This is a genomic window from Aeromicrobium panaciterrae, assembly GCF_039537165.1.
Lineage (GTDB): Bacteria > Actinomycetota > Actinomycetes > Propionibacteriales > Nocardioidaceae > Aeromicrobium > Aeromicrobium panaciterrae.
The window spans coordinates 2,027,324-2,142,666 of record NZ_BAAAZZ010000002.1; the positions used below are offsets into that span (position 1 = coordinate 2,027,324).

The 115,343-nt window shown below is 64.0% G+C and carries 100 protein-coding genes, 1 tRNA gene and 1 pseudogene (2 of these 102 running past the window's edge); 76 read left to right on the forward strand and 26 right to left on the reverse strand.

The annotated features are described in order from the left end of the window. The 16 genes from ABD683_RS10780 to ABD683_RS10855 form a co-directional block, all read left to right on the forward strand. On the forward strand, positions 1 to 4,845 hold the 3' portion of the coding sequence (locus ABD683_RS10780) for an RHS repeat-associated core domain-containing protein (protein ID WP_344769842.1). It extends 1,353 nt beyond the left edge of the window; only the last 4,845 of its 6,198 coding nucleotides appear in the window; the start codon falls outside the window, past its left edge; it ends in the stop codon at positions 4,843 to 4,845. Between the two features lie 1,311 nt (positions 4,846 to 6,156). Continuing rightward, positions 6,157 to 6,516, forward strand: coding sequence for an NADH-quinone oxidoreductase subunit A (locus ABD683_RS10785; protein ID WP_344771590.1), 360 nt, complete (start codon positions 6,157 to 6,159; stop codon positions 6,514 to 6,516). A gap of 27 nt (positions 6,517 to 6,543) precedes the next feature. Next, positions 6,544 to 7,098, forward strand: coding sequence for a NuoB/complex I 20 kDa subunit family protein (locus tag ABD683_RS10790; RefSeq protein WP_344769844.1), 555 nt, complete (start codon positions 6,544 to 6,546; stop codon positions 7,096 to 7,098). Further along, on the forward strand, positions 7,098 to 7,805 hold the full coding sequence (locus ABD683_RS10795; RefSeq protein WP_344769846.1) for an NADH-quinone oxidoreductase subunit C: 708 nt from the start codon (positions 7,098 to 7,100) through the stop codon (positions 7,803 to 7,805). Before ABD683_RS10790 ends, ABD683_RS10795 begins: the two co-directional genes overlap by 1 nt. After that, entirely contained in the window at positions 7,802 to 9,130 is a 1,329-nt protein-coding gene (locus tag ABD683_RS10800) for an NADH-quinone oxidoreductase subunit D (protein ID WP_344769848.1), read from the forward strand. The genes ABD683_RS10795 and ABD683_RS10800 overlap by 4 nt, the downstream gene beginning before the upstream one ends. After that, on the forward strand, positions 9,127 to 9,879 hold the full coding sequence (gene nuoE, locus ABD683_RS10805; RefSeq protein ID WP_344769850.1) for an NADH-quinone oxidoreductase subunit NuoE: 753 nt from the start codon (positions 9,127 to 9,129) through the stop codon (positions 9,877 to 9,879). Before ABD683_RS10800 ends, nuoE begins: the two co-directional genes overlap by 4 nt. Next, a complete protein-coding gene (gene nuoF, locus ABD683_RS10810; protein ID WP_344769852.1) occupies positions 9,876 to 11,186 on the forward strand; it encodes an NADH-quinone oxidoreductase subunit NuoF in 1,311 nt (436 codons plus the stop codon). Before nuoE ends, nuoF begins: the two co-directional genes overlap by 4 nt. A gap of 184 nt (positions 11,187 to 11,370) precedes the next feature. After that, a complete protein-coding gene (locus ABD683_RS10815) occupies positions 11,371 to 13,758 on the forward strand; it encodes an NADH-quinone oxidoreductase subunit G (protein WP_344769854.1) in 2,388 nt (795 codons plus the stop codon). A gap of 175 nt (positions 13,759 to 13,933) precedes the next feature. Next, positions 13,934 to 15,175, forward strand: coding sequence for an NADH-quinone oxidoreductase subunit NuoH (gene nuoH, locus ABD683_RS10820; RefSeq protein WP_344769856.1), 1,242 nt, complete (start codon positions 13,934 to 13,936; stop codon positions 15,173 to 15,175). Beyond that, the gene (gene nuoI / locus ABD683_RS10825; protein ID WP_344769858.1) at positions 15,168 to 15,758 is read left to right on the forward strand and encodes an NADH-quinone oxidoreductase subunit NuoI; all 591 of its coding nucleotides are present in this window, start codon (positions 15,168 to 15,170) and stop codon (positions 15,756 to 15,758) included. The genes nuoH and nuoI overlap by 8 nt, the downstream gene beginning before the upstream one ends. A 26-nt stretch (positions 15,759 to 15,784) precedes the next feature. Then, positions 15,785 to 16,507, forward strand: coding sequence for an NADH-quinone oxidoreductase subunit J (locus tag ABD683_RS10830; RefSeq protein WP_344771591.1), 723 nt, complete (start codon positions 15,785 to 15,787; stop codon positions 16,505 to 16,507). After that, positions 16,504 to 16,797: an NADH-quinone oxidoreductase subunit NuoK gene (nuoK, locus tag ABD683_RS10835; RefSeq protein ID WP_309971982.1), complete on the forward strand. Its 294-nt coding sequence runs from the start codon at positions 16,504 to 16,506 to the stop codon at positions 16,795 to 16,797. Before ABD683_RS10830 ends, nuoK (ABD683_RS10835) begins: the two co-directional genes overlap by 4 nt. Before the next feature lie 13 nt (positions 16,798 to 16,810). Continuing rightward, the gene (gene nuoL / locus ABD683_RS10840) at positions 16,811 to 18,685 is read left to right on the forward strand and encodes an NADH-quinone oxidoreductase subunit L (protein ID WP_344769870.1); all 1,875 of its coding nucleotides are present in this window, start codon (positions 16,811 to 16,813) and stop codon (positions 18,683 to 18,685) included. Further along, positions 18,682 to 20,226, forward strand: a complete 1,545-nt coding sequence (locus tag ABD683_RS10845) for an NADH-quinone oxidoreductase subunit M (protein WP_344769872.1) — start codon at positions 18,682 to 18,684, stop codon at positions 20,224 to 20,226. The genes nuoL and ABD683_RS10845 overlap by 4 nt, the downstream gene beginning before the upstream one ends. Beyond that, on the forward strand, positions 20,226 to 21,833 hold the full coding sequence (gene nuoN / locus ABD683_RS10850; RefSeq protein WP_344769874.1) for an NADH-quinone oxidoreductase subunit NuoN: 1,608 nt from the start codon (positions 20,226 to 20,228) through the stop codon (positions 21,831 to 21,833). Before ABD683_RS10845 ends, nuoN begins: the two co-directional genes overlap by 1 nt. 21 nt (positions 21,834 to 21,854) lie before the next feature. Beyond that, positions 21,855 to 22,844: a polyprenyl synthetase family protein gene (locus ABD683_RS10855; RefSeq protein ID WP_344769876.1), complete on the forward strand. Its 990-nt coding sequence runs from the start codon at positions 21,855 to 21,857 to the stop codon at positions 22,842 to 22,844. A gap of 99 nt (positions 22,845 to 22,943) precedes the next feature. Here ABD683_RS10855 and rarD read toward each other — a convergent pair whose 3' ends face one another. Both rarD and ABD683_RS10865 read right to left on the reverse strand, forming a co-directional pair. Continuing rightward, positions 22,944 to 23,846: an EamA family transporter RarD gene (gene rarD / locus ABD683_RS10860; RefSeq protein ID WP_344769878.1), complete on the reverse strand. Its 903-nt coding sequence runs from the start codon at positions 23,844 to 23,846 to the stop codon at positions 22,944 to 22,946. Between the two features lie 93 nt (positions 23,847 to 23,939). Then, positions 23,940 to 24,575, reverse strand: a complete 636-nt coding sequence (locus ABD683_RS10865) for a TetR/AcrR family transcriptional regulator (protein WP_344769880.1) — start codon at positions 24,573 to 24,575, stop codon at positions 23,940 to 23,942. A 57-nt stretch (positions 24,576 to 24,632) separates the two neighbouring features. Between ABD683_RS10865 and ABD683_RS10870 the strand changes: the two genes are divergently transcribed. Both ABD683_RS10870 and ABD683_RS10875 read left to right on the forward strand, forming a co-directional pair. Then, a complete protein-coding gene (locus ABD683_RS10870) occupies positions 24,633 to 25,448 on the forward strand; it encodes a class I SAM-dependent methyltransferase (RefSeq protein ID WP_344769882.1) in 816 nt (271 codons plus the stop codon). Between the two features lie 17 nt (positions 25,449 to 25,465). Next, on the forward strand, positions 25,466 to 26,179 hold the full coding sequence (locus tag ABD683_RS10875; protein WP_344769884.1) for a YwaF family protein: 714 nt from the start codon (positions 25,466 to 25,468) through the stop codon (positions 26,177 to 26,179). On the opposite strand, the gene ABD683_RS10880 is transcribed toward ABD683_RS10875, so the two are convergent. Continuing rightward, on the reverse strand, positions 26,163 to 26,711 hold the full coding sequence (locus tag ABD683_RS10880; protein WP_344769886.1) for a hypothetical protein: 549 nt from the start codon (positions 26,709 to 26,711) through the stop codon (positions 26,163 to 26,165). The genes ABD683_RS10875 and ABD683_RS10880 overlap by 17 nt on opposite strands. 94 nt (positions 26,712 to 26,805) lie before the next feature. Between ABD683_RS10880 and ABD683_RS10885 the strand changes: the two genes are divergently transcribed. The 10 genes and pseudogenes from ABD683_RS10885 (at position 26,806) to ABD683_RS10930 (ending at position 35,122) form a co-directional block, all read left to right on the forward strand. After that, a complete protein-coding gene (locus ABD683_RS10885) occupies positions 26,806 to 27,174 on the forward strand; it encodes an NADH-quinone oxidoreductase subunit A (RefSeq protein ID WP_344769888.1) in 369 nt (122 codons plus the stop codon). Further along, positions 27,162 to 27,710 carry an NADH-quinone oxidoreductase subunit B gene (locus ABD683_RS10890; RefSeq protein ID WP_425548497.1) on the forward strand — a complete coding sequence of 183 codons (549 nt, stop codon included), beginning with the start codon at positions 27,162 to 27,164 and terminating at the stop codon, positions 27,708 to 27,710. The genes ABD683_RS10885 and ABD683_RS10890 overlap by 13 nt, the downstream gene beginning before the upstream one ends. Next, positions 27,707 to 28,249, forward strand: coding sequence for an NADH-quinone oxidoreductase subunit C (locus ABD683_RS10895; RefSeq protein WP_344769890.1), 543 nt, complete (start codon positions 27,707 to 27,709; stop codon positions 28,247 to 28,249). The genes ABD683_RS10890 and ABD683_RS10895 overlap by 4 nt, the downstream gene beginning before the upstream one ends. After that, positions 28,242 to 29,210, forward strand: a complete 969-nt coding sequence (locus tag ABD683_RS10900) for a complex I subunit 1/NuoH family protein (RefSeq protein ID WP_344769892.1) — start codon at positions 28,242 to 28,244, stop codon at positions 29,208 to 29,210. Before ABD683_RS10895 ends, ABD683_RS10900 begins: the two co-directional genes overlap by 8 nt. Before the next feature lie 118 nt (positions 29,211 to 29,328). Continuing rightward, positions 29,329 to 29,556: pseudogene (locus ABD683_RS10905) on the forward strand (4Fe-4S binding protein); the annotation flags it as partial. Between the two features lie 170 nt (positions 29,557 to 29,726). Continuing rightward, positions 29,727 to 30,227, forward strand: coding sequence for an NADH-quinone oxidoreductase subunit J family protein (locus tag ABD683_RS10910; protein WP_344769894.1), 501 nt, complete (start codon positions 29,727 to 29,729; stop codon positions 30,225 to 30,227). Beyond that, a complete protein-coding gene (nuoK, locus tag ABD683_RS10915; RefSeq protein WP_344769895.1) occupies positions 30,227 to 30,526 on the forward strand; it encodes an NADH-quinone oxidoreductase subunit NuoK in 300 nt (99 codons plus the stop codon). Before ABD683_RS10910 ends, nuoK (ABD683_RS10915) begins: the two co-directional genes overlap by 1 nt. Next, positions 30,523 to 32,283 (forward strand): NADH-quinone oxidoreductase subunit 5 family protein, encoded by a 1,761-nt coding sequence (locus tag ABD683_RS10920; protein WP_344769897.1) that lies wholly within the window; start codon positions 30,523 to 30,525, stop codon positions 32,281 to 32,283. Before nuoK (ABD683_RS10915) ends, ABD683_RS10920 begins: the two co-directional genes overlap by 4 nt. Beyond that, complete coding sequence (locus ABD683_RS10925; protein ID WP_344769899.1) at positions 32,280 to 33,725, forward strand: complex I subunit 4 family protein; 1,446 nt, start codon at positions 32,280 to 32,282, stop codon at positions 33,723 to 33,725. The genes ABD683_RS10920 and ABD683_RS10925 overlap by 4 nt, the downstream gene beginning before the upstream one ends. Further along, positions 33,722 to 35,122 (forward strand): NADH-quinone oxidoreductase subunit N, encoded by a 1,401-nt coding sequence (locus ABD683_RS10930; RefSeq protein WP_344769901.1) that lies wholly within the window; start codon positions 33,722 to 33,724, stop codon positions 35,120 to 35,122. The genes ABD683_RS10925 and ABD683_RS10930 overlap by 4 nt, the downstream gene beginning before the upstream one ends. 79 nt (positions 35,123 to 35,201) lie before the next feature. On the opposite strand, the gene ABD683_RS10935 is transcribed toward ABD683_RS10930, so the two are convergent. Genes ABD683_RS10935 through ABD683_RS10950 form a run of 4 tightly spaced genes read right to left on the reverse strand, consistent with a single transcriptional unit; the run spans position 35,202 to position 38,711 of the window. Then, positions 35,202 to 36,344: an acyl-CoA dehydrogenase family protein gene (locus ABD683_RS10935; RefSeq protein WP_344769902.1), complete on the reverse strand. Its 1,143-nt coding sequence runs from the start codon at positions 36,342 to 36,344 to the stop codon at positions 35,202 to 35,204. A 2-nt stretch (positions 36,345 to 36,346) separates the two neighbouring features. Next, positions 36,347 to 37,312 (reverse strand): NAD(P)H-dependent flavin oxidoreductase, encoded by a 966-nt coding sequence (locus ABD683_RS10940; protein ID WP_344769903.1) that lies wholly within the window; start codon positions 37,310 to 37,312, stop codon positions 36,347 to 36,349. Continuing rightward, the gene (locus ABD683_RS10945; protein ID WP_344769905.1) at positions 37,309 to 38,070 is read right to left on the reverse strand and encodes a 3-hydroxyacyl-CoA dehydrogenase; all 762 of its coding nucleotides are present in this window, start codon (positions 38,068 to 38,070) and stop codon (positions 37,309 to 37,311) included. Before ABD683_RS10945 ends, ABD683_RS10940 begins: the two co-directional genes overlap by 4 nt. Before the next feature lie 11 nt (positions 38,071 to 38,081). Next, positions 38,082 to 38,711, reverse strand: coding sequence for a TetR/AcrR family transcriptional regulator (locus tag ABD683_RS10950; protein ID WP_344769907.1), 630 nt, complete (start codon positions 38,709 to 38,711; stop codon positions 38,082 to 38,084). A 151-nt stretch (positions 38,712 to 38,862) separates the two neighbouring features. On the opposite strand from ABD683_RS10950, the gene ABD683_RS10955 reads away from it, so the two are divergent. The 10 genes from ABD683_RS10955 (at position 38,863) to ABD683_RS11000 (ending at position 51,205) form a co-directional block, all read left to right on the forward strand. Next, positions 38,863 to 39,876 (forward strand): ABC transporter permease, encoded by a 1,014-nt coding sequence (locus ABD683_RS10955; RefSeq protein ID WP_344769909.1) that lies wholly within the window; start codon positions 38,863 to 38,865, stop codon positions 39,874 to 39,876. A gap of 36 nt (positions 39,877 to 39,912) precedes the next feature. Next, on the forward strand, positions 39,913 to 40,983 hold the full coding sequence (locus ABD683_RS10960; protein ID WP_344769911.1) for a sugar ABC transporter substrate-binding protein: 1,071 nt from the start codon (positions 39,913 to 39,915) through the stop codon (positions 40,981 to 40,983). A gap of 28 nt (positions 40,984 to 41,011) precedes the next feature. Further along, positions 41,012 to 43,135, forward strand: a complete 2,124-nt coding sequence (locus ABD683_RS10965) for an ABC transporter permease (RefSeq protein WP_344769912.1) — start codon at positions 41,012 to 41,014, stop codon at positions 43,133 to 43,135. Then, on the forward strand, positions 43,132 to 44,259 hold the full coding sequence (locus ABD683_RS10970; RefSeq protein WP_344769914.1) for an NHL repeat-containing protein: 1,128 nt from the start codon (positions 43,132 to 43,134) through the stop codon (positions 44,257 to 44,259). The genes ABD683_RS10965 and ABD683_RS10970 overlap by 4 nt, the downstream gene beginning before the upstream one ends. Further along, positions 44,256 to 45,773, forward strand: a complete 1,518-nt coding sequence (locus ABD683_RS10975; protein ID WP_344769916.1) for a sugar ABC transporter ATP-binding protein — start codon at positions 44,256 to 44,258, stop codon at positions 45,771 to 45,773. The genes ABD683_RS10970 and ABD683_RS10975 overlap by 4 nt, the downstream gene beginning before the upstream one ends. Before the next feature lie 27 nt (positions 45,774 to 45,800). Then, positions 45,801 to 47,369: a class I adenylate-forming enzyme family protein gene (locus ABD683_RS10980; RefSeq protein WP_344769917.1), complete on the forward strand. Its 1,569-nt coding sequence runs from the start codon at positions 45,801 to 45,803 to the stop codon at positions 47,367 to 47,369. A 1-nt stretch (position 47,370) separates the two neighbouring features. After that, a complete protein-coding gene (locus ABD683_RS10985; protein WP_344769919.1) occupies positions 47,371 to 48,636 on the forward strand; it encodes an acyl-CoA dehydrogenase family protein in 1,266 nt (421 codons plus the stop codon). A 63-nt stretch (positions 48,637 to 48,699) separates the two neighbouring features. After that, positions 48,700 to 49,290: a TetR/AcrR family transcriptional regulator gene (locus ABD683_RS10990; RefSeq protein WP_344769921.1), complete on the forward strand. Its 591-nt coding sequence runs from the start codon at positions 48,700 to 48,702 to the stop codon at positions 49,288 to 49,290. Further along, positions 49,287 to 50,030, forward strand: a complete 744-nt coding sequence (locus ABD683_RS10995; RefSeq protein WP_344769923.1) for an SDR family NAD(P)-dependent oxidoreductase — start codon at positions 49,287 to 49,289, stop codon at positions 50,028 to 50,030. Before ABD683_RS10990 ends, ABD683_RS10995 begins: the two co-directional genes overlap by 4 nt. Beyond that, positions 50,018 to 51,205, forward strand: a complete 1,188-nt coding sequence (locus ABD683_RS11000; protein WP_344769925.1) for a CaiB/BaiF CoA transferase family protein — start codon at positions 50,018 to 50,020, stop codon at positions 51,203 to 51,205. Before ABD683_RS10995 ends, ABD683_RS11000 begins: the two co-directional genes overlap by 13 nt. 13 nt (positions 51,206 to 51,218) lie before the next feature. Here the strand turns inward: ABD683_RS11000 and ABD683_RS11005 are convergent, their stop codons facing one another. The 3 genes from ABD683_RS11005 to ABD683_RS11015 all read right to left on the reverse strand — a co-directional run bounded on the left by ABD683_RS11005 (position 51,219) and on the right by ABD683_RS11015 (position 55,867). Next, positions 51,219 to 52,217, reverse strand: coding sequence for a zinc-dependent alcohol dehydrogenase (locus ABD683_RS11005; RefSeq protein ID WP_344769927.1), 999 nt, complete (start codon positions 52,215 to 52,217; stop codon positions 51,219 to 51,221). A 598-nt stretch (positions 52,218 to 52,815) separates the two neighbouring features. Continuing rightward, entirely contained in the window at positions 52,816 to 53,751 is a 936-nt protein-coding gene (locus tag ABD683_RS11010) for a phosphotransferase family protein (protein WP_344771593.1), read from the reverse strand. A 157-nt stretch (positions 53,752 to 53,908) separates the two neighbouring features. Then, positions 53,909 to 55,867: an alpha-ketoacid dehydrogenase subunit alpha/beta gene (locus tag ABD683_RS11015; RefSeq protein WP_344769928.1), complete on the reverse strand. Its 1,959-nt coding sequence runs from the start codon at positions 55,865 to 55,867 to the stop codon at positions 53,909 to 53,911. 85 nt (positions 55,868 to 55,952) lie between these two features. Here ABD683_RS11015 and ABD683_RS11020 point away from each other — a divergent pair, with 85 nt between their 5' ends. Beyond that, on the forward strand, positions 55,953 to 57,164 hold the full coding sequence (locus tag ABD683_RS11020; protein ID WP_344769930.1) for a lipid-transfer protein: 1,212 nt from the start codon (positions 55,953 to 55,955) through the stop codon (positions 57,162 to 57,164). Next, positions 57,161 to 57,988 (forward strand): SDR family NAD(P)-dependent oxidoreductase, encoded by an 828-nt coding sequence (locus ABD683_RS11025; RefSeq protein ID WP_344769931.1) that lies wholly within the window; start codon positions 57,161 to 57,163, stop codon positions 57,986 to 57,988. Before ABD683_RS11020 ends, ABD683_RS11025 begins: the two co-directional genes overlap by 4 nt. Positions 57,989 to 58,001: 13 nt before the next feature. On the opposite strand, the gene ABD683_RS11030 is transcribed toward ABD683_RS11025, so the two are convergent. Next, complete coding sequence (locus ABD683_RS11030; RefSeq protein ID WP_344769932.1) at positions 58,002 to 58,493, reverse strand: YajQ family cyclic di-GMP-binding protein; 492 nt, start codon at positions 58,491 to 58,493, stop codon at positions 58,002 to 58,004. 92 nt (positions 58,494 to 58,585) lie between these two features. Between ABD683_RS11030 and ABD683_RS11035 the strand changes: the two genes are divergently transcribed. Then, a tRNA-Tyr gene (locus tag ABD683_RS11035) sits at positions 58,586 to 58,667 on the forward strand. 76 nt (positions 58,668 to 58,743) lie between these two features. Here the strand turns inward: ABD683_RS11035 and ABD683_RS11040 are convergent. Both ABD683_RS11040 and ABD683_RS11045 read right to left on the reverse strand, forming a co-directional pair. Further along, on the reverse strand, positions 58,744 to 60,288 hold the full coding sequence (locus tag ABD683_RS11040) for a tyrosine-type recombinase/integrase (RefSeq protein WP_344769933.1): 1,545 nt from the start codon (positions 60,286 to 60,288) through the stop codon (positions 58,744 to 58,746). After that, the gene (locus ABD683_RS11045) at positions 60,285 to 60,479 is read right to left on the reverse strand and encodes a helix-turn-helix transcriptional regulator (protein ID WP_344769935.1); all 195 of its coding nucleotides are present in this window, start codon (positions 60,477 to 60,479) and stop codon (positions 60,285 to 60,287) included. The genes ABD683_RS11040 and ABD683_RS11045 overlap by 4 nt, the downstream gene beginning before the upstream one ends. 451 nt (positions 60,480 to 60,930) lie before the next feature. Between ABD683_RS11045 and ABD683_RS11050 the strand changes: the two genes are divergently transcribed. The 24 genes from ABD683_RS11050 to ABD683_RS11165 all read left to right on the forward strand — a co-directional run bounded on the left by ABD683_RS11050 (position 60,931) and on the right by ABD683_RS11165 (position 83,984). After that, entirely contained in the window at positions 60,931 to 61,359 is a 429-nt protein-coding gene (locus tag ABD683_RS11050) for a helix-turn-helix transcriptional regulator (protein ID WP_344771594.1), read from the forward strand. Positions 61,360 to 61,529: 170 nt separating this feature from the next. Beyond that, positions 61,530 to 62,168, forward strand: a complete 639-nt coding sequence (locus ABD683_RS11055; protein ID WP_344769937.1) for a hypothetical protein — start codon at positions 61,530 to 61,532, stop codon at positions 62,166 to 62,168. A 269-nt stretch (positions 62,169 to 62,437) separates the two neighbouring features. After that, complete coding sequence (locus ABD683_RS11060) at positions 62,438 to 63,079, forward strand: hypothetical protein (RefSeq protein ID WP_344769938.1); 642 nt, start codon at positions 62,438 to 62,440, stop codon at positions 63,077 to 63,079. Beyond that, positions 63,079 to 63,780: an SAF domain-containing protein gene (locus tag ABD683_RS11065; protein WP_344769940.1), complete on the forward strand. Its 702-nt coding sequence runs from the start codon at positions 63,079 to 63,081 to the stop codon at positions 63,778 to 63,780. The genes ABD683_RS11060 and ABD683_RS11065 overlap by 1 nt, the downstream gene beginning before the upstream one ends. Then, the gene (locus ABD683_RS11070) at positions 63,781 to 64,557 is read left to right on the forward strand and encodes a hypothetical protein (protein WP_344769942.1); all 777 of its coding nucleotides are present in this window, start codon (positions 63,781 to 63,783) and stop codon (positions 64,555 to 64,557) included. Beyond that, on the forward strand, positions 64,554 to 65,870 hold the full coding sequence (locus ABD683_RS11075; protein WP_344769943.1) for a TadA family conjugal transfer-associated ATPase: 1,317 nt from the start codon (positions 64,554 to 64,556) through the stop codon (positions 65,868 to 65,870). Before ABD683_RS11070 ends, ABD683_RS11075 begins: the two co-directional genes overlap by 4 nt. After that, the gene (locus ABD683_RS11080; protein ID WP_344769945.1) at positions 65,867 to 66,745 is read left to right on the forward strand and encodes a type II secretion system F family protein; all 879 of its coding nucleotides are present in this window, start codon (positions 65,867 to 65,869) and stop codon (positions 66,743 to 66,745) included. Before ABD683_RS11075 ends, ABD683_RS11080 begins: the two co-directional genes overlap by 4 nt. A gap of 26 nt (positions 66,746 to 66,771) precedes the next feature. Further along, positions 66,772 to 67,638, forward strand: a complete 867-nt coding sequence (locus tag ABD683_RS11085) for a type II secretion system F family protein (protein WP_344769947.1) — start codon at positions 66,772 to 66,774, stop codon at positions 67,636 to 67,638. Between the two features lie 33 nt (positions 67,639 to 67,671). After that, the gene (locus ABD683_RS11090; protein WP_344769949.1) at positions 67,672 to 67,869 is read left to right on the forward strand and encodes a hypothetical protein; all 198 of its coding nucleotides are present in this window, start codon (positions 67,672 to 67,674) and stop codon (positions 67,867 to 67,869) included. Between the two features lie 56 nt (positions 67,870 to 67,925). Continuing rightward, positions 67,926 to 68,279, forward strand: coding sequence for a TadE family protein (locus tag ABD683_RS11095; protein ID WP_344769950.1), 354 nt, complete (start codon positions 67,926 to 67,928; stop codon positions 68,277 to 68,279). Then, positions 68,276 to 68,689, forward strand: a complete 414-nt coding sequence (locus ABD683_RS11100) for a TadE/TadG family type IV pilus assembly protein (RefSeq protein ID WP_344769952.1) — start codon at positions 68,276 to 68,278, stop codon at positions 68,687 to 68,689. The genes ABD683_RS11095 and ABD683_RS11100 overlap by 4 nt, the downstream gene beginning before the upstream one ends. A gap of 18 nt (positions 68,690 to 68,707) precedes the next feature. Beyond that, entirely contained in the window at positions 68,708 to 69,121 is a 414-nt protein-coding gene (locus tag ABD683_RS11105) for a TadE/TadG family type IV pilus assembly protein (RefSeq protein WP_344769954.1), read from the forward strand. A gap of 99 nt (positions 69,122 to 69,220) precedes the next feature. Next, complete coding sequence (locus ABD683_RS11110) at positions 69,221 to 72,418, forward strand: LysM peptidoglycan-binding domain-containing protein (RefSeq protein ID WP_344769956.1); 3,198 nt, start codon at positions 69,221 to 69,223, stop codon at positions 72,416 to 72,418. Between the two features lie 211 nt (positions 72,419 to 72,629). Next, the gene (locus tag ABD683_RS11115; RefSeq protein ID WP_344769958.1) at positions 72,630 to 73,511 is read left to right on the forward strand and encodes a hypothetical protein; all 882 of its coding nucleotides are present in this window, start codon (positions 72,630 to 72,632) and stop codon (positions 73,509 to 73,511) included. 487 nt (positions 73,512 to 73,998) lie between these two features. Beyond that, positions 73,999 to 74,403 carry a hypothetical protein gene (locus tag ABD683_RS11120; protein WP_344769960.1) on the forward strand — a complete coding sequence of 135 codons (405 nt, stop codon included), beginning with the start codon at positions 73,999 to 74,001 and terminating at the stop codon, positions 74,401 to 74,403. After that, positions 74,390 to 74,698, forward strand: a complete 309-nt coding sequence (locus ABD683_RS11125) for a hypothetical protein (RefSeq protein ID WP_344769962.1) — start codon at positions 74,390 to 74,392, stop codon at positions 74,696 to 74,698. Before ABD683_RS11120 ends, ABD683_RS11125 begins: the two co-directional genes overlap by 14 nt. Next, entirely contained in the window at positions 74,698 to 75,516 is an 819-nt protein-coding gene (locus ABD683_RS11130) for a hypothetical protein (protein ID WP_344769963.1), read from the forward strand. The genes ABD683_RS11125 and ABD683_RS11130 overlap by 1 nt, the downstream gene beginning before the upstream one ends. Beyond that, on the forward strand, positions 75,516 to 77,000 hold the full coding sequence (locus tag ABD683_RS11135) for a TrbL/VirB6 family protein (RefSeq protein WP_344769964.1): 1,485 nt from the start codon (positions 75,516 to 75,518) through the stop codon (positions 76,998 to 77,000). The genes ABD683_RS11130 and ABD683_RS11135 overlap by 1 nt, the downstream gene beginning before the upstream one ends. Before the next feature lie 15 nt (positions 77,001 to 77,015). Then, positions 77,016 to 78,518 (forward strand): SCO6880 family protein, encoded by a 1,503-nt coding sequence (locus ABD683_RS11140; protein ID WP_344769965.1) that lies wholly within the window; start codon positions 77,016 to 77,018, stop codon positions 78,516 to 78,518. Continuing rightward, entirely contained in the window at positions 78,518 to 80,032 is a 1,515-nt protein-coding gene (locus ABD683_RS11145) for an ATP-binding protein (RefSeq protein WP_344769966.1), read from the forward strand. Before ABD683_RS11140 ends, ABD683_RS11145 begins: the two co-directional genes overlap by 1 nt. A 1-nt stretch (position 80,033) precedes the next feature. Next, positions 80,034 to 81,428 carry a peptidoglycan DD-metalloendopeptidase family protein gene (locus tag ABD683_RS11150; protein WP_344769968.1) on the forward strand — a complete coding sequence of 465 codons (1,395 nt, stop codon included), beginning with the start codon at positions 80,034 to 80,036 and terminating at the stop codon, positions 81,426 to 81,428. A 14-nt stretch (positions 81,429 to 81,442) separates the two neighbouring features. Next, on the forward strand, positions 81,443 to 81,904 hold the full coding sequence (locus ABD683_RS11155; RefSeq protein ID WP_344769969.1) for a hypothetical protein: 462 nt from the start codon (positions 81,443 to 81,445) through the stop codon (positions 81,902 to 81,904). Then, entirely contained in the window at positions 81,901 to 83,349 is a 1,449-nt protein-coding gene (locus ABD683_RS11160) for a type IV secretory system conjugative DNA transfer family protein (protein ID WP_344769971.1), read from the forward strand. The genes ABD683_RS11155 and ABD683_RS11160 overlap by 4 nt, the downstream gene beginning before the upstream one ends. Next, complete coding sequence (locus tag ABD683_RS11165) at positions 83,346 to 83,984, forward strand: hypothetical protein (RefSeq protein WP_344769972.1); 639 nt, start codon at positions 83,346 to 83,348, stop codon at positions 83,982 to 83,984. The genes ABD683_RS11160 and ABD683_RS11165 overlap by 4 nt, the downstream gene beginning before the upstream one ends. 128 nt (positions 83,985 to 84,112) lie before the next feature. On the opposite strand, the gene mobF is transcribed toward ABD683_RS11165, so the two are convergent. Then, complete coding sequence (gene mobF / locus ABD683_RS11170) at positions 84,113 to 89,758, reverse strand: MobF family relaxase (RefSeq protein ID WP_344771595.1); 5,646 nt, start codon at positions 89,756 to 89,758, stop codon at positions 84,113 to 84,115. A 154-nt stretch (positions 89,759 to 89,912) separates the two neighbouring features. Between mobF and ABD683_RS11175 the strand changes: the two genes are divergently transcribed. The 4 genes from ABD683_RS11175 to ABD683_RS11190 all read left to right on the forward strand — a co-directional run bounded on the left by ABD683_RS11175 (position 89,913) and on the right by ABD683_RS11190 (position 94,498). Beyond that, positions 89,913 to 90,416, forward strand: a complete 504-nt coding sequence (locus ABD683_RS11175) for a hypothetical protein (protein WP_344769974.1) — start codon at positions 89,913 to 89,915, stop codon at positions 90,414 to 90,416. A 480-nt stretch (positions 90,417 to 90,896) separates the two neighbouring features. Then, a complete protein-coding gene (locus ABD683_RS11180; RefSeq protein WP_344769975.1) occupies positions 90,897 to 92,672 on the forward strand; it encodes a flavin-containing monooxygenase in 1,776 nt (591 codons plus the stop codon). A 99-nt stretch (positions 92,673 to 92,771) separates the two neighbouring features. Continuing rightward, positions 92,772 to 93,485 (forward strand): SDR family oxidoreductase, encoded by a 714-nt coding sequence (locus ABD683_RS11185; protein WP_344769976.1) that lies wholly within the window; start codon positions 92,772 to 92,774, stop codon positions 93,483 to 93,485. A gap of 119 nt (positions 93,486 to 93,604) precedes the next feature. Beyond that, positions 93,605 to 94,498 carry an alpha/beta fold hydrolase gene (locus tag ABD683_RS11190; RefSeq protein WP_344769977.1) on the forward strand — a complete coding sequence of 298 codons (894 nt, stop codon included), beginning with the start codon at positions 93,605 to 93,607 and terminating at the stop codon, positions 94,496 to 94,498. Between the two features lie 24 nt (positions 94,499 to 94,522). Here ABD683_RS11190 and ABD683_RS11195 read toward each other — a convergent pair whose 3' ends face one another. From ABD683_RS11195 to ABD683_RS11205, 3 genes are read right to left on the reverse strand one after another with little or no spacing between them, the layout of a single operon-like run. Next, positions 94,523 to 95,764, reverse strand: a complete 1,242-nt coding sequence (locus ABD683_RS11195; protein ID WP_344769978.1) for an NADH:flavin oxidoreductase/NADH oxidase family protein — start codon at positions 95,762 to 95,764, stop codon at positions 94,523 to 94,525. Positions 95,765 to 95,790: 26 nt separating this feature from the next. After that, complete coding sequence (locus ABD683_RS11200; RefSeq protein ID WP_344769979.1) at positions 95,791 to 96,465, reverse strand: winged helix-turn-helix transcriptional regulator; 675 nt, start codon at positions 96,463 to 96,465, stop codon at positions 95,791 to 95,793. Next, positions 96,462 to 97,346 (reverse strand): SDR family NAD(P)-dependent oxidoreductase, encoded by an 885-nt coding sequence (locus ABD683_RS11205; protein ID WP_344769980.1) that lies wholly within the window; start codon positions 97,344 to 97,346, stop codon positions 96,462 to 96,464. Before ABD683_RS11205 ends, ABD683_RS11200 begins: the two co-directional genes overlap by 4 nt. A 105-nt stretch (positions 97,347 to 97,451) precedes the next feature. Here ABD683_RS11205 and ABD683_RS11210 point away from each other — a divergent pair, with 105 nt between their 5' ends. After that, positions 97,452 to 98,282, forward strand: coding sequence for an alpha/beta fold hydrolase (locus tag ABD683_RS11210; RefSeq protein WP_344769981.1), 831 nt, complete (start codon positions 97,452 to 97,454; stop codon positions 98,280 to 98,282). Positions 98,283 to 98,590: 308 nt separating this feature from the next. Then, the gene (locus ABD683_RS11215; RefSeq protein WP_344769983.1) at positions 98,591 to 100,198 is read left to right on the forward strand and encodes a long-chain-fatty-acid--CoA ligase; all 1,608 of its coding nucleotides are present in this window, start codon (positions 98,591 to 98,593) and stop codon (positions 100,196 to 100,198) included. A gap of 16 nt (positions 100,199 to 100,214) precedes the next feature. On the opposite strand, the gene ABD683_RS11220 is transcribed toward ABD683_RS11215, so the two are convergent. The 5 genes from ABD683_RS11220 to ABD683_RS11240 form a co-directional block, all read right to left on the reverse strand. Then, on the reverse strand, positions 100,215 to 101,468 hold the full coding sequence (locus ABD683_RS11220) for a PucR family transcriptional regulator (protein WP_344769985.1): 1,254 nt from the start codon (positions 101,466 to 101,468) through the stop codon (positions 100,215 to 100,217). A gap of 15 nt (positions 101,469 to 101,483) precedes the next feature. Further along, the gene (locus ABD683_RS11225) at positions 101,484 to 102,464 is read right to left on the reverse strand and encodes an alpha/beta fold hydrolase (RefSeq protein WP_344769987.1); all 981 of its coding nucleotides are present in this window, start codon (positions 102,462 to 102,464) and stop codon (positions 101,484 to 101,486) included. Then, the gene (locus ABD683_RS11230) at positions 102,461 to 103,969 is read right to left on the reverse strand and encodes a flavin-containing monooxygenase (RefSeq protein ID WP_344771596.1); all 1,509 of its coding nucleotides are present in this window, start codon (positions 103,967 to 103,969) and stop codon (positions 102,461 to 102,463) included. Before ABD683_RS11230 ends, ABD683_RS11225 begins: the two co-directional genes overlap by 4 nt. 52 nt (positions 103,970 to 104,021) lie before the next feature. After that, positions 104,022 to 104,969: a 3-hydroxyacyl-CoA dehydrogenase gene (locus ABD683_RS11235; RefSeq protein ID WP_344769989.1), complete on the reverse strand. Its 948-nt coding sequence runs from the start codon at positions 104,967 to 104,969 to the stop codon at positions 104,022 to 104,024. Between the two features lie 300 nt (positions 104,970 to 105,269). Then, the gene (locus ABD683_RS11240; RefSeq protein WP_344769991.1) at positions 105,270 to 106,415 is read right to left on the reverse strand and encodes an alpha/beta fold hydrolase; all 1,146 of its coding nucleotides are present in this window, start codon (positions 106,413 to 106,415) and stop codon (positions 105,270 to 105,272) included. A gap of 260 nt (positions 106,416 to 106,675) precedes the next feature. On the opposite strand from ABD683_RS11240, the gene ABD683_RS11245 reads away from it, so the two are divergent. Together ABD683_RS11245 and ABD683_RS11250 are read left to right on the forward strand one after the other, a co-directional pair. After that, entirely contained in the window at positions 106,676 to 107,995 is a 1,320-nt protein-coding gene (locus ABD683_RS11245) for a PucR family transcriptional regulator (protein WP_344769993.1), read from the forward strand. Positions 107,996 to 108,336: 341 nt separating this feature from the next. After that, positions 108,337 to 109,419, forward strand: coding sequence for a zinc-binding dehydrogenase (locus ABD683_RS11250; protein WP_344769995.1), 1,083 nt, complete (start codon positions 108,337 to 108,339; stop codon positions 109,417 to 109,419). 7 nt (positions 109,420 to 109,426) lie between these two features. Here ABD683_RS11250 and ABD683_RS11255 read toward each other — a convergent pair whose 3' ends face one another. Both ABD683_RS11255 and ABD683_RS11260 read right to left on the reverse strand, forming a co-directional pair. Further along, a complete protein-coding gene (locus tag ABD683_RS11255; protein ID WP_344769997.1) occupies positions 109,427 to 110,428 on the reverse strand; it encodes an NADP-dependent oxidoreductase in 1,002 nt (333 codons plus the stop codon). Positions 110,429 to 110,490: 62 nt separating this feature from the next. After that, positions 110,491 to 111,066 carry a TetR/AcrR family transcriptional regulator gene (locus tag ABD683_RS11260; protein WP_344769999.1) on the reverse strand — a complete coding sequence of 192 codons (576 nt, stop codon included), beginning with the start codon at positions 111,064 to 111,066 and terminating at the stop codon, positions 110,491 to 110,493. 149 nt (positions 111,067 to 111,215) lie between these two features. Between ABD683_RS11260 and ABD683_RS11265 the strand changes: the two genes are divergently transcribed. After that, complete coding sequence (locus tag ABD683_RS11265; RefSeq protein ID WP_344770001.1) at positions 111,216 to 112,055, forward strand: alpha/beta fold hydrolase; 840 nt, start codon at positions 111,216 to 111,218, stop codon at positions 112,053 to 112,055. A gap of 29 nt (positions 112,056 to 112,084) precedes the next feature. Here ABD683_RS11265 and ABD683_RS11270 read toward each other — a convergent pair whose 3' ends face one another. Next, positions 112,085 to 112,627, reverse strand: a complete 543-nt coding sequence (locus tag ABD683_RS11270; RefSeq protein WP_344770003.1) for a winged helix-turn-helix transcriptional regulator — start codon at positions 112,625 to 112,627, stop codon at positions 112,085 to 112,087. Between the two features lie 94 nt (positions 112,628 to 112,721). Between ABD683_RS11270 and ABD683_RS11275 the strand changes: the two genes are divergently transcribed. Both ABD683_RS11275 and ABD683_RS11280 read left to right on the forward strand, forming a co-directional pair. Continuing rightward, complete coding sequence (locus tag ABD683_RS11275; RefSeq protein WP_344770005.1) at positions 112,722 to 113,777, forward strand: aldo/keto reductase; 1,056 nt, start codon at positions 112,722 to 112,724, stop codon at positions 113,775 to 113,777. Between the two features lie 23 nt (positions 113,778 to 113,800). Continuing rightward, entirely contained in the window at positions 113,801 to 114,778 is a 978-nt protein-coding gene (locus ABD683_RS11280) for an MDR family oxidoreductase (RefSeq protein ID WP_344770007.1), read from the forward strand. Between the two features lie 5 nt (positions 114,779 to 114,783). Here ABD683_RS11280 and ABD683_RS11285 read toward each other — a convergent pair whose 3' ends face one another. After that, positions 114,784 to 115,343, reverse strand: the 3' portion of a protein-coding gene (locus ABD683_RS11285; protein WP_344770009.1) for a TetR/AcrR family transcriptional regulator. The gene runs 28 nt beyond the window's last position; the window shows 560 of its 588 coding nt (coding positions 29–588); its start codon lies beyond the right edge, outside the window; its stop codon occupies positions 114,784 to 114,786.

Here is a 115,343-nt window from a genome sequence, read left to right on the forward strand (position 1 = left end):
AGTTCGGCGACGGATCCTGAGGCGTCGACGGTGAAGTACACCACGGAGGTTCGTACGTCGACGAGCAGCGGCACGGTGACGGCTGAGTGCACCACTGACTTGGTGGCAGCAGGCACCCCAGCGACGTGCGCTTCGACGACGGCCCTGACGAATGGCAGCACTTATTTCGCGCGGACGAAGGCCACTGATTCCCTGGGTGAGGTGGGCGGTTGGTCGCAGTGGCAGGAGTTCGTGGTCGACACCAGCACGCCGTCAGTCCCGAACATCGCCTGTACCGACTACACCAGCGGCCAGTGGTACACCACGCTGCCGGCGACGACGACGACGTGCACGTTCACCGCCGCTGAGGGCGTTGACATCGACTGGAAGGTCAACGGCACCCAGAAGACCGCGCTGAACCTCACCGGCGGCACGGCCACCGGTCCTGCTGTTGATGTCGAGGCCAACGGCTACACCCAGATCGACGCCCGCGCTCTCACCCGTGCCGGTGCGGTGTCGGCGTGGAAACCGTTCGCTTTTGGCACCGGTGGTGCGGTGTTGAACGCCCCCGTTGATGGTGACCGTTCCACGTCCACGTTCCCTGTGGAGGCGGTTGGACCCGGCAGCGCGACTAGCGCAAAGGTGCAGTGGCGGTTCGCGCCCGACACAGACGGTGACCTCACCACTGGGTGGGCGGACGCGACGAACGTCAAGAAGGTCTCTGACAACAGTGTGTGGGACGGAAGTGTTAGCGGCACCGACACGTCCAAGACGCCGGCATTGAAGTGGGACCCGCGGGCCGAGACTGGTATCAACGCGCCTGCGCTCGTAGAAGTGCGTGTGGTGTTCAACTACGCCGGCCCGACCACGAAGATCTCACCGCTCAAGCGGGTGCAGGTGGTCTCGCATGCCTTCGGCGGTTCGTTCCCGACCCAGGAGTTCGGTCCCGGTCAGGCAGCGTTGTTCACCGGTGAGTTCCAGCTCTCTGAGTCCGATGTCAACGTGCCCGGCTACGGCGAAGCGCTGTCGATTGGCCGTTCACACCTGTCCCTGGCCTCCGATGCGAGCGGGCAAGCAGGTGTATTTGGGCCGGGATGGATCGCGGATCTGTCAGGTCCTGACTCGGGAGTCGCCGGGTTCACGGTCATAGATCGCACCGCAACCGACGGCACGATCCAGCTGTTCAACCCCGAAGGCGAGTCGTACGTCTACCAACACGCATCGAAGACCAAGGGCGCGCAGAAGGCAGGCACCTATCTTGGCGTCGGCGAGACTGCCCTTGAGGAAGACACCCTGACCTTGGACGCGTGCAGCGTTACGAAACCGTGTCCAGTGGTGAGCGGTGTCACCTATACCCACCGACTGACCCTGAACGAGTGGGATGGCACCAAGACGAGCTTCCTGCGCAATAGCACCGGTGCTTGGAGAATCGAAAAGGTTGTCGGACCGGAGGCGAACGCCACGACCACATTCGACTACGACAGCGACGGGGACGTCGCCTGGATCTTCGCGCCTACGCCCACCGGAGTCGCGGTGACCTGCAACAAGACAACCTGGACGACAGGGTGTCGCGCCCTCAACCTCATCTACACAGGTTCCGGCTCCGCGAAGAGACTGACCGAAGTCAAGCTCCACATCTGGAACCCCAAGACGGCAGCCGGTGACACGGGCTCAGCCGGTATGGACACCATAAGTGTCGCCAAATACTCCTACAACGGCAGCGGCGAGTTGACTGCCGCATGGGACCCACGCATGGACAACCCCGATGGTTCGTCCCTGAAGACTGAGTATGAGTACGCACAAGTCAACGGCAAGACCAAGGTCACCAAGATCACCGACCCAGGCGTCAAGCCGTGGCGGTTCGAATTCGACAGCGACGGGAAGATCAAGCGGATCAAGCGCGAACAGGACGCAGCGGTTGGTAGCGGTGACGCCACGTGGACGATCCAGTATGGGCTCGCTCTGGCTGGCACCGGCGATGGTTTGCCGGACATGTCATCGGATGCCACCAAGGCTTGGGGTCAAGGACCTGACGACGCACCGGTGGGCGGCACAGCTGTGTTCGGGCCCGACCAGGCACCAGACGACACCCCAACGGCCGGTGAGTTCGAGTACGCGGATCTGTCGTACTTCACCCGCACAGGCCGCACCACCAACACCGCCTCCTACGGTGCCGGTGCGTGGCAGATCGACACCGACAAGTACGACACGACAGGCAACACGATCTGGTCGTTGTCGGCGGAAGGTCGCCGCCAGGCACTGGCCGAAGGTGGCAACAACATCGAGCTCAGCGCCGGTGCGGCCGACAAGTACGCCACCTGGACGGTCTACAACGCGACAGGCACCAGGGTTGAGCGGACGTTTGACCCCACGAGGTCGATTGTCCTGAACGATGGCTCTACCGTGGTGGGTCGCACCATGACCGAGACCGACTACGACGATGAGGCGGCCGCCGGACTGATGCCGGGCCGCCCCACCACCGACGTCCCACCCGAAGGTTTCGGGCTGGCCGTGGAGGAACGCACGTCGGTGACCGACAAAGCGTCACCGGGTGCAGCGGGCTCAGCGTTCGACATTCGCGCGACCCGTTACCAATACAACCCAGTGGTCGCAGGTGACGGGGACGGGTGGCTGTTGAAGACGCCCACCCGTGTGCTGACCCAGGACGGTGGCGGTTGGTCGACCACGATCAGCCGCTTCGACACCGAAGGCAAATCGATCCAGACCCGTACACCCCAAGGTGTGGCAACCGGCGAGCAGACCCGGTGGATGAACACCGTCTACTACACGGCTGACACGTCTGCCTCTCGCGCCGAGTGCGACAGCAAACCGCAGTGGGCTGGCGAGGTGTGCTGGCACGGCCCAGCCACGCAGCCCGGCAGTGGCGGCGACATTCCCTCGACCACCACCATCGGCTACTCGACGATGCTGGCCCCGACCAAGGTCGAGGAAAAGGCCGGCGCCGCCACCCGAACCGACATCACCAGTGTCGACGCAGCGGGACGAACGGTGACATCATCGACGGCAACAACCGGACTTGCGACTGCAGATCGGGCAGTGGCAGCGACCACGACGACGTACTCGCCGACGACGGGTGCGGTCACCTCAGTGACCAACGGTACGCAGACGCAGACAACGACGTATGACTCGTGGGGGCGTGCGTTGACGCAGACCGACGGGACGGGCAACACGGCCACGACGACCTACGATTCAGCGGGCCGTGTCGCCACCGCGAATGACGGCAAGGGCACCACCACCTACACCTACAACGGGACCGATGCGGCGGGCAAGACCGAACGCCGTGGTCTGGTGACCGCTATGGATGTGGGTCTGGGCGGGGACAACGATTCGGCGTTCACGGGCGCCTACGACGCGGCCGGGAACCTCGTTGAACAGAACTCTCCCGGGGGATGGAAAACCCTCAGCACGTTTGACATCGAGGGTAGCGAGAAGTCGCAGATCTACTACCGCGACGGCATCGGGATCACCGCTGAGGTGCAGACGCACGACGCTGACGGTCGCGCCCGGACCCTGGCGTCGGTGTGGTCGACCCAGACGTATGAGTACGACGACCGGGATCGGTTGGTGAAGGCCAAGGACAACCTGTTTGGTCAGTGCACTACAAGGTCGTATGGGTTCAGTGGCGACTCCAACCGCGAGAGCCTGGCGACGTATGCGCCAGGTGCTGGTGGTGTGTGCCAGACGACCACCGCGGCATCAACAGTCACGAGCAGTTTCGACGGCGCTGACCGTCTGACCACGGGCGGGTATGTGTATGACGCTCTGGGTCGCACCACCACGCTGCCCGCTTCCAACACCACCACGGTGGGGGGCGGGAATGTGACGATCGGCTATCACGCCGACGATATGGTCGCGACCATGTCACAGACCGTCTCGGGTGTGATCAAGGCTCAGGACTACACGCTGGACGCCTCGGGCCGGCTGTCGGTCACCAAGAACCTCACCGGCGGAGTGTCGCTGAGCGAGTCGACAGACCACTACGACGGATCGTCTGATGCCCCAGCTTGGACTGAAACCAAGACCCGCCCCGACGCCTCAACCGCGTGGGCGACAGCGTGGGCGCGCAACGTCTCAGGACTGGGCGGAGACCTGGCGGCGATCGAGTCGTCCGACGGGTCGGTGAAGCTGCAATTCGCCAACCTTCACGGCGACGTCGCAATGGTCACCGACCTCAACTTTGCCGGCATCGAGTCGGCGACCGAGTACACCGAATACGGACTCAAACGCGCCGGAACCGGAACCTCCGGACGCTACGCGTGGCTCGGCGCTAAACAACGCGACAGCACCGCCATCGGCGGACTCACGCTGATGGGGGCCAGACTGTATAACCCAACCACCGGTCGCTTCCTGAGTAGGGACCCGGTCGAGGGCGGCAACGACAACACCTACACCTACCCCACCGACCCCATCAACAAATTCGACCTCAACGGTGAAAATTGGTTCACCAAAAAAGTGAAGTCTGGCTGGAGAAAGGTCAAGAAGGGCGGGCGGTGGGCCTGGCGCCACCGGGTAGGAATCACCGGTTCAATCGCATTTGGGGCATGCGTATTCGCGACCGCTGGGGCCTGTGCCGTTGCGGGCGCTGTCGCGGCTGGCGTGAGCATTCATTCCAACTATCGCAAGTACAGGAAAGGCAAGATGAGCAAGAAGGCCTTTTGGGGAAACTCAGCGTTGGATGTCGTAGGTTCGCGATTCAAGGCGATCCGTCAGGGCGGTAAGACTTTCAAGGGCTACAACTTCCGCAGCGTGAAGCGCGCGTTCCTCCGCCATCCTCGCCGTTCGACATTCCGGCTTGCGCGTCAGGGGTATGGTCTGTTTCGCTCGATTACCGGGCGCAACTGGTAGGGATGTCAATGATGACAATTGTCATTGTGATCGCGATGACTTGGTTGGTCGGCCGAGCAATCGTGTACAGCGTGGGGCGCGGAAATCACTTTGCCTGGATCTCGGTCGTGGGATTTGTCCTCATAGGGGTTGGGGGGCGTTGGGGTCCGGACATACTGATGCTCATCGGGGCGGGAGTGGCGTTGGTCGGCGAACTCGTGGTTCAAGGTGGCTTCGATGAGACCTGGCTAAAATGGGCCAAGTCTCGCGATGATCGTCAATAGATAGGCCTGGTCGGCAACATTCCGTAGGTCCACCGCAATGGTGCCGATCGTCGGCTCTCGGTTGGCTACCTATCGTCGGAGAGCGCCGCGCTCCGACGGGGGTGCGGCCGCTGTGCTCCGACCTCGGTAGCAATGCGCCAACGTCGTGGTGCCTCGACATCGCTGCGAGGAGTGGCGCGGAACTGGGACACTGGACACAGGACGAGTCGCTACTCGCCCGATAACGCTCTGGGGTCACGGCACAACGAACCCAGCGGAACCGGCGACAATTGCGGCGAGTTCTTCGATTGATGATGATGGCTGGTTCGCCGACAAATTTCCGATACTCGTCGGCGGCCACTGGTGCTGGGTAATTGCGTCATCGGTTCAGGCTCTCAGAGGGATGACAGCGGCGACCGCTTCACGGAGTGGCGTTCTACGTCGCGACTCGCAGCTAGTCGTGCTTTGCTACCCGGCTTGGCGATTGGTGCGGTGGTTTGCGCCCTTACTGTGGCCGAGTCCGGAGTTGAGGGACTCGCAGTCGGGAGCCTGACGAGTATCGCGTTCATGACTATCCCGGTCGCACGGGCGGCGCACTGGTACCTGTCAATTCAGTCGCCGCGAGTTGCTCATCCTGGACGAGCGTCTTCAGGTCGCGAGCTCACGAGGCTCGGTCTCGATCCCGTGGAGGAGGTAGGAAGCGTCTCGTTGTACACAGGCGATCGCTGGCCAGAGTGGAACCGCTGGGCGACGTTTGCGGCGATCACAGTTACGAAACGAGATCGTTGGGAACCGGAGTTTGAGTGCCCTCACCTTTTCGCCATGAGCGACAACGACACGGAAAGTTGGAACAAATTCTCGCGGATGCGTGTGAGGAGCGCTCCATTCCGTATCGACGTTGGCCTGAGTCCTGACGTCTAGAGTCGGTAACGGCAGTGTCTTGAGACGAAGTTAGTGTGACCTAAGTTACAGCGGGCCCATGGCGGGCGTATCGTGTGACTCGATCAAGTTGTGAACAGATTCACAAGCGCACTTTCGTGTCGTGGATCACACAAGCCCGGGAGGTGTTGTGACGGCCTACACGCCGATCCTCGTTCTGGGCGGGCTGGCGGCAGCGTTCGCGATCTTCAGCATCGCCATCGCGCCCCTCACCGGACCCAAGCGCTACAACCGCGCCAAGCTCGACCGCTACGAATCCGGCATCCAGCCGAGCCCGCTGCCCGAAGGCGGCGGCAAGATCTCGGTCCGCTACTTCATCATCGCGATGCTGTTCATCGTCTTCGACATCGAGATCATCTTCCTCTACCCGTTCGCAGTCGCTTTCGACTCGCTCGGCTGGTTCGGCCTGATCGAGATGTTCATCTTCATGGCCACGGTGTTCGTGGCTTACGCGTACGTCTGGCGCCGCGGAGGTCTCGAATGGGACTGACCGTGGCGAACGAAAAGGTGGCACGACGTGGGAATTGAAGAAAAGCTGCCCAGCGGTGTGCTCCTCTCCACGGTTGAGGGGCTCGCCGGCTACATGCGCAAGGCCTCGTTCTGGCCAGCGACGTTCGGCCTCGCCTGTTGTGCCATCGAGATGATGACGTTCGGCGCTCCGCGCTTCGACTCCTCGCGCTTCGGCATGGAGGTCTTCCGCCCCTCGCCGCGGCAGGCCGACCTGATGATCGTCGCCGGCCGCGTCAGCAACAAGATGGCCCCGGTCCTCCGCCAGATCTACGACCAGATGGCCGCCCCCAAGTACGTCCTCGCGATGGGCGTGTGCGCCAGCTCCGGTGGCATGTTCAACAACTACGCGATCGTCCAGGGCGTCGACCACGTCGTACCCGTCGACATGTACCTCCCCGGCTGCCCGCCGCGCCCCGAGATGCTGATCGACGCCGTGCTCAAGCTGCACGACCAGATCCAGCACCAGAAGCTCGGCTCCAACCGCCTCGCCGAGATCAAGGCCGAGGAGAAGGTCGCGCTGCTCGCCACGCCGACCTCGGCCATGAAGGGCCTGATGCGCTGATGGTCGAGAAGCAGGACGCGTCGCACGAGGTCAACGCGGAGGTCGTCAAGAGCGACGCCGTTCAGCTCGAGGTCGTCAACGTCCGCGAAGGTGCGTTCGGCGCACACGGCACCGGCGACACCAGCGGCTTCGGCGGGCTGACCCAGCCGGTCATCATGCCCGGCGCTGCGCAGAAGCCCTACGGCGGTTGGTACGACGAGGTCGCCGACAAGCTCGCGACGCTGACACCGCCAGACGCGATCGAGAAGATCGTCGTCCACAACGGCGAGATCACGTTCTTCATCCGGCGTCATGCGCTGCTCGAGACCGTGACGCACCTGCGCAACGACCCGGCGCTGCGCTTTGAGTTCTGCTCGTCGCTGTCGGGCGTGCACTTCCCGCACGAGACCGACCGCGAGCTGCACGTCGCAATCCACCTGCTGTCGATGACGCACAACCGCCGCATCCGCGTCGAGGTCGTCGCACCCGACTCCGACCCGCACATCCCGAGCATCGTCAGCATCTATCCCACAGCTGACTGGCACGAGCGCGAGACGTACGACTTCTTCGGCATCATCTTCGACGGGCACCCGGCGCTGACCCGCATCATGATGCCGGACGACTGGCCCGGCCATCCGCAGCGCAAGGATTACCCGCTCGGCGGCATCCCCGTCGAGTTCAAGGGCGGCACCATCCCGGCGCCCGACCAGCGCAGGAGCTACTCATGACTGCCACCACAGATCCGTACGCGGGCACCACCGAGACCAGCGACGGCCCGGTCTTCACCGTCACCGGGCAGGACTGGGACACGATCGACCCGTCGGCCGTCGAGGGTGACCACCTCGTCATCAACATGGGACCGCAGCACCCGTCAACGCACGGAGTGCTCCGCCTGGTGCTCGAGATCGATGGCGAGACCGTACGTGACGCTCGTGCCGGCATCGGCTACCTGCACACCGGCATCGAGAAGAACATGGAGTTCCGCACCTGGACGCAGGGCGTGACGTTCTGCACCCGCATGGACTACGTCGCTCCGTTCTCCAACGAGGCGGCGTACGTCATGGCGGTTGAGAAGCTCCTGGGCATCGAGGCGCCCGAGAAGGCCCAGACGATCCGCGTCCTGTTGCTCGAGCTCAACCGCATCTCATCCCACCTGGTGTGCCTCGCCACCGGCGGCATGGAGATCGGCGCGCTCACGGTCATGACGATCGGCTTCCGTGACCGCGAAGAGATCCTCAACCTGTTCGAGATGATCACCGGGCTCCGCATGAACCACGCGTACTTCCGCCCCGGCGGGGTCGCGCTCGACCTGCCCGACGGCGCGATCGAGAAGATCCGTGCCACGGTGCGGCTGCTCAAGAAGCGGCTTCCGGAGTACGCCGCGCTCTGCAACGCCAACCCGATCTTCAAGGGCCGCCTCAAGGGCGTTGGTCACCTCGACCTCGCCGGCTGCCTCGCCCTCGGCCTGACCGGCCCGGTCCTGCGTTCGACGGGCTACGACTGGGATCTGCGCAAAAAGCAGCCCTACTGGGGCTACGAGACGTACGACTTCGAGGTCGTCACCCGCGACGAGCCCGACGCATACGGGCGTTTCCGCGTACGCCTCGACGAGATGTGGGAGTCGCTCAAGATCGTGGAGCAGGCCGTCGAGCGCATCGCGTCGATGGAGGGCGAGCCGGTCATGGTCGCCGACAAGAAGATCGCCTGGCCGTCGCAGCTGAGTGTGGGCGCTGATGGGCAGGGCAACTCCGCCGAGCACATCAAGCACATCATGGGCGAGTCGATGGAAGCGCTCATCCACCACTTCAAGATCGTCACCGAGGGATTCCGGGTGCCGGTCGGCCAGGCGTACGCCAGCATCGAGTCGCCGCGCGGCGAGATCAGCTGCCACCTGGTCTCCGACGGCGGTACCCGTCCTTATCGGGCACACTTCCGGGACCCGTCCTTCGTCAACCTGCAGGGCACCTCGGTGATGAGCGAGGGCGGCATGATCTCCGACGTCATCGTCGCGATCGCCAGCATCGACCCCGTCATGGGAGGAGTTGACCGTTGAGCCTCAACAAGGCGACCATCGCCGAGCTCCACGAACTGACCTCTCGCTATCCCGACGCGAGATCCGCGCTGCTGCCGATGTTGCACCTGATCCAGTCCGTCGAGGGCCACGTGACCAACGAGGGCATCGAGCTGTGCGCCGAGATCCTCGGCATCACCGCTGCCGAGGTGTCTGGTGTCGCGACGTTCTACACGATGTACAAGCGCCGCCCCATGGGTGAGCATCACGTCGGTGTCTGCACCAACACCCTGTGCGCGGTGATGGGTGGCGACGCGATCTTCGAGCGGCTCAAGGGCCACCTCGACGTCGGCAACGACGAGACCACCGAGGACGGCAAGGTCACCCTCGAGCACATCGAGTGCAACGCCGCGTGCGACTTCGCACCGGTCATGACGGTCAACTGGGAGTTCTTCGACAACCAGACGCCCGAGAGCGCGATCGAGCTGGTCGACAAGCTGCGCGCCGGCGAGAAGGTGCAAGCCACCCGCGGTGCGACGATCACGTCGTGGCGCGAGGCAGAGCGGGTGCTCGCCGGCTTCGAGGACGGACTCGTCGACGAAGGGCCCGCAGCGGCCGGACCGTCGCTGGCCGGTCTCAACATCGCCAACGAACGTGGTTGGGCCGCTCCGAGCATCAAGGGCGCCAAGGCCAAGAAGGACGAGGTCGCCGACGACAAGGTCGAGGCGGTCGAGCAGGCAGACACCGCTCGAGCCGAGTCCGAGACCGTCGACGAGGAGGGCAAGGAATGACCGACATGCTCACTCCCGTGCTCACCGCCGACTGGGGCAACGATCGCGCCTGGACGCGCGAGGCGTACGAGGCCACCGGCGGCTACGACGCGCTGCGCAAGGCGCTCACGATGGCGCCCGATGACCTCATCACCCTGGTCAAGGACTCCGGACTCCGCGGCCGCGGTGGCGCGGGCTTCCCGACCGGCATGAAGTGGAGCTTCATCCCGCAGGACAACCCCAAGCCGAAGTACCTCGTCGTCAACGCCGACGAGTCCGAGCCCGGCACCTGCAAGGACATCCCGCTGATGATGGCCTCGCCGCACGTGCTGATCGAGGGTGTCATCGTCGCCGCCCATGCGATCCGTGCGGAGAAGGCGTTCATCTACGTACGGGGCGAGGTTCTCCACGTCGTACGTCGACTGCGTGCTGCGGCCCGTGAGGCGTACGAGGCGGGCTATCTCGGCGAGAACATCCTCGGTTCCGGCGTCAACATCGACCTGGTGATCCACGCGGGTGCCGGTGCCTACATCTGCGGCGAGGAGACAGCGCTGCTCGACTCGCTCGAGGGCCGCCGCGGTCAACCCCGTCTGCGCCCGCCGTTCCCCGCCGTCGAGGGCCTGTATGCCAGCCCGACCGTGATCAACAACGTCGAGTCGATCGCCTCGGTGCCGGCCATCGTCCGCGGTGGCGTCGACTGGTTCGGGTCGATGGGCACCGAGAAGTCCAAGGGCTTCACGATCTACTCGCTCTCGGGCCACGTCAGGAGCCCCGGACAGTACGAGGCGCCGCTCGGCATCACCCTGCGGGAGCTGCTCGAGCTCGGCGGTGGCATGCGCGAGGGCAGCGAGCTGAAGTTCTGGACGCCCGGTGGCTCGTCGACGCCGATCCTCACCGCGGAGCACCTCGACATACCGCTCGACTACGAAGGCGTGGGCGAGGCCGGCTCGATGCTCGGCACCAAGGCGCTTCAGGTCTTCGACCAGACGACGTCGGTCGTACGCTGCGTGCTGCGGTGGACCGAGTTCTACAAGCACGAGTCGTGTGGCAAGTGCACGCCCTGTCGCGAGGGCACGTGGTGGCTCGTGCAGACCCTGCAGCGTCTCGACGCCGGCGAGGGCAGGCACGGCGACATCGATTTGTTGCTCGACCTGTGCGACAACATCCTCGGCCGCTCGTTCTGCGCCCTCGGCGACGGTGCGACCAGCCCGATCACCTCGGCGATCAAGTACTTCCGTGAGGAGTTCGAGAACGGGATGCACACGCCGTCGAGCTGGAAGTTCCCGCCGGCCGCATCGACCCTTTTCCCCCAGGAGGTGTCGGCATGATCACGACCACCCCCATCGTTCGGCAGGAAGGCCGCCCGCGGCCGACCGTGAGCGAAGCGAGGCGAATTGACGTGCGACGAGAGGCTCGCGCGAGCATTCGACCTCACCACGCCTCGGCCTCGTCCCTCGGCCTCACGGTCGCTTCGCTCCCTGGCGAGCGGAATGCGAACGAAGGGCGGATCTCATGACGATCCAAGAGACTCCGAAGGCTGGCGAGGGAGTCGAGCTCATCACGCTGACGATCGACGATGTCGAGGTCAGCGTTCCCAAGGGCACGCTCGTGATCCGCGCCGCCGAGCTGGTCGGCACCGAGATTCCGCGCTTCTGCGACCACCCGCTGCTCGAGCCGGTCGGCGCGTGCCGCCAGTGCCTCGTCGACATCACGGATGCCGGCAACGGTCGCGGCTTCCCCAAGCCCCAGGCGTCCTGCACGATCGAGGTCGCGGCCGGCATGGTCGTCAAGACCCAGGTGACGTCCGAGATCGCCGAGAAGGCGCAGCGCGGCAACATGGAGTTCCTGCTCATCAACCACCCGCTCGACTGTCCGGTCTGCGACAAGGGTGGCGAGTGCCCGCTGCAGAACCAGGCGATGACGCATGGTCAGGGCGAGTCCCGGTTCACCGAGACCAAGCGCACCTTCCCCAAGCCGATCAAGGTGTCCGAGCAGGTGCTCCTCGACCGCGAGCGCTGCGTGCTGTGTGCCCGGTGCACGCGTTTCTCCGAGCAGATCGCCGGCGATCCGTTCATCGAGCTGCTGGAGCGCGGCCCTCAGCAGCAGGTCGGCATCTATGAAGAAGAGCCGTTCCACTCCTACTTCTCGGGCAACACGATCCAGATCTGCCCCGTCGGCGCGCTCACCAGCTCCGACTACCGGTTCCGTTCGCGACCGTTCGACCTGGTGTCGACGCCGTCGATCGCCGAGCACGACGCGTGCGGTTCCGCCATCCGCGTCGACCATCGTCGCGGCAAGGTCATGCGCCGGCTCGCCGGTGACGATCCCGAGGTCAACGAGGAGTGGATCACCGACAAGGACCGGTTCGCGTTCACCTCGGCGATGCAGGGCGATCGCATCACGACGCCGCTCGTACGGGGCGACAACGGCAAGCTCGAGCCCGCTTCGTGGCCCGCTGCCCTGGCGATCGCCGCACGCGGACTCGCCAAGGCTGCCGGCAAGGTCGGTGTGCTTCCGGGTGGTCGCCTGACCGCCGAAGACGCGTTCGCCTACAGCAAGTTCGCCCGTACGGTCCTCAAGACCAACGACATCGACTTCCGCGCCCGCGCGCACTCCGCCGAAGAAGCCGAGTTCCTCGCCTCGCACGTCGCTGCGACCTCGCTCGACGTGACGTTCGCGTCGCTGGAGAAGGCGTCGACCGTCGTGCTGGTCGGCTTCGAGCCCGAGGACGAGGCCGGCGCCGTGTTCCTGCGCCTGCGCAAGGCGTCACGCAACGGCGTCAAGGTCGTCGCGATCGCCAGCCACACGACGCGGGGCCTGACCAAGATGTCGGGTGAGCTGATCCGTACGATCCCCGGCCAGGAGCCCGCAGCGCTCGCCGAGCTCGACCTCGACAAGGACGCCGTGATCCTCGTCGGCGAACGTCTCGCATCCGTGCAGGGTGGCTTCAGCGCCGTGGCCGCACTCGCCGAGAAGTCGAAGGCACGCATTGCCTGGATCCCGCGCCGTGCGGGCGAGCGCGGTGCACTCGAGACCGGTTGCCTGCCGACGCTGCTGCCAGGTGGGCGTCCGCTCGACGTCGCCGAAGCGCGCGCCGACCTCGCCGCCGCCTGGGGCGTCAGGACGATCGCCGCCAAGAAGGGCCGCGACACGTCGGCCATCATCGAGGCCACCGCGGCGGGTGCGCTCAAAGCCTTGGTCATCGGCGGTGTCGAGATCGACGACCTGCCCGATGCCGCTGCCGCCCGCGCTGCACTCAAGGCTGCTGATTTCGTCGTCAGCCTCGAGGTCCGCGAGAGTGACGTCACCAAGGTCGCAGATGTCGTGCTGCCGATCGCGCCGATGGTCGAGAAGCCCGGCACGTTCGTCAACTGGGAGGGCCGCGTCCGTACGTTCGACGCCGTCATCACTGACCAGCACTCGCTGTCCGACGTCCGCGTCCTCGCAGGCATCGCCGAGGAGATGGGTACGCCGCTCGGCTTCCGTACGATCGCCGGCGCCCGTGAGGCCATGACCGAGCTGGGTCCGTGGGACGGCGCCCGTCCCGCTGCTCCTGATCGCAGCGCCGGGTCGAAGGCCCTGCCCAAGCGCAAGGTCGTGCTCGACACCTGGCGTCAGCTGATCGACGACGGTCGTGGCCAGGACGGCCAGGACCTCTACAAGGCCACGGCACGGCCGGCCGTGATTCGAGCGAGTGCCGTGACGCTGGGCGCGTTCGATGTCGACCCCGGCAAGAAGGCGACCATCTCGACCGACGCGGGCAAGGCCACGTTCATCGCCGAGGTGGCCGACCTCCCCGACGGTGTCGTCTGGGCTCCGGCCAACAGCGGCGTCAACCTCCGTGCCGCACTGGGTGCCGGCTTCGGAGACCACGTCGAGCTGAAAGGCGGTTCACGATGAGCGACTTGGCATCTTCGTTCGCCAGGGAGCGAAGCGACCGTGAGGCCGAGGGACGAGGCCGAGGCGTGGTGAGGTCGAATGCTTGCGTGAGTATCTCGTCATACGTTGGCTCGCCTCGCTTCGCTCACGGTCGGCCGCGGCCGGCCTCCCTGGCGAACGCATGCGGAGGGTCGAAATGAGCGAGCTCTTTGGCAATGAGGCGTTCTGGGTAGTGGCGCTCAAGGGCCTCATCGTCTTCGTCTTCCTGGTGGTCTACACGCTGTTCAACATCTGGTTCGAGCGCCGTGTCGTGGCCAGGATGCAGCACCGCATCGGCCCCAACGTGCACGGAAAGTTCGGACTGCTGCAGAGCCTCGCCGACGGTGTGAAGCTCGCGCTGAAGGAGGACCTCGTCGTCAAGGCGGCCGACAAGGTCGTCTACATCGCGGCGCCGATCATCGCCACGATCCCGGCGTTCATGGCGTGGTCGGTCATCCCGTTCGGGCCCGAGGTCAAGATCCCGTTCACCGACACCACGACTCCGCTGCAGCTCACGGACTTCCCGGTCGCCGTCCTCTACATCCTCGCCGTCACCTCGATCGGCATCTACGGGATCGTGCTCGCGGGCTGGGCCTCCGGTTCGATCTACGCCCTGCTTGGCGGCATGCGCTCGAGCGCGCAGATGATCTCGTACGAGGTCGCGATGGGTCTGGCGTTCGTACCGGTCTTCATCTACGCCGGATCGATGTCGACGTCCGAGATCGTCGCGGCACAGGCAGACACGTGGTACTTCCTGCCGCTGTTCCCGTCGTTCGTCATCTATGTCATCGCGATGGTCGGCGAGACCAACCGCGCACCGTTCGACCTCCCCGAGGCCGAGGGCGAGCTGGTCGGCGGCTTCCACACCGAGTACTCCTCGCTCAAGTTCGCGCTGTTCTTCCTCGCCGAGTACGTCAACATGGTCACGGTCTCGGCCCTCGCCACGACGCTGTTCCTCGGTGGCTGGCGCGCGCCCTTCGGACTCGCCCAGATCAACGATGGCTACTTCAACACCGGCTACTGGCCCGTGCTGTGGTTCTTCCTCAAGACGCTGGCGTTCATCTTCTTCTTCGTCTGGCTCCGTGGCACGCTGCCTCGCATGCGCTACGACCAGTTCATGGAATTCGGATGGAAACGTCTCATCCCCATCTCTCTGGTTTGGATCATCGCCGTCGGCTTCATCCGCAAGCTCGATCAGGAAGGCATGATCGATCGGCAGACGTTGATCTGGGTCGCCGTCGGTCTCGGTGTGATCCTCCTGCTGACGTCGTTCTGGCCGGCCAAGAAGGAGCCCGAACCCGACCCTGAACCGGAGCCCGAGTTCGACGCCTTCGCGGGCGGCTACCCCGTTCCACCGATGCCGGGACAGCAGACCAACAAGAAGGACGAACATGTCTGACGACAAGAAGGGCATCTTCGAAGAGGCGCGTGAGGTCCTCTGGGACCCGATCGCCGGCTTCGGCGTGACGTTCCGGACGATGTTCCGCAAACCCGTCACCGAGCAGTACCCGTTCGAGAAGATCCCGACCGCGCCCCGTTTCCACGGCCGCCACCAGCTCAACCGCTGGCCCGACGGTCTCGAGAAGTGCATCGGCTGCGAGCTGTGCGCCTGGGCCTGCCCCGCCGACGCGATCTACGTCGAGGGTGCCTCCAACGTCGAGGGCGGTCGCTACAGCCCCGGTGAGCGCTACGGCCGGGTCTACCAGATCAACTACCTCCGCTGCATCCTGTGCGGGCTCTGCATCGAGGCGTGCCCGACCCGCGCGCTGACGATGACCAACGAGTACGAGCTCGCCGACAACAACCGCGAGGACCTGATCTACGAGAAGAACGACCTGCTGGCACCGCTGCTGCCCGGCATGGTCGAGGCCCCTCACGAGATGATGATCAGCGACGACCACCACGACTACTACCGCGGCAAGCTGCTCCCGATCCACCCGGTAGACGCTTCGACAGGCTCAACGAACGGGGAGGCGGTGTGACCACGTTCTGGCTCCTCGCGCCGATCATGGTGATCGCCGCCCTCGGCCTGGTGTTCGCCAAGAAGGCCGTGCACGCCGCGCTCTGCCTGGCGATCGTGATGATCAGCCTCGCCGTGCTGTATGCCGCCCAGGGCGCGCCGTTCCTGTTCGTCGTGCAGATCATCGTCTACACCGGCGCCATCATGATGCTGTTCCTGTTCGTCCTGATGCTCGTCGGCGTGGAGTCGTCCGACGCGGTCAAGGAGACGATCAGGGGGCAGCGCCTCCTGGCCGCCGTCATCGGGCTGATCTTCGGCATCACCGCCGTCCTAGCGATCGGCCAGACGATCACGGGCACCGTGGTCGGCCTCAAGGGCGCGAACGCCGACGGCAACCCGTACGGACTGGCTGAGCTGCTGTTCGGCAAGTACGTCCTGGCGTTCGAGTTCACCAGCGCGCTGCTGATCACCGCCGCGCTGGGTGCCATGGTCCTCGCCCACAGCGAGCGCCTCACGCCGCGCCAGACGCAGGCCGACATCGCAGCCCGTCGCATGCGTGAGTACGCCGAGACCGGCCGCCACCCCGGACCACTGCCGGTCCCGGGCGTGTTCGCCCGCCACAACGCGGTCGACACCCCGGCGCTGCTGCCCGACGGCACCCCGCTCGAGTCGTCGATCTCCTCGAGCCTGAGGTCTCGCGGTCAGGTCGTCGAGGGAAACACCGACAACGTCGACGAGACCCTCGATCAGCTCGAGGAGGGCGACAAGTGAACGAATACATCACGCTGTCGCTGATCCTCTTCACGATCGGATCGGTCGGCGTCCTCGTACGCCGCAACGCGATCGTCGTCTTCATGTGCATCGAGCTGATGCTCAACGCGACCAATCTCGCGTTCGTGAGCTTCTCGCGCCAGCACGGCAACCTCGACGGGCAGGTGGCCGCGTTCTTCGTGATGGTCGTCGCCGCGGCCGAGGTCGTCGTCGGTCTGGCCATCATCGTGTCCATCTATCGCACGCGTCGCTCGGCCTCGGTCGACGAGGCGAGCCTGTTGAAGTCATAGGAGCGGGCACACGATGTTTGACCTTCAGTGGCTCCTGATTGCCATCCCGCTCGCGGGTGCGGCGATCCTGCTGACGTGGGGCAAGGAGGCCGACGGCTTCGGCCACCTGATCGGCACGCTCGCCTCGGCAGCGTCCTTCGTCATCGGCGTGATCCTGTTCGTCCAGCTGCTCGGCAAGCCCGAGGGCGACCGGTCCCACTCGACGACCTTGTTCACCTGGGTCGACGCAGGGCGGTTCCACGTCGACATGGCGTTCACGTACGACCAGCTGTCCGGGCTGTTCGTCCTGCTCATCACCGGCGTCGGCACACTGATCCACGTCTACTCGATCGGCTACATGGAGCACGACGAGCGGCGTCGCCGGTTCTTCGCCTACCTCAACCTGTTCATCGCCGCGATGCTCACGCTGGTGCTCGCCTCCGACTACCTCGTGATGTTCCTCGGCTGGGAGGGTGTCGGGCTGGCGTCCTACCTGCTGATCGGGTTCTGGCAGCACAAGGACTCCGCAGCGGCAGCCGCCAAGAAGGCGTTCGTCGTCAACCGCGTGGGTGACCTCGGCATGGCGCTCGCCATCATGTTGATGTTCGCGCAGTTCGGCACCACCGCGATCGAGTCGGTCAACACCGCGGTGCCCGGTGCCTCGCAATCCGTCGCCACGGCGCTGGGCCTGCTGCTCCTGCTCGGTGCGTGCGGCAAGTCCGCACAGGTGCCGCTGCAGAGCTGGCTGCTCGACGCGATGGAGGGTCCGACCCCGGTCTCGGCCCTGATACACGCGGCCACCATGGTCACCGCCGGCGTCTATCTCGTCGTGCGCTCCGCGGGCATCTTCGATGCGTCGGAAGCAGCGCGTACGGCCGTCATCGTCGTCGGACTCGTCACCCTTCTCGCCGGTGCCTGGATCGGTTGCACCAAGGACGACATCAAGAAGGCCCTCGCCGGCTCGACCATGAGCCAGATCGGCTACATGATGCTGGCCGCCGGCCTCGGCCCGGCCGGTTATGCGTTCGCGATCTTCCACCTCATCACCCACGGCTTCTTCAAGGCCAACATGTTCCTCGGTGCCGGCTCGGTGATGCACGGCATGAACGATGACGTCGACATGCGGCACTACGGCGCCCTGCGCAAGGCCATGCCGATCACGTTCGCCACCTTCGGGCTCGGCTACCTCGCGATCATCGGCTTCCCCGGCTTCTCCGGCTTCTTCTCCAAGGACAAGATCATCGAGACGGCGTTCGGCGAGAACTTCTGGGTCGGCCTGGGCGCGCTGCTGGGTGCCGGTGTCACGGCGTTCTACATGACGCGACTGATGATGATGACGTTCTTCGGCGACAAGCGGTGGAAGGACGACGTCCATCCGCACGAGTCGCCCAAGGTCATGACCTATCCGCTGATCGCGCTCGCGGCGCTGTCGCTCCTCGGTGGTTTGCTGCTCCTGAGCGACTGGATCGTCGAGTGGCTCGAACCCGTCGTCGGCCACGGGGAGCACCACGAGCTCAGCGTCCCGGCGTGGGCGATGACGCTCATCATCACGGCGGTCGCAGCGACGGGTGTGGCGCTCAGCTACCTCGTCTACCGTCGCCCGATCGCGGGCGAGACGCCGTCCGACAGCTCGGTGTCGATCTGGACCCGCGCCGGCCGTCACGAGCTGTACGGCAACGAGCTCAACGATGCCGTCGCCGTACGCCCGACCCGTCACCTCACCCGATTCCTGGTGTGGTTCGACCGCATGGGAGTCGACGGATTGGTTACTGGAATCGCCGACCGGCTCGGTGACACCTCGCAGTTCCTGCGCCAGCCGCAGACCGGCTACGTCCGTTCGTACGCGCTGATGATGTTCGGCGGCGCTGCCCTCGTACTCCTTGCTCTCCTGGCGGTGACCCTCGCATGATCCTGTCCGTACTCGCCGCCATCCCCCTCGTGGGAGCGATCGCGCTCGCACTGCTGCCCAAGACCTCGATCGGGTCGCAGCTCAATGCCAAGATCATCGCGCTGGCCGTCTCGCTCATCACCCTCGCGATGTCGCTGATCGCGCTCGCCCAGTACGACCTCGACGCGGGCGGCTACCAGCTGACCGAGAAGCACGAGTGGATCAAGGCGTTCGGCGCCTGGTACGCCGTGGGCGTCAACGGCATCGGCATCACGCTGATCCTGCTGACGACGATCCTCACGCCCATCGTGATCCTCGCCGCCTGGGACGACCGGCTGCCCGACCCCAAGAACACCAGCGCGTACTTCGCCTGGATGCTCGCGGTCGAAGGTCTCGCCCTCGGGGCGTTCATGGCCACCGATGCCTTCCTGTTCTACGTCTTCTTCGAGGCGACCCTGATCCCGTTGTACTTCCTGATCGGCACGTTCGGCGGCCCCAACCGGTCCTACGCCGCGGTGAAGTTCCTGATCTACAACCTCGTCGGCGGTCTGCTGATGCTGGCGTCGATCGTCGGCCTGTACGTCGTCACCTCGCGTGACGGCGGCGCGTCATATCTCCTCAGCGACCTGTCGAACCTCGACGTCAGCACCAACACCGAGCGGCTGCTGTTCCTCGGCTTCATGGCGGCGTTCGCGATCAAGGCACCGCTGTGGCCGCTGCACACCTGGCTGCCCGATGCCGCCGGCCAGGCGACCCCGGGCACGTCCGTGCTCATGGTCAGCGTCGTCGACAAGATCGGCACGTTCGGCATGATCGTGTGGGCCGTCGGACTGTTCCCCGAGGCGGCCGACTGGGCCAGCCCGGTCATCATGACGCTGGCAGTCATCAGCATCCTGTACGGCGCACTGCTCGCCGTGGGCCAGGACGACATCCGCCGCCTCATCGCGTTCACCTCGGTGTCGCACTTCGGCTTCATCATCCTGGGCATCTTCGCGTTCACCACGACCTCGATGGCGGGCTCGACGCTCTACATGTTCAACCACGGACTCTCGACGGCGGCGCTGTTCCTCGTCACCGGCTTCATGATCTCCCGTCGCGGCTCGGCCAGGATCTCTGACTTCGGCGGCGTCCAGAAGATCGCCCCGATCATGTCGGGCATCCTGCTGATCGCGGGTCTGTCGAGCCTCTCGCTGCCGGGCCTTGCGCCGTTCATCTCCGAGTTCATGGTGCTGGCCGGTACGTTCACCCGTTCGATCCCGCTCGCTGCGGTCGCGACGCTGGGCATCGTTCTCGCCGCGCTCTACATCCTCATCATGTATCAACGCACCATGACGGGGCCGCTGCGCGATGACAACCAGGGCGTGCGCGACCTGCACGGCCGCGAGATCGCTGCACTCGCGCCGGCCATCGTGCTGATCATCGGGCTCGGCTTCTTCCCGCAGCCCGTGCTCAACGTGATCAACCCGGCGATCGACGACGTCGCCAGCCACATCGGCAAGGGCGACCCCGAGCCGAAGTCACCCACCTCGATTGCACCTGACGCGGCGGAAGGAGGCCACTGATGTTCACCGCAGACCTGCCTCCGATCCAGTCGCCGAGCATCGAGTACTCGATGCTCGCGCCGCTGTTCATCATTGCCGGCGTCGCCGTGCTGGGTGTCGTCGTCGAGGCGGTGTGGCCGCGTACGTCCCGGTTTGCCGCGCAAGCCGGGCTCGCCGTCGTCGGCGTCATCGCCGCGTTGGTCGACACCGTGTGGGTCTATCAGCACCTTGACAAGGTCGACGACCCCAAGCTGGCCCGCGGCCTGATCGGCGCGGAGGGTGCGCTGTCGATCGACGGTCCGGGTGTCTACACGTGGGGCATCCTGCTGGTCTTCGCGCTGATGAGCATGCTGCTGTTTGCCGAGCGACGCCTCGAGGGCGGGCTCAGCGCGTTCACGGGCCGCGCCGCCGATGCACCCGGCTCCGCCGGTGAGGCCGAGGCGATCTCCAAGCGCATCGAGCACACCGAGGTGTTCCCGCTCGCGCTGTTCTCGCTGGTCGGGATGATGCTGTTCGCGACGTCCAACGACCTGCTGACGATGTTCGTCGCCCTCGAGGTGCTGTCGCTCCCGCTCTACCTGCTGTGCGGCATCGCCCGTCGACGCCGGCTGCTGAGCCAGGAGGCGGCGCTCAAGTACTTCCTGCTCGGCGCGTTCTCGTCGGTGTTCTTCCTCTACGGCATCGCGCTGACGTACGGCTACGCCGGCAGCTTCCGGCTCTCCGACATCGACGTCGCGGTGTCGACGCGTACCGGCGGCACCAACATGCTGCTCGCGGCGATCGCCCTGATGGCGGTGGGTCTGCTGTTCAAGATCGGCGCTGTGCCGTTCCACACCTGGACGCCCGACGTCTACCAGGGCGCCCCGACCCCGGTCACCGCGTTCATGGCGGCCGGCACCAAGGCGGCGGCGTTCCTCGCGATGCTCCGGGTCTTCTTCGTGGCCTTCGGCGGCTCGTCGTGGGACTGGCGGCCGACCATCATCGCGATCGCCGTCATCACGATGTTCCTCGGCGCCGTCGTGTCGATCTCGCAGACCGACGTCAAGCGCATGCTCGCCTACTCATCGATCGCGCACGCCGGCTTCCTGCTGGTCGGCCTGGTCGGTGTCTACGGCGGTGTCGCCGGCGAGGAGCGCATCACCTCGGTGTCGAGCATCCTGTTCTATCTCGCGGTCTACGGCGTGGCCTCGATCGGCGCATTCGCGGTGGTGACCCTCGTACGCGACTCCGGCGGCGAGACGACGCACCTGTCCCGGTGGGCGGGTCTCGGCAAGACCTCGCCGCTGCTTGCGGGCGCGTTCGCCTTGTTCATGCTGTCGTTCGCCGGCATCCCATTGACGGGTGGCTTCATCGGGAAGTGGAGCGTCTTCACGGCCGCCTGGTCGGGTGGAGTGTGGCCGCTGGTCGTGATCGGTGTGCTGGTGAGTGCGCTGGCGGCCTACTTCTACGTGCGCGTGATCGTCCTGATGTTCTTCACCGATCCGGTGGGGGATGGGCCGACGGTCGCCGTCCCGAGCGTGCTGACTACCGTAGTGATCGCCTTCGCCGTCGTGGCGACGGTCGGTCTGGGTATCCTTCCCGGACCGCTGCTCGATCTTGCGCAGCACGCCGGCGCCTTCGTGCGCTGACGGTTTCTGAGGAGTTCTCGCGTGTCCAGTCTGGGTGTCCCGTTCACCGACGACGCCCTCGAAGCGCGCGTACACGCCGGGATCGACGAGATCGAGCGCCAGCTCGCCCTCGCCGTCGACAGCCCTGACGCGTTCGTCGCCGAGGCGGCGGCGCACCTGCTCAACGCCGGAGGCAAGCGGTTTCGCCCGCTGCTGGTGATGCTGGCCGCTGAGTTCGGGGACCAGGCCCATCCCGACGTGCCGCGTTCTGCCGTGGTCGTCGAGCTCACGCACCTCGCGACGCTCTATCACGACGACGTGATGGACGAGGCGTCCATGCGTCGTGGTGCACCGAGCGCCAACTCGCGCTGGGGCAACTCGGTCGCGATCCTGGTCGGCGACTACCTCTTCGCCCAGGCGTCCGACCTGGTGTCGGACCTCGGACCCGAGTGCGTACGCATCCAGGCCCGTACGTTCTCGCGCCTCGTCCAGGGGCAGATCCGCGAGACCCTGGGTCCCGGTGAGGGCGACGACCCGCTGGCGCACTATCTCGCGGTGGTTGCCGACAAGACCGGATCGCTCATCGCCACAGCGGCCCACCTCGGCGCCAAGATGGCCGGCGCTCCCGCCGACGTGCAGGAGACGCTGACCGAGTTCGGCGAGCGCATCGGCGCCGCGTTCCAGCTCAGCGACGACATCATCGACATCGCCAGCGAGACCGGCGACTCGGGCAAGACGCCCGGCACGGATCTCCGCGAGGGCGTGCCCACGCTCCCGACGCTGCTTGCGCTGCGCTCGACCGATCCCGAGAGCGAGCGGTTGAGGGCTCTGCTGGCCAGGCCGCTCACCGACGACGGCGAGCTCGCCGAGGCGATCACGCTGTTGCGGGCGCACCCGTCGATGGACGAGGCGCGAGCCTACGTACGCGCCGAGACCGACACGGCGCAGGCGCTGCTCGCCAAGCTCCCGGGCGGCGCCGCCCGCGAGGCGCTCCAGGCACTCTGCACCACGGTCGCCACCCGCCTGGGCTAGCCCAACCCGCCCTCCGGCGAGTGGTGCGGATTCGGGAAACTGAGACGGCGCGTCGCGCAGATCTGCACCACTCGGGGGTGGATGTGCACCACTCGCGAGCTAGATCGGTGCCGGCTCGGTCTTGAGCGTGCGGCGCCGGCTGCGGAGCATGTCGGTCGAGAAGATCACCAGCGCCAGCCACACCAGGACGAAGCCGATCCATCGAGCGCCGGTCATGTCCTCGTCAAAGATCGTCAGGCCGAAGATGAACTGCAGCACCGGGCCGAGGTACTGCAACAGCCCGATCGTGGTCAGCGACAGCCGAGTGGCGGCCGCACCGAACAGCAGCAGCGGGATCGCCGTGACGACGCCGGTTCCCATCAGCAGCGCGACGTTGCCTGGCCCTTCGTGCCCGAAGGCGAGGTCGCCGCGGGCCTGGAGGGCGATGAGGAACGTGAGGGCGACGGGGAAAAGGATCAGGGTCTCCATGCCGAGTCCCTCGAAGGCGCCGAGATTGGCCTTCTTCTTGAGGAATCCGTATGCGGCGAACGTGCACGCAACCGCCAGGGCGATCCACGGCGGGCGGCCGTAGTCGACCGCGAGGACGACCACCGCGAGCGCACCGATGGCGACGGCGGCCCATTGCGCCGGGCGCAGCGTCTCCTTGAGCACGAACACGCCGAGCAGCACGGTCACCAGCGGGTTGATGAAGTAGCCGAGCGATGTCTCGATCACATGGTCGTTGGTGACGCCGTAGATGAACACGCCCCAGTTGACCGCGATCGTGATCGAGGCGAACGTGAGGATGACCATCATGCGGCGGTCGCGGGCGATCGCCACGAACCGGCTCCACCGACCCAGGATGGCGATCGCGATCAGTACGAACGCCATCGACCACACGAACCGGTGGGCCAGCACCTCCAGTGACCCGGCCGGGTCCAGCAGGGGCCAGTAGAGCGGGAAGAATCCCCAGCACAGATAAGCCGAAGCCCCGAGGATCACACCACTGCGGGACTCGTTCACGGCTCGAGCGTACGCCCGCTCCGACGCTGGTCAGGGCCGGCCATTTGAGGTTGTCCGGATCTCCGCCACATCTGGCAGAAGCGCAGGCTGTTGCTAAAGCACGAGGTGGGCAATCCATGTGCGAGCGAGCCATTCGGCGTACTTCTCGTCGCTCCAGCCTCGCTCGACGACCAGCTGGTGCCACAGGTGACCGTCGGTGGTCGCCCACATGATGTCGCGGCACTCCTCCTCGCTCACCCGGAGCTGTCCGGTCTCGGCGGCCTCGCGGGCCATCACCGAGAGGCCAGCAAGCCGCTGGCGCTCCATCTCCGTGGCCATCTTCGCGGCACTGGGCTCGCTGGCCGCGGCGCCCTGTACCGATCGCACGAACGGGGTCATTCGGCGCGCCGTCGCCGTGGACAACCGGGCGTGCAGCTCGAGTCGTCTCGCCAGATCGGGCTCGGCTCGGATTGCCATCACCTCTGGGCGTTCGTGGAAGACGACCTCCTCGTCGTCACCGCCGATCGTGACGTCCCACGTGCGGTGCAGCAGTGTTGCCTTGTTCCGGAACGTCGCATAGATCGTCTCCGGCGAGACGCCGGCTCGCTCGGCGACCTGGGCGATGGTCGTGCGGCCGTAGCCCTGACCGACGAACAGATCGTGGGCGGCGCGCAGGATCGCCCGTTGTGTCTGCTGTGCCTGGGCGCGCCGACCGGTGGAGTTGTATGACCTCTTGACAGGCTTCGTCATTGGATACACCATCTCTGTATTGGAAACAGTTCTACTGTATCGGAAGTGGTGAGCAACATGACGGCACAAGACTGGTCGCGCGTGTCGGGCGCTTGGGAGGCCCACACGGCGGGCATCGAGCAGACAAACGGAACGGCGACGGAGATGCTCCTGGAGCTGGCGGCGATCGAGCCGGGCGATCGAGTGCTCGAGCTCGGCGCCGGAACCGGACATCTCGCGGTCCACCTTGCGGAGCTGGTCGGAAGCAACGGTGCGCTCGTCGCGAGTGACATCTCGCCAGCGATGGTCGACCTGATCGAGCAGAAGCTGGACGGCCTGCGACAGGCCACGGCAGAGGTCATCGACGCCGCCGCAATCACCGGCCCGGCAGAGGCATACGACGTCGTGGTGTCCCGCATGGGACTCATGTTCGTCACCGAACCGCTGCGGGCATTTCAGGAGATCCGACGCGTCCTCCGGCCCGGCGGCCGACTTGCGGCCGCGGTCTGGGCTGCTCCCGGACGCAATCCGTGGATGACGGCGGTCGGGATGTCAGCGGTGATGAACGGTGTCCTTTCGGGCCCGCCACCCACCACACCGGGCGGGCCCTTCTCCCTCGGTGACCCGGAGCAGCTGGAGAAGCTGGCGCGCGACGCCGGATTTCCCGAGGTGCGCGTCGAGTCCGCGGAGTACACCCGCCACTACGACAGTGCCACGGAGCACTTCGACATGGTCAGGGTGCTGGCGCCGCCCATAGCCGCTGCGCTCGAGGCGGCCACGCCCGAGCAGGTCGAGGCTGTCCGCCGGAGCGCTGAGGAATTCGTGGCGCCCTACGAATCCAGCGCCGGTGGCTACGACCTGCCGGCCTGCGCTCTCGTGCTGCGAGCATCCTGACCGCCTAACCTCGTTGCATGACCGTCGACCAGCTCGCGGCTGCGAAGTTCGAGACCTACGGCACCTCTCATCTCGTGGTGCTCGGGATCTTCGCGCTCGGGCTCGTGGCGGTGATCCTGATCGGCTCGCGGGTGCGTGGCTCGTCTGCCGAGGTCGCGTTGCGTCGTACGTTCGCGGTGGCGGTCGTCGCGGTGGCGCTCCCGCTGCAGATCCTGCAGCTCGTGCCGAGCGAGTGGGACCTGCAGACCTCGCTGCCGCTGGCCCTGTGTGACTTCGCGTGGCTGTTCGCGGTGCACGCGCTGTGGACCCGCAGCTCCCTGAGCGCCGCGATCACGTATCTCTGGGGCATCACGCTCACCACGCAGGGCATCTTCACGCCGGATCTCGGCTCGGAGTTTCCAGAGCTCCGGTTCCTGATGTTCTGGGGGATGCACCTGCTGATCGTCTGGTCCGCCGTCCTGCTCGTGATCGGACTGCGCATCCTGCCGACCTGGCACGCCTATCGGATCACGTTGGTCATCACCGCGATCTGGGCGGCGGTGACATACGCCTTCAACGTCATCGCAGACACCAACTACGGCTACCTCAACCGGCTGCCCGAGAGCGCCTCGCTGCTCGACCTCCTGGGCCCCTGGCCGTTGTACGTGGTGCTGGAGGTCGTGATCATCGCCGTCGTCTGGGCCCTGCTGACCTGGCCCTGGACGCGGATTCGCGCTACCGCGACAGGGTGACCTCCTGTGTCGTGCCCTCGCTGACCACAGCCGTGGTCTTGGGGTCGTCGCGGCCGGCGAGCTTGATGGCGAGGTAGTAGGTGATCTCGTCCTCCACGGCGATCGTGGTGTGCGCCTCGCACGCCCCGTCGTCGAGCAGAGCTGCCCGCGCCGGGACGTCGGAGTCCGGTTGCACCTGCGTACCGTCGTTGCGTGCGATCTGGAGCATGGGTGCGGGCTCCTCGTCGATGACGCAGACCGAGCCCTCGGCCCGCCAGATGTCGAGCGGTGGCTCGTCCCGGATCGTCACCAGGAGCTGGTGCGTGCCGGAGGCGGCAGCAGTGTCGTCCCGCAGCTCCTGCATCGCGGCGAGCAGCTGCACGGCTTTGTTGAGGCGTTCGGGCTGGACCCACTCGCTCAGCGGCACCTGGGAGCGTACGGCCGGCGACGTCGAGGTGGGCGTGCCCGGTGAGTCGTCGACCAGCAGGCTCGGGACGACGATCGCGCCCATGACGAGCACGGCGGTCATCGCGGCGGCGTACACCCATCTCATGCGAGGTGATCGTACGCGTACGGCACCGCGGCCGTCCGGCCGAAAAGCCGCGGCGTTTGCGGTCAGGGAGGCACAACTTCCCTAGACTCACCCCATGGGCGCCTACCTCGACGACTACCGAGCGGTCGGCGTCATCATCCTGGTGGGCCTCGCACTGGCCGCCGGCATGCTGGGCGCCAACCGGTTGTTCCGCCCGACCGTCGCGGCGCGCGACAAGACCGTGACGTACGAGTCGGGCGTCGACCCGATCGGCGAGGGCTGGTCACAGTCCAACGTCCGCTACTTCGTCTACGCGTTCATGTACGTCATCTTCGCCGTCGACGCGGTCTTCCTGTTCCCGTGGGCCGTGGTGCTCGAGGACATCGGCAAGGCAGCGGCGGTCGAGATGGGCATCTTCATCGGAATCATCGTGGTGGGGCTGGTCTACGCGTGGCGCAAGGGAGTGCTGTCATGGACGCAATAGACCTGCCGATGCCGACCGTGGGCCTCGGCACGGCGATCGCGCCCAAGCCAGCGCGCTACATCCTCAACTGGGGGCGCAAGTACTCCTTGTGGGTGTTCAACTTCGGCCTCGCCTGCTGCGCCATCGAGTTCATCGCGACGTCGATGTCGCGGCATGACTTCATCCGGCTCGGCGTCATCCCGTTCGCGATGGGCCCGCGCCAGGCCGACCTGATGGTCGTCTCGGGCACCGTCACCGACAAGATGGCGCCCGCCATCAAGCGCCTCTACGACCAGATGCCCGAGCCCAAGTACGTCATCAGCTTCGGCTCCTGCGCCAACTCCGGCGGCCCCTACTGGGACTCCTACTCCGTCACCAAGGGTGTCGACCAGATCATCCCGGTCGACGTGTACGTGCCGGGCTGCCCGCCGCGACCGGAAGCACTGCTCAACGGCATCGTGACGCTGCAGAAGCAGATCGCCGGCGAGAATCTCGCCGACCGCTACAAGCGCTCGACCACGTCGCTGCTCAGCCCCAAGATCGAGCCGCCCGCATGACGTTGGCCGAGAATGCCTTCGGTCCACCTCATCGGGTGGTCGAGGTCGCCGAGTGGCATGACGCCATCGCCTCGCTCAGGAGCGACGGTTACACGTACTTCGACTGGCTCTCGGCCGTCGACGAGCATCCCGCGGGGTTCCGCCTCGTGGTGCACCTGGCGCGGCTCGAGCCGCTGGATCACCTGCTGCTGGTGACGTACGTCGGCCGCGAGTCGCCCGCCGTTGCCTCGATCGCGGATCTCTATGCGGGTGCGTCGTGGCACGAGCGCGAGACGCACGAGATGTTCGGCATCGACTTTGGTGCGCAGCCGCTGGACCCGTTGCTGCTGCCGGATGGTTTCGAGGGTCACCCGCTCCGCAAGGAGTTCGTGCTCGCCTCGCGGGTGGCCAAGCCGTGGCCCGGCGCCAAGGAGCCGGGGGAGAGCGATGCCGACTCGACCCATTCCCCGGGCCGTCGTCGCATCAAGCCCCCGGGCGTGCCCGAGCCGTCCGAATGGGGTCCCGAGCGCATCGAGCCCGATGAGGTCGCCGATGAATGACTTCCTCGAGGTCGTGCTCCGCTGCCTGCTGGTGCTCGGTGCGTTCATGACGCTGCCGCTGCTCGTCGGCCAGATGGAGCACAAGGGCATGGCGCACATGCAGAGCCGTGTCGGGCCGATGAAGGCGGGAGCGTTCCACGGCTGGGCGCAGCTGATCGCCGACGGCGTGAAGTTCGTGCAGAAGGAGAGCATCGTCCCGACCGCCGCCGACGGGCCGGTGTTTCGCCTCGCACCCGCCGTCGCGTTGGTGCCCTACCTCGTCGCAATGGTCGCGATCCCGCTCGGCCCGTTCTTCGGCCAGACCAGCCTGATCGGCGTCAATCTCGACCTGGGCCTGTTCTTCGTCCTCGCCGCCATGAGCGTCGGCGTGCTCGGCTCGCTGATGGGCGGTCTGGGCAGCGGCAACAAGTACTCCTACATCGGCGGTATGCGCGTCGCCGCGCAGCTGATGTCGTACGAGCTGCCGATGGTGCTCGCTGCAGCCAGCGTCGCCATGGCAGCGGGCTCGCTCTCGCTGGTCACGATCGCGAACGAGTGGGAGTGGTGGTGGCTCGCTGCGCAGCTGCCGGGTCTGGTCGTGTTCTTCACCGCCGGCCTCGCCGAGCTGCAGCGCCCGCCGTTCGACGCGCCGCTCGCCGACGCCGAGCTCGTCATGGGTCCCATCACCGAGTACGGCGGTATGCGCTTCGCGATGTTCCTGCTCGCCGAGTACGCCGGCATCGTCGTGCTCGCCGCCCTGACAACCGTTCTCTATCTCGGCGGCTGGGCCGGGCCGTGGTCCGACGACCTCGGCTGGTTGTGGTCGCTGCTCAAGATCTTCGCGGTGTCGTTCCTCGTGATCTGGGCCCGCGTCGCCTACCCGCGGCTGCGTGAGGACCAGGTCAACTCGCTGGCCTGGAAGGTCCTCGTGCCCCTCTCACTCCTCCAGCTCACGCTGACAACCTGTCTGGTGGTGCTCTGAGATGTTCGGATCAGGACTGCTCACGGGTCTACGGGTGACGATGCGCAACATGCTGCACCGCAGCGTGACGGCGCACTATCCCGATGTCGAGCCCGACCTGCCGCCGCGCAGCCGCGGTGTGATCGCCCTGCAGGAGGAGAACTGCACGTCCTGCATGCTCTGCGCCCGTGAGTGCCCGTCATGGTGCATCACGATCGACTCGCACAAGGAGACGATCCCGGCGGCGACGGAGGGCGGCAAGGACCGCAGCATCAACGTGCTCGACACGTTCGACATCGACTACTCGCTCTGCATGTACTGCAGCATCTGCATCGAGGTGTGCCCGTTCGATGCGTTGCACTGGTCGCCGGAGTTCGCGTATGCCGAGGGCGACATCGTCGACCTGACCCACGACATGAACAGGTTGCGTGAGTGGATGTGGACCGTACCCGCGCCGCCCGCGCTCGATGCCGGCGCCGAGACGTCCAAGGAGCTCGCGGCCTATCAAGCCAAGCTCGATGCGGAGGACGCCGCCGAGTGAGCGCCACCGAGATCCTGTTCCTCGTCTTCGCCGTCATCGCCGTCGGCTCGGCCGTGCTGGCGATGACCTCGAAGCAGCTCGTGCATTCCGCACTGTGGCTCGTCGTCACGCTGGGTGCGATCGCCGGTTGCTTCGTGCTGATGACTGCGGAGTTCGTCGCCTGGGTCCAGGTGCTGGTGTATGTCGGCTCGATCGTGGTCCTGGTGATCTTCGCGCTGATGATGACGCGGCAACCCGCGGCCGGTCCGTCGGCCGAGGTCACGGGCAACCGCTGGGCGGCCGCCGTGATCGGGCTGGTGGCAGCCGGTGGACTCGGCGCCACCGTGGTCGCCGGCTTCGAGGGTGAGCGCATCGAGGGCCAGCGGATCGGTACGGCGGGGTCGCTCGGCGATGCACTGTTCAACGACTGGGTGCTGGCGTTCGAGGTGCTCAGCCTCGTGCTCCTCGCGGCACTGATCGGCGCCATCGTCATCTCGCGAGCGGGATCCGATCGCTGATGCCACTCCTCTATCCGCTCGTGCTCGCTGCTGCGCTGTTCGGCATCGGCGTGTATGGCGTGCTGGCCCGTCGCAACGCCGTCCTGATGCTGCTCGGAGTCGAGCTGATGCTCAACGCCGTCAACCTCAACCTGGTGGCGTTCGATGCCTGGCACGGCGACGAGCTCCATACCGGCCAGGTGCTGACGCTGTTCACGATCGCGCTCGCTGCCGCCGAGATCGGCCTGGGGCTGGCGATCATCCTCACCCTGTTCCGCGCCGTGCGCACGATCGATGTCGACAAGGTCGGTGCCGAATGAAGCCCTTCGGTCGCTTCCCTTCCTCACGCGGCTCCGCCGCCAGGACATCGCGCTGGGTGTACGTCGCGGTCACAGCGGTCCTTGCCGTGGTGGTCGCGATCTGGGCGATCCCTGATCTTGGTGGCGGATACTTCGGCTACGCCGCCGCGGCGCCGGGATCCACGCCGCCAATGCCCGACCTGTCTCCCGACCTGTTCCTCTTCCCGGTGTCGGCGCAGATCGTGCTGCTCACGGTCGGTGTCGGGTTGCTGGTGCAGATCTATTCGACGGCCTACCTCGGCCACCACCCGCGCTACCGCTCGTACGCATTGATCATCATCCTGTTCCTCGTCGCGATGATCGCGGTCGTCGGCACGACCAACCTCTGGGTCCTCCTCGTGGGATGGGAGGTCATGGGCCTGTGCTCCTACCTCCTGATCGGGCACGAGTGGGAGACCGCGGAGGCGCGCGCCGGCGCCGCCAAGGCGTTCCTCATGACCCGCATCGCCGACCTCGGGCTGGTGATCGCGATCCTGGTGATCGGTCAGGCCTACGGGACGTACGACCTGCTCGGTGCCGAGCTCGCCGCCTCAGACGGCGGACCCAGGAGCTCGACCGCGATCGGGCTGCTGGTCCTGGTCGCCGTGGTGGGCAAGTCCGCCCAGTTCCCGCTCCACACTTGGCTGCCCGATGCGATGCCCGGTCCGACGCCGATCACGGCCCTGATCCACGCCGCCACCATGGTCGCCGCGGGGGTCTATCTCGCCGCGCGGATGCTCCCGTTCTATCGCGAGTCTGAGGTGGTGCTCGTGGCACTGGCCGTGATCGCGGGCATCACGATGCTGATGGGTGCGCTGTTCGCACTCGTGCAAGCCGACCTCAAGCGCGCGCTGGCATGGTCGACCGTCAGCCAGCTCGCGTTGATGTTCTCCGCGATCGCAGCCGGTGATCCCGGGGCCGGCACGGATCACCTGCTGGCCCATGGCGTGTTCAAGGCGCTGCTGTTCCTCGGCTGCGGCTGCATCATGCACGCGGTCGGCTCCAGCGCGCTCTCGGCAATGGGTGGTCTCCGCAAGGCGATGCCGGTGACGTTCGTCAGCATGACGATCGGGTTCGGGGCGCTCGCGGGACTCGTACCCACGGTCGGTTTCTTCACCAAGGACAGCGTCCTCGCCGCGCTGGAGCACGCGGCACAGGGCGACGCCGAGCTCCCGGCTGCGGTCGGCCAGGTGCTCTTCTACACGGCCCTCGCGACGACGTTCGTCACCGCGGCGTACGCCGCCCGGCTCTGGCTCACGACGTTCTTCGGCCCGGACTCATCCTCGCCGGTTGAACATGTCGAAGCCGAGGCGCCGCGGGCGATGCTGCTGCCGGTCGTGGTCCTCGCCGTCGCCACCTTCGCGCTGTCGGTCGGTCAGCCGGTCCACCTCGGCTTCGGGCTGTTGTCGACCGCGGTCGCCGTCTTTGCTGGCGGGGTCGTCGTGTACGCGTGGCGCAACCGAGGCGAGCTCGACATCGACGCACCACGGCTCTCCCGCGAGCTCGACCTCGACGAGCCCTACTCCCGCTGGATCCCGGCGATCACCCGAAGCGCCTCGCGGCTCGTGGTGGCGGTCGATCGTGACGGGGTCGACGCCTATCCCGCGGGAGGCGCCGCCGGCGCGCAGCTGGGATCGCGCCTGCTGGGCGTCCTCCAGTCGCGCAATGTGCAGCGCTACGCCACGGTGATGGCCGTCGGCGTCATCGCCATCGTGGCCGCAGGGGTGATCTGGACATGATCGTCGCTGCCCTCGCCGTGCCGTTCGGCCTCGGACTGCTGTTGCTGATCCTTCGCGGAGCCGTCCCCGGACGCGTCGCGGCCGTGTCGGGCAGTGTCGCGATGGCGGCGTCGCTGGTGCTGTACGCGCTGGTCTGGGAGGGCAGCACGGGAGTCTCCGGCGAGGTCGACTCGTCGTGGATCGAGCCCCTTGGTGCCCGCCTGCACCTCGGCGTCACCGACATCTCGTGGCCGTTCCTCCTGATGACGGCGCTGCTGGGCCTGCTGTGCTGCGTGTGGCTCGTCGCCGAGGACACCTCGCCCGCTCTCGTCGGCCTGGTCCTGATCATCAGCGCGTCGGCGCTCGGCGTGTTCAGCTCCCTCGACCTGCTGCTGTTCTTCGTGTTCTTCGAGCTCGCGCTGATCCCGATGTGGTTCGTCATCGCGTGGTGGGGCGACCCTTCGACAAGCTCAGGGAGCGGGGGGGACGAGGGCCGTCGTCGGGCGGCGACGCGGTTTCTGCTGTTCACTGTCACCGGATCGGCCCTGCTGCTGGTCGGCATCGTGGTGGTCGCCGCGCGGCCGCTCGGGACGCTGCAGATCCTCGACGTCGAGGACGCACCGCTGCTCGCCGCGGTGTTGATCGTCCTCGGATTTGCGGTCAAGACCCCCCTCGTACCCCTGCACACCTGGCTCCCCGATGCGCACAGCAAGGCGCCGACAGTCGGCTCGGTGCTCCTCGCCGGTGTCTTCCTCAAGCTGGGCACGTACGGGCTGATCCTGCTGGGTGCACGAATGATCCCCGACCAGTTCTCCAGGATCGCACCGTACGTCGCCGTGGCGGGAGTCGTCGGCATCGTCTGGTCGGCCCTGGCCTGCTACGCCCAGGACGACCTCAAGCGGCTCATCGCCTACTCGAGCATCGGACACATGGGCTTCGTGGCCCTGGCGATCTCGACCATGAGCGACGTCGGTCTCGCCGCCGCGGTGTTCGGCTCGGTGGCTCACGGGCTGATCACCGGCATGCTGTTCTTCGCCTCCGGGTCGGTCAAGGACAGGTTCGGCACCGCATCGATGGCCACGATCGGTCGCGGACTCTACGCCCGTACGCCGTGGCTCGCCGTGGCGTTCGTCTTCGCCGCGATCGCGAGCCTGGGGTTGCCGGGTCTCGCCGGGTTCTGGGGTGAGCTGCTGTCGCTGCGCGCCGCGTACGAGGTCGGCGACGTGCTGAGCAAGGGCAGCGCATGGACGCTTCTCGGGTTCGCGGTGCTCGGCATCGCGCTCACCACGGCCTACTTCGTCCGCGCCATCCGGCTCATCGCCCAGGGTGATCCGGTGCCACACGACGGCGACCGCGACCTCAACCGCCGCGAGGCCCTGGTGATGGGTGTCCTCGCGATCGGCATCGTCGCGCTCGGCGTCGCGCCGGGCCTGCTGGTCGGCCTGTATGAGGTGGCCGGATGAACATCCCCATCGACTGGGCGGTCGCCGGGCCCGCCACGATCCTCGCCGCCGGCGCCGTCATCGCGCTGCTGGTCGACGCGTTCTTCCCGCGCCGCACCTGGCTGGGTTCGGGCCTCCCCGCGACGGCGGCGCTCGTCGCGGCCGGACTTGAGCTGTTCCGGCTCCACGACGACGTGGGCCAGGGAACGTTCGCGCTGTCGCTGATCATCCTCGCCGGCTCGTTGTTCGTCGTCGTGGCGTCCAACGTCATGAACTTCGAGAACGCCATGCCGCCGGGGGAGTACCACTTCCTGCTGCTGAGCTCGGCGGCCGGCGCGCTGCTGATGGTCTCGGCCCGTGACTTGGTCACGCTGATCGTCTCGTTGGAGCTGTTGTCGCTCCCGTCGATCGCGCTGGTCGGGCTCCGGCACGGCGATCGGCGGGCGATCCGTTCGGCGTGGACGTTCTTCTTCGCTTCCGTCGTCGCCACGGCCGTGACGCTGATGGGCATCTCGCTGCTCTATGGTGCGGCCGGCACGCTCGACTACGAGGGCCTCTCGGTCGGTTTGCAGACCACCGAGGTCCCGCACTCGGTGGTCACCGTGGCCGTGCTGCTGACCATCATCGGCCTGCTGTTCAAGCTCGGCGCGGTGCCGTTCCACATGTGGATCCCGGACGCCTACCTCGGTGCGCCGATCCTGGTCGCGGGTTTCCTGTCGTCGGTCTCCAAGGCGGCTTCGATCGGCGCACTGATGATCGTGCTCGAGGCGGCGCTGCCGAGCGCGTACGGCACGTGGTCCGCCCTCGTCGCCGTGGTCGCCGCGGCATCCATGACGATCGGCAACGTCGGCGCGCTCCGCCAGTCGAACGCGGTCGGCCTGCTGGCGTGGTCATCGGTCGCGCAGGCGGGTTTCCTGCTCGCGCCGGTGGCCGTCTCGGGCAGCATCGGGTCACAGGCTGCGCTGCAGTATCTCGCCGCGTACGTTCTCGCCAACCTCGTCGCGTTCGCCGCCCTCGCCGTGGTGCTCCGGCTGCGCGGAAGCACCGACTACGACGAGCTGCGCGGGCTCGCCCGTACGGATCCGCCGACCGGCATCCCGCTCGTGCTGGCGGCCCTGACGCTCGCCGGGTTCCCGCCCGCGATCATCGGCCTGGTCACGAAGTACGTCGTGATCCAGCCGGTCATCGAGGCCGACAAGACCTGGCTCGCCGTCGTGATGGCGGTCAACGTGATGCTCGGCCTCGCCTACTGCCTGCGGCTTGTCGCGGTGCTGTTCGACAAGCCGCAGGGTGAGGCGTACGTCAGCCCGTCCCCGCCGTTCTCCGTGCGCATCGCCAAGGCAGTCGTCATCCTCGGCGCCCTCGGCATCGTGGCACTCAGCGCCTGGCCCGCCCTGCTGTTGTCGAACCTGCCCTAGCCCCCGCGATTTGTGACCTTACGTACGTCATCGGGCGTCTTTGACGCCTCGAAGGTCACAAATCGCGGTCGGTGCGGGTCTAGCGGGCGAGGTCGCGGCTGATGACGAGGCGTTGGATCTGGTTGGTGCCTTCGAAGATCTGCATGACCTTGGCCTCGCGCATGTAGCGTTCGACGGGGAAGTCGCGGGTGTATCCGGCTCCGCCGAGGACCTGGACGGCGTCGGTGGTGACCTTCATGGCGTTGTCGGTGCAGACGAGCTTGGCGATCGATGCCTGGCGGCTGTATTTGTGGCCGGCGTCCTTCATGCGGGCTGCGGCGAGGTAGGTCGCCCGGGCTGACTCGACGGCGGCGGCCATGTCGGCGAGCACGAAGCCGAGGCCCTGGTGGTCGATGATCGCCTTGCCGAAGGTCTCGCGCTCCTTGGCGTACGTCACGGCGGCGTCGAGTGCACCCTGCGCCAGGCCCGTGGCCACGGCAGCGATGCCGAGGCGTCCCGCGTCGAGGCCCGCCAGTGCGATCGGCAGCCCCTGCCCCTCGTCGCCGAGTCGACGCTCGACCGGGATGCGTACGTTGTCGAACAGCATCGTGGCGGTCGTCGAGCCCATCAGGCCCATCTTCTGCTCCGGTGTGTCGGCCGTCAGCCCTTCGGTGTCGGCGGGCACCAGGAAGCACGAGATGCCGCGACCACCATCATCTGATGTGCGGGCCATGACCTTGTAGAAGTCGGCATGTCCGCCATGGGTCGTCCAGGCCTTGGCGCCGTTGATGACGTACGAGTCACCGTCGCGGACCGCCTTGGTACGCATCGCCGCCGGATCGGAGCCGGCATGTGACTCCGACAGGCAGTAGGCGCCGAGCTGTTCGCCCGACAGCATCGAAGGCAGCCAGTCCTGCTTCTGCTTGTCGGTGCCGGCGGTGAACAGTCCGAAGCACGACAGTGCATGCACCGAGGTGCCGACGCCGACCGACGCCCATGCGGCGCCGATCTCCTCCAGCACCTGCAGGTAGACCTCGTACGGTTGCCCGCCCCCGCCGTACTCCTCGGGATAGGGCAGGGACAGCAGTCCCGCTCGGCCCAGGGTGCGGAACACCTCCCGCGGAAACTCCGCCGTAGCCTCCGCCTCCGCCGCCCTCGGGGCGAGCTCCTTGGCGACGATCTCGCGGGTCAACGCGATGAGGTGCTCTGACTCCTCGGTCGGCATCAGGCGTGTTGCGGGCACGGTCAGCTCGCCAGCTTCGACAGTCGTCCGATGATCTCGTCGGCCTCGGTCACGATCCGGGTGACCAGATCCCCGGCAGACGGGATGTCGTCGATGATGCCCTGGACCATGCCGACCGACCAGACGCCGGCCTCGGGATCGCCGAGCTCGTAGACGGTCTTGCCACGCTTGCCCGAGACGAGGTCCTGGACCTGGTCGAACTGGCCGCCGTCGTTGAGGATCTCCACGACCTCGCGGCTCACGGAGTTGCGGGCCACGCGAGCGGTGTTGCCGAGCGTACGGAAGATCAGCTCGGTGTCCTGCTCGCTGGCGTCGACGATCGACTGCTTGATGTCGTGGTGGATCGGCGACTCGGTGGTGCACATGAACCGGGTGCCCATGTTGATGCCGTCGGCGCCCAGCGCCAGTGCCGCGACGAGCCCGCGGGCATCGGCGAAGCCGCCGGAGGCGATCATCGGGATCTCGATGTGCTTGGCCGCGGCCGGGATCAGCACGAGTCCGGGGATGTCGTCCTCGCCCGGGTGGCCGGCGCACTCGAAGCCGTCGATGCTGATGCCGTCGACGCCCAGGCTCTGCGCCTTGATCGCATGGCGCACGCTGGTGCACTTGTGCAGCACCTTGATGCCCGCGTCGTGGAACTGCGCCATGTGCGGCCCGGGGTTGGATCCCGCGGTCTCGACGATCGAGACGCCCTCGTCGACGATGACCTTGCGGTACTCGTCGTACGGCGGCGGGTTGATCGTCGGCAGGATCGTCAGGTTGACGCCGAACGGCTTGTCGGTCATCTCGCGCGTACGGGCGATCTCCTTCGCCAGGTCACCCGGCGTCGGCTGCGTCAACGCCGTGATCATGCCGAGACCACCTGCGTTGGAGACGGCAGCGACGAGCTCGGCGACGCCGACCCACTGCATGCCGCCCTGGACGATCGGGTGCTCGACCCCGAAGGCCTCGGTGAACTTCGTCTTCATCGGGGAGCCATCCGGATAGCGCCATCCAGGCGGATGACCTCACCGTTGAGCATCGGGTTGGCCACGATGTGCGCTGCGAGAGCGCCGAACTCGACCGGGTCGCCGAGGCGGCTCGGGTGTGGCACCTGGTTGCCGAGTGAAGTCTTGGCCTCCTCGGGCAATGAAGCGAGCAGCGGGGTGTTGAACAGGCCCGGAGCGATCGTCATGACACGGATGTTGAGGCTCGCGAGGTCGCGGGCGATCGGCAAGGTCATGCCGACGACGCCGCCCTTCGACGCGGAATAGGCGGCCTGGCCGATCTGGCCGTCGAACGCAGCGACCGACGCGGTGTTGATGATGACGCCGCGCTCCTCGCCAATCGGCTCTAGCTGGGAAATGCGCTCGGCACCGAGGCGGACCACGTTGAACGTTCCGATCAGGTTGATGTCGATGATCCGCTTGAACGAGTCGAGGGGGTAGGCGCCCTTCTTGCCCACGGTCTTGATCGCGTCACCCGTACCAGCGCAGTTGACGACGACTCGCAGGTCACCGAGCTCCGCAGCAATGTCCAGCACGCCGGCGACGGCGGCCTCATCGCGTACGTCGGCTGGTGCGAACCGTACGACGTCACCGAGGCGCTTTGCGACCTCTTCACCCGGCGATCCGGGAAGGTCGAGGATGACGACCTTCGCGCCGGCGGCGACGAGGGCCTCGGTGGTGGCGAGGCCGAGGCCGGAGGCGCCGCCCGTGACGAGGGCAACAGAGTTGGTGACGTCCATGTGATCGCTTTCTAGTGGGGGTTGTGGAGGAGGATCTGCCGGGTCAGGATCTTCAGCTTTTCGATGTGGGAGGCCATCGTTTGTGGTCGGTGGTCAAAGGCGGTCGTGAGGGCAATGCCGCGGAGACTGGTGTGAACCATGTCCCGTGCCAGCGGGTAGAGAGGGTGTGCGGCCAGCACGGGTCCAAAGAACGTGTCAGTTGACCTGCGGATCAGTGCACCGAGTTGCTGCTCGGCTGGTAACAGCTCATGGCGAAGCTCTTGGTGCGAGCGTGCCGCAATCCACAGCTCGGTGGCTGCCCAGAAATAGGGCTGCCCATACGTCGCCCCCATCGTGTCGATCGCCGCGTTGATCCGCTCCGCTGGGTCGCTGGGCCACTCGGTGCGGCCGAAAGTCTCGTGCATCCGTTCTGTGGCGAGGTGGTGCGCAGCAGCGAGCAGAAGCACGTCCCGGGACGGGAAGTGGTGCAGCAGGCGGCCTCGAGTCACGCCAGCCTTCTCCTGAATTCTCAGGGTCGTCGCCTGCGCGAAGCCTTCGTCAACTAGGACGCTGACTGCCGCGTCGAGGATGCGACGGCGGACCTCGACGCTTCTTTCCTGTCGCCCCCGCGCGTCTGTGGAACGGAGCTCGCTGGCAATCACGTCAGGCAGCGTACGACGCAGTCCGAGACCGGTCAACTCTGACTGGTTTGGGCCATGGCGCCACAAATTAAATCGTTGCGGAGGCTTGACGAGGAGTGTGAGGGCGGTCACTATGTCTCTGTACTGATCAGTCGGTATACAAGGAGACCACGTGACGAACACGACGAAGACACCGACCGTGGCCGCGGTGCGGCGGAGGCTGTTGTCAGGCGACCAGGGCTACATCGTTGGTGGTCTTTTGCTGCTCATCATCCTGGTAGCTTCGGTCACCTTGGACTCATTCGGTTCAACGACCAATCTGCTGAATGCTGCGAGGAGTGCGTCCACTCTCGGCATCCTCGCCATAGGGATGACCGTCGTGGTCATCTCGCGCGGGCTGGACCTGTCCGTAGTCATGACCATGGGCGTGACATCAGCTTTTGTCGTTCAGTACGTCGTCAACGGGAATGCCGAGCTTGCGGGCCTCATGTGGGCCTTCGTCATCGCATTGATGCTCGGGTTGGTGAACGGCGTGCTTGTTGCCTATGTGGAGATTCCGGCACTGTTCGTGACCCTCGCCACCGCGCTCCTGTACCTCGGCATCTTCCGGATGGCGTACTTGAAGACTGAAATCATGACCGTGCCGTCAGAGGCGCATTTCATGCGCTGGCTGGGTCGGGACTCCGTCATCGGCGTGCCTAACCCTGTGTGGCTCTTTGCTTTGTCAGCTGGCCTCGTCGGATGGTTGCTCTCGCGAAATCTCGGCCGCTATCTGTACGCGCTCGGCGACAATCCTGAGGCGGCCAGACTCGCTGGACTTCCAGTCCGACCTCTGACGGTCTTCACATACCTGGTGTCCGCGGTCGCGGGATTCGTTGGCGGCATCTCATTGGTCTCGGTCTCAGGCTCGGTTGACCTGCGCACCGTTGCGGCCGGCACGCTCCTCTACGACGTCGTGGCCGTCGTGGTGATCGGTGGCGTGAGTCTCGCTGGCGGGCGGGGATCGATTGGTGGGGTCGTGTGCGCCGCTCTCCTCATTGGTGTCATCGGCAACGTGATGACCCTCCTCAACTTCGACACGATTCAGCAGGCACTGGCGAAGGCGGTGATCGTGATGTTCGCGATCGTGCTTGACAGCGTTCTGCACCCACGTGACGAAGAGACCGCTCGGGTCGGCGAACTCTAAAACAGGCGCATCGCGTCCCTAGAAGAAGGAAATGACATGACACGGAAAATTGGCGCGCTGCGCTTGGCCGTATGGCTGGCGGTCAGCGTGGTCGCAATCAGTGCGTGCACAAGCGGGTCCGGCGGGGGAAATTCCAGCAGCTCTGACGGGTCCGGCGGCCTGCCTGCAGTCTCGACGCCTGGAAAAGTGATCACCCAGACGCTGGAGAACGTCAAGGGCAAGAAGGTTCGTATGGTCCTTCTGAGCGATGCGAACGCGCTTCAGCAGTCATGGATCGACCGCGCCAAGATTGGATTCGACGAGTCGGGTGTCGACTTCGAATACACCGTTTCAAACTACGACAACCAAGTCCTGGCACAGCAGGTCCAGACTGTTATCGACCAGAAGGCCGATGCGCTCATCGTCCAGAACTCGGACGTCTCAGGACTCGCGAGCCTCATCAAGAAGGCGCAAGACGCGGGCATCTACGTCATCGTCCTGAACCTGGGCTCCAACGCCCAAAGTGATGCATTCGTTGGTCCGAACTGGGACGGAATGTCAGCAAAACTGGCCACCCGCGTCGCCGATGACTGCACGAAGAAGGGCAACAAGGAAGTTGCCATCATCTCTGGATTCGGCTCAGACAGCGGATCGGTTCTTGCCGTGCAGGGCGCCACGCGCGTCTTCAAGGACAAGGGCATGAAGATCGTCGCCACGCAGCCCGGTCAGTACGACCCCAGCAAGGCAGGCGACGTGGCGCGAACTCTGCTGCAACAGAACCCCAACCTCTGTGCCTTCCTGGGTAACTGGGACGGAATGATGCTTGGCGTCTCGAAGGTCGTCCACGACGCAGGCAAAGACGGCGACATCGGGGTCTACACCATGGACTCCAGCATCGGTGCTTGCAAGGCGATCAGTGAGGGAACTCTGACGGCTGCCGTGAACTACGGCGGCGGTACGGCGATGGGCGACTCCGCTGTTGCCATCACGCAGTACCTGATGCAGGGCGGAGTGAAGGCCGGTTCGAGCAAGACTGCCGTTTTCACCGCCACGACCATCATCGACAAGTCGAACGCTGACGAGCCGGGATCGTGCTACGACACGCCGCCCGGTTGGTCAAAGAAGTAGTCCGACTCATCCAATCGAGGAGATCAAGATGTCACGTGACGCGTACTCGCTCACCGGTATGGGCTGGGGGAACCGATTCTCCTTCCAGCGGACGCTCGCCGAGCTGCTCGGCAAGCGTTGGATGGAAGCAGTCGTCCCGGCGGCGCTGCTCATCGGCGTGATCGCGTACTTCGGTCTCACGACAGAAGGCTTCTTCACCTCCTCGAATGGTCAAACCATGTCGCAGAGTGTGGCCGAGCTCGGGCTCGTCGCACTTGGCATGACGATCGTCCTCGTGGGCGGCGGCATCGACCTCAGCGTCGGTGCCGTCGTCGCGGTGGTCAACAGCTGTGCGCTCATCATGTACAAACAGCTCGAATGGCCAGTGCTGGTCGTAGCAGTGGTATCGATTGGAATCGGTGCCGCGATGGGCGGGGTCAACGGGTTCCTCATCGCCTTCCTCAAGACGCGACCCTTCATCACCACCCTCGTCACGTTGCTGGCGTATCGGACCATCGCAGAGTTCATCGACGAGGACTACAGCTCGAAGCTCGCGCTTCTGAGTCGATTCGACGACTCGTGGACGTTCATCGGCGCTGGCAGAATTGCGGGAATCGCGATGCCGCTGGTGATCCTCATCGTGGTTGCCGCTGTGATCCATCTACTGCTCAGCCGCTCTCGTTGGGGCTGGCGGGTCACAGCCGTCGGTTCCTCGCGGACCTCTGCGCGGCGAGCCGGTATGAACCTCGCCGTCATCACCGCATCGACTTACGTGGTCTCGGGCGCGCTCGCAGGCGCGTCGGGCCTGCTCATCGCCAGTCGTCTTGAGCAAACGTCCGCCCGCACGGGCCAGGGGCTGGAATTCAGCGTCCTGACCGCTGTGGTGCTCGGTGGAGTCAGCCTCGCCGGCGGTCGCGGAACCGCGATGAGGGCTCTGATCGGCACCTTGGTCGTCTGCGTGATATCGCAGGGCCTCATCTTGCAGGGCAAGGAGCGCTATCTCTTCCAGGTTGTCCTCGCGATAATCCTGCTGGTCTTCGCCGCGATCGACCTCAAGTGGGGCAAGAACCGGGGCAAGGCCATTCAGAAGATCTACCTCGTGCCCGGTCGCTTCAAGATTGAGAAGTCGCCGGACATCTACGAGCCGGGCAGCGTATGGGCGCTGAACGACAAGCTCACGGGCGCTCAAGCCATTGGTCGTGACGTGCTCGACGGTCCGGAAGACGTCGTCGTGGATCGCCACGGCAATATCTACTGCGGTGACAGGCGCGGATACCTGTGGCGGATCCCCGGTGCAGAGGGTGAGCCGGAGTTGCTCGCTCGCGTCGGCGGGCATCCACTCGGCGTCGCTGTCGACGCCGACGACAATGTACTGATTTGTGTCGCCGGCATGGGGATGTATCAAGTCAGTCAGACCGGGGCCGTGAGCGGGGTATCGACCGAGGTGCGGCGGACGTGGTACCGAGTGAACGACGATTCGGCGATCCGGTTGGCTGACGATCTGGACGTGACAGACGACGGAATCGTCTACTTCAGCGATGCCAGCACGAGGTTCGACGGGGACGAGTTCTTCCTCGATCTGATCGAGTCGCGCCCTAACGGACGCCTGCTGTCCTACGACCCGTCGACCGGCAAGACCAGTGTCGAGCTGCGCAACTACGCGTTCCCGAACGGGGTCTGCATCTCTCACGACGGACAGTCAGTGCTGATCAACTCTTCCAACCTCTACCGAATCGATCGTTACTGGATCAAGGGACCGAAGAAGGGCCAGCTCGAGCCATTTGCCGTCAACCTCCCGGGCATCCCCGACAACATCAACAGGGCTTCGGATGGCACCTACTGGGTTGCCTTTGCCGGCATGCGGACTCCCTCGTGGGATCTGGCCTGCAAGCTCCCAGGCTTTCGCCGCCGCATGATCAAAGAGGTGCCGACAGATGAGTGGCTGCTTCCCAACCTCAACACGTCTTGCGTCATCAAGGTTACAGAGCAAGGGGAGGTGCTCGAGTCCTTGTGGGATGGTCAGCAACGCGACCACGCGGTCATCACCTCGATGCGTGAGTACGACGGATACCTCTACCTCGGCGGTCTGACCAACAACCGACTCGGCAGGGTCAAGGTCAACGAGGTCGAGGACCATGACTCCAAGCAGCTCGAGGGAGCTGGTCAGCGATGAACCTCACAGCGATACGCCGACAAGTGCGTGCAGTCGACGACTTTCTGCGGCCGTCCCGTGCTGAGGATCGCTCGATCCCGGTGCTCGACGGTGGCCTCAGCCCCAACGACGCGCTCGACGGGTTCACCCCTCTGTGGGCAGAGACGGGCTCCGAGCCCGACGATGTCGTTGCGGTCGGCCACTGGGTGCTGGTGAGCGCAGACTCGCGGATACACGTCGTCGATCCCAACAGCGGGGCCGTTGCCTCGACGCATACTTTCGACGCGCCGGTGGGCGCCATGGCAACTGATGGCAAGACGACTGTGTACGTATGCCAGATCAGCGCCCCGGTGCAGCGACTCACCGTGCGAACGGACGGCACGCTCTCGGTTGGCGAGACGGTGGGAGGCGTTCTCTCCTGCCCGACCGATGCGGCGCTCATTGGCGGCCGTCTCTTCGTTTCTGAGGGGAGCCAGGTTCATGGCCCCGACGAATGGCGTCGCGACTTGATGACGAAAGGTCATAGTGGTCGGGTGGTCGAGGTGACCCTCGCAGACTCAGCAAGTCCTCCACGCGTCGTTTTCGACGGGCTTGCCTGGGCGGGTGGCATCGAGGTCGACTCGACGGACTCGACTTCTCTGCTGGTGACGGAGACGTGGCGTCACCGGGTCGTACGTGGCCCGATTGAGGGGGGTCCCGTGGTGCAAGTCGGCGCGCTGTTGCCGGGATACCCCGCTCGCCTTGCAGCGGGACCGGGAAGCGAAGTCCTCGTCTCCTTCTTGTCGCTGCGCACACACTTGGTCGAGTTTGTCCTTCGTGAGGACGAATACCGTGCCGAGATGGTGAACACGATCGACCCGGAGTACTGGATCAGCCCGACCCTCCGGCTGGACGGTGAGCGCTGGGAACCGCTGCAGATCGGCTCGATGAAGCATCTCAACGTCACCAAGCCGTGGGCGCCTCCACGCGCGTACGGGCTTGTGGCGCGGATGGAATCGGATGGGACGTTCACAGGGAGCTGGCACGCGAGAGTCGGATCACCGCGGTCAGGTGTGACCGGTGTGACGGTCAGCGGGAGTCGCCTTGTCGTGGCTTGCCGAGGTGGCCGCCTCGTACTGACTAGCGATGGGGAGTTTCAAGCATGACCGAAGACCTCGATGTCGCCCCAGAGGCGCCCGTCCTCCTCGAAATCAAGGGGGGAACCAAGACGTACTCCGGCATCAACGCTATTGAAGGCGTGGACTTCCAGCTTCGCGCTGGTGAAGTTCACGCGCTCCTCGGCGAGAACGGCGCGGGCAAGTCCACTCTGTGCAAGGTCATCTCTGGAGCGATCAGTCTCGACGAGGGCGAAATGCTCTTTGATGGCGAGCTGAAGCAGTACACAAAGCCCGGTCAGGCACTGAAAGATGGTGTGGCGATGGTCTACCAGGAGACCAGCCTTGTGCCGACCATGACTGTGGCCCAGAATCTCCGGCTGGGTGACGAGCAGCTCCTGTCTCGTATCCGCGCACTCAACATCGAGGGTCGCCAGCTGTTGCGTTCGATGAACTTCCCGGTGCAGGTTACGGCGATGGTGTCTTCGCTCGGAAGTGCCCAGAAGCAGATGGTCGAGATCGCGCGGGCCATCAGGCGAAATGCCAAGATTGTCATCTTCGACGAGCCGACGGCGACCCTCACGCCAGAGGAGACCGAGCAGCTGTTCGGTGCCATCAAGCAGTTGACGAAGTCGGGTGCTGGAGTGATCTTCGTGTCCCACGCCATTGAGGAGTCGCTCGCCATTGCTGACCGCGTGACTGTGCTGCGAGACGGTGTCCGGCAGCGAACTGCGCCGACGCATGAGCTGAGTCGCGACGATGTCGTGCGTCTGATGGTCGGACGCGGCGTTGAATACACGCGTCGGCCCCCTGCCGAAGGAACTGTGGTGGGTGATCGTGTGTTGAGCGTCGAGAACCTCACGATGGGCTCGATGGTGCGCAACATGTCGTTCACTGCGTTCGCGGGCCAGATCACGGGAATCTCGGGCCTTGTCGGCTCGGGCCGCAGCGAAGCGGCGATGGTGGTGTCCGGTGCGTTGAAGCGCAACCGCATCAACGGCGGACGCGTACTCGTCGATGGCGAAGCGGTTCGATTCCGTGTTCCGCGCCAGGCAGTGCGCAAGCAGATCGTCTACATCACAGAGGACCGAAAGCTCAACGGATTCTTCGAGACGATGTCGATCGCGCAGAACATCTACATCGGTCATAAGGCGGGCGACAGGCACCTATCCCTCCTGGGCGGCTCGCGCGCGGCGAAGGGTATTGCCACCCGTTTCATCGACCGATTCCGCATCCGTGCAATCAGCCCCCGCGCCAAGGTGGTTGAGCTCTCCGGCGGCAACCAGCAGAAGGTGGTCCTGGCCAAGTCGCTGACTCATCCGCCACGGGTTGTGATCTTTGATGAGCCCACGCGGGGCGTGGACGTCGGGTCGATCGAGGAGATCCATCAGCTGATTCGCGAGTACGCCGACGCGGGAGCCGCTGTCGTCCTGATCTCGTCGTACCTTCCAGAGATCTTCGCTCTCTCGGATCGGATCCTGGTCGCGAGGGCCGGACGAGTCGTGGCTGAGTTCGATCCCGACACGTCCTCCGAAGAAGATGTCATGTTTGCGGCGGTGCACTGATGCGCGGACGAGCGGGTGGGAGCTGAGATGGCTGGATTCACGTTACGCAACACGCTGATCAAGAACTCCATGTCGGCGTCCTGGGATCCCGATGCGACCGCGTTGGTCTTCCAAGACAGATCCTTGACCTACGCCGAGCTCGCCACCGAGATCGATCGCATCGCCAGCGGGCTGTCCGACAGAGGATTCAAGCACGGAGACCGCTTGCTCGCGCTGCTCCCCAACGGGATCGAATACGTCGAGTTGTTCTTCGCGGTCGCCTCGCTCGGCGGAGTCATCGTCCCGACGAACTACCTCCTCAGCCCGCACGAAGTCGCTCACATATGGCGCGACTCTGACTCCACCTGGCTGGTGGTGCATGAGACGTTCGAGAAGGGGATCTCGGCCATCGATCCCACGAGCCGGCGAGACGGCCAGTGGTTCGCGGTCGGCGAGTGCGCGGGAATCACTTCGTACGAGCAGCTCAGGGAACCTGTCCCTGCGTCGGACGGATTCGGCGAGGTGTCAGCCGATGATGTCGTGCTGCTGCAATACACCTCCGGCACGTCGGGTCTGCCGAAAGCGGCGGTGCACACCCACAGCACCCTGATGTGGAACATGACGCAACAGATCACCGACTTCGGGTTGAAGCGCGAAGACGTGTACGTGTGCGTGCCCGCCCTGTGCTGGGCCGCCGGGTTCCACGACTTCACCCTGCCGCTCTTCTGGGTTGGCGGCACGGTCGTGCTCATGCCCAGCCAGAGCTTTGACCCGGAGCATCTGGTGTCGGTGCTTCAACAGCACGGCGGCACGATCGTGTTGCTCGTGCCGTCGGTGTTGCGCCGCGTCGTGGAGTCAGGGTTCTCAGTCGACAGGCCGCTGCCCGCACTGCGGCTACTTCTGTCAGGAGGTGAGCCGTTGCCGATCGAGCTCATCGAGACGGTGCAGGGGCTCCTTCCCGGTGTTTGGTTGGCGCAGTCGTACGGCATGACCGAAGGACCCATGATCATGTCGTTCCTGAGCGACAAGGATGCGATCGCGAAGCGAGGATCTGCGGGCCAGGCCATGAGTGCGACCGAGCTCCGGGTCGTCGACCCGGGAGATCTCGACGTGCCGGTGGGAACGGTCGGCGAGATCATCTGCCGTTCTCCAGGGACCATGATCGGGTACGCCAAGGCTGACGCAGCCAATGAGGTGGCGTTTCGCGGTGGCTGGTTCCATACCGGCGACAGCGGCTACCTCGACGAGGACGGGTACTTGTACATCGTCGGACGGGTGAAGGACATGTTCATCACGGGCGGCCTGAACGTCTACCCGGCAGAGATTGAGCGCGTCCTCTTGCAGTACGAAGGCGTCGCGGAGGCGGCCGTGATCGGGGTGCCCGACGACAGCCTGGGCGAGATCGGCAGGGCATACGTCGTACTCGCATCCGGTGCAGTGGTCGACGAGGACGAGCTACGCGGCTTCTGTCGCGAGCGCCTCGCCGGATTCAAGGTGCCGCGGCTCTGGACACTGACCAACGAACCCCTGCCGCGCACCGCGTCAGGAAAGATCAAGAAGTCTTCGCTGCGCGATGCCGCCGCACGTGAGGTCTCAACAACAGATGGGGGCCGGTGACATGTGGTCATTCGAGACAGATGAGGACTTCGAGCGCGAGCTTGCGTGGATGAGGGACTTCGTGGCGAACGAGGTGATCCCGCTCGAGGTGTCCGACGAAGGACCTGAGCTCGACGCGGAGCTCGACAAGCTGCGAGCGAAGGTCAAAGAGCGCGGACTATGGGCAGCGCACCTGGACGTCGAGCTGGGCGGCCGGGGTTTCGGGCAGCTCAAGCTGGGACTGATGCACGAGATCAGTGGACGCACTCGCTTGGGCCCGCTTGTGTTCGGCAACCAAGCGCCTGATTCCGGCAATAGTGAGATCTTGGCACGGCACGGCACGGATGAGCAGAAGGAACGGTGGATGACTCCGTTGCTCGACGGGCGATTCCACTCCGCATATGCCATGACTGAGCCGGGAGCCGGAGCGGATCCGACGCTGCTCTCGACCTCGGCGGTGCAGGACGAGTCGGGCGACTGGATCATCAACGGCGACAAGTGGTTCATCACGAACGCCTCGATAGCCGACTTCTTCATCGTGATGGTGGTGACTGATCCGGACGCGCCACCTCACCGGCGCGCGTCGCAGCTGATCGTTCCCGAGGGCACGCCAGGACTCACTGTCGTACGCGAGCTTGGCACCCTTGAGGACGCCAACCCGATCTATGGGAAGTTCGACAATCACGCAGAAGTCACCCTCCGGGACGTACGTGTGCCGGCCGACGCGATGCTGGGGCCGCGTGGAGCGGGGTTCACCATCGCGCAGGAGCGTCTTGGACCGGGAAGGATCCACCACTGCATGCGATGGATAGGCCAAGCCTCGCGAGCTCTCGACATGTTGTGCGAACGGTCGCTGTACCGCTACAGCCACGGGTCTGTTCTGGCCGAGAAGCAGAGCATTCAGAACGCGATCGCAGACTCGTGGACCGAGTTGCACGCCATGCGCCTCATGACACTTCATGCAGCGTGGAAGATCGATACCCACGGGGTGAAGGCTGCACGGACCGAGATCAGCGCGATCAAGTTCTGGGGCGCCGGAATGCTGCACGACGTCATCGACCGCGCTCTCCAAGCACACGGTTCTCTCGGCTACTCGTCAGATCTCCCGCTCGAGTCGATGTATCGATTCGCGCGCGCCGCCCGGATCTATGACGGCCCAGACGAGGTGCACCGTCAGGTGGTCGCACGGCAGGTCCTCAAGAACTACGCACGACCACCCGGCGATGTCCCGACGGAGCACGTCCCCTCTAGGCGTGCCGCGCTGCTTGCTTCACGAGAGAGTCGATAAGTTGCCGACCACGACACGACGTTTGAGAGCAGACCAGATGAAACCCCACGAAAGGGCGAGCGGATGAGCGCGAGGCAGGAGGGTCGGGAAGAGCCGACTCGCGACCGGATCCTCAAAGCGGCCGTGGAGATCTTCGCCGAGAAGGGCTATCACGGGGCTGGAATGACAGAGCTGGGTGATGCGGCCGACATCCGGCGCGGCGCCCTCTACTATCACATCGGTTCGAAGGAAGAACTCCTGTTCGACCTGTGCAAGCGACACGTGGAGGTGGCCCTCGAGCGTGGCCGTCAGGCGGTTGCGCGCAGTGGTGAGGCTCGCGAACAGTTCGTGGCCCTTGTCCGCGAGCACGTCCACACACTCGCTGATCGACGAGCAGATGTCGTGGTTGCCGAGCGCGAGATGCATGCACTGACCGGCGATCGCGCAGTCCAGCTCACCAAGCTGCGGCGCGAGTACCAGGATCTCTTCACCTCGGTACTTGAGCTTGGCGTCAGTCAGGGCCAGTTTTCGCGGGCCGAACCGCTTGACGTGATGGGCGTTCTTGGCCTGCTCAACTACACCTACATGTGGCTCGATCCCCAAGGCCCTGTGCCGCTTGACGACGTCGCCGATCGACTCAGCGGGCTGCTCATGGATGGCCTGGACGTCAGGTGAGCGAGGAGCTCACCACCCGTCGCGTACTCGTGACGGGTGGTTCTCGCGGCATCGGTGCATCAATCGTTCGGCTCCTTGCAGAGCGAGGAGCGAGGGTCGCGTTCACCTACCGGACTGATCTCGAGGCAGCGTCCCGCCTCGTTGGCGCGTGTGCGGAGTTGCCGGGCGACGTGTTCCCGATGCCTTTTGATTTGGTCGAAGGCGATCCGGGCAGGCTCGTCGAATCGGCATGCGCAGCCATCGGTGGAGTGGACTCGTTGATTCTCAACGCCGGGATGTGGCGCGGAGGTCGGCTCGCAAAACTCGATGACTCCGCGTGGTGGGGCGTGCTCGAGGCGAACCTTCGAGGCAATGTGCGTCTGGTGCGGACGGCACTGCCGGTGTTGGAAGCGTCGTCGGCGGCCTCGATTCTTCTCATGTCTTCGGCTGTCGGCCTCACCGGCTTCCCAGGCGATACGGCGTACGCGAGCTCGAAGTCCGCCCTGACCGGATTCGCCCGGTCTCTGGCGAAGGAGACGGGCAGGATCGGCACGCGGGTGAATGTCCTCGCCCCGGGCTTCGTCGAAACCGACATGACGGCCGAGATCGGCGAATCAGCCCGGAACAAGATCATCGAGCGCTCCGTTCTGGGGCGATTCGGAACACCCGAGGAGATTGCCAAGGCGGCGGTGTTCCTCTCGGAGGACGCCACCTTCGCCACCGGCGTCGTCCTACCAATCGACGGAGGATGGACATTGTGACGACTGTTGACGGAAATTCGCGAGGCCCCCTGCATGGTGTACGTGTGATCGAACTGGCGGGCATTGGGCCGTCGCCGTTCACGGCGATGCTCTTGGCAGATCTGGGGGCTGACGTGATCCGAGTTCAGCGCCCCGGATACCACAGTCCGGCGAACCCGGTGTCACCGAAGAACGACGTCTTGAACCGCAGCCGTAGGTGCGTCTCGATTGATCTCAAGAGCGATGAGGGTCGAGCCCTGGTGCTGGACCTCGTGCGATCTGCAGATGTGCTGCTGGAGGGATTCCGGCCGGGTGTCACTGAACGACTAGGACTCGGCCCAGAGGACTGCTCCGCAGTCAACGAGGCGCTTGTGTACGGCCGCATGACTGGCTGGGGACAGGACGGGGCGATGGCACTCGCGGCGGGCCACGACATCAACTACATCTCAATTGCCGGCGCGCTTGCGCCAATGGGCACAGCCGAACGCCCGGTGCCGCCCCTCAATCTCTTGGGTGACTTCGGTGGTGGCGGGATGCTGCTCGCACTCGGTGTCGTGGCGGGTGTGCTCGATGCGAGGTCGTCGGGCCGTGGTCAGGTTGTCGACGCGGCTGTCGTGGACGGAACGGCACTCCTGACGTCAATGCTCTATGGCTTCATGGCAGAAGGAGTTTGGACGGCCGGTCGAGAGCAGAACCTTCTCGATGGAGCGTGCCACTTCTACAACGTCTACGAATGCGCTGACAAGCGTTGGGTCGCTGTTGGTTGCATCGAACCGCAGTTCTATGCGGCGATGCTTTCCGGCCTGGGGCTTACAGGCGACAAGGAGCTTGAGTCAGACCAGTCCGACAAGACGTTGTGGCCCGCTCTGAGGAAGCGCCTCGCAGACGTCTTCGCGACGAAGACTCAGGCCGAATGGATTGCGATCTTTGACGGGACAGACGCGTGCGTCACACCGGTAGTCGAGCTGGGCGACGTGCAAGATCATCCACATGGCGCGAGTCGAGGACTCATGGTCGAGGTCGATGGTCTTCTGCAACCCACGCCAGCGCCCCGATTCAGCCGGACGCCTTTGGCTGTTCCAACGCGTCCGCCGCTGCCTGGCGAGCACACCATGCGAGCACTCGCCGATTGGGGAATCCCTGCTGAGAAGCTTGAGGGTCTGCGTGACCGTGGGGTGATCGTCGAGTCGGCGTGAGTACGCCCATCCGTCAACCTCGGGTTGGACTGACGACCACCTTGACTGCATCTGGGTCGGTCGACGAGACCTCGATGGCACTCGCGATCTCGTCCAGTCCCACCACATGGGTGACCAGAGACCGCAGGCTGACCGCACCCTCGTTGATCAGAGCCGTCGACTGAAGGAACTCCGCCGGCGTGTAGCCGAACGACCCCTTCACCGTGTACGGACGTGGAAGCACATTCAGTGTTGTGGATCCGAGACCCGCGTACACTGCGTTTCCCCCGGGCAACGTGACTCGAGCAGAGAGCAGCATCGCGGCGTCTCCGCCGACCGTCACGCAGACCTGTCCAGCGCGAAGATCGCTCGCTTCGTCGGGATGCACCGCTTCGGCGGCGCCTGCCAAGAGGGCTGCCTTGCGACGTCCAGGGCGAGGTTCAACCGCTATCACCCGAACACCAATGGCCGATGCTGCAGCTGTCACGCACAAGCCGAGTGGACCTGATCCAATGACAACGAGCTCGTCCTGTCGAGGTTTGAGCAGCGCCCTGTTCACCGCATGCACGGCGACCGCGAGCGGCTCGGCCCAGACTGCGTCGAGGGTTTCGACGGCATCATGGACGGGGACGAGCTCGCCGGGCTCAACGTCCGACAAGACCAATTCGTCGCTGAACCCGCCCCGTCGACCGTACGAAATCGTGAGGTCCACCGAGTGGTCGCACTGGTGCTCGAGCCCGTTGCGGCAGTACCAGCACACGTGACACCCACGGATCGGGCGCACCATGACGCGTTCACCAAGCACCAGATGGCTCTCTGGCGGTGCGGCGACAACGCGGCCCACGATCTCGTGGCCTAGCACCTGCTCTGGCGGGGCCGATCCGTGTTTGACGAGCGAGATGTCTGTCCCGCACACGCCAACAGCTTCGACTGCGAGCAGTGTGTCCGCATCTGAGTGTTCAGGTGACTCGGCCAACACGATTCCGATGTCGCCCGGGCCTGCGATGCTTGCCCGTCTGATCGTGGCGCTCACCGTACGGCCACCTTTTCGACCCAATGATGGGAACGGCGTGGGCTAAGGATCGTCAGCTCGCGCATCGTCAAGGAGTCGAGATCCGGCTCCGGCGATGAGGGGACTGCCGACGCCACGGCGCCACTGCGCCGCACCCAGCGCGCGCAAACTGCGAGCTTCCCGCCGAAGGTCACGGCGATATCTGCCCTGCCCGATGGTGAGAGTGAACTCAGATCCTCGCGGCATCTCTGCGAAAGCCGCGTACCTTCGATGTGTGGTTCCGCGACGACTTGGACACCGCAGTGTTCCAGCATCGTGACGATGTGCGGCGAGTCCCCTTCGGCTCCGACGACCAGAACTGTCGGCTCGGTCTCGTCCCAAGCGTCAATTAGGTCGAGCACAGTCGCGACGCGAGACACAGATCGCGCAGTGGCGCCTGGTGAGTGGGTTCGGAACGGCTCTCCCCAGCGAGGGTCTCCGGCACGGGGAGGCTCATTTCGCGAGCACCATGACTCGAGTCCAACGAGGCACAACTCGCACACACCACAGTGCGCCCGCCACAAGATGTAGGTGTCGCCATGCTGAGCAACTTCAGGGGCCTGGAAGACGATCGGCTCGGTCATGCGTCAGCCCCTTGGTGCGACCGCAGGAGTTGCTTGGCACGCCCGATGAGGTGAGGGAAGGCATCGGCGAGAACCTCCCACGCTGTATCGCGTCGCTTGCCGGAGGTGTGGAGGTGAAAGTTGCGAGCGGTGATGCAGGCAAGGCGGTAGCCCGCAAGTGCGCGATACCAGTCGAGATCGTCGACTTGCCTGCCTCCCGCCGCGACATACGCGTCTACCAGGAACGTGGGCGTCGGCGACCAGGCAGACCAACGGTGGCGCTGAGGGCCCCAGCTCTCATCGTCATAGATCATGCAGATCCAGCCGAGATCGAGCCCCGGAGGGCCAATGCCGGAGATCTCCCAGTCGAGGATTGCCGTGATCGCGCCGTCTTGGAATAGCCAGTTGTTGGAGTAGTAGTCGCCGTGGACGACGGTCAACTCCGGATCGGCGGGGCGCGAGTCCATGAGCAGCGCGGCAACCTCCTGGCCGCTCTCGACCCAGGAGGCGTTCTCTGACTTGAGAAGCGTTGGCGTCCATTTACGAATCTCGTCGGCAAGTTCCTGCGGTTCGGCCCAGCCCGGAAGCGCGACCTGCCAGTCGACCTCATGGATCGCGGCGAGCGTGGACATCCCGGCTTCGAAGACGCGGGCCAGCCCAGCGCCGTCTTGGCGACTGGCCATCGTCTCGTCGAAGAGATGCGTCGACTTTCCTGGCATCAGGGTCGCGACGTAGAAGGGCACGTCGAACCACGGATTTTCTGCGCGTGACGACCGGACCTCCGGAACGGGAATGCCGGCATGTGCCATTGCCTCAAGAATCCGGGCCTGATGGAGCACGTCAGCGTTGCCGCTGAGGGCGACACCCGGCGGTGGCAGCCGGATCACGAGTTCTTCACGCAGATCAGGCGTGACGAGCGTGAAGCCGTAACTGAGGCCGGAATTCCCGGGCATGCGGCGAACGTCTGCGAGCTTGGCCAGAGGGCCGTGGTTGTCGATCGCCCATTGGGATAGGCGAGGACTGATCCAGTCTGGCCTCAGTGCTCCGCCGGTCTCATCTCGCGTGGTCACATTCGCATCTTACAGTCATACTGACCGATCAGTACAACCCTCAGAAGGCCATGAGCTCATGGACTGTTGCCACGATCTGGTCTTCATCCGGCAACCACAGTTTTTCGAGGTTGGGCGCGTACGGAGCCGGCATTGCGAGTGCTCCGACTCGACGAATCGGTGCGTCCATCAGCGTGAATCCTTGATCGGCGACGCGGGCAGCGATCTCTGCTCCGATCCCGAAGTCTGTGATTGCTTCATGGACGATCACGAGGCGAGAGGTCTTGGCCACAGAGTTCAGCACCGTCTGGTGATCCAGGGGGCTGACGGTTCGTAGGTCAATCACTTCGCAGTCGACACCCTGCATGGCGAGGGATTCGGCGACGGCCAAGCACGTGTGAACCATGCGGGACACGGTCACCAACGTGATGTCACTGCCCTTGCGCACAACGGCAGCTCTGCCAAGCGGAGTCAGGTGCCCCCTTTCCGGAGTTGGTCCCTTGGTCTCGTACAGCAATCGGTTCTCGATCACGATGACCGGGTTGGGGTCCTGAATGGCTGCTCGCAGCATCCCGTAGGTGTCCTCGGGCGTGGATGGCATGACGACCTTGAGGCCCGGAATGTGCGCAAACAGCGCCTCGAGGCTCTGAGAGTGCTGGCTCCCCGAGGATCGACCAGCTCCAAACTGGGTGCGGATGGTCAGCGGCACGGTGGCGTGCCCTCCAGTCATGAACCGCATCTTTGCTGCTTGGTTCATGATCTGGTCGAAGCAGACCCCGAGGAAGTCGACATACATGAGCTCGATGACCGGCTTCAGTCCGCTCATGGCGGCGCCGACTCCCATTCCCATGAGCGCCGTTTCGGAGATTGGCGTGTCGATCACTCTGGTGGGAAACTGCTCGTGGAGTCCGCGGGTGATGCCGAAGACGTTGCCGCCGGCACCTACGTCGATCCCGGCGAGGAAGACGTCAGGATCATCTTCAAGCTCGTGCTGGAGCGCGAGGCCGATAGCCCTGCTGGTCCGTATTTCCTCGCCCGACGTCAAGCGCGGCTTGTCCGGGATCGGGTCGGATTCGCCGAGCACATACCAGCGAAGTGTGTCGTTCGACGGAGGAGGTGAACTCCGAGCAAATTCCACGGCTTCGTCGACTTCGATGACGGCTGCACCTCGAAGCGCGTCTAGGTCGGCTGGCGTCATGCCGGAGTCGAGCAGGCGATTGGCAACAACCGTCAACGGGTCCCGCGCCATCCAGGCTTCCAGCTCGGAGGCTGATCGGTACTTCTGGGGGTCACCTTCGTAGTGGCCGTGGATGCGGTATGTCTCAGCCTCCACGAACACCGGTCCGCCATCGTTGCGGGTCTTCGCGAGCGCAGTCTCAAGAACCTCAAGGACGTTCTCCACGTCGTTGCCGTCAGCGTGCAGATAGGGAACGCCGTATCCGCTGGCGCGCCGCGAGAGAGAGACGGTTGGGAGATTGTCAGTCGATGAGAACTCGGCGAAGTGGTTGTTCTCGCACAGAAACACGATGGGCAGGTTGAGTGTTGCTGCGATGTTGATGGATTCATGGAACGCGCCTTGTCCCACGGCCCCATCGCCGAAGAAGGCAACCACTACGTTGTTGGTCTGCCGGTGCTTGATCGCTGTCGCGGCTCCCACGGCGATAGGTAGTCCAGCGCCGACGATTCCGTTCGCCCCGAATACGCCGATGCTGGGATCGGCGATGTGCATCGACCCTCCGCGGCCGCGACACGTGCCGGTCTCGCGAGCCATGAGCTCAGCAAACATCGCCTTCATGTCGGCGCCCTTGGCAAGAACATGACCATGGCCGCGGTGGTTGGAAGTGATGACGTCCTCGGCCTCCAGCGCCGAACACACTCCAACGGCGACGGCCTCCTGGCCAACCGACACGTGCACGAACCCAGGTATCTCGGTGTCTCGGTACAACTCGCTCGCTCGCGTCTCGAACTCACGAATTCTGCTCATCGCTGAAAAGAGGTTGGTGCGGGACCTCTGCGTCATGCCATACTCCTTGTACCGATCGGTACACACAGGCTGAAGGCTAGAGGCCGATCTGTCAACGGTTTGGAATGAGAAGGAGTGCGCCGTGGAGTCGAACCACCGTTCAGAAGAGGTTGTCGTAGCGGGAGTCGGGATGATCCCGTTCAGCAAGGCGGGACGAAGTGAGACGTACGACGTCATGGGTGGCTCCGCAGCCCGGCTCGCTCTGGACGATGCGGGTCTCGACTATTCAGCCATGCAGCGGGCATACGTGGGCTATGTCTACGGGGACTCGACGGCAGGGCAGGCTGCGCTGTACGGCTTGGGTCGGAGCGGAGTCCCGATCATCAATGTCAACAACAACTGTTCGACTGGGTCCACTGCGCTCTATCTTGCGCGCGAAGCTGTTCAGTCCGGCGTTGCCGATTGTGTCTTGGCTCTTGGCTTCGAGCAGATGACGCCGGGTGCACTTGCCATGAGCTTCACGGATCGCCCCGGCCCGCTGAGTCGTCTCGACGATGTGCGCGCGGGGATTCAAGGCGATGAGGATGGTGTGCCGTTCGCCGCGCAGTACTTCGGCGGCGCGGGTCAGCGGCACATGGACCTGTTCGGAACCTCTCCGGAAACCTTCGCACGCATCTCGGTCAAGGCTCGCCGGCACGCTGTAAACAATCCGAATGCCGTGTTCCGAGACCCCATAACACTCGATGATGTGCTGGGATCGCCCTCGATCTACCACTACCTCACGAGACTCCAGTGCTGCCCCCCTACCTCTGGCGCGGCCGCCGCGGTGGTGTGCAGTCAGGAGTTCGCGCGCAGTCACGGACTCGACAGCAGCGTGCGGATACGAGCTCAGGCACTCACGACTGACAGTGATCGCACGTTCGACTCCGGGGACATGCGTGATGTCGTCGGCTATGAGATGACCCAGCGGGCGGCGACCGAGGTCTATGAGGCGTCGGGGGTCGACCCTGCCGACATTCCTGTGGTGGAGCTCCACGACTGTTTCACGGCGAACGAGCTGATCTCGTACGAGGCCCTGGGGCTGACGTCGGAGGGCGGTGCCGAGAAGTTCATCCTCGCGGGGGACAACACGTACGGCGGGCAGGCGGTGGTGAATCCCTCCGGTGGGCTGCTTTCCAAGGGGCACCCACTCGGCGCAACGGGCCTTGCGCAGTGTGCGGAACTCGTGTGGCAGCTACGAGGAAGTGCCGGAGATCGACAGGTCGAAGGCGCGACATTGGGTCTCCAGCACAATGTCGGACTAGGCGGAGCGAGCGTCGTAACCCTGTTCGAGCGCGTCGGCGCCGCCGTATGAGCAGGTTGGCGGCCCGTACGGCGATCGTGACTGGGGCCGGCCAGGGCATCGGTCGAAGTGTGGCCCTGAAGCTGGCCGAGGAGGGCGCCTCGGTCGTAGTCAACGACCTTGACGTGGGCCTCTCGGAGTCGACGGTGGACGAGATCGTTGCCGCGGGCGGCCAGGCAGTGTCCTGCGCCGGGAGCGTGACAGAGGACGGATTCAGTGAGCGGTTTGTCGACGTCGCCGTGTCGTCGTTCGGCTCGCTCGACATCATCGTCAACAACGCTGGCTACACGTGGGACTCCGTGATCCAGAACATGACTGACGAGCAGTGGGACGCCATGCAGGACGTTCATGTCAAGGCACCGTTTCGAATCCTGCGTGCTGCGCAACCGATCATTCGATCCCAGGCCCGCGCCGATGCTGACGCTGGTCGACCAGTCACTCGTAAGGTCGTGAATGTCACGTCAATCTCCGGTACAGATGGTCAAGCCGGCCAGGCGAACTATTCGGCGGCAAAGGCGGGCGTTGTAGGACTGACTTTGTCACTGGCGAAGGAGTGGGGTCGTTACAACACAACCGTGAATGCTGTCGGATTCGGCTTCATTCGCACCCGCATCACAGAGTCGCGGGCAGTACAGGACGGGACCTTCGTCGTTGACGGTCACGAGGTCAAAGCGGGACTGCCACCCGATCGGTTCGCGGAGCTCGAATCGTTGGTACCCCTCGGCCGAGCAGGCACTCCGGAGGAAGCTGCAGGAGCCGTGTATCTCCTCTGCTCACCGGAGTCGGACTACGTCAGCGGCGAGGTTCTGATCTGTGGTGGGGGCTACCACTTCTAGCGTTGGTGACGGATCAGCGGTAGTTGGTGAACTGCACGGCGAAGTCGAGGTCGGCAGCCTTGACCAGCGCAATGATCTCCTGGAGGTCGTCGCGCTTCTTGCTCGAGACGCGCAGCTCCTCGCCCTGGATCTGGACCTTCGCGCCCTTGGGGCCCTCGTCGCGGATGATCTTGGAGACCTTCTTGGCCTGCTCCTGGTCGATGCCGTCCTTGAATCGCGCCGAGAGCTTGACCTCCTTGCCGGACTGTCGGGGCTCGTCGCTCTCCAGCGCCTTCAGCGAGATGCCACGCTTGATGAGCTTGTCCTTGAACACGTCGAGCACGGCGAGGGCACGCTCGTCGGCGTTGGCCTCGATCTCGACGCCCAGCTCACCGCTCCACTTGATGGAGGCGCCGGTGTTCTTGAAGTCGTAGCGCTGCGCGATCTCCTTGACGGCCTGCTGCATCGCGTTGTCGGCTTCCTGGCGGTCGAGCTTGCTGACGATGTCGAAGGATGAGTCGGCCATGTCTGCTCCTGCGCGTTGGGGTGGATCTGGTTTCTCACACCATACGAGGCTGAGATACTCTTGCTTGTCGTTGCCCCCGGGCAACGACCCCCGGCAGGTTGCCCGAGTGGCCAAAGGGATCTGACTGTAAATCAGACGGCAATGCCTACGCAGGTTCGAACCCTGCACCTGCCACATGAAAGCCCCGGCTCCTTCTGGAGTCGGGGCTTTTGGCTATTCTGCCTGTCATTGCAGTGACTCGTTGGTCGCTCTAGCGCCCAGGGGTCGACCCGAATTTGGGTGACGACATGTCCGGCGGTGTCCGGTGGGGATCGGTCCTTTGCGGGTGTCTGGGGGGAATACGGGGGGAAGTTTGCGGTGCAGGGCCCTCTAGGGGATGGTCAGAATGAGGCGCTTCTGGGTGATTGTCGGGGGTGTTGTAGGCCGATTCGAGCTTGCGCATGGCAGATACTTCCGCGCCGTCGATGCATTTTGCGTACACAGTGAGCAGTACGTTGACGCTGTGGCCAGCCCACTCAGCAACTTGTGCTGGGAGTACTCCGGCGTTCAGCCATGTCGATACGCATGCGTGGCGCAAGTCGTAGGGACGTCGTGCCAGCGGAGAGTCGAACTCCTTGTCGGTGAGAGCAGTCAAGCGGGCGTTGTTCCACGCGCGGTACACAGTCTTCATGGAGACGGGTTTGGAGTACGGCCCTGGGAGCGGTATCCCGGCTCGTCCGGTGCGAGACACGAAGAGGTGACCGTCGCGACCAACGGCAAACGTGGATAGATGACGTTGGAGTGTGGCGACCAGCTCTGGGTGAGCGGGAACGAGTCGTGTATCGCCGATCGCTCGATGCTTGAGTTGTCGCTCCTCGGTGACAGCGCCGTCGTCTGTCCACAGCTTCCCGACTGACTGATGGGACGAGGTAAATAGGATCTGTCCCCAACCTTCCTTGGGGAGTTCGAGGTTGACTCGTCGCAGGTTTAGCACCTCGCCAGGCCGCGGGCCGGCGTAGTACATGAGCGCGAAGAAGGCTTCGAGTTCTGGTCTCTGGTCGCGAACGGCGGCGAGCAGCGCTTTGGCTTGAGTGGGATTGGCGACTCGGCGGCGGTCGAGAGCTGGAGTGGGTGGTTGTCGTTTGCGTCGAACTTCGCTCATCGGATTGGTGGTGAGATGTTCGCGTTCCACCGCAAAGTCGAGTGCATTGTGTAGGGCAGATCGTCGGCGCATGATGGTCGATTGCTTGGCGCGAGTTCCGTCCTGATTGAACGCCAACCCGTCGAGTAGTTCGCGAAGCACGGATCTGTCGGTGAGGTCGTGCAGGTGAACGGAGTGACGTTGTAGCCATGTCAGGTACGGGACCTCGTCGGCCTGTGATTCGCCTGACGAGCTGAACGCTTGCCGAAGCGAGTTCCGAAGGATCGCGTCGGCGGCCGGGCGCGCCCCGGTCGGAGTCAGGTGAAGTGTGACCTGCGTCAGTGAGTCAGAAAGGCTTTGGCGATATCTGGGCGCAGCATCTGGCCATTTCATCGCTGCAAAGTCAATGGCGTGATCCAACCAGGTGATTTCGTTGGGTGCGGTGGTAAATGAAGAAGGTGCAATCGGCGCACCTGTCGAGGTGTCGAATGGCAGGCCGCTCTTGGTCGCGGCCACGAGCTCGGATCGCTGAGCGTCAGCGAGCTTGGCGGTGAGGAATGTCTCTTGGAAATCTTTCCCTGCCACCTTCCAACGCACGGTGTAGGTGGTGCGTCGTTTGCCGTTGTTCGTACGGATACTCCGGAAGCGAACATCGAAGCTGTGCTTGGACCTCATGCGACGTCTTCGTGGACTTGGAGCCATTGCTCGAGATCGGCTCGTCGGACGCGGAGGCTCCCGTTGGGGAGCTTGATACAACGCGGTGCCTTGTTGGCCGAGCGCCAGTCGTAGAAGGTGGAGCGGGAGATCTCGAGTTCGGCGCAGAGGTCGGCGACGGTGAGGTGGCGAGGGGGAGGTTGTGTGTTCATGTGAGTGTGACCGATCTGTCTTGGCGCACACCGGGTTCGAGCCGGCTGAACCGATGATTGGGACACTTAGTCAGGGCTTACTCGACGGCGCTGGTGGACAACCGCAAGCCGACTTTCGGGGGAATGTTGCAACGTTCCCCGCACATGTCGAAACCATGCCGACGCAATTCGGAAGGCATGCTCTCCGTGAGACGCGACATGACGGACCTCGCAGAAGGCGCGTTCGCGCGGGGCTAAACATCGTCTGTCAGGGCCCAGTGTGAGGCTGCGGGGGAACGTTCCCCAAGCGTGCTGAGATCCGTCACGTCAGGGTCGGAATCTCTCTCACGTCGCGCGCGAGCCACTCGCCTTGGGGGAACGTTCCCTTGCAGAGGTCAATGGGCTGATTTGCGCGGAACGAGAAGATCAAATCTTTCTGCTCTACGTGATCGCTCGTTACGATGACGTCACAATGCGTTACTCCCTCGATCTGTCTGCTTTGCGTGAGGCGAGGCACGCGAAAGGTCTAACGCAACCCCAGCTGAGCGACCTAGTTGGGGTGGACGGTGCACCCCGCGTAAGTGCTTGGGAATCTGGTCAACAGGTCCCGCATCCCGGTCAGCTTCGCAGGCTGGCCGAAGTGCTCGAGGTGCCGATTACTCAACTGCTCGAACCCGTGTCCGTCGAGGATCGAGATCTGCGGCGACTCCGTATCGAGGCCGGGCTGACGATCGTGGAACTGGGTGCACGCATCCATGTCGCCGGACCCACCCTCAAGCGCTGGGAGCGGGGGGAAGTCCAGGGCCTGCTGCGGCGAATACCCCTTGGCGACATGGCGGATGTGCTTCGCGTCGACGAGGCGACTGTCACGGCTGCGCTACGTCGGACACAAAGTTCCTGAACTGTCGGCATCAGCAACTGGCCAAGGACAATATTCTGGTTTAGGGTCGAAAACACATACAGATGTCGCCTCATCGAGGCAAAACTGACCTTATGTGGGTAGTGGGGTTTGACCGCGACAGATGCAAGAATCGGTCTAACTCGTTGGGGTGACGGGGAGCAGGGGGGATCATGAAGTCGAACATCAACTCGGATCGACAGGCCAGCTTCACGCTTCGGCCAGGGCCGTCCGGCGCTCGTGGTCGGGTGACTGTGTGTCTACTCGGCATCGCTCTCGCGCTTACATTGTCAAGCTGCGACGAAGATGAACCTGCCCCAATACCCACGGGATCCACCCCGACCACCGCTACGCCGACGCGGCCGGCGTGGGAGGCCAAGTACACCGCAGACGAAATCGCTGCCTACGAAGAGGCCCTTGCAACGTGGGACCGGTACCAGCAGGAGGCCGAGCCGATCTGGAAGGCCGGCAAGGTCACACCCGAGGCAGAGAAACTCTTCAAGCGATACTTCGCGACGAACGAACAACTCATCAATTTGGACTTCTATGAGAAAAACCACCTGACACGGACCGGTCGAGCGAAGGTCCTGTCAACTGAGCCAACGCGTATCAAAGTGTCAACTACCGGTGGATCGGTGAGCATCCGCCAGTGTCTCGACGCCAGCACGATCACGGTCACGCAGAATGGCGAGACAGTGGAGCCTGAGAACGTCGGGCCACAGGTCTTCACTTTTGAAATGGGCAAGGCTGAGGGGCGCTGGATTGTCTTCCGGCTAAAGGAGTCAGTCGGGGACTCGCCATGCGACGCGTAACCAACGTCGTTGTCTCCGTGATCATCGCGGCGGGCTGTCTCCTTGTCATTGCATCGCCCGCAGCTGCCGCGTGTCCTCCGGGCACGGAACCCGCACCAGGCGGTGCAGGCAACATCTGCATTCCTGTAGGTGACGGCGGCGGTGGCGGCGGTGGCGGCGGTGGCGGTGGCGGCGGGCCGCGTCAGTGCACCTACCGTGGCGACAAGATCCCTTGCAACGATCCAGTGCGAGGTGTGTGGGATCAGGGTCGCCAGTGCTATCTACTGCTGATGAAGCCCCAACCGCCAGTTGACAGTCCCGTTTGGTCTGAGCTGGGCGGGGACCCGTCCGAGGGTCGCATTTACACATGCGGCAAGCCGGGTATCGCGGCTACGCCGACCCTTATCTACATGGTTGGCGGGGGTATCCCAGACCCAGAGGATCTTGCACGCCGGGCGTTGGATCAGATGCAGCTGGCCACGCCGGATATTCATCTGGCCCCGCAGCCCCCGGAGCGGACGTACGTCGGGCTGGATACATGGTTGTGGATGCCGGCAGTCCAGTGGGCGACTTTGAGGAAGTCGGTCACCGCTGGCGCCACGACAGTGACAGTGACCGCAGTCCCAAAGACAGCTGTTTGGGACATGGGACCGGCCAACAAGACCTGCACCTCGGCTGGTCGCGAGTGGAAGTTCGGCAAGATGCAGAAGGGTTCCACGACGGGCTGCTCGTACAAGTACACGAAGGTCTCGGACTTTCAGCCAGACAAGAAATTCCGGGTGACATCGACGATCTCGTACCAGGTCGACTGGACCTGTGCAGGAGCGTGTCTGGGTAATAGCGGAACCCTCGGCCGGGTCAATGGTCTACCAGGTGTTGCAGCGATCGTCGTCGGCGAACGCCAGTCAGTAGTGGTGGGAGGAGATGACTAATGGCAACAAAGGTCGAAGCAAAGAAGGCCAGGAGCGATGTGTCATCGATCCTCTCGGGACGAAGGACCGATGATCGAGGTCTGCGAACGAAGTCCCGGCGCACGGGGCTGGTAACCGTCGCGGCCGCGTTGATGGTCGCCTGCGGTTTGGGCTTCGCTCTGCTGCTGTCGCAGGCCGGCGAGACGACCTCAGTACTGGTGGTCGCGGGACCGGTGGCGAAGGGTCACGTGGTCGAGCGCACTGATCTGGTGTCGAAGAAGGTCGCTGGAGCGGATGGTGCGATCGAGACCGCGAACTCGGCGCAGGCGATTGGGAAGGTGGCGGCGGTTGATCTCGTTGCCGGCCAGATCCTGACATACAACATGGTGACCAGCGACCCGATCCCCGGCGCCGGCATGGCAACCGTGGGATTGTCCCTAACACCGTCACGTGTCCCATCGGCTGGCCTCAAGGCGGGGAGCATCGTTGACGTGATCGCGGTGCCCGGTGGCGAAGGCGGCGGAACGGATGAGGAGCTTGAGTCGCCGCGGATATTGGCGAAGGACGCGCAGGTGTTCTCCGTCGACGGCGCTGCCACCGAAGGTGGGGGAGTGCTGGTGACGCTGATCGTGAACGCCTCCGATTCGGCTCGCCTGGCTGCCTACTCCACCAGTGACCGGGTGGCGATCGTAGAGACGTCCGCGAGTGACGGGGGCAAGTAGATGCTGATCTCGGTCTGCTCAAGCAAGGGCGCGCCTGGCGTCACCTCTACCGCGCTTGTGGTCGCCGCGGTGTGGCCACGGCCCGTGGTGATGGTTGAGGCAGATCCAACGGGAGGGGATCTCGCGTTCCGTTGCCGATCGGCGAACGGTGGACCGTTGTCGACGTCGCCCAGCTTGTTGAGCCTTGCTGCAGCGGTCCGGGACGACAAGCCCGGCACGTTGGTTGATTTCGCCCAGGACCTCGCGTGCGGTGTGCCCGTTGTCCAAGGTGTGCCGTCGAGTGCGCAGGGACGTGCGCTCAAGGACTTGTGGCCCTCGATTGCTCAGGCTTGTCGAACGGCAGGTGTCGATGTCATCGCCGATCTTGGTCGCCTCGACCGAACCTCACCGACGCTTCCGCTAGCCGCAGCCTCTGATCGGGTGCTCGTGGTCGGGATCGCTTCGCTTGAGTCGGTCATCCATATGCGCGAGACATTGCTTGACCTTGGTGGCGAGGTCGGTCCGGATGTGTCCGGTGTTCGCCTCGTTCCCACACTGGTGGGTCTGGCCCGCCATGCGAACGGTGATCGTGACGACGTCGACCGGGTGCTGGTGGCGGCCGGAGCTTTGGCGACGCCGTGCATTCATTTGCCTCTCGATCGGCCCGCCTTGATGCGGCTGGAGGGTGGCGACTCGGCCAGCGGTCGACTGGGTCGGGCGACGCTGATCCGGGAGGCGCGGCTTGTCGCGGCGGATCTCGCGGAGCCACGTACGGCCAGGGCGGCGGTGCCGTCATGATCGACGTCGACATGGATCTCGTCCGCTCCTTGCACCAGGCTGTGGGTGACCGGGTCCAGCGAGAGCAGAACAGGCGCCGCCGTAGCGATGGTATGTCCCTCCTGGTCGGGCTCGATGAGCAGCAGTTCGCTCGAGCTGTCATTGCCGACGTCATCAGAGCCCACGCCGAGGAACGTCTTACCAAAGGACAGCAGCCACTTGACGCCTCGCAGGACGCGGAGATCTCCGAAGCGATCTACGCCCGCATGTTCGGGGCAGGCCGCCTGCAAAAGCTCCTCGATGACGACAGCATCGAGAACATCGACATCAACGGCTGCGACCAGGTCTGGGTTACCCGCACCGACGGCAAGAGCATGCTCGTCGAGCCGGTCGCCGACAGCGACGAGGAACTGATCGAGCTCGTGCAGACCCTCGGCTCCTACGCCGGGTTGTCGTCGCGCCCCTTTGACTCGGCCAACCCTGAACTCGACCTGCGGTTGCCTGACGGTTCTCGCTTGTCGGCGTTGATGTCTGTCACTGACAGGCCGGCCGTCTCGGTACGTCGCCACCGATTCAAGCAGGTCGAATTCTCTGATCTGATAGCGAACGACACCCTCAGCGAGGAGGTCGCTGACTTTCTGACCGCAGCAGTCAAAGCGCGGTTCAATATCGTGGTGGCCGGTTCGATGAACGCCGGCAAAACCACCTTGCTGCGCGCGCTGGCAGCCGAGATCGGCCCCGACGAGCGGCTCGTGACCGTGGAGAATGCGCTCGAGCTCGGCTTGAAGGCCGACGTCAAGCGTCACCCCAACTGTGTCGAACTAGAGACCCGGCCACCGAACTCCGAAGGGCACGGCGAGATCGCCCTGGAGCAGCTGCTACGCAGGTCCCTTCGTATGAACGCCACACGCGTCATCGTCGGCGAGGTCCTCGGTCCAGAGATCGTGACCATGCTGAACGCAATGACTCAGGGCAACGACGGCTCGTTGTCGACGATCCACAGCCGGTCGGCTCGTGACGTGTTCGGACGTATTGCCACCTACGCGCAACAGGCTCACAGCCTGCCGCGAGATGTGGTGCACGAGATGATCGCCGGTGCCGTCGACTTCGTCGTCTACGTGTCCCAGGACCGCGTCACCGGGCACCGCACGGTGCAGACGATCCTTGAGGTCAACGGGTTCGACGCGGCCGCTGGTGTCGGGGCATCGGAGATCTTCGCAGCTGACGCCAAGGGCAACGCCGTACGTGCCGAGGACATCGCCATCACCCGAGCCGCCGAGCTCGCCGCAGGAGGGTGGAAGCCGCTTCGATCAGTCGAGGGGTGGGGCGCATGACCAATCCTCTGGTGGGGCTGGTGCTCGGTCTGGGCATGGCCGGCGGGCTCGTCCTGCTGGCTGCTGCGTGGAACGGGTGGCCCGCCAAAGGGACCACCTCGCGTTCACGCTCCTACCTCGCACAGTGGAGCCATGAAGCTCGTCGACGAGCCGCCACGGCCGTAGTCGCCGGCATCCTGGTCGCCTTGGTGACCAGCTGGCCGATCGCGGCGGTCGCCGCAACGGCATTGATCTGGTTGTGGCCCTCGATGTTTGGTGGCGCCAAGGCCAGCGCCCTGCAGCTTGAACGCCTGGAGGGCATTGCCACCTGGACCGAGTCATTGCGCGACACCATTGCCGGCAGCATCGGACTTGAGCAGGCGATCACTCATTCGTTGGGTGCGGCGCCGGCAACCGTCCAAGCCCCGTTGACCCGAATGGTCGGTCGCCTTCGCTCCCACGTCCCGCTGCAACAGGCCTTGGGTGCGTTCGCCGACGAGTTCGATGACGCCTCGGTCGACTTGGTTGCAGCTGCCCTGATTCTGAACTCGCGGCTCCGCGGATCTGGTCTCGTGCAGACCTTGAGTGCACTGGCGGAGTCTGCACGAGAAGAACTCGAGATGCGCCGCAAGATCGAGGAAGGCCGCAAGAACCTGCGCCGGGCGGCTTCCATCATCGTCGGTGTCACTGCCATCTTCGCCGCGGGCATGGTGCTGTTCTCCCGCGAGTACGTTGCTCCGTATTCGACGCCGGGAGGTCAGGTCATGCTGGCGATCATCATCGGAGTCTTTGCGTTCGGATTCATCTGGATCAAGAAGGCATCCGTTGGCATTCCGCCGGAGCGGTTCCTGGCCACTGCTGATCAACTGGCATCGACGGCGGGTGACCGACGTTGACTCTCGCCCTTTTGTGTGGTGCCGGCATGGGTCTGGCACTGCTGTTGCTGGGGCTCGCCGTTGCTCCCGCACGGACCGATCTCGCGGCCGCAGTCGGCCGCTGGGAGTCACAGCGCCACTACCGGCCGACCTTGGCTGCTGGGGCGGCGCGCTCCGACCCTCGCGTCCGTCTCGGCGGGTTCCTGGTGTCCGAGCTGCGCCAGCTCGACATCACCATGACCAAGATGCGCATGGACCTCGAGCTCGTAGGCAAGACGCTCGAGGAGCACCTCGCCGGCAAAGTGCTGCTGGCAGCGTTTGGTCTCATCCTTCCTTCGCTTTTGAGTGCCGTGTTGATTCTGGCCGGCATCACATTGCCGTGGTCAGTGTCGGGTCTCTTCGGGCTGTGCCTGGCCGCCGTGTTCTTCGTCCTTCCCGACGTTGCCGTGGCCCAGGCGGCACGACGTCGACGTGACGAACTGCGCCGGGCACTCTCGTGCTATCTCGACCTGGTCTCCATGAGCCTGGCCGGCGGTCGCGGTATCCCCGAGGCCCTGCCGACGGCGGCGCAGATTGGGCGGGGTTGGGCGTTCGAGCTCATCGCCGAGACGATCTCACGCGCACGCTATGAAGGCACGACTCCTTGGGAGGCATTCGCCAACCTCGGGGAACGCGTCGACCTGCCCGAGCTGCGCGACCTCGGCGGGGCATTGACCTTGGTCGCCGACGACGGCGCCAAGGTGCGTGACTCGTTGTCGGCCCGTGCAGCAACCCAGCGTCGACGTCAGTTGGCTGAGGCGGAAGGCGAAGCTGAGAAGGGCGACCAGTCGATCGGGATTGCCCAGGTCGTCCTGGCGATCGGGTTCCTGCTCTTCCTGGCGTACCCGGCGGTCATCAACGTTCTGGTCCTTTGAGAGCGCACAACCGATTGAGAAGAGGGAAATGAGATGAACGAGATCCAAGTGTGGAGGTCGTGGCTCACCGCCAAGGTTGCCAGCGAGCTGCGCAACCCCAAGCACGACGAACGCGGTGACATCGTGCAGACGGTCATCCTGACAGCACTGTTCGCCGCCGCGGCGATCGCGATCGCAGCGATCATCATCACCAAGTTCACCAACAAGGCCAACACCATCCCCACTGGCTGACCATGACAAGCAACCGGCGGGTCCGAGACGAGCGTGGAGCGACTTCGGTCGTCCAGGTGGTTCTGATCGCGCCCACGCTGCTGCTGATCTTGATGTTCATCGTGCAGTATGCGCTCGTCGCCCACGCCCAATCAGTTGCAGAAGCTGCCGCCGGTGAAGGCGCCGCGGCTGCGCGCAAGGCCGACGGCAGTGAGGGAGACGCCCAGGAGCGAACGGCGAAATACCTGGACTCGCTCGGACCCAAGATGCTGTCAGAACGCTCAGTCACGGTGAACCGAACTCCCGAATCAGCGACGGTCACGGTGACCGGGCGCGTGATCTCGCTCGTGCCTGGCATCCACCCGAAGATCAGCGAGACGGCCTCCGGTCCGGTCGAGCGGTTCGTCGCCCCGATCGAGGAAGGACCATGATGGATCGGCGCGACGAACGCGGCACGGCCGCCGTCGAAATGGTCCTCATCGTCCCGGTGATTATCTGCGCGTTCCTACTCGTCGTAGGTCTGGGCCGGATGGCACATGCACGCCAACAGGTCGAGGGAGTCGCTGCCGACGCAGCCCGGGCCGCATCGCTCGAACGGAACACCGACCGTTCAGCTGCCGCAGCCAGATCAACGGCCATCGAGGCGCTCGGCTCCGCAGGGTTGTCCTGCCAAGGGCTCGCCTTGGACGTGAACGTGTCGAACTACCGACCCGGCGGCACCGTGAGAGTCACCGTGCGATGCACCGCCAGTCTGGGCGACGTCGCCCTGTCCGGCTTGCCCGGGCAGCGCGTGTTCACCGCAAACGCCACGGTGCCGATCGAGAACTACCGAGCCAGCTGAGCAGGGGAGGGGCAAGCCATGCAGGACCGCAACCGCGAAGACGGTGTCACAGCGCTTTTCGTCGTGCTGATCGCGGTTGCTCTGCTGTCCATGGCCGGGCTCGTGATCGACGGCGGCTACGCGATGGCCTCCAACCGTCGCCTCACCGGCCAGGCCGAACAGGCGGCGCGCATCGGCGCCGACGCCCTGGACCAAGACAGTCTTCGCGACGGAGGAACACCGAAAGTCGCACGCGATCGGGCGATCGCCGCGGCGCAGAACTACCTCTCCAGCGTCGGAGCTCCGCGCGGCCAAATCTCTATCAACGAAGACACGGTGACGGTCACGCTCGCCAGCCATTCCAAGACCGCGATCCTCTCGGCCGTCGGGGTCACCCAGCTCGCAACCGGCGGGTCAGCGTCGGCCAAATCAATCGACGAAGACGGCCCCTAGAAGTCGCCTGCGAAAATAGTTGGCCGCCGAGTGTCGCTGAACGGCAGATGGCCAGCACTTTCTCTAGGCAAAGGCAACCCAAAGGCAAGGGAGACGACAATGCGGTTCATACGAGCGGTCGGTGCATTGGTGGTTCTAGCTGCGCTCGTGATCGGCATACCAGCCATGCTGATCATGTTTGTCGGCAACCCGTGGCCAGAGACCGGGATCAGACTCGACCAACCATTCAGCGACGAAGCGATCATCGGGATCCTCGCGGCCACGCTCTGGGTCCTGTGGGCGCAACTCCTGTGGTGCATTGGCGTCGAAATCAGGTTCGCCATCAAGGACGGCGGTGTAGATCATCAGACCGTCGGCACCTTCGGATTTCAGCAACAGATCGCTCGGGTCCTGATCTCCTCAGTCGTCTTCGCGATCGGATCATCCACGATGATCAACCTGCACACAGACACAGTCGCAGCCACGACGTCGGCGGCACCCGCCTTCGCGCCGACCTCTGAAATCATCTTCACCGAGACCACCGTTCAGGCTGACCCTGAACCGGAGGTGGTCGACCAAGTCGAAGCGGCCGAGGAAACCCTCACGGTCCACCGAGGCGACACATTGTGGGCGTTGGCCGAGAAACACCTCGGTGATGGTGCGAAGTTCGTCCAGATAGTGCAACTCAACGAGGGACACACCATGACCGACGGCAGGGTGTTTCGCGCGACCGACCCGATCATCACCGGGTGGGAACTGCGCATGCCGGCGCACTCCACCTACGCGGCTAACGAGCGAGCCGATGGATTCGACTACACGGTCAAGCGAGGCGACACGCTGTCGCAAATAGCGCTGGATCACGAAGGTGACGCCGGGAAGTGGCCGGAGATATTCGAGAAGTCGAAAATGCTCGACCAACCTGCCCCGTTGACTGACCCAGACCTGATCTACCCAGGTCAAAGGCTCGACCTTCCCAGCGTTGGACCCGCTGTCTCGCCGGCGCAGACTTTGCCGCCTAACACCTCGGCCACGCCAGATATTGCTTCTGAATCCGATAAACCCAGGCAGGTCCAAGCGGGCGTTGGCGAACCACCTTCAATGGCGTCGCCAAGGTCGGTCGAGGGCGGTGTCGAAACGCAGGACGCTGAGCCCCAACTGCTGGAGGGAATAGAGGTTGCCGATGCAACCGAAGATGACGGTTCGCAGCTGCCTGGGTGGGCCATGTCGGGATTGCTGGGCGCGGGGGCGCTCCTAGCCGGGTCCATGCTGCTCATGCTTCGGTCCCGCCGCGCATCGCAACACAGGGTACGACGCCCGGGGCGAACGCTCACATCCCCCGACCCGCAGTCATCGCAGGTCGAAAAATCTGTCAGCGTGGTCGGAGCGACTGCAACCAATACCGTCGAAGTGATCGACGAACTGCTGAAGCGTCTGGCGGTTGCTCGAATCGAAGCGCAGCAGGATCTGCCAGACGTAGCCGCAGTGGAGGTCACGACCGCAGCGATTGCCATCCACCTGAAGGTCAAGGCGAACGAGCCGCCAACGACACCCTGGGCTGTTTCCGACGATGGACTCCTGTGGGTCATCGACCGCGATATCAACCTCGACACCATCGGTACAGCTGCCTCAGACAGCCCCGCACCATGGCCGCTACTCGTGACCATTGGCCACGACGATGCATCAAGCACATGGTTGCTCAACATCGAGGACCTAAACGTCGTAGTGACGGGCGACAGTCTGGCCGTCACCGACTTCGCACGATTCATCGCTGCGGAGATCGCCTGCAACCCGTGGTCGCGGCACACGGCTCTGGACCTCGTCGACGTCGCAACCGAAATCGAGCCGATCAGCCCAGACCGAATCCACATCCACAAAGATGTGAATACGACAGCAGCCCAAGCGGTGACCGAAGCAGTCAACGTGATCGACCGGCTCGCCGAACACGACGTCGACACGCCGACAGCCCGAGCCCAACAAAAGGATCCCGACCCATGGCCCTCTCGTGTTCTTATCGCCGGCCACGACACGGACGTCGCCGCCTTGACCCAACTCACAGAGTTGATCGCGAACCATGGTGGCCGTACGGCCACCTCGGTCGTCCTCAGTGGTCCTGACAGCGGCACTGCATTCGCCGTCCACATCGACGAGCGACGCCAGTTGAACATTCCATCGGTCAACCTGACAGTCACGGTCGTTGGGCTCACCGCCGACGAAGCTCACGGCTGCGCCGCGCTACTCACCCAAGCCGACGAACGATCCGATAGTCCCGCTCTCGACCTACCCGGTGACTTGCCCTGGCAGACGATGGCCACCTCGACTGGATCACTCCGCGACCAGTACCGCGTCGGTCGTGCAGTGAGCACGCTCGAGCCGTCCGCGTCCCTTCTAGACGAGCCAGACCTGGCCTACACATCCGTTGCCGCGACTACTGTCGCCGACCTCGAAGCTCTCGCTCCGAAAGTCACCGAACGTACGCGCCAGCAAGTCCACGCCGCGGACCCTGATCTTGACGACGACCTCGCCGCCTGGGTCGCCGACGACTGCTCACGGCCGCGCTTATCCCTCCTGGGCCCTGTCGGTGCGCGCACAGGCGGAATAGCGCTCGCTCGGCGGAAGCCTTTTTACACCGAGCTCCTGGCCTACCTCGTGTCGCGTCCGTACGGAGCAACCACCGACGAAGTCGCGACCGCGTTTGACCTCACCACATCGCGGGTCAGGATCGACATCAACTCGCTGCGTGACTGGCTAGGCGTCAACCCGACCACGGGCGAGAAGTTCCTTCCCGACGCCCGCCATGCACCAGCCGCACAAGAGCGTGGCGTCGGCGTCTACCAGGTAGTGGACGCGCTCGTCGACGCCGACCTCTTCCGGAGACTGCGGATCCGCGGCGAAAGTAGTGGCCCAGACGGCATCGAGGATCTCGTCCATGCTCTCCAACTGGTCACCGGGCGTCCCTACGAAAAGCTCAGGCCCGGTGGGTGGGGTTGGCTCTTGGAAGGTGACCGAGCCGATCAACATCTAATTTGCGCAATTGCCGACGTCGCGCACGTGGTGGTCGCCCACAGCCTGCACATCGGCGACCTCGACCGTGCCGGCAGGGTGGCGGCAATAGCGGTCACGGCCGCGCCGGATGAGGAAGTCGCGCGACTCGACCTGGCGACCGTGTTGGAAGCTCAAGGACACAAAGCCGAAGCAGAACGGATCGTCCGCGACGAGGTGTTCAACCGATCTGACGACGGAGAAGCCCCTGAGGAACTGACCGAGCGCACCGAGCGGATCATCGACGCGCGACGTTGGCTGAATCACGACGCGATGTAAACACCAGCCCGAAAACCTGCCTGGCGGCGACCAAATTCCGGTCGCCGCCAGCGCTGTTTCGACCATCCGGTCAACCCATGGACGCAACCACTTTCAACTTTCGGGGGAACGTGCGCTGACCTGCGCAAACGTGACGTTCCCCCTGCGTTTCCCACACGAAACGCGCAATTGGGGAACGAATCAGGTAACACCTGACGGCGATCTTCCTGCCATGCACAACGCATCCAGGAAGGAAGCCGCCATGAGCGTTGCAACGATGCTTGGAGTCGACGACGTTGACGCACCAGCAATGATGGAAGCCCGCGTCAGCTGGTCACGATGGGCCTCTGAAGAACCAGCCCTGGCCGACATCGCTGACCTACTCGAACTGCGCGGGTGGACACGTCAAGCCGATCTGATCCCTAGAGACGCAGCCATCCGCGCGCTAGCCAAACTCGGTTCGCCAACCGGAGGTAACGAGCAAGCCGCCACCACAGCGCTCACCTGGGCGCTCGTACCGGGCGCAACAAATCTGGCTCGTCGACTGGCCGACCTCAACGTCTCGGCCAACGTCAACGCACTCATTGCAAGCCACCTTTGGACCTCTGCAAAGACCTTCAAATGGGAACACCGGACCTCCGCGGCGTCAGCAATCCTGCACGACACCCGGCACGGTGTGCTCGGCGAACTCGGTCTGGGTGACCGTGTAAGACGCAAAGACCGCACGTGGGCTCGGACCATCTGCGTCGAACCAGACGTGCCGATTTGGGCGGATCAGACCGACGAGAGGATTGACGACGCTGAGTTCGTGGTTGATTTGCTAGACAATGCGATTTTGGCGGGTGTTATCTCAGTCCCGGACCGCTCCCTTCTGATTGATCTGGCCATCGCCGCCGACATCGGATGTGTTCCCGCAGGACGCGGCAGAGCCGGCCTGACCGGCTCCGCTGCAACCCAAGTGGTTGCTCAGCGGCGAGGCCAAATCACCAGGACCGTGGCGCGGCGCGCCTCCCGAGCCATTGATCGCTTAGCCACTTACTCAAACGGGTTCGACAACCTCACTCAGGTTCTGACCGTTCGAGGCACGGCTCCTGATCTCAGGTGGGTGGCGTGATAGAGATGCATGCCAATGACGAGGCAGACGTGTATCTCGAGGCACTTGGCAATGAGGCCGAATCCATCGAGACCCCCGACTGTGACTCGGCATGACCACTCCGGTTTCAGTAGGCGAGCTGCAGCGCGCTTGGGCTGCAGTTGCAGCTGGGGACTTCCGCAGCAAGGGAACCTCGCGTCGTCGGCCACGCGCTGACCCATGGTCGCCAGACGAACCGTGCATCGTCGTAGCCGGCGCAACGGGTCGCGTCGGCGCAACCACTGTGGCGCTCGGCCTCGCGACAGCCAGCAGGCGAAGGACGCGCGTCGTCGAATGCGGATCCATGCATACCTCTGGCCTAGCGCGCGCATCCACCGCGGAGCTGGGCATCACTGCGAGCGGATGGCGCCGAGGAAGTCGAGGACGGGTTTTCATCGATCGCACTACCTCGACCTTCCAAACGGTCGACGAAGTCCCTGCACCGGAATCATGCGACTCCGAGCTCACTGTGCTCGATCTCAATTGGGATCTCGCCCTCATCGATGCCGCTGAGTGCTGGATGACGCCACTGCTCAGGTCTGCGCCGATGATTGTCGTCAGCGTCGCAACAGTTCCTGGACTATGGGCGCTCGATCATGCCCTCCATGTGACGGGCCGAGCCACGACAGCCATCTGTGTGCTGCTCGGACCGTCGACGAAGAAGTGGCCCAAGTCGCTGCACAACGCGACACCACCGGCTGTCCGCGCGGTCGACGTCGCCGAGCGGCTCTTCACTGTCCCGCTGGATGCATCGCTCGGACTTTCGGGACTCAACCCTGATCCATTGCCCACACACCTTGTGGCGGCATGCCAAACCATCTTCGATCGCGTGGTCGAAGACACGAAAGGAACCGAAAACCATGTTTCGATCTGACACAGCACTCACAACGGAATTGGTCTCGCGGCTAGCGACGGTCTGCCCCAAGGCGCCGCCTGGCGCGCAGACCTACGTCAACGACATCACCGGCTATATCCAGTGGGGTGTGCTCGCCCTCTTCGCCGCTGGTGTCATCGTCGCCATCGGCGCGATCGCCGCAGGTCGCATGTTCGGAATGCCACACGCCTCGAAAGTGGGCATCATCTCGGCCGTTGTCGTCTTCTTCTCAGCGATCGGCTACATGGTCGTGCCCGCCATGATCGACGGGGTCACCGGCAGCGGCTGCATCTGATGTCCAAGAAGGAGCCATCCACCGAGTGGAGCCGTCGGCAACTGCTGACGGCACTGGCCGGAGTCGCGGGATTTGCCGTGTTCATTATCGTTGGTCTCGGCTACGCGGTGGCGCACGCTTTGACCGCGGACTCCACCAACGGGTCGGCTTCCTCGAGCACTCCTGAGAAGGTGTGGCCCGCTGACACGGCTGGAGTTCGCGGCCAGGACTACCGTGATGACATCGCCGCCCAGGCGATGCTCGAATCGACGGCCGAAGACATGAAGCCGGCGGCTCCCGCCCTCGTGCGGCCCGACCGGATCCAGATTGACTCTCCGGCCGCAGTCGGACCGGTCGATGTGCCGACCGGGTTCCCGCACACACCAGAAGGAGCCGTCGGCCAGCTAGGGGCCATCACCGTAGCCACACTCAACTCGATGTCCCTGGAGTACGCCCGCGACGTCTACGACGCCTGGGCAGCGCCAGGTGCCGACTTCGCCACGTGGGAGCTCGCGCAATCCATCCAGGCATTCCACACCAATGCCGGCACGGTCGACGGCGACACCTCCGTGAGCGTGTCAACCACCCCGGTGGGCGCTCAAATCAAAGGCAACGACGGACCTGACTGGGTGCTGGCGTGTGTGCAGCTAGACGTCACCGCCGTCGTCGTCGAACACGTCCGATTCGGATACGGCCACTGCGAGCGCATGGCTTGGTCCGGCAACGGATGGATTATCGCTGCCGGCACGCCGCCGGCACCAGCACCGTCGACCTGGCCAGCATCGCAGAGAAGCCTCGACGCCGGATGGAAGCTGTGGATTTCCGAGGAGGTCGACTGATGTACCAGGACGGAGGACCGCTCGGATTCCTTGGACCATTCAACCCATTCGGGGTCGCAGGAGATATCGCCGGCAAAGCTGTCGCCGAAGGCTGGACGGGCATCATGGTTGCCCTCTGGTCAGCCGGCCTATGGGTGCTGCGCATGGCCCTGGGGCTGATGGACAAATGGTTGACCCCCGACATCTCATCGGGCGGTCCCGCAGCCGAGATCTACAAGACGACCTTCTGGGGTGCCGGCGCACTAGTACTGATCATGTCGCTGGTCCAGCTAGGCGTCGCCGCCTTCCGCCGAGACGGCAAAAGCCTTGCGCGGGTGCTGATCGGGGCCGCGCAGTTCGCCATGGTCTGGGGCGCATGGATCACCTACGGCATCGCGGTCATCGCTGCATGCGGTGGCCTGTCGCGGGCACTGATGAACAGCCTGCTGAAGATCAACAACTGGTCTGAATGGAAGCCCATACCAGAATTCGACTTCGCCAAATCGGGCATCGAGATCGGGCTGGCGACGGTTCTGGGCATCCTCGGTCTCTTCCTGTGGGTCGCCGCGTTCGGCCACTTCGTCATCATGCTCACGCGGGCGGCCGCGCTCCTGATCCTGACAGCTATGACCCCACTGGCCGCGGCCGGGCTCGTCTCCGAAGCGGGTAGATCGTGGTTCTGGAAATCGCTGCGCTGGTTCCACGCCGCAGCGTTCACCCCGGTGCTGACCGTGCTCGTCATGGGTCTTGGGGTAAAGCTCACCAGCGGTGTGGCCCAAGGCGGAACGCAAACCGCAGAGGCGGCGATCGGGACAGCCTTTCCCGGCGTCATGCTCATCCTGGTGTCAGTCGTGGCACCGGTTTCACTGTTCCGGCTCCTCGCGTTCGTCGACCCTGGCACCAGCTCGGGAGCAGCGATGCGCGCGGGTATGTCGTCTGCCGGCGGACTCCAGGGACTCCTCACAGGAGGCGCAGGTGGAGGACAAGGTGGAACGACGTCTGCCGCTTCACAAAGCACCGGAGGGGGCCAATCCCAGGGCGAAGCCCAAAGCAACGCCGCCACCTCCGGCCGGTTCGGCCAAGCACTTGCAGGCATCGCCGGACCAGCTGGTGCCGCGTATGCCGCCGGCCTGGGCATGGTCACCAAGGCGGGCTCGACAGCAGCCTCGGTCGGCATCGACGACATGAATCAAACAGCGGTGGGCGACTCGTCGTACTTCCCCGACTATCAACGCGGTAGCCAACGCTTCAACCCCGACCAACGCGATCCCGGCTCAACCGACGACGACCAAAACCCAGACGCAGCATCCTCTGGATCTGACGGCTCGACGCCGTCCGTTCCGATGCCATCCATACCGGCCGGAGCGCCCACAGCGGGTGGCGGTCCCGGCGGGGGTGGCGGTGGCGCTGGCGGAATGCCGAAACCACCTGGTGGTGCGAGTGGGGGTGGGGGTGCCTCGGGAGGAGGGGCCGCCGCGGCCGCCGAGATTCCCCCGATCGTCTAACCGAAAGGACACATCGTGACCATCTACAACGACTACTCGCGCGCCAAGGTCGGATTCTTCTTTGGCATGTCGGGCTGGCAACTGGGCACCGTCGCGCTGACGTTGCTTCCGGTCTTCTGGTCGATCCAACGCCAGTCCTGGGGCTCGGCCGTCATATTCATGATGGTGTGGGCGGTGATCAGCGCGATCGTCGTCGTACCGGTCAGGGGTCGCTCTGCAACCGGCTGGTTCACAGCGATGACCCGCTACACCGTGGGAGGGCTCTCCGGTCGGACACGCTTTCGCGCCCGCGCAGCCCGCGGGCAAGCAACCGACCTCGCCCAAGCGGACCTCCCCGGTGCGCTCAACGCCGTCGAGATCCACGACGGCCCACCGACCGGCCCAGCCCAAACACGCATCGCCATCATTCAGAACCACGCAACGAAGACCTGGGCCGTGACCGCCGCAGTGGTCCACCCAGGAATCGGGCTGGCAGGAGTCGACGAACGACGCCGACTCGGCACCGGACTGAGCGACGTGCTCGACCTGTGCTCACGCACAGAACTCATCGACGAACTGCTGTTCATTGTCCGCACCGTGCCTGACGACGGCGCCGAGCGAGGCCAATGGATGACAACCCACCGCCGACCACAGGGGCCTGAACTTTCCCGACGCGTGAACAACGACATGCACACCGCCCTCGCTCGCGCTTCGGTGCGCACCGAGGCCTACGTGACGATGGTTGTCCCCGAGACACGAATCGCCAAGGAAGCCAAGGAAGCAGGCGGAGGTCTCGAGGGCCGCGCACGCGTTCTGTACCTGCTGATGGGCGAACTGGAGTCGCAGCTGCGCGGGGGAGTCGGGATGACGAGCGTCACCTGGCTCAGCTCCCCAGAGCTCGCAGCCGCGTGCCGAACAGGCTTCGCACCCGCCGAACGCGCTGGAATCATCGAGGCGCTCGCAGCCCAAGCCAGTGACAGTGCCGTCAACGCCGACGTGCCTTGGGCCATGGCCGGCCCATCCGGGGCGGACCAACTTGTGCGCCACTACTCGCATGATGCATGGAACTCAGTGAGCGCAACTCTCAAACTGCCAGTCAAGGGCGCGCTGATGGGTGCGCTTGCACCCATCCTGACACCGACCGAGATGGGGGAGCGCCGCAGCTTCGTGGCATCGTTCCCGATCCTGCGCCAATCGACCGCAGACCGGCAGTCGGCGTCGGGAGAGTGGGCAGCCGACCTTGGCGAAGCACTGCGGGACAAGGCGAAGGTCAAACAGCGCACCAAGGCGCGCGACGAGGCCGACAAGGTCCGCGCCCTCGATCGCAAACTCGCCCGCGGCAACTCCATGACCCACCCGTATGCCGTGTGCACCGTGACCGTCCCCAAAACACAGCGCATCGCCGAATACGGCCGTCGCCTCGACGCCTCCATCCGCCGCGCCGGATTTGCCCCCCTGCGGCTGGACCTGTCTCAAGATGTCGGATTCGCCGCTTCCACAGTCCCGCTCGGAGTGAGCTTGACCCGAGGCACGAACTGATGCGCGCCACGACCAACGGTGCGGGCCGCGACGTCAACAGGCTGATGCTCGACTTTGGCCACGAGCTGCCAGCCGCCCCAATTGCAACGCCAGCCAGCAAAGACCCTCGACTGTTCCACTACGGCTCCACCCATGGTGAGTTCCGCGTGGGCCGAGGCTGGTCACCGGCCAAAGCCCCCGTTGCTGTGTGGCGGATGACAAGCGACCAGGTTCCCGTGCTGTGGCCGTTCATCTCCACTCCCGGGTTGCCGCCAACGGGTGCACAGATGGGAGTCGACCACCTCTCCGGTGGAGCGTTCTACGCAGATCCCATCGGCTGGGTTCTCGACGACGAAATCCCGGTCACCAATCCCAACATCTTCTCGTTCGGTAAACCCGGCCGAGGCAAGTCAGCCACCACCAAGGCGTTCATCCTGCGGATGATGGATTTCGGCTACCGCAGCCTCATCCTGGGAGACACCAAGGACGAATACGAACTGTTGTGCCGCGCGTTCGGCGTGGAACCTTTCGCCGTGGGACACGGCCTGGCCACCCGCATCAACCCGCTGGCGATCGGGCCACTGGGCCAAGGCTGGGCCGATCTGTCACCCGAACAGGCGCAGGGCCGTGCCGCAATCGTCTTCTCCCGCTGGTTGACGTTGGTTCGGGGGCTCGTCGGCAGCCAACGCATCGGCGACAAGCGTGTGCCGTTCGGTCCCACCGATGAAGCCGTCGTCAAGCAAGCACTGAAGATGCTCACCGGCTACTCGGCCGGAAGTACACACCTGCGCGAAACCACCATCCCCCAGCTGTGGCACCTTCTCGACTCACCCACCAACGAGCTGATCAATGAAACCCGCTACGCGTCCGAGCGCCACTTCCTCGACGAAACACGCCTACTGCGCGACGCGCTGGGCCAACTGGTCACCGGCGCACTGGCAGGCCTGTTCGATGACCACACCACCATCGAAGTCGACTGGAAGGCGCCGATCCAGTCGCTCAGCCTGTCTCGCCTCGAACCACTCGGCGACGAGGCCGTCGGCATCGCCTTGACCTGCCTGAACTCGTGGGGCCGAGGGATGCGGGAAATGGCACCAGCAGGGGACCTGCGCATCGTCGTCCGCGACGAGTCATGGAAGCAGCTCCGCCTCGGACCAGAAGCCGTCAAGAGTTTTGACGCGGATCTGCGACTGTCCAGGCGTGACGGCGACGTGCAGTTTGCGGTCGCGCACAAGCCGTCAGACATGTTGTCTGCCGGCGACACCGGCAGCCAGGCCGTCGCGATCGCCAAAGACCTTCTCCACCTGGCCGACATCAAGATCCTGCACGGCCAAGACCTCGGGATTGCACGCGAACTCGAGGAAATGCTTGGCCTGGGGCCGATCGCCCGCGACATCGTCACCAACTGGGCCATGCAGGGCAAGGGCCGCGCACTGTGGTGCGTGGGCGACCAGCAGTACAAGGTCCAAACGATGCTGCACCCCGACGAGATGCGCTTGACCTACACCAACGAGAACATCGCGGGCGGCGGGTGACGTGAAGATCTGGGGGCTGGTCATCGGCGGCGTGGCGATCGTTCTGCTGCTTCCCATGCTTGCAATCGGCGCCATCGTTGGCGCCGTCATCCCCGCCGCAATCGGTGCCTCCTGCAACGACTCCGTGGTGGCGATGTCGGGAACGTGGCGACCACCATTGCTCAGCCAATACACGGTCACCAGCGAGTTTGGAATCCGCTACCACCCGATCCTGCACACCACCAAGCTCCACACCGGTATCGACTTGGTTGCGCGCGGCGACAGGACCGTCGTCGCCGCCGGCGACGGCGTCGTGAAAACACGGGGCTACAACGCGGCGTACGGCAATCAGGTTGTGATCGACCACGGTCACGGCGTGCAGACGAGATATGCCCACATGGCCGCCCCAGGACGCGTATCTGTCGGCCAACAAGTCGGGGCCGGCACAAACCTCGGTGCCCAGGGCGCGACCGGATATGTGACCGGAGCTCACCTGCACTTTGAGGTCATCAATGATGGACAACCCATCAACCCGCGGCCGTTCATGGCCGCCCAGGGTGCACCGATCACCGGAGTCACTTCGGCGCAACCCGCCTCCGCAACTTCACCGGCCGTTTGCTCCAGCGGGTCAACCTACGGCCACCTCCGCGTCGCGACCTGGAACATCTGCCTGGAGTTCTGCGGCGGAGGCAAACTCCAACCATGGGCTCAGCGCATCCCCTTGATCGCCGCAACGATCAAGCAAGCCCACCCCGACATCATCAGCCTGCAGGAGACCGGCGTACGCGCCACCCAAGGCAAGGCGATCATCAACGCCCTGGCGCCGACGTACAAGCTGGCGGTCTACAACAAGTCCAAGATGGTGCTCTACGACCCGTCCCGCGTCTCGATCGAGACAGCGAAGGGCAAACCACTCGCGTCGAAAGAGTTTGCCGTCGAAGGCAAAGGCGGAGTCGCCCAGGTGCTGCGGGACATACGGACCAACAAGACGGTCGTGGTCTCCAGCGTCCACCCCGTCGACGGAGCCAACGACGCACGCAGGCTCCGCTACATCACGCGGGCACACCAGCTGGTGAACGACCTGCAAAAGACACAACCTGGAAGCGTCGTCATCCATGCCGGCGACCTCAACTCCTACATCCCGGGCAAGGGCAACAAGACCAAGGTCGCCCGGTTCTTCGCAGACCGCGGATACCGCTCGGCCGAGCAAGTAGCCAATGCTCGAAAGGGTCAGGAGTACGAGTCCTACAACGGGGGACACCCGTCAAACCGCGGGGCTCGAATCGACCACATCGTCATAGACCCGGACAAGATCGGCGTGCCCCAGTGGACTCAGGTTCTCGCCGACGAGGGGGAGTCAGATCACAACATGATCTGGGTCGAGTTCGCGTTCGCTGCGACACCCAACGCCACCTAGGAGCGAGGAAAGATATGAAGCTGCAGCAGGCGCGACGCACCAACCCGTATCCCTGGACGTGGGAAATCCCGGCAGCGATCACCGCTGGTGCTCTACTGGTCATGGCTTTGGCCCTGCACGTGGCCCGCGCCATCGCCAACGTCTTCGCTGGCGGGACATTCTCGTTTCCAGCTCGAGCTGCTCTGTTCTCCTCCTTGGGAGATCTTCTGAACGGCGACGCCACAGCAGGACTACCTGAGTACCAAGCTGGACATGCCAGCAGTAGGGAACTCTGGTTCTGGATCGTCGTCACGGAGCTCGCAGTCTTCACGATCCTTGGATTGATCCTGCGATGGGGGATGAGGCAATGGGGACCCGGTCGCATCCAGGGCATGGCCTCACCATCGGAGGCCGACCAGCTGCTCGGGATCTCACGCCTGCGCAGAAACGCCGCGATCATCCGACCCGATTTGTACGAAAAGGGCGCCAACGCATGAAGACCATTGACCCGACCCAGGTTGGCTGGCGGATCGGAGCCGCCGCTGAGCCGCACACCAAGCGCGACCTTTGGGTTCCGTGGGATCGCACGACGGGTGTCATTGGGCCGCAGGGATCGGGTAAGACGCTCGATCTGCTGGTTCCGGCACTGCTTGGTGTGCCGGGCGCTGCTCTTGTGACGTTGACCAAGGTCGACGACCTCCTGCTCACCATCGACGCGAGGTCGACTGACGACCGGCCCTGCGTGGTGCTCGACCCATTCGGCCTTGCACCAGGTTTGCCGGAACTGGTGTGGGATCCAATCGGGGGATGCGTCGACCCGATGGTTGCCGAACGCCGGGCAAAGGCATTCACCGCCGGCACCGTCAAGGGCGCAGTGGCTGGCGGCCACGGCGATGATGCGGCGCGCTTCTACGCCGCCGAAGCTGCCAAAGTCGTTCAAGCCTTCTTCCACGCCGCCGCTTTGGCAGGACACGGACTCGACGAGGTCCTGCAATGGGTGGCGAACCCACGCTCGGCCACCGAACCGACTGAGATCTTGCGCGAACACCCTCACGCCGCCCCGTTCTGGCCCGGCCTGCTCCACGGCGCACTGCGCGGCGACGACCGCACAGCCGGCAACACCGTCACTACGGTGCAACAGGCGATGAGCCTGTTCTTCCAGGCCGACATTCGCAGGCGGTGCATCCCGTCGGCGGGTCGAAAGGCGACAGACTTGGCCGATGTGATCGCACGAGGCGGCACGATCTACCTGCTTGGTCGCGAAGACCCCTACGCCAGCGCGTCACCGCTGATGACCGCCGTGGCCGAGCATGTGCTCGATACGGCACTCGCTGCCGCGAACCGGTCACCCTATGGTCGGCTCTGCCCGCCGATGCTTGCGTGTCTTGATGAGCTTCCATCCACAGCGCCACTCCCGACTTTGCGAACGCGAATGGCCAACGAGCGAGCCCTCGGCCTGTCGTTCATCTACGCCGTGCAAACGTGGCGCCAGCTCGCTGCGATCTTCGGCGAGCAAGAAGCCCGAGCCCTGTTTGGTCTCACCAACGTTCTGTGCATGTTTGGCGGCTCCAAAGACGTGTCATTCAACCAGGAGATCTCAGACCTCCTTGGCCCGGTGCGTGTCAGCCGCCACACGTGGCAGTCAGGCGCCATGGCCGGCCGCACCGCAAGCGCGGACGACATTCCTATCCTCACCGGAGCAGAAGTCCGCCAACTTGATGAACGCCACGCGCTGGTGGTCGCCGAGAACGGCAAACCCATGATCGCAAAGCTGACACGCGCGATCGACGGCAGACCGGGCCGCGAGCTGCTCGCCGCCCAGCAAACCGCTCGGCAACGGATTGGGCGTGCCCAACGTGGCGCGGTCGACCCCCAAGCCCGCGCCACGGCGGCGCTTGTGGAGTCACAGCGACGCGGACTCACCGGATGGGGAGCCAAATGACCGCCACCCGCTATCCTGCCGAACTCTCGCTGGTCCAACCCTTCCCGCGACCAGGGCCGAGCCTCACCCTTGCCTACCGCGAGCTCGACCTCGCCGAAAACGGGACGGATGAACAAAAGAAGTCGCTCGGCAGAATCGCCGACCTCCCGCGGCCGTGGGCGCCAGCGACATGCACCAAACCACAGCTGCGTGTTGAGCTGTGGAGCTGGCTTGACGCGGTCGTGGTCTGGATCAATCACGAACTCGTGTTTGATCCGGTCGACATCATCCCATCGTGCTGGCCACAGCACGCCCACCTCGTTCACGAGCTCGCCGTCTTGGCCGACCTTCGTCGCCGCGCGGACCGCGCGCTCACCAGCGACGCGCTCGAAGAGTGGCATCGGTACGCGCTTCCGGCCTTCCTCGAACGCATGCGGCACCGAGTGGCCGCCCACTGCGATGAAAATCATCCGAAGGTGTGGCCAGCGGCGGGTCGATTCAATCGCCACCTCGACGACAGCCGGACAAAACCACGGCACCAGGCTTTCGCTCAAGACTTGAGGTCGATCACCGACAACATGTCGCCAACGATCGCCGAAACGGACCGAGTGCACCTGCGGTTGGTGAACGAGGCGACCGGCGAACTTCTCGACTGAATGTGGGAGAAGTTCATCATCAACCTCGCTCAGAATCGCGCTCAGAGAATTTCGTGGGGCCAATTCGCTGCCTCGCCCGCCGGTTGGCAGTCGACACGACTCAGAGAGCGGTTCTGAGCCGTGTTGACTCAGCGCTGAGGGCCCTGTCGAGGACGCCGAGGGGCTGCGGCCAACGTACGGCGCTGCTCTTCCGAACTCCTTGAGCCTGGATCAGCTGACACGCTCGCGGCGCCTTCTTGCCCTTCTGGGAGGTAGGCGACCAATCGATATCGAAGGTCCTGGCCGGGAGCCTCACCCAGCGGAGTCGCTGTGACGAGATCTCGAGCGAGGGTTTCAACGTTGCGACCGGCATCGTGGAGCTCCTGGAGCATCGCCGCCGTCGCTGGCCAGTCACGCTGTCCAACCAGCTGCTTGTCGAGACTGCGCGCCAGCCGTGCCCACCTGTCGGCGGGTGCTGCTGCATCGGCTTGTTCGATGCGCGCCCGAACCTGGGAGACCTTGGCCAGATTGTCCGAGCTGAAACGTCGCCGGTCGACGTTGAATCGCTTAGCCGACCCGGTGACCGCCTGACGAAGGTCGTCCGGTGCCACTCCGATCCGCTGCGCGGCTGAGACGATCATCTCGTTCCAGCGCAGACTGGGTTGGGCGGCAATGACGTCGGCCGACTCAACAACTTGGCCGCCAGCATCCTCGATATTGAAGGTGCGCTCGGCCAGCAGTGTGTCGCACAACTGTGTGGACTGCTGCAACGTGACCACCAAAGCAGTCGGCCCACCTTCGGCCATGACGCTGGCAGGATCCTCACCGGCATCAAAGGTTGCGACCCGCGGTTCGAGACCGTGGGGTGTCAGGAGCCAATAGTCGCGCTCGGCTGCCATTCGGCCGGCCAAGTCACCGTCAGTGGCCACGATGGGACCGACACCCAGACGACCCAGCTGAGCGGCCTGCTCGTCAGTGAGTGAGGTACCGAGAGGTGCGACGCCGACGAAGGCTCCTGCCGTAGCGAGCGTTACCGCGATCGCATCCATGGGCCCCTCGACCAGCACTGGAACGGCGCCAAGGGCCATGTGCTCGTCAGCGAGTCCGTACAGCTGCGCACCCTTGTGGAACACGATGGTGTCTGCCGTATTGAGGTACTTCGGACCGACCGTGTCCCCGTCCCCGGCATCGGGGTGGCGTCGGCCGACGAAACCAAGCACCTTGTGGTCTTCGATGACCGGAAGCATGGCGCGATCGCGGAAACGGTCAATAAGGCGACCGGTGGAGGCAATCTTTGCCACGCCGGCGGCGATCATTTCGACATCCGTTACGTCTTGCCTGCGCAGGTGGTCGACGAGGTTGGTCCAACCCGACGGCGCATAGCCGGGACGGAACCGGTCGTCGTCGGCCAAGTCCTGACCGAGCCGCATTTGTAGATGGCTTTGAGCCCACGACCCGCCGAGCTGGGATTGGTAGTACCTGGCGGCGAGCTCATTGATCTGCAGGATCCGTGAGCCGCTCACGGGTGAGTGTTCCCACTGGTCGGTGCGGTCAAGCAAACGGGCGATCTCGCTATCGGTGGGTTCCAGCGGGTCGAGCAGGGTCCGGGCGAAGGCAACCCGGTCGAATTCGCTGGCAATGTCATTCATGTCCGGCTGCGCGGAGACGTCGTCGAACGTGAGTGCCTCTTCGAGATCCTCCGGCGGCGCGTCGTAGTCGTATGGGTCGTCCTCGGGCGGCGGATCGGTGACGATCGCAATACGCCAGACCATTGCTTGAGCGATGTCGACGTCGTCGATATCGGCGGTCTTGGCGACGTCGAGCAGGTCGGATACTGACCATCCTCGGGCAGTCGCGTTGTCGACAGACGCCACGAGCGTTGGCCACCACCGGCTCTCGATAACCCGGCTGGCATCCTCTGTGCCAAGGGTGTCGATCAGCAGGTCAGACCAGGCGGCCGTGATGCGCCCGTCATGTCCGGAAGCTTCGGTGGCGACGGCGGGGGAGAGGTGGCGACTGATCCTCCACCACATGGCCGCGGCGATGTGGTCATCGGGCAACGGACCCTCGGCGGCGGCCATGCGGAATAGCTTGGAAGCGTCAACACCAGAGCGACTGATCGCCGCCAGACGTTCTGCAAGCAACGCGGTAAACGCGTCGCGCCGAGGGTGGAGTGCATCGATAACTGGACCCCACTCGGTCAGAGCGGGCGCCTTACCTGCGTTCACCCGCTCGTTGAGCTGGCGCTGATACGCGGCGGGCGCCTTCTGCAATTGCGGGTTGCCGGTGGGCCTTCGATCGGTCTCCTCGACACAGTTGGCGGCGCGCCAGACGGCGACGTCAGCCAATACCTGGTCGCCTGGACGAGCTCCGCCTTGGCGGGCCCACGCGGGGACGTCCGTACTTGCAACGTCCGTCCTGACCTCTTCAGCGAATCGTTCAACGTCGCCAGCACGCTGTAGCAGGTAGGGACCCCACATGGGGTCGGACCTCAGAGACGATGGCACTGCCGGCAGCCACGGAAGCGGGCCGGCTTGCGTCCCGCGAAGCCCTGTCGGGTCGAGCCTCCAGTCCAGAATGGCGGCTCGATCCTCGACCCCGTCGAGATCTCGCTCGGCCACCGCGTGCGCAAGTTCACGCGTGCTGTCGCGGCCTTGCGCCTCGACGAGTATCAGGTGGGCGCGAAGCACCGGCCACGCAGGTTCGGAGGCGATGCCAACAACCAGGCCCTCGGCGGCGATCTCGATTGCAGCCACCCGGGGGGCCCCGATCAAGACTTCCGCACCTTCGTAGAGGGCGTCGACGTATCGTGCTGCTGCCTGGCCGAGCTGGGTGACCGGGGACTGAGCTTCGGCCGCCAGGGTGGTTGCGGACTTGGCCGATCCATCGCGAGCGAGGATTCCCTCAAGCACGTCGGTTGCTGTTCTGGGGTGGATGGCCTCGGGACGGATGAGGTTGTGCGCGTCACCGTCGCTAGCGGTAACCAGATAGACGTGGTTTGCATGACGCCCGCGAGTCATCATTGTGTAGAGCTGTTGACGCGATTCGTCGCCAGTGGCCAGCCCGTGCATGGTGTCAACGGAGACACCTTGGGCGGTATGAACCGTCGACGCGTAGCCAAGTTCGGTGTGTTCAGCGACGTACGCGGCCGGGAGCACTGTGTGCATACCGGTAGTGACGTGCTTGACAGAGAGGCGGCCGTCCATCACTCGCAGAACATGCCAGCGGTCGCCATTCTTAACCCAGTCGTTGCTTGCGATTCGCAGCCGCCGGTCGTTGTTTCGAGTGATGACCACATCGCCGACGGACGCCTCGTTACCGTCGGACAACCGTATTGGCGGCCCTGCCTCGGGTGCAGTGTCCGCGAGGCGGGCGGCTCGAGCCCTGGCATTGAGGTCATGCACCAGGTCTCGGGTGGGCGCGAGCATGATGGAGTCGTGGCCGGCGGAAATGTCTGCTTGCCAGTTGGTGAATACACCATCGGTCAGTGTGGCCAGATCGCCAATATGTGCACGGTGATTGTCGAGGTGGTAGCCAAGGGACTCGGGCAGACCTTCGCGTAGAGCCAGGGTTGCCGCGCCCTCAGCCGGGTCGGAAAAGCGCATCAGTTCGCTCAGTCGGATCGCGCCATGCTGGTTGTCGAGGTCTCGCAACACGCCGCCTGCACCGATCGCTGCCAGCTGCTGATAGTCACCGATGAGCCGTACCGAGGCGCCCTTCTCGAGCACGAACGAGATGGCCTTATCCAACGAGATCGTGTCGGCCATTCCGGCTTCGTCGACGAGCACGAGTGTGGTCGGGTCGATTCGGCCCGGCAGTTGTGAGGTGGTGCCCGATTCGATCGCGTGGACCAGCTTTGCCAATGTGTCGGTGGTGGTCCCGGTCTGCTCACGGAGCGCCGCGGCCGCGGCCGCTGAGGGCGCCAAACCCACAACGTTGCCGCCCGACTCCTCCCAGGCTCGCGTCAGGACGCTCATCGCCGTCGTCTTGCCCGTACCAGCTGCAGCAATGCCGAGTTGGACTCGTGCGCCGCTTGTGGCCATGGCTCGAGCCATCTCGGCTTGGCCGCGGTTGAGCTCCACACCGTGCGCGGCGCTCTCTAGCAACGCGACATCGACAGCGAGGTTCGGGATTCGACGACCGTCAGTTTGGCCGGCTGCAGAGACTATCCGCCGTTCGGCGTCGAGGACCGCCTTGCTCGTGAACAGATCACTGCCTGCGACGTGGTAGACGCTAGAACCGTCAACTCTCCGCAACTGCTCCGGGTCAACGATCGCGTCGCGATCGGACGCCAGGGAGATCGACATTTCGACCGCCGCATCGACGATCAGAGTCACCACATCATTGATCCGATTCGCGGGGACATCCCCGACCCTGACTTGGCGTTGGGCCTCGGCGAGCAGATGCCAAACCTGCCACGTGGAGCGTCGCTGCTGGATCTGTGCCAACGCCGTTGCAGCGGTCTTTTTGACCCAGTCAGACGTGACGCGCTCGGGGGGTGGTCCGGTCGATGTGAGAGCGACCTGAACCATACGGTCAACGGACTCGGGAGTTCCGAGCGCGCGACTGGCCTGTTCACGCCACGTCTCACGCTGCTCCGCCAAGCTTCGCGGCTCGTGCTTGGCTTCGCGAGTTTCCAACGTCGCCTGCTGGGCCAGCTGAATCGCCTCCACTGGAGTCGGTGGCCGGCCGTGGGCGTCTTGAAATTTCGACACCAACTGCGCACGCCGCACTTCAATGCTGGCGCGCCGCGAAGACCAAAGATCGTTCAATCCTGGGTCAACACCAACGACTTCTCGGATCGGACGCTTGCGTGGATCGGAGCCGGCCCGTTCGGCAAACCGAATCCCCAAGGACTCATTCAAATGCCGCTCGAGCGCGGTGTTGTAGGTCTCCGATGCTGAAACAGTTGCCTTGAACAGCACGCGTCCATCGATCGATCGCCACTTCCCCTCGAGCGTTTGAACCTTGTTCGCGACCGCAACATGTGTGTGAAGGTCGGGGTCGCCAGCTCGGGAATCGCGGTGAGTGAACGCGGTGGCCACCAGCCCTTTGACGTCGACCTGCTGGGTTCCGTTCGTGCCCATTCTCGTGAACAGAGCTTCACGCTCAAGAAAGGCCAACGCGTCTTTGACGGCGGCTTCATGGGCCAGCTCAATCTTGGTCGCTGTCTGGCGATCGGCCACCGCCCACAAACTTGAGACGCTTTTGACCGGCGAGAAAGTCAGATCAAACCCCGCTACCGCAGTGGTTCGCGGTCGCGAATGCTTGGCCACGGTAGCGGCCAACTCCCGCGCATCAGCGGGCTCGCGCCCGTACTCGGTCGCGAAGTATTCGCGAGCAACCTGTGTCCGGATTCGCGCACGGTCCTCAATGGTGACCGGCGCCTCGCGGGGTAGGCCGGCATCGACATTGAGCTCCTCGATCCTTCTGGCGACCTCGATCTGGTACGTAGGAACATCGGCCTGATAGACCTTGAACGGCTGGCCGAGATTGCGTACTGCAGCGACCTCCGCCTCAGTGGGGGAGCCTTCCAGCGCCGCGATCCTCTCGGCAGCTAGCGGGTGAAATCCCGAGGCGAACAGAGCTTTCATCTGTTCGTCCGTTACTGCATCACCTTCGGCGATGCCGTCAATCCCGACCAGCCCGGACCCGATCCACTGGCCTGGAGTCTCACCCTTGTCGGTGTAGTACGACGCCAGCGACGTGTGCCCCTTCTCGGTGGCATCTTGCCGGGCGACCTGCCGGGTCAGGTAGTCATAGCCTGACCCGGCAGTCAGCTTGTGCAGCGACATCGTCACGTAAAACAAAGGTCAGACAGGGTGCGCTCAGACGCCACTAGTTCACGATTAAACTACCGGGAATGCAAGAGGTGTGTGACGAAATTCTTTGGAGGAGGTGTCGTCTCAGATAGGGGATCTCGACCTTTGTTGTTCAGGAGGTCTCCTGATGAGCGATGACAAGGAATCGAAGGAGCCGAGCAAACCTCGGTTGTGTGAGCGGTGCGAGAAGAGGATGCCTCCACAGAAGCGGGGCAGACCCCGGCGTTGGTGTTCCCAGAAATGCCGGCAATCGGCATACGAGGAACGTCACGGTCTGGAGAGCTGGAAGGACAAGCAGCCCCGCGTCAGCAGTCTGTCCGACGTGGTCGAGGTGGCGCAGGATCGTGCAGCACGACGGGAGGTGAGGAGTCGCCAGTTCGGTCGTGGTCGAGAGGCGACGCACGACTCGTCCGAGTGCCTGCAAACCGTACGGTCGGACTACTTGCTGATGGCTTTCGTGGTTGAGCACCTCGCCGACATTGTTAGCGCCCACGGGGTCGTGAATACATTCGACGGGCGAATTCTCGCCAGAGCGGTATCCGAACTGGTGAACGCGGTTCTGGAGAAATGCGCGGCGGTCGTGCCCGTGGAGGCGTGTCCTGGGATCAACCCACCGACGCCCGAAACGTAGAGGTCGCCGGGTTCCCAAAAATCATGCTCGCCGGGCCCATAACCCAGAGGTCACAGGTTAAGATCCTGTCCCAGCACACCGTCCGCGCTACCAATGAAGGCCCATGACCAGCACTTGCCGGTCAGGGGCCATGTCATTTCTCAGCCAAAAATGAAACTCGCCGTGACTCCATTTGGAATTTCGCCGCGTAATAGCGCTGGATCCAAGTCGGGCTGTCGTCTTCCGTGATGACCCCAACGTGGTCGAGCGCCTGTTGTGACTTGGCACAGTTGTCCGCCCGATTTTCGGTGTCTGGCTCCGTACATCCGTGTCGGAAATGTGACTAGCGTCATGCTGACAGGCGCGGCATTGCGTCTGTGAGCACCCAGGCAACGAGGACGAGTCTCCAGCCGTACAACCGCTGTCTGGGGATCGACGAGTGTGAGGAAGTACGTACAGATGGACAGCATTGCAATAGGTTCGCCTTTCGACGGCCTTGACGTGGAATCCTTGCGCGAGCGCTACACGAACGAGCGTCTGCGTCGCGAAAATCCATCGCAGCTAGGCCAGTTCATCGCTGTGGAGGATGACCTGGAGCAGCTGGGCGAAGACCCTTACATCAACGAACCGCTGGTTCGTGACGCGCTGACGGAGACCGTCGATGTTCTGATCGTCGGAGCCGGATTCGGTGGCCAGCTCGCGGCCGTACACCTGCAGAAGCGAGGCATCGAGGATATCCGCATTCTCGACAAAGCCGGAGACTTCGGTGGGACCTGGTACTGGAACCGCTATCCCGGATGCCAGTGCGACATCGAGTCGTACATCTATCTGCCGCTTCTGGAAGAGACCGGCTACATGCCGACCGAGAAGTACGCGTACGCGGCAGACATCCTCGCCCACGCGCAGCGAATCGGAAAACACTTCGGGCTCTACGACAAGGCGCTGTTTCAGACAGAGGTCGCCAGCATGACCTGGGACGACTCGTCCAGTCGTTGGGACGTGCGAACCGACCGCGGCGACGTGATCCGCGCGCGCTACGTCTACACGGCCAGCGGTCCCCTCAATCGGCCGAAGCTTCCCGACATCCCGGGTATCGACAAGTTCGCAGGAAAGATCTTCCACACCAGCCGATGGGACTACGACTACACCGGTGGCGACCGCACCGGCGGCATGATGGGCTTGGCGGACAAGAAGGTCGCGATCGTCGGGACCGGCGCCACGGCAATCCAGGCGGTTCCGTACCTGGCGAAGGACGCTGAGCACCTCTATGTAGTGCAGCGCACCCCGTCGAACGTCAGTCGGCGGGGGAACAGGCCAACCGACCAGTCGTGGGTCGATGCGCTGACACCCGGGTGGCAGCGTGAGCGGATGGATAATTTCAGCCGCATCAGCGCTGGAATCCTCGGCGAGGGCGATCTGGTCGAGGATGGCTGGACGGCCATGTTCCACGACCTCTACACGGGATTCGGGTGGACTCCGCAGGAAGGACTAGATGTGACACCCGATGTGATGATGACGGTCCTTGAGCTCACCGACTATTACATGGGCGAGCAGATGCGTGAGTGGATCGCGCGGCAGGTCGATGATCCCGAGACTGCTGAGGGCTTGAAGCCGTGGTACGGCGTACTCTGCAAGCGGCCCGCTTTCAACGACGAGTACATTCCGTCGTTCAATCGCGACAACGTCACTTTGATCGACACCCAGGGCGCAGGTCTGGAGGCCATCACCGAGGACTCGATCGTGTCGAACGGGATCTCATACCCGGTCGACTGCATCATCTTCGCGACCGGATTCGAAGTCGCGACATCGGCCAACCGCACTTCTGGCGCGAACATCACTGGTCGCGGCGGAGAGTCGCTGGCCGACCACTTTGCCGAAGGGCCGCGTACATTCCACGGGTTCTACGTACACGGGTTTCCCAACCTGTTCTTGCTCGGTTCGGGAAACAACGCGGTGAAGGGAAACTTCACTGACATGCTGGACGAGCAGGCCGAGCACATCGCAGGTGTGATCGCCGATGCCCAGGAGTTTGGAGCCACCAGGATCGAGACGAGCGCCGAGGCTGAGGAGAGGTGGCGCGAGACGATCAGGGAAAAGACGCAGGAGGTCCGCGCGATCATGGCCACCTGCACCCCCGGCTACTTCAACAGCGAAGGGGACCTCGAGCGCAGCTGGGCCGCCAACACATACGGCGGCTTCGGTGGAGTCCCCGAGTTCACTGAGCTACTTCGGGCCTGGCGCGCCGACGGCGACCACGTCGGTCTCGCACTCAGCTGAGTTCAGATGGTGGCTCTCATCAGGATGAAGTTGATAGTATGAACGTAAGGTAAAAGACCTCCACCCGAGTTCAAGTGTCCAGTTCCATTGGGAGTGTGTGTGACCAGCCTGACCGACCAAACCGTGCTTGTGACGGGAGCCAACAGAGGCATCGGACAAGAGTTTGTCCGACAGCTCCTGGATCGGGATGCCGCGAAGGTCTACGCAGCGGCCCGCGATCCAGACGCCATTGCGCTGACTGATCCGCGGATGCACCCTCTGCAGCTCGACGTGACCGATGCCGGCTCTGTGACCCGGGCGGCTGAGATTGCGTGCGATGTCGGCATCGTGGTCAACAATGCGGGAATCTCGTTGGTGTCTCCGATACTCGACGACGACAACTCAGCTCTGCGGCAAGAGCTTGAGGTCAACTTCTTCGGCCCGCTGGCGGTCACAACAGCATTCGTGGATGGTGTGGTCGAACGCTTGGGCGCCGTCGTCAATATTGCCTCGGTGATGTCCTGGGTGGCACTCGGCGGCAGCTACAGCGCCTCGAAGGCCGCTCTGTGGTCAGCGACCGACTCGATGCGGGTCGAACTCGCGCCCCGGGGAGTCCAGGTCGTGGGCGTCTACATGGGATATGTCGACACTGACATGACAGCGGGTGTCGAGGCACCGAAGACATCAGTTGAAGACGTCGTCAGGCTGGTGCTCGACGGGGTGGAATCCGGCGTCAGCGAGGTTCTCGTCGACGATGCCGCTCGTCAGGTGCGCGCTGGTCTCCATCTTCCGGTACGGGAGCGCTACGAAGCAATAGTCGCGGCAATCAGCTGATGTATCATCCCGACCGTATTACGACGATCGAGCGGGTTGCCGTCCGGTGATTGGCGCTGGCCGAGTGCAGACGAGCGCGGTGGCTATCGGTTCGCTCGGCGGCTGAGGCCTGATCTCCCATGTTCGAATCGTTTCGTCAGCGGAAGGTGAATGTTGAGGTCGGGATCAACGCGCTCATTGGCGGGAGCGGTGACCCCGTACTCATGTTGCATGGCTATCCACAAAACTTAGCGATGTGGGCGCGGATCGCGCCCTTGCTCGCGTCGGACCATACTGTCGTGTGCACCGATCTTCGTGGGTATGGTGATTCGGACAAGCCAGCACAGGACGCGGACCTCGCCAACTACAGCTTCCGCCGGATGGCTCAGGACCAGGTCGATGTCATGCGCATGCTTGGCTTCGACCGTTTTCATGTCATTGGGCACGATCGTGGGGCGCGCACGGCGCACCGGATGGCGTTAGATCATCCGAGCGTTGTGCGCTCGCTCGCGGTACTGGACATCGTGCCCACCTATGACATGTTCGATCGTGTCGACGCCGTCACGGCGCGTGCCTATTGGCATTGGTACTTCCTACAGCAGCCGGCTCCGTTTCCTGAGGAGATCATCGCGGCTAACCCAGACCAGTTCTTCGAGGGGTGTCTTACCGGATGGGGAGCCATGCGCCTTTCGGACTTCGATCCCGAGCAGCTCGACGCCTACCGGCGCACGTGGCGCCAGCGCGAATCGATCTTCGGGGGCTGCGCCGACTATCGCGCCGCGGCCGACGTAGACGTTCGTATTGACGAGGCTGATCTCGACCGAAAGATCGACTGCCCGGCGCTTGTGGTCTGGGGAGAGCGGGGGATCGCTCGGTTGTTCGACATGGATGAGATATGGGCGGCTCGCCTCTCCAACATGCGCACTGCCAGCCTCCAAAGCGGACACTTCTTTGTGGACGAGTTTCCGGACGAGACCGCCGTCATCCTTCGCAACTTCTTGGATGTGGCGAGCCAAGAGATCTCGGAGAGATGAACCCAGCGTGGACTGAGCCCCGCCTCAACCCCGTGGGCGGCGGAAGGCGCCGCGACCGTTGCGGCGCACCAAGGCGACAACCGTGGCCACGCGCCCGCGATTTGGGTCAGGCTCCTGGCCGGCGCCGAGGCGGTGAAGCTGATCGGTGTGCCAGCTGAGGTCCAGGAGGCCGTCGAGCTGCTTGAGGTCGGCGACTCGTCTCAGAGCGCGGCGCATGCCGAACTGCATCTGGTGAGCCTCGATGGACTCGGCACGACCGCCGAGGATCACCGACGCCGAGTCAGTGGTGACGACCGTGGGGCGACCGATGCCTACGACATCGCACTCGCCTGCCGCGACAGCCGAATCCATGCCGGTGCGTGATCTGAATCCGCCGGTGACGGCAAGGGGAACATCTCCCACCACCTCCCGGACGGTACGGGCGTACTCGAGGAAGTACGCTTCCCTCTCGCGTGTCGATGCTGCGGAGGTGCCCATCATGGCCGGTGACTCGTAACTGCCGCCGCTGATCTCGATCAGGTCCAAGCCCTCGCCGGCCAGGGCGGCGAGGACGTCGCGGGACTCGTCCTCGGTGAATCCGCCTCGTTGGAAGTCAGCGGAGTTGAGCTTGATGGCGACGGCGAATCCGGGGGAGACCTGAGATCGGATGCGTCGGACAACCTCCAGCGGGAATCGCATGCGGCGCTCGGGGTCGCCGCCCCATTCGTCGGTCCTCAGGTTTGACAGTGGTGAGAGGAACTGGTTGACCAGGTAGCCATGGGCGCCGTGGACCTGGACGCCGTTGAATCCGGCGGTCTCGCACACGGCTGCTGCCGTCGCGAAGCGATCGATGATTTCCTCGATCTCATGGCCGGTCAGCTCCCGGGGAGTAGTGGCGCCGGGCATCTTCAGGGCTACCGCACTCGGTGCAACGGGAGTGTTCCGCAGCGACATGATGTTCGACTGACGTCCCGGATGGTTGAGCTGTGCCCAGATTGGGACGCCGGCGTCCTGGGTGGTCTTGGCCCAGCGGGACAGTGCGTCGAGGTCGCGTTCGTCCTCGATGACGACGTTGCCGGGTTCGCCGAGCTGGCGGCGGTCGACCATGACGTTGCCCGTGATGATCAGGCCGTATCCGCCGGTGCTCCAGCGCTGATAGAGCTGTGAAAGCCGGTGGTCGGGCGAGTTGTTGCGGTCACCGAGCGCCTCGCTCAGGGCCGCCTTCATGATGCGGTTGGGCAGGACCTGACCGTTGGGCAGTGTCAGCGGATCGTGGAGAGTTGGCATGGGAGTTCCTCGTTCGGGTGGACTGGTCAGACGTGGGAGAGGCGTTCGTGGGCGGTGGCAGCGAAGCGGTCGAAGAGCTGACTCACGGTCTCGATGTCGCCCTCGACGCTGGCGCCGCCGGATCCGATCTCGTCGCTGAGGCTCATGGTTCCGAGAGACAGGGCGAAGAAGGCAGTTGGCGCGCACTGCAGATGTGAGCCGCCGGTGGTCCCACTGGGACCTGATCGCACGGTCATACGGCCGTCGCGCACGGAGATGTTGAAGAGGTCGGGAGCACTCACCTCGAGGTCGAGCTCGAGGTTGCCCAGTAGCGCGGGTGAGATCGCGGCTGACATCACCAAGGCAACCATGTCGGACCGGGATTCGACAGTGTCGAGGTCCGGCATCAGGCCGAGCCCCCACAGGCCCAGACCGAGGACCGGCTCGCGGAGCACCTCGCCGTACGCCGTCAGGGCGTACGCCCCCTCCAGGCTCTTCTCGGCCACGCCCGCATCCTGGAGGCGACGGAGTCGTGTTGTGAGGCGGTTGGGGCCGGCGGTCGGTAGCGCGTTGCCGAGCTCGGTGAATCGCTTCGGTCCCAGCAGCAGCTCCCGCACGACCAGCAGCGTCCAGCGTTCGCCGAGTACGTCGAGCGCGCACGCCAGAGGGCACCCTTGTCCGTAGAGGCGGCGGGCTTCGTCGGTCGGAGTCGGGGTGCTCATCGGCTCACCGTGGAACGCGCAATCCCGTTCTTCTCGAGCTCGTCGAGGGCGCCTTGCACAGCATCGTCAGTCAGGTACTTGGCGTCGAGGACTGGGGCGGCAATGCCGCGCAGAGTCGACACCGGGCGCCACCGACCCGGCACCGTGAGCCTGCGGCGCCGTTCCTCAACGCCACTGACGATCGCCGCCGCAGCGGTCTCGGGCTTGATGCGCTTGAGCATGAACTTCGGGCTCGCCGACAAGAGGGCGAGCAGATGAGGATCTGCGTCGATGCCATCGCGGATCATGTCTGTCTCGATGAGCGAGAAGTACGCCGTCATGACCGACACGCCATGCATCGCCAACTCGGTGTTGAGTCCGCGGCCCAGCTGCTCGACCGCGGCCTTGCTCATCGCGTACGGGATGGCGCCGGCGCCGTTCATATACGCGAAGACGGAGCTGATCAGCACCATCTGTCCCTGATTCGCGATGACGTCCTCGATCGTGGCCGTGACGGTGTTTGTCACGCCGTCGACGTTGACCGCCATGACAGCGGCGGTGTTCTCGGGTCGTGACGCGCGCATCGTGCCGCCGACGCCCAGGATGCCGGCGTTGGCGATGACGAGGTCGATGCGACCGCGTGTCGAACGCGCCAAATCCACCGCGCCACGCACGGAGGAGAGATCGGTGACATCGCACTCGACTGCCAGCCCGAGGCCGTCCGGTAGTGACGCAGCGGTCCGCTCGGCGATCGCCAGATCGCGGTCGGCGATGACGACGTAGGCGCCACGCTTTGCAAGCTCCATCGCGGTTGCCGCTCCAAGACCGCGGCCTCCTCCCGTGATGAAGGCGACCTTGCCGGAGAGCGGATATGCCGTGTGAGGACGCGGATTGAGTCTCATGTCGGAGACCATAGACCATGTCTATACGAAATGTATAGCGAATCTATTGACGAGAGCGGATCCACTAGCCATTATGGTCGTAATATCAATCTGAGGAGCACTGCCATGAAGTGGAAAGACGTACCCAACCAGACAGTCGACGTTGACGGGGTGTCGTTCACCTATCGCGCACTCGGGCCGGAAGGCGACGTGCCGGTGGTTCTCCTGCACCACTTGATGGCGGTGCTGGATGACTGGGACCCGAGGGTCATCGACGGCCTCGCGGCACATCGCCGCGTCATCGCGTTCGACAACCGAGGTGTCGGTGGCACCGGTGGTTCGGTGCCGAACGATGTCGAAGACATGGGTCGCGACGCCATTGCGTTCATCCATGCGCTGGGTCTGAAGCAGGTCGACCTTCTCGGGTTCTCGCTCGGTGGCGGCGTCGCGCAGATGGTCCTCCTCCAGGAGCCAGGCCTGGTTCGGCGCGCAATCCTGGCTGGCACGGGACCCCGTGGCGGAGGCGGCATCGAGGAGATCACGAAGGTCGCCGTCACCGCGTACGCCAAGGCGGCGCTGACCTTCAGCGACGCGCGGAACTTCCTGTTCTTCCCGCGTACGCCGGCGGGCAAGCATGCTGCGAAGGACTACTTCGCTCGGCTCGACGAGCGCACGTCCGGGAAGGACAAGTCGATCTCCTTGCAGGCGCGTCGCGCCCAGCTGAAGGCGATCCGCGCGGCCGGAATGTCCCAGCCCGACGATCTGTCGGTCATCAGCCAGCCAGTCTTCGTCGCGAACGGAGACCACGACATCATGGTGGCCAGCAGCCACTCGATCGGTATGGCTAAACGGATGCCGAATGCTCACTTCAAGATCTACCCGGACTCCGGCCATGGTGGCGTCTTCCAGCACCACGAGGAGTTCGTCAAGGACGCCCTGCAACACCTCGCCGGCTGACTGGAAGGGGCGGGGATGTGCATGGATATGGATTCCGATCTCGTGCGATTGCTGCTCAGGCCCAATCGGGACATCGACCACGTGGCCGGCACAACTGTTGGGCCAGCTTCGGACACGAACTCGCACCGGTTGGGCAGCAGAGGGTCTTTGTGTTGCGGCACGAAAGGCGGGCACGATGATCAGCCCGCGACCCGATGCTGGCGCCGGGCCCATCCGTAACGATTGTTCTTTACCCCTCATGTTTGACGCGAGGGGCGACCCGCACATCGGCGGACGACCGCCACCCTTGTACAACTCAGGAGAAGTAGATGGTCAAGAACTCCAATCGCAACCTGTCGTGCCTGCTGAGTGACTCGGCAGGGCGCCATCCTGATCGACCGGCGATTGTCTTTGGGGGGTCTGAGCTGACCTATGCCGAGGTCGATGCTGCAGCCAATCGTGTCGCGAACCTCTTGGCGTCAAGGGGCATTGAGCCGGGGGACAAAGTTGCGCTGTCATCGCCCAATGTTCCCTACTTCACGATCATCTACTTCGGCATCCTGAAGGCGGGCGCGACAGTTGTACCCCTCAACATCCTGCTCAAGCCGCGCGAAGTCGCGTACCACCTGGCAGATTCAGAGGCGAAGGCCTACTTCGCCTTTGAAGGATCGGCGGACCTGCCGATTGGTGAGGCCGGCTGGCTCGGATTCAGTGAGACGGAGAGTTGCACGGACTTTTTCCTCGTGTCGGCGCCTCACTCGACGCCGAACGCGACACTGGCCGATCAGCTTTCGACAGGAGGTGCGCTGGACTACGCAGAGGAGGTGGCCAATCAGTCCTCGAACTTCGCAACTGTTGCGGTTGATGATGAGGACACGGCCGTCATTCTTTACACGTCAGGCACGACTGGGCAACCCAAGGGCGCGGAACTACGCCACCGCAACATGCGCGACAACGCGCTCGCTGGCCCGGCAATGTTCGGCGTCGACCCATTGCATCCCGACACGTACTTGTGCGTGCTTCCCCTGTTCCACTCTTTCGGGCAAACCGTCATTCAGAACGGCGGCTTGGCATTCGGTGGAACAATCGTGATGCTGCCCCGGTTCGAAGCAAACGCGGCGCTCGAGCTGATGTTGGCGAATCGTGTGACATTGTTCGCCGGCGTACCGACGATGTACTGGGGTTTGCTGGGTGCACTCGAGGCCGCACCCGATGGAGCGCAGATCGACGTGGCGACGCTGGCCGCGAACCTCCGTGTGGCTATCGCAGGTGGGTCGGCCCTTCCCGGTGAGGTGCACAAGAACTTCAAGGAGCGCGTGGGTGTGACGATCCTGGAAGGCTACGGATTGTCAGAAACATCGCCGGTGGCGGCTTTCAGCGTGTATGGCGAGGACCCACGGGTCGGGTCGATCGGCAAGCCGATCCCCGGGGTAGAGATGAAGCTCATCGACGACGACTGGACGGATGTGCCCGACAACCCGAACGCAGTTGGCGAGATCGCGATCAAAGGTCACAATGTCATGAAGGGCTACTACCAACGCCCCGACGCGACAGCCGAGTCCATCAAGGACGGTTGGTTCCGTTCGGGGGACCTGGCAAAGAAGGACGCCGATGGCTACTACTTCATCGTCGACCGTTCAAAGGACATGATTATCCGCGGTGGTTTCAACGTGTACCCGCGTGAGATCGAGGAAGTGCTGATGCAGCACCCAGCAATCTCTTTGGTGGCAGTGATCGGTGTCCCGAACGATAGGCACGGTGAGGAGATCAAGGCAGTCGTCGTCAAGAACAAGGATCACGACGGCGTGACAGAGAGCGATGTGGTGGCATGGGCGAAGGAGCAGCTCGCTGCGTACAAGTATCCGAGGGTCGTCGAGTTCGTGGATGAGCTCCCGATGACGAGTACCGGCAAGATACTCAAGCGACAGCTCAGCTGATCTGGCCCACGAGGTACTAGGCAGGCGTCGCCGGTGTCAGGAGGCGCCGCGCCTCCATAGCCAGGTAGAGGTGAGCGGCGTCGATCGGCTCTGTGGGGGTGCGGCCTGTTGCCTGACAGAGTTTGGCCATGCGGTACCGAACAGTATTGGGGTGGCAATGCAGCAGTTTGGCCGCCTGTGCAGTCGATCCTTTGGCATCGAACCAGGCGCGGAGGGTGCTCATCAGCAGGTTCTGTTCTTCGACTGGCAGCATGGTCAGTTCGCCGAGGACGTCGAGAACCAGTTCGGCGGACACCTCCTGCTCTGACGAAAGCAAGACAGCCACTCGGGCCTGCTCGTAGCGCAGGACAGTGCTGTTCCCTGGGGCAGCCGCACCTCTCGCTGCGCGGGCATCGGCCGCAGCGGCGCTGGTCTCCGACACCGAGGTGAAGACCTCACTAACACCGACGCGGCCGAGCTGGAGGCCAGCTAGGTGGTCGGTGAGACGCTCGACCGGATACCGGCGGCTCAAGGCGATCAGTCCGACCTCTCCATCGATATCGGACCGCCAGGCGGTGTGGACCCCGCACGCGGCCAAAGCACGGTCGGTCGACACCAAAACGCCGTCCTTGCCGGCCGGCAGGGGATCAGTTGCCACCACTACGAAGGTGCCTCTTGAGGGCAGTCGTAGCGCGGTTGCCACTCCCGAGATCGTCAATCCGGTCGAATGAGTGCCGTGGAACAGGGCGGTCAACGCGACCTCCCGCAAGCGGGTGTCATGTCGGGTCTGCTCGACCTCGAATTCCCGGTAAGCGGTGCTCAATATCTCTAGGTACTCGTCGAGCGTGTTCCAGAAGATCGCCGCTGATTGCAACAGGTGTTGGACGGTGCTCGGGTCCGAGCCAAGCATCTTGACGAGTTCGTCCCATATGGATGACATGCCTAAGCGATATGCGCGCTGTACAACCTCCAGTGGCGCACCCTGCTCTGCTCTCCTACGGCCAGTCTCGCGAGGCGGAGCCGTGACACCGTCGTCATGATCGCCGGAGATTGCGCTGAGAATTGCGAGGATGTTGGGTCGCACGCTCTCCATGAGCGGGCCGAAGCCGAGCGTCTCGGAGTAGTAGGGCTCCTTCGCAGCGATCTGCTCCGATATGACACGTGCCAATCGGTCGACGTCGTTCGCGAGTTGGTGACAAGCATCAACCACGACGTTTCCAGACCCGCCTGGCATGAAGGGGTCGGGTGCGTCGTTGCCGATGGACACGTGCGGTGTCGCATAGATCGTCACTGTTGGTTCGCCTCCTCAGTGGCGTGACGGATCGGCCGTCTGGAAGGGATGAGACGGCCGATCCAGTTCATGGGTGACCAGCACATTGAGCGCCTCGCGATTCGCCATCGCTCGATACCCGTCCGGAACACCACCTAGATCCAACGTGCGATCGACCGTTGACAGGAATTCCAGAACCAACGATGCGAACTCGTCGGGGCATTCGATCTGCGGCATATGCCCGACACCGGTGAATAGGTGGGTCGTCGCGTGAGGGAGCACACGGCGCGCCTCATCAAGATGCCGGGCCGGCAGGATACGGTCGCGGTCACCCCACAGGACCAGGATGGGTTTGCCTCCAGCGGCGATGCGTTGGGTGAGCATCTCTCGCCACTCAATCTTCACTCCCCGCAGCGTGACCAATGATTTTGCCGTCTCCCACACGACCGCACCTGTCTCGGGCTGCCGGGCGATGGCCATGGCGTGGTCGAGCCGGGACTGGGTCACGAGCGCGGGATTTGCGAACGTCATGCGCTCAGCCATTCGTGCGCTCGATGGGGTCGTGTGGGTCGCTAGGAATCGACCGAGCAACGGGAGTGTCATGAGTCGAATCGGGATCGCGACTTCTTTGCCGAACCCCGCACTGTTCGCGAGCACCAGACTTGCTACGCGATCGGGTGCGAGAGTCGTGAACTGCTGTGCGACGGCGCCGCCGAGCGAGTTTCCGACGACGTGGAGCGGACGATCCTCACCCAACTGGTCGAGCGTCGCGAGAACGCCTCCAGCCAATTCCGCGAGTGTGGTCGGCGCAGATGACCGCTGGCTGAAACCCGATCCCGGGAGGTCGAGGGAGATAAGTCGGTGCCGTCCCGACAGCCTCGAGAACTGGGGAGCCCAGTCTTCGAGGCTGCGGCCGATACCGTGGAGGAGCAGCACCGGTGAGTTGGTCGGATCGCCGTCGACGCGAACTCGCGTTCGTCGCCCTTCGACGTTGATGACGGCTGTTGAGCTGGTCATCGGGCGCCGGCAAGTGTCTTGGCCGTCGCGGACGAGAACGACAGGGCGGGATCCTCGATGGGGTCCTTACCGAGCAGTTGACGGTCACCCTTGTAGTTCTGTTGGACCACCCAGGGTCCTTTCGATCCCTGCTGGGGGAACAAGTGCATTGCTCTGTTGACGTAGCCGGTGCCCATGTCGATATACGGACTGCGAATCATGGTCTGATCGTCAATCGTCGGAGTTGCCGTCGAATAGCCATGGCGGTCCATGTGGGCCAGAAGTCGACACGTCCATTGCGCGACGAGGTCCGCCTTCAGGGTCCAGGCGTGGTTGACGTAGCCGACGGTGAAGGTGAAGTTCGGGATGCCGCTCACCATGAGCGTCTTGTAGAACAAGTGGTCAGGCAGGTTCACCTTGTCGCCGTCGACGTGAAGTGGGATCTTGCCGAACGGCACCATGTTGAGGCCCGTGGCAGTCACGATCACGTCCGCCTCGAGCTCATCTCCAGATTCCAGCAGGATGCCGGTCTTGGTGAATCGGACGATTCGATCAGTCACTACGGAGGCCTTGCCCGCCGAAATGGACTTGAACATGTCGCCGTCGGTGATCACGCACATGCGCTGGTCCCACGGCGCGTAGTCCGGATTGAAGTGGGTGTCGACGTCGTAGCCCTCGGGCAAAGACTTGACGTTGACTTTTCTCACCAGCGCCCGCATCTGCTTGGGGAACTTGCGGCTCGCGTTGTAGAGCAGCGTTTGCTTGTTGATATTGACGCTACGCGTGATCTTGTGCGCGGTGGAGTCCCGCAGCACCTTGCGGAGGAGAATCGGCAAGGGATCCTTGCGCGGAGCGGGCATGACGTAGGACGGTGACCGTTGAAGCATCGTGACGTGCCCGGCTGTCTCGGCCATCACGGGCACCACCGTCACAGCTGTCGCGCCGCTTCCGATGACAACGACCTTTTTGTCGGCGTAGTCGAGATCGGCGGGCCAGTGCTGCGGGTGAACGATCTCGCCGAGGAAGTCGTCGCGACCATCGAAATGTGGGGTGTAGCCCTCGTCGACGTCGTAGTAGCCCGCCGCGGATGACAGGAAACCGGCGGTGATCTCGAAGTGCTCGCCATCACTGGTGCGCTCAACGATGACGGTCCACTGCGCGTCCGTCGTGGAAAAGTCGGCCGAAACAACCCTGTGGCCCAGATGGATCTTCGATCCCAGGTCGTTCTCGTCGATTGTCTCGTGCAGGTACTCCAGGATCTCGTCGGCGTCGGCGATGGCATTGTCCTTGTTCCACGGTTTGAAACCGAAACCGAACGCGTACAGATCGGCGTCTGAGCGGATCCCGGGGTATCGGAACAGGTCCCAGGTACCACCGATCGCGTCGCGCGACTCGATGATCGCGAACGTCCGGCCGGGTTGCAGGGTTGTGAGGTGGTAGCCCATGCCGATGCCGGTCAGCCCAGCACCGACTACGAGCACGTCAACGTGAGGTGGGACTGAGGTAGTCGCAGAGGATGCGGTCATGTTCGTTCTTCTCTCTGGGTGATTGCGTGCTGAGATGTGCCGGAGTGGGGATTCAGTGCGGCATGAGGAGAGAGACGATTTCAGACACCTTCGAGATGTCGGGGACTGCCAGGAAATCGGGCTCCAGGAAAGATGGGCTGGGCCAGGTGTAGTAGCCCTGTCCGGTTTGAGCCCCAAGCAGGCCTTTGTCGAGCAGGTTTTCCTTGATGTAGTTTGCGTTGGCCGTCATCTGCTCGTCGCTGTTCTCGACGCCCCAGTACGACAGGACGTCGTAGGCAGTCTTCATGCCGACCTGGTCCAACATTCCGAATGGACCGATGGGGAAGCCGAACTTCATGAACGAGCGGTCGACATCCTCGGGTGTGCTGATTCCGTTGGTCACGAGTGTTTGCGCCGCATTGGAGAGGGCAACCGTCCAGGTGTTGACGACATATCCGTTCTGTTCCTTACGCACGGGGATAGGCATCATTCCGATCTCGATCGCAAATTCAGTGATCTCCGTCAGGGTGGTGCGCGTCGTGCTGGCGTGAGCCATGATCTCTGCGAAATTCATTGCCCAGATGCCGTTGCCGAAGTGCAAGGCACAGAACTTCTCGGGTCGGCCGGTCGCCTCGGCGAAGGTGCTCGGTAGAAATGTGGAGGAGTTCGTCGCGACCAGGGTGTGCTCCGGGAGGAAGCTGGCCATTTCTTCGTATACGGCCGTCTTGACGTCAGGTATCTCTGGGACGGCCTCGATCACCAGATCGGTCTGCGCGACTGCGTCAGCGAGGACTGTCGTGTACGTCAGTCGATCGCGCGTCGCGACAATCTCTGCGTTAGTTGCGCCGACGTCGGCGAGATAGATCGCGGCATATTGGTCGTGCATGTCACGGCAATGCTTCAGCGCGTCCTCGGCGATGTCGTAGACAATCACGGTCTTGCCTTTGTATGCGCTGTGCCAAGCGATCTGGCCGCCAAGGACGCCAGATCCGAGGAGAGTGACGTTGTTCAGTCGAGACATAATGCAGGCTTCTTTCACGATTCGGCGCGAGTCGCAACCCTTGTGGAACTGGGGAGGGACTCGCTCATTCGGATGGCCCGTTGGCTGCAATTGCAGTTGTTCGGAGTGTGACTGGGGACACAATCTATGGCGAGGTTGCGGTGTGGCGCTCGTCACGTTGCGCCAAACTTTTTGAGCCCGATTGTGACCCCGTGACAAAGCGGTGTGCCTGGCACAAGGGGTGGCGGGGAGCGGAGGCAACACGATGATGGGGTCGGGTGGACTCCGAGAATCGCCCATCCCGACCCCGCCGCGGCCCCTTCAGAGGTCCTTGAGGAAGGTCAGCAGCTCATGATTGACGACGTCGGGGTGCTCTTGCTGGATCCAGTGCCCGCAGTCCGGAATGATGACCGATCTGCGCAGATCAGAGACGTGATCAGCCGCTCGCAGGCGGGCTTCCTGGCTCCAGATCGTCGCGACGTCCCGGTCACCTCCAATGAACATCGCTGGCACCGTCAATGGCTGGCCCTGGTACTGGCCGAGCACCTCCCAGTTGAGGTCGGCGTTCGTGTACCACGCCAAAGGTGCCCTCATGCCTCCAGCCTCGAGCTCGTCGATGAAGATGTCGAGGGTCTCCTGATCGAGCCAGGCGGGCAGCGTCTCGGGAGACTGGAGGTTGACGGCGAAACCCTCGCCGTCGGGCACGCACATCGCGGCTCGTACGAATCCGATCAGATGCTCTGGCGGCAACGAGGTCAGATCGACCCCGTCCAGCTCGGGGGGCAAAGGGCTGTCAGCCGACAACCCATAGAAGCCGCTCGTGATGAAGGTACGCAGATCTTGTTCGATCTCCTTTTCTGCCTTGCCCGAGCGATCGGCAAAATAGTCTTGGTAGAACGTCAGCCCGGGCCCTGCGATCTCCCGGTGGGTGACCGTCGGCCGAACCTCGCCGAATGGGTCGCCCGGAAGGGCTGCGAGCCCCCGGGCACCGAAAGGTACGCTCAGGCCGACCACGGCTCGAAACACGTCCGGCCTTGTCCAGGCCGATGCCCACGCGACCGGCGCGCCGAAGTCGTGCCCGACGATGACCGCAGTGCTCTCTCCGAGAGCCTCGACGACACCAACGCAGTAGGCGACAAGCTCGGTGATCCGGTAGTCGGACGGCTGCTCAGGTTTTGCTGAGCGTCCGTAGCCAGGCATGTCCATTGCCACCGCGCGATAGCCTGCGGCGCCGAGCGCGTCGAGCTGGTGATGCCAGGTGTAGGAAGACTCTGGAAACCCGTGGCACAGCAATACCAATGGCCCGGAATCGCCCGAAACACGCAGGTGGATTCTTCGGCCGTTCGACGTGACAGTTCGTTCTTGCCAATCTGAGCTCGGCATGTGGGCGACTCTCCTTCTTGAGCGGACGCATCTGACGACGGTCCTGTTGACGGTCCGCGGCGCCCAGTTGGACGAGGGGATCATGTGCTGAAGGCATCAGCAGGGCGGTGTGAAGCCGCTCACAAAAACGTAGATCGAACTCGTGGGCAACGTCTTGTGCCCGGATCCCAAGAAGTGTGCTGCGAACTGTTGTCGAACGACATGTTGAACGGGACGGAGCTAACGAGTGTGTGCGGGAAATTGGTGTGTGGCAGTGTGAGCCCAGCCACAATGAGGGAGGATCGTATGGAACAGCGCGCGCCAGAATGCCGGAATGCGATCCGGTCCAGCGTGAGGTGGTGGCGATGAAAAGAGCGATTGAAGGCGCAGAACTGGAGTGGCCACCGTTGCACGGGGCGACGCCCGAACGTGTCTGGCGCGACGTACTTCAACCGATCGCTGGAATACTCCGGCAGTCTTCCGCAGCGGTGGCTGCGGACCTAGTCACCTTGGTCCGCGGCGAAGTCCCGGAGTTGTTCGTTGATGCACAGACGGTGGATGAGGCGATGTCGAGCACGGAGGAGAGCGTTCGGCTCTTCGCCCAGCTTCTCGAGGTTGGCGGGAATCCTGCCCAAAGCGACTTGCCCCCCTCGACTCTGGCCATCATGCGTTCGGCAGTTTGGAGACAAATCCCGTTGTCGTGGCACTCGCGGTTCTATCGACTTGCGCAACAGCACGTGTGGCGATGGCTGCACAGCCACATTGTCGACCAGACACCGGATGGATCGGATCGAGCGCTCGCGGTGGACCTAGCCACCACGATGCTCCTTCAGTTCGTTGATCGGGCGATGACGCTTGCTGACGAGGCATATGAGATCGAGCGGGAGAAATGGTTGCAGGGCGCTGCCGCGTCGCGTGGGGCTGCCATCGACGATGTGTTGGCCGATCGTGATCAAGATGTGACCTCCTTGTCGACGAGACTCAGATATGACCTGACCCGACACCACGTCGGGGTTATCGTGTGGTCGGACAATTGGTCACATGCGTCGACCTCCCTGCCGGCGCTCAGCGAAGCGGTCGCTGAGATTGCTCGGGCAAATGGAGCGGAGTCCAGCATCACCCATCCGTTGGGCTCGCTGGCGGTTGCCGGGTGGTTCAGCAGTCGTCGCGACTTTGGGCCAGACCTGGAGTTCAGTCTCGACAAGAAGGGCAGCCCGGTTCTTCCCGAGGGAGTCAAGGTGGCAGCGGGAGTGTCGGGTCATGGCATTGACGGGTTCAGACTGACGCACACCCAGGCCGGGCACGCACGCAGTGTGGCGGCCCTGCTTCCGCCCGAAGACGTTGATGTCACGCGATACCAGGATGTTGCGGTGATTGCGCTATGCGCCGCAGATCCCGAGCACGCTACTCGATTCGTCAGGCAAGAGCTCGGGTCCCTGGCAGCCGATGATGAGGCGACGTTTCGACTGGCGAAGACTTTGCAGATCTACCTTCGAGAGAACCGGAGCCGTGCGCGTGCCGCAGCTGTGCTGTCGGTTCATCCGAACACGGTGAACTACCGAGTGCGTCAGGCCGAGGAGCTCCTTGGTCGAAGTATTGACGAGAACTCGCTCGAACTTGGCGTCGCGCTCACGATGCTCCCGGCGCTAAAGCGGCTCGACGCTACTCGCTCAAGCGGCGTCTGAGGCGGCGATCTCGGGACACCGGAAGGCTGACTTGTGAGCGATGCTCGCATGTGAGGCCAGCGCTTGGTGGCGTTTCGCGATGCCGCACAAGTTGTAGCACGACACAAGTTGTTGCAGGAACGACTAGTTCTGCGCACGTGGAGTTCCCGCTGTGATGGGTGCCACACTCGCTCACGTCGGTCACCGCCAGCCCGCCCTGTCTCAGGGATCTCAGCCCTGATGCCGTCCGCATTTGGCGAGTCGCGTACGTCCCCAGGTTGACGTCGACACCGGGACTACGCCACATCAACCAATTGGTACGAATAGGAGAAACAACTATGGAAACGACTGATTCGAAGAGCATGAATGTCATCGTCATGCGCAAAGGGACATTGGAGATGATCACGGCTCCCATACCGACTCCAGGTCCCGGCGAAGTCTTGGTCAAGGTTCTCGCAACGGGAATCTGTGGCAGCGACCTGCATTGTCTGTCGCATACCGCCGAGCTCCTCTCGAGCACGAAGGCCGCGACGGGCGTCGACCTATTCGACATCGATGACGACGTCGTCATGGGCCATGAACTGTGCGCCGAAGTAGTGGAGTATGGCCCTGAAACCCGAGGCGACATCCCCGTGGGAACTCGAGTCGCCTCGCCGGGCATCCTGATCCGCGAACGCTTGATTCTCTTGGGCTATGCCGGGGTGGACATGCCGGGCGGGTACGCGGAGTACATGCTTCTCAACGAAGCTTTGATGATCCCGGTTCCGGACAACGTGCCTGACGAGATCGCGGCGTTGACCGAACCGCTCGCAGTCGGGCTGCATGCGGTCAACCGCGGCGACCTGGGTCCCGACGACGTGCCCTTGGTGATTGGGTGCGGCCCGATCGGCCTCGCGATCATCTCGATCCTGAAGATGCGCGGTGTGGGACCGATTGTCGCAGCAGACTTCTCGCCCTCACGGCGCGCGATGGCGAAAGACTTGGGCGCCGACCTCGTGGTCGATCCACGTGTCACGTCGCCCTATGAGGCCTGGCGTTCGGTCGCCGGGACCACGGATCCTGCGAAGTTGGCTCGTCCCAACCTGTTGTTCCCGAATGACGTGAGACCGTCGGTCGTGTTCGAGTGCGTCGGTGTGCCTGGCATCATCCAGGAGATCCTCGACGGTGCCGCGGCCTGCACGAAGATCGTCGTGGCCGGGGTGTGCATGCAGAAGGATGAGTTCTACCCGACGCACGCGATGCTCAAGGAATACGACTTTGTGTTCAGTATCGCATTCTCCGCCGAGGAGTACGCCGAAGTGCTCGGCCACTTGGCTTCAGGGGCGCTACAGGTCGCGCCCCTCATCACCGATCGCATCGGTTTGGCGGGGGTCCCCGAAGCATTCGAGCGCCTCGCGGATCCGGAGCGAGATGCCAAGATCATGGTTCTTCCCTCAGTCGGTTGAACAGGTCTCAGCCCATTGAGAGCACAACCTTGCCTTTGACGCGACCGGTATCGACGTAGTCCAGCGCATCGAGAGTCTTGTCGAAGGGGAAGACTCGGTCCACGACAGGGCGAATCGCCTTTGCGTCGACCAGCTTCGCGATCTCGCGAAGCTGGTCGCCGTTGGCCGTCATGAACAAGAAGGAGTAGCGGACGCCGAGGCGCCGGGCTGCCTTGCGCACCTTGCGACTGAGAATGCGGGTTGCCAGCTTTACTACAGGATTTGCTCCGATGTCCTTGGCGAAGCTGGGGTCGGGCGGCCCGCCGATTCCGATGGCGATGCCCCCTGGCTTGAGGATGTTCAACGACTTCAAGAGGCTCTCAGGGCCAAGGGAGTCGAGCACGAGGTCGTATCCGCTGAGGACCTTTTCGAAGTCTTCGACCGTGTAGTCGATAACGATGTCGGCGCCGAGGTCCCTAACCCACTCAACGTTCGCAGTGCTCGTCGTGGTGGCGACGGATGCGCCAAGGTGTTTGGCGAGCTGAATGGCGATTGTGCCGACGCCACCGGATCCTGCATGGATGAAGACTTTCTGCCCGGGAGAGATCCTGCCTTTCTCGACCAGGGCCTGCCACGCCGTCAGCGCCACCAAAGGAAGCGATGCCGCCTGCTCGTACGAGATTGTCGTCGGCTTGAGGGCGAGGTCTTTCTCCCTAACGGATATGAGTTCGGCAAAGGTGCCGACCCGGAAATCGCCGGGTCGCGCGTACACCGTGTCGCCAGGGGCGAACTGGGTCACGGCTGGCCCGACGCGCGCGACCACACCGGCGAGATCGTGGCCGAGGACGAATGGGGGCCGGTAGGGCAGGATGAGTTTGAACTCGCCAGCCGCGATCTTGGAGTCTAGAGGGTTGACCCCCGCCGCCTCCACGTGGACGAGTACTTCGTCGGCGTTGATCTCTGGGTCAGGGCGTTCTGCTGCGCGCACTGCGCCAGTCTTGGCGTAGCGCTCGACGATGAATGACTTCATACTGTTTGGCTTCCTTGTTTGGCGCGGCCGGAGTGGCCGTACGCATCGTGTGGTTGCTGGGCTCAGGAAGAGCGCAGTGCGTTCATGGCGTTCTCGACCCCGCGATCGAGGAGGGCTGTAGCGAGATTCGGATCCGTCACGGCTCGCGCGAGCTGCATCGTGCCGACGAGCATCGCGTAGATGCTTAGCGTCTTGGCACGTTCCGCGGCAACGTCCCCAGAGCCAACGGCGACAGCCATGTCGTCGACGAGACTCATCAGGGCGTCGGTGTAGGTCGCTCGTGTCGACTCGTTGCATCGGCCGATCTCGTCCAGCAGTGCCGCGGACGGACAGCCGTCGGCGCGATGCCCGAGGTGCCACTCGGTGAGGTAGCTGCGGATGAAGTGCTCCAGTGCTACGGGAGTTGAACCATATGCCCGGAACGCCGCCGCCTGGCCGCTCAACTGCTCCGCCACGGCGGCGGCGACCAGCTCCTGTTTGGACGAGAAGTGCGAGTAGAAGGCGCCGTTCGTCAAGCCAGCATCTGCCATCAGGGTCGCGATGCCTGACCGGTCGATCCCGTCCTCCTTGAGGCGCCGTCCGGCGCTGGCGAGGATGCGCTGGCGGGTCGCAGGCTTGTGTTCGATGTCGTATCGCACGGGGGATTCCTTCAATAGAAGTATGACCGTAAGACTATCATGAGGCCCCGATGAAGGTGGCAATTGACAATCCTAGCCACATAAGATTATGGTCATAATATAACCTGTATCCCCACTCGGCACCCGCCGGGCAATCTTTCGGAGAGACCATGACTACGAGTACGTACCGCACCGCACCTGGCAAAACGATCGACGTGGGAGGTGTCACCTATGCGTACCGCGAGCTTGGCCCGGATGGTGGCGTCCCCGTTGTATTCCTCAACCACCTGGCCGCCACATTGGACAACTGGGACCCGCGCGTGGTCGACGGTTTCGCGACGAAGCACCACGTGGTCGCGATCGACTACCGCGGAGTCGGCTCGTCCACTGGAAAGACCCGCACGACCGTCGAGGACATGGCGCGTGATGCCAGTTCGGTCATTCGGGCACTCGGTCACGACAAGGTCGACCTGCACGGATTCTCGCTCGGCGGCATGGTCTCCCAGGCGATCGCTCAACTCGATCCCCAGCTCGTCCGCAAGCTGATTCTGACGGGCACCGGCCCTGCGGGTGGCGTCGGCATCGACAAGGTCACCCGACTCTCGTATCTCGACAGCGTGCGTGGCCTGTTGACGTTGAAGGATCCCAAGACCTACTTGTTCTTCACTCGCACCGACAACGGCAAGCGTGAAGCGGCGGCGTTCCTCAGGCGGCTCAAGGAACGCAAGGACGACCGCGACAAGGCCATCGCTGTGTCTGCATTCCGCGCCCAACTCAAGGCGATTCACACCTGGGGAACTCAGAAGCCGGCCGACCTGTCGCGGGTCACGGTCCCCGTGTTTGTTGCCAACGGTGATGACGACCGCATGGTGCCGACGTCCAACTCGTACGACATGGCTGAGCGCTTCCCCGACAGCGAGCTCGCGATCTACCCGGACGCCGGCCATGGTGGTGTCTTCCAGTACCACGATCGGTTCGTCGCGCAGGCGCTGGAGTTTTTGGCCAAGTGATTCAGCGCGGCCGAAGGGCCCGGGTCGAATTAGTGATCCGGGCCTCGCATCGGTCGACCCGTTACGTTCCCTCGGAGGCTGGAAACGTTTCGGTGGGCGCGGTCTGTCGAGGACGCTGCGGGTAGGAACTGCGCGTCACGCTGGTTGATCGTGCGGCCCTTTGGGTCGACAAACGCGACGCGGAGGCGATCGTGGGTATGGCGATCAAGCGGGAGGGCGGCTAGCGGGTCTGAGGAGGGGAGGTGTTCGTCCCCCCACTGCTGAAGAGCTGCGAGCACGAGATTCAACTTCTCGCCGGTTGGTGTGAGCTCGTAGGCGAAGCGAGTCCGTTGGCCGGGTTCGCGGTAGGGGATCTTCTCCATGACGCCATGCTCGACCAAGCTGGCCAGACGCACACTTAGTACATCGGTGGCAATGCCGAGGGCGTCGACGAACTCCGCAAACGTACGGCGGCCGAACAATGCTTCGCGAAGCAGCAGGAAGCTCCATGAGTCGCTGAGAACGCCGAGGCTCCTCGTGATGGCGCAGGAGTCAGTCGCGGCATCGGCAAGAGCTTTGGAGCGGGGAGGCATGTCATCACAGTACTCTGACTTCGTTCATCCAAGTCAGAAGTGCTAACTTGGCGATAACCACTCAGCCTTTCGCGATTAGTTTTGGAGACACCTCATGCGCTACACCACATTTGGCCGCCACACGGGACTGCGGGTATCCCAGTACGCATTGGGGACCGGCAATTTCGGGACTGGGTGGGGAGCCGGTGCGGAGCGAGATGAGGCCAAGGTGATCTTCGAGCGGTATATCGAGGCCGGCGGCAATTTCATCGACACAGCTGACATCTATCAGTTCGGTCAGTCGGAGCAGCTCGTCGGCGAGTTCGTCCATGCCGATCGCGACGATTTGATCCTCGGCACGAAGTTCTCGATGGGAGCGCAGCCCGGTGGAGGTCTCTCACGTACCGGTAACGGGCGCAAGAATATGCGTACATCGGTCGAGGAAAGCCTGACGAGGCTCAACACTGACTACGTCGACGTGCTGTGGGTTCACTACCCGGATGCGCTCACGCCGATCGAGGAGATATTACGTGGCGTTGACGACCTCGTAAGCCAAGGCAAGGTCCTGTATGCGGCGTTCTCCAACTTCCCGGCATGGCGTCTTTCTCGTGCCGCGGCACTATCTGACGTAGCTGGCTGGGCACCAGTGGCTGGCATCCAGGTCGAGTACAGCCTCGTCGAGCGGTCAGCCGATCGTGAGCTCCTACCCATGGCTGAGGCGCTCGGTCTGGGTGTGACGATGTGGTCTCCGCTGGGCGGTGGCCTTCTGACGGGCAAGTACCGCAGCAGTGAGCAGGGTCGACTGTCGGATCTGAAGATGTTGGTGCACACCGAGTCAACTGCACAGAAGTCGGCTGTTGTCGACGCGGTGATCTCGATCGCGAAGGACGTCGGTCGAACTCCTGCACAAGTGGCGACGGCGTGGGTCAACGAACGCTCGCGCCGCCTCGCGACCTCTTCGATCCCTATCATCGGTCCGCGCAACCTTGCCCAGCTGGACGACTACCTCGGCGCGCTCGATCTTGAGCTCACCGCAGAGCAGTTCGAGCACCTGACCGCGATCAGCACGACCTCACTCGGCGTACCGCATGAGGCAAATGCGGCATCGCTGAACGGGGTCCAAGGCGGGCTGGCAGCACAGGTCGATGGCCCCATCGTGCCCGTGGCCTGAGAAGGAGACGAAAGATGAGAGCAGTGCAGATCGTGAAGGACGGCTCCGGGCATCGTACGGAGATCGCTGAAGTACCCGACGACGAGATCGGTGAGGGCAACGTGACGATCGCAGTCGATTACTCGGCAGTGAACTTCAAGGATGGTCTGGGTGTGTCGGGTGCTCCGGGCGTCGTTCAGCGTTTCCCGATCGTCGCCGGTATCGACTTGGCTGGCACGGTGGTCGAGGCGGCGGCGGAGTCAGGCTTTGTGCCGGGTGATCCGGTGGCAGTCAACGGGTGGGGGCTCGCGGCCACCCACAACGGCGGGTTCGCCACGCGGGCGAGGGTGCCGGCGGAGTGGATTACGAGGATCCCTCTGCGGTTCTCGACCTGGCAGGCGATGGCGATCGGCACAGCGGGTTACACCGCCGGACTCAGTGTTGTGGCTCTGCAACGTCACGGACTGACTCCGAAGGGCGGTCCCATCGTCGTTGCCGGTGCGGCGGGTGGTGTTGGTTCGGTCGCGATCGCGGTGCTGGCCGCATTGGGGTATGAGGTTCATGCGTCGACCGGTCGCCCAGCTGAGGAAGCCTATCTTCGGTCCTTGGGGGCCGCGGAGATCATTGCGCGGTCGGAACTGTCAGAGTCAGCGCAGGGGGCCCTCGGGGCTGAGCGGTGGGCCGGCGGCGTCGACAGCGTCGGCAGTCACACGCTCGTGAATGTGTTGAGCCAGATCCGCTATGGCGGGGTGGTGGCCAATTGCGGACTTGCTCAGGGTCTTGATTTCCCGGGCACGGTCGCGCCATTCATCCTGCGGGGTGTGACTCTCGCGGGTATCGACTCGGTCAACGCGCCCGCGAGTAGCCGATTGGCTGCATGGGAGGTTCTCGCCGATCATCTAGACGAAGAGCTACTGGAGAAGATGACGACGACGGTCCCGCTCGATCAGGCGGCGACCGTGGCACGACGAGTCCTGGCCGGGGAGGTGCGAGGAAGAACCGTGGTCGACGTCAACGCCTGAGGGTGTCAGGCGCGCTGGTTGGACCGGAGAAGCTCGAGGGCGTTCTCGATTCCCTGCTTGAGCACCTGGTCGGCGAGCTTCGGATCATCCAGCGCTCGCGCGAGTTGGAGCGTACCGATCATCATGGTGTAGAGGCCAAGCGTCGTTCCGCGTGCCGACGTGGGATCCTCGGGCACCAGTCGGCTCGCAATCTCGTCCAGGATGACTCGCGCTCCTGATGTGTAGGCGTGCTTGGTTGTGTTCGTGCAGCGACCGAGCTCATCGAGCAAGGCTGCTGATGGGCAGCCGAGGTTGCGGCTGTCGCGGTGTTGGGGGGAAAGGTACTCGCGGACGAAGTCCTCGAGCCCAGCACGGCCGGGCGCCAGCGCGGTGAAACTGGCGGCCTGCGCCTCCAGCTCATGCGAAACCACGGAGGCGACAAGGTCTTCCTTGGATGTGAAATGTGCGTAGAAGGCGCCGTTGGTCAACTGGGCGTCGGCCATCAACGTCGCGATGCCTGACCCGTCGATGCCGTCCTGCTTTAGTCGACGGCCGGCCGTCTCGATGATCCGCTGCCGCGTCGCTT

Coding starts and splice junctions, on each gene's coding strand:
- ABD683_RS10795 (WP_344769846.1), top strand. CDS start 7,098: ATGGTCGAGAAGCAGGACGCGTCGCACGAGGTCAACGCGGAGGTCGTC.
- ABD683_RS10800 (WP_344769848.1), top strand. CDS start 7,802: ATGACTGCCACCACAGATCCGTACGCGGGCACCACCGAGACCAGCGAC.
- nuoF (WP_344769852.1), top strand. CDS start 9,876: ATGACCGACATGCTCACTCCCGTGCTCACCGCCGACTGGGGCAACGAT.
- ABD683_RS10815 (WP_344769854.1), top strand. CDS start 11,371: ATGACGATCCAAGAGACTCCGAAGGCTGGCGAGGGAGTCGAGCTCATC.
- nuoH (WP_344769856.1), top strand. CDS start 13,934: ATGAGCGAGCTCTTTGGCAATGAGGCGTTCTGGGTAGTGGCGCTCAAG.
- nuoI (WP_344769858.1), top strand. CDS start 15,168: ATGTCTGACGACAAGAAGGGCATCTTCGAAGAGGCGCGTGAGGTCCTC.
- ABD683_RS10830 (WP_344771591.1), top strand. CDS start 15,785: ATGGTGATCGCCGCCCTCGGCCTGGTGTTCGCCAAGAAGGCCGTGCAC.
- nuoL (WP_344769870.1), top strand. CDS start 16,811: ATGTTTGACCTTCAGTGGCTCCTGATTGCCATCCCGCTCGCGGGTGCG.
- ABD683_RS10845 (WP_344769872.1), top strand. CDS start 18,682: ATGATCCTGTCCGTACTCGCCGCCATCCCCCTCGTGGGAGCGATCGCG.
- nuoN (WP_344769874.1), top strand. CDS start 20,226: ATGTTCACCGCAGACCTGCCTCCGATCCAGTCGCCGAGCATCGAGTAC.
- ABD683_RS10865 (WP_344769880.1), bottom strand. CDS start 24,575: ATGACGAAGCCTGTCAAGAGGTCATACAACTCCACCGGTCGGCGCGCC.
- ABD683_RS10870 (WP_344769882.1), top strand. CDS start 24,633: ATGACGGCACAAGACTGGTCGCGCGTGTCGGGCGCTTGGGAGGCCCAC.
- ABD683_RS10875 (WP_344769884.1), top strand. CDS start 25,466: ATGACCGTCGACCAGCTCGCGGCTGCGAAGTTCGAGACCTACGGCACC.
- ABD683_RS10880 (WP_344769886.1), bottom strand. CDS start 26,711: ATGAGATGGGTGTACGCCGCCGCGATGACCGCCGTGCTCGTCATGGGC.
- ABD683_RS10885 (WP_344769888.1), top strand. CDS start 26,806: ATGGGCGCCTACCTCGACGACTACCGAGCGGTCGGCGTCATCATCCTG.
- ABD683_RS10890 (WP_425548497.1), top strand. CDS start 27,162: ATGGACGCAATAGACCTGCCGATGCCGACCGTGGGCCTCGGCACGGCG.
- ABD683_RS10895 (WP_344769890.1), top strand. CDS start 27,707: ATGACGTTGGCCGAGAATGCCTTCGGTCCACCTCATCGGGTGGTCGAG.
- ABD683_RS10900 (WP_344769892.1), top strand. CDS start 28,242: ATGAATGACTTCCTCGAGGTCGTGCTCCGCTGCCTGCTGGTGCTCGGT.
- nuoK (WP_344769895.1), top strand. CDS start 30,227: ATGCCACTCCTCTATCCGCTCGTGCTCGCTGCTGCGCTGTTCGGCATC.
- ABD683_RS10920 (WP_344769897.1), top strand. CDS start 30,523: ATGAAGCCCTTCGGTCGCTTCCCTTCCTCACGCGGCTCCGCCGCCAGG.
- ABD683_RS10925 (WP_344769899.1), top strand. CDS start 32,280: ATGATCGTCGCTGCCCTCGCCGTGCCGTTCGGCCTCGGACTGCTGTTG.
- ABD683_RS10930 (WP_344769901.1), top strand. CDS start 33,722: ATGAACATCCCCATCGACTGGGCGGTCGCCGGGCCCGCCACGATCCTC.
- ABD683_RS10940 (WP_344769903.1), bottom strand. CDS start 37,312: ATGAAGACGAAGTTCACCGAGGCCTTCGGGGTCGAGCACCCGATCGTC.
- ABD683_RS10945 (WP_344769905.1), bottom strand. CDS start 38,070: ATGGACGTCACCAACTCTGTTGCCCTCGTCACGGGCGGCGCCTCCGGC.
- ABD683_RS10960 (WP_344769911.1), top strand. CDS start 39,913: ATGACACGGAAAATTGGCGCGCTGCGCTTGGCCGTATGGCTGGCGGTC.
- ABD683_RS10965 (WP_344769912.1), top strand. CDS start 41,012: ATGTCACGTGACGCGTACTCGCTCACCGGTATGGGCTGGGGGAACCGA.
- ABD683_RS10970 (WP_344769914.1), top strand. CDS start 43,132: ATGAACCTCACAGCGATACGCCGACAAGTGCGTGCAGTCGACGACTTT.
- ABD683_RS10975 (WP_344769916.1), top strand. CDS start 44,256: ATGACCGAAGACCTCGATGTCGCCCCAGAGGCGCCCGTCCTCCTCGAA.
- ABD683_RS10980 (WP_344769917.1), top strand. CDS start 45,801: ATGGCTGGATTCACGTTACGCAACACGCTGATCAAGAACTCCATGTCG.
- ABD683_RS10985 (WP_344769919.1), top strand. CDS start 47,371: ATGTGGTCATTCGAGACAGATGAGGACTTCGAGCGCGAGCTTGCGTGG.
- ABD683_RS10990 (WP_344769921.1), top strand. CDS start 48,700: ATGAGCGCGAGGCAGGAGGGTCGGGAAGAGCCGACTCGCGACCGGATC.
- ABD683_RS11000 (WP_344769925.1), top strand. CDS start 50,018: ATGGACATTGTGACGACTGTTGACGGAAATTCGCGAGGCCCCCTGCAT.
- ABD683_RS11010 (WP_344771593.1), bottom strand. CDS start 53,751: ATGCCCGGGAATTCCGGCCTCAGTTACGGCTTCACGCTCGTCACGCCT.
- ABD683_RS11015 (WP_344769928.1), bottom strand. CDS start 55,867: ATGACGCAGAGGTCCCGCACCAACCTCTTTTCAGCGATGAGCAGAATT.
- ABD683_RS11025 (WP_344769931.1), top strand. CDS start 57,161: ATGAGCAGGTTGGCGGCCCGTACGGCGATCGTGACTGGGGCCGGCCAG.
- ABD683_RS11030 (WP_344769932.1), bottom strand. CDS start 58,493: ATGGCCGACTCATCCTTCGACATCGTCAGCAAGCTCGACCGCCAGGAA.
- ABD683_RS11040 (WP_344769933.1), bottom strand. CDS start 60,288: ATGAGGTCCAAGCACAGCTTCGATGTTCGCTTCCGGAGTATCCGTACG.
- ABD683_RS11045 (WP_344769935.1), bottom strand. CDS start 60,479: ATGAACACACAACCTCCCCCTCGCCACCTCACCGTCGCCGACCTCTGC.
- ABD683_RS11050 (WP_344771594.1), top strand. CDS start 60,931: ATGCGTTACTCCCTCGATCTGTCTGCTTTGCGTGAGGCGAGGCACGCG.
- ABD683_RS11055 (WP_344769937.1), top strand. CDS start 61,530: ATGAAGTCGAACATCAACTCGGATCGACAGGCCAGCTTCACGCTTCGG.
- ABD683_RS11060 (WP_344769938.1), top strand. CDS start 62,438: ATGAAGCCCCAACCGCCAGTTGACAGTCCCGTTTGGTCTGAGCTGGGC.
- ABD683_RS11065 (WP_344769940.1), top strand. CDS start 63,079: ATGGCAACAAAGGTCGAAGCAAAGAAGGCCAGGAGCGATGTGTCATCG.
- ABD683_RS11070 (WP_344769942.1), top strand. CDS start 63,781: ATGCTGATCTCGGTCTGCTCAAGCAAGGGCGCGCCTGGCGTCACCTCT.
- ABD683_RS11075 (WP_344769943.1), top strand. CDS start 64,554: ATGATCGACGTCGACATGGATCTCGTCCGCTCCTTGCACCAGGCTGTG.
- ABD683_RS11080 (WP_344769945.1), top strand. CDS start 65,867: ATGACCAATCCTCTGGTGGGGCTGGTGCTCGGTCTGGGCATGGCCGGC.
- ABD683_RS11085 (WP_344769947.1), top strand. CDS start 66,772: ATGGGTCTGGCACTGCTGTTGCTGGGGCTCGCCGTTGCTCCCGCACGG.
- ABD683_RS11090 (WP_344769949.1), top strand. CDS start 67,672: ATGAACGAGATCCAAGTGTGGAGGTCGTGGCTCACCGCCAAGGTTGCC.
- ABD683_RS11100 (WP_344769952.1), top strand. CDS start 68,276: ATGATGGATCGGCGCGACGAACGCGGCACGGCCGCCGTCGAAATGGTC.
- ABD683_RS11105 (WP_344769954.1), top strand. CDS start 68,708: ATGCAGGACCGCAACCGCGAAGACGGTGTCACAGCGCTTTTCGTCGTG.
- ABD683_RS11110 (WP_344769956.1), top strand. CDS start 69,221: ATGCGGTTCATACGAGCGGTCGGTGCATTGGTGGTTCTAGCTGCGCTC.
- ABD683_RS11115 (WP_344769958.1), top strand. CDS start 72,630: ATGCACAACGCATCCAGGAAGGAAGCCGCCATGAGCGTTGCAACGATG.
- ABD683_RS11125 (WP_344769962.1), top strand. CDS start 74,390: ATGTTTCGATCTGACACAGCACTCACAACGGAATTGGTCTCGCGGCTA.
- ABD683_RS11130 (WP_344769963.1), top strand. CDS start 74,698: ATGTCCAAGAAGGAGCCATCCACCGAGTGGAGCCGTCGGCAACTGCTG.
- ABD683_RS11135 (WP_344769964.1), top strand. CDS start 75,516: ATGTACCAGGACGGAGGACCGCTCGGATTCCTTGGACCATTCAACCCA.
- ABD683_RS11145 (WP_344769966.1), top strand. CDS start 78,518: ATGCGCGCCACGACCAACGGTGCGGGCCGCGACGTCAACAGGCTGATG.
- ABD683_RS11155 (WP_344769969.1), top strand. CDS start 81,443: ATGAAGCTGCAGCAGGCGCGACGCACCAACCCGTATCCCTGGACGTGG.
- ABD683_RS11160 (WP_344769971.1), top strand. CDS start 81,901: ATGAAGACCATTGACCCGACCCAGGTTGGCTGGCGGATCGGAGCCGCC.
- ABD683_RS11165 (WP_344769972.1), top strand. CDS start 83,346: ATGACCGCCACCCGCTATCCTGCCGAACTCTCGCTGGTCCAACCCTTC.
- mobF (WP_344771595.1), bottom strand. CDS start 89,758: ATGTCGCTGCACAAGCTGACTGCCGGGTCAGGCTATGACTACCTGACC.
- ABD683_RS11175 (WP_344769974.1), top strand. CDS start 89,913: ATGAGCGATGACAAGGAATCGAAGGAGCCGAGCAAACCTCGGTTGTGT.
- ABD683_RS11190 (WP_344769977.1), top strand. CDS start 93,605: ATGTTCGAATCGTTTCGTCAGCGGAAGGTGAATGTTGAGGTCGGGATC.
- ABD683_RS11195 (WP_344769978.1), bottom strand. CDS start 95,764: ATGCCAACTCTCCACGATCCGCTGACACTGCCCAACGGTCAGGTCCTG.
- ABD683_RS11200 (WP_344769979.1), bottom strand. CDS start 96,465: ATGAGCACCCCGACTCCGACCGACGAAGCCCGCCGCCTCTACGGACAA.
- ABD683_RS11205 (WP_344769980.1), bottom strand. CDS start 97,346: ATGAGACTCAATCCGCGTCCTCACACGGCATATCCGCTCTCCGGCAAG.
- ABD683_RS11210 (WP_344769981.1), top strand. CDS start 97,452: ATGAAGTGGAAAGACGTACCCAACCAGACAGTCGACGTTGACGGGGTG.
- ABD683_RS11215 (WP_344769983.1), top strand. CDS start 98,591: ATGGTCAAGAACTCCAATCGCAACCTGTCGTGCCTGCTGAGTGACTCG.
- ABD683_RS11225 (WP_344769987.1), bottom strand. CDS start 102,464: ATGACCAGCTCAACAGCCGTCATCAACGTCGAAGGGCGACGAACGCGA.
- ABD683_RS11230 (WP_344771596.1), bottom strand. CDS start 103,969: ATGACCGCATCCTCTGCGACTACCTCAGTCCCACCTCACGTTGACGTG.
- ABD683_RS11235 (WP_344769989.1), bottom strand. CDS start 104,969: ATGTCTCGACTGAACAACGTCACTCTCCTCGGATCTGGCGTCCTTGGC.
- ABD683_RS11240 (WP_344769991.1), bottom strand. CDS start 106,415: ATGATCCCCTCGTCCAACTGGGCGCCGCGGACCGTCAACAGGACCGTC.
- ABD683_RS11245 (WP_344769993.1), top strand. CDS start 106,676: ATGAAAAGAGCGATTGAAGGCGCAGAACTGGAGTGGCCACCGTTGCAC.
- ABD683_RS11250 (WP_344769995.1), top strand. CDS start 108,337: ATGAATGTCATCGTCATGCGCAAAGGGACATTGGAGATGATCACGGCT.
- ABD683_RS11255 (WP_344769997.1), bottom strand. CDS start 110,428: ATGAAGTCATTCATCGTCGAGCGCTACGCCAAGACTGGCGCAGTGCGC.
- ABD683_RS11265 (WP_344770001.1), top strand. CDS start 111,216: ATGACTACGAGTACGTACCGCACCGCACCTGGCAAAACGATCGACGTG.
- ABD683_RS11270 (WP_344770003.1), bottom strand. CDS start 112,627: ATGCCTCCCCGCTCCAAAGCTCTTGCCGATGCCGCGACTGACTCCTGC.
- ABD683_RS11275 (WP_344770005.1), top strand. CDS start 112,722: ATGCGCTACACCACATTTGGCCGCCACACGGGACTGCGGGTATCCCAG.